General features: G+C 68.1%; 102 protein-coding genes, 1 tRNA gene and 1 pseudogene (2 of these 104 running past the window's edge). 67 read left to right on the forward strand and 37 right to left on the reverse strand.

Annotated elements, in window-relative coordinates; genetic code table 11:
* A protein-coding gene (locus tag AC5RUK_RS00285) for a S8 family serine peptidase (protein ID WP_494151061.1) crosses the window boundary here: on the reverse strand, positions 1–1,727 show its 5' portion. The gene continues 763 nt to the left of window position 1, outside the view; the window shows 1,727 of its 2,490 coding nt (coding positions 1–1,727); its start codon is at positions 1,725–1,727; its stop codon lies beyond the left edge, outside the window.
* A 290-nt stretch (positions 1,728–2,017) separates the two neighbouring features.
* Here AC5RUK_RS00285 and AC5RUK_RS00290 point away from each other — a divergent pair, with 290 nt between their 5' ends.
* Positions 2,018–2,656 (forward strand): hypothetical protein, encoded by a 639-nt coding sequence (locus AC5RUK_RS00290; protein WP_494108654.1) that lies wholly within the window; start codon positions 2,018–2,020, stop codon positions 2,654–2,656.
* Positions 2,657–2,814: 158 nt separating this feature from the next.
* Here AC5RUK_RS00290 and AC5RUK_RS00295 read toward each other — a convergent pair whose 3' ends face one another.
* The 4 genes from AC5RUK_RS00295 to AC5RUK_RS00310 form a co-directional block, all read right to left on the reverse strand.
* Positions 2,815–3,186, reverse strand: coding sequence for a hypothetical protein (locus tag AC5RUK_RS00295; protein ID WP_494151062.1), 372 nt, complete (start codon positions 3,184–3,186; stop codon positions 2,815–2,817).
* A gap of 169 nt (positions 3,187–3,355) precedes the next feature.
* Positions 3,356–4,426, reverse strand: coding sequence for a M28 family metallopeptidase (locus AC5RUK_RS00300; RefSeq protein WP_494151063.1), 1,071 nt, complete (start codon positions 4,424–4,426; stop codon positions 3,356–3,358).
* A gap of 83 nt (positions 4,427–4,509) precedes the next feature.
* Complete coding sequence (locus AC5RUK_RS00305) at positions 4,510–8,655, reverse strand: Pls/PosA family non-ribosomal peptide synthetase (protein WP_494151064.1); 4,146 nt, start codon at positions 8,653–8,655, stop codon at positions 4,510–4,512.
* Entirely contained in the window at positions 8,652–8,912 is a 261-nt protein-coding gene (locus tag AC5RUK_RS00310; protein ID WP_494151065.1) for a hypothetical protein, read from the reverse strand. Before AC5RUK_RS00310 ends, AC5RUK_RS00305 begins: the two co-directional genes overlap by 4 nt.
* Positions 8,913–9,268: 356 nt before the next feature.
* Here AC5RUK_RS00310 and AC5RUK_RS00315 point away from each other — a divergent pair, with 356 nt between their 5' ends.
* A complete protein-coding gene (locus AC5RUK_RS00315; protein WP_494151066.1) occupies positions 9,269–9,976 on the forward strand; it encodes an AfsR/SARP family transcriptional regulator in 708 nt (235 codons plus the stop codon).
* 47 nt (positions 9,977–10,023) lie between these two features.
* Here the strand turns inward: AC5RUK_RS00315 and AC5RUK_RS00320 are convergent, their stop codons facing one another.
* The 12 genes from AC5RUK_RS00320 to AC5RUK_RS00375 all read right to left on the reverse strand — a co-directional run bounded on the left by AC5RUK_RS00320 (position 10,024) and on the right by AC5RUK_RS00375 (position 20,252).
* Positions 10,024–11,124, reverse strand: coding sequence for a carboxylate-amine ligase (locus AC5RUK_RS00320; protein ID WP_494151067.1), 1,101 nt, complete (start codon positions 11,122–11,124; stop codon positions 10,024–10,026).
* 123 nt (positions 11,125–11,247) lie between these two features.
* Positions 11,248–11,652 carry a fluoride efflux transporter FluC gene (locus AC5RUK_RS00325; RefSeq protein WP_494151068.1) on the reverse strand — a complete coding sequence of 135 codons (405 nt, stop codon included), beginning with the start codon at positions 11,650–11,652 and terminating at the stop codon, positions 11,248–11,250.
* Positions 11,649–12,107, reverse strand: a complete 459-nt coding sequence (locus AC5RUK_RS00330; RefSeq protein ID WP_494151069.1) for a fluoride efflux transporter FluC — start codon at positions 12,105–12,107, stop codon at positions 11,649–11,651. Before AC5RUK_RS00330 ends, AC5RUK_RS00325 begins: the two co-directional genes overlap by 4 nt.
* On the reverse strand, positions 12,104–12,829 hold the full coding sequence (locus tag AC5RUK_RS00335; protein ID WP_494151070.1) for a metal-dependent transcriptional regulator: 726 nt from the start codon (positions 12,827–12,829) through the stop codon (positions 12,104–12,106). The genes AC5RUK_RS00330 and AC5RUK_RS00335 overlap by 4 nt, the downstream gene beginning before the upstream one ends.
* A gap of 39 nt (positions 12,830–12,868) precedes the next feature.
* Positions 12,869–13,762: a metal ABC transporter permease gene (locus AC5RUK_RS00340; protein WP_494151071.1), complete on the reverse strand. Its 894-nt coding sequence runs from the start codon at positions 13,760–13,762 to the stop codon at positions 12,869–12,871.
* Positions 13,749–14,528: a metal ABC transporter ATP-binding protein gene (locus AC5RUK_RS00345; protein WP_494151072.1), complete on the reverse strand. Its 780-nt coding sequence runs from the start codon at positions 14,526–14,528 to the stop codon at positions 13,749–13,751. Before AC5RUK_RS00345 ends, AC5RUK_RS00340 begins: the two co-directional genes overlap by 14 nt.
* Entirely contained in the window at positions 14,525–15,436 is a 912-nt protein-coding gene (locus tag AC5RUK_RS00350) for a metal ABC transporter substrate-binding protein (RefSeq protein WP_494151073.1), read from the reverse strand. The genes AC5RUK_RS00345 and AC5RUK_RS00350 overlap by 4 nt, the downstream gene beginning before the upstream one ends.
* A 64-nt stretch (positions 15,437–15,500) precedes the next feature.
* The gene (locus AC5RUK_RS00355) at positions 15,501–16,259 is read right to left on the reverse strand and encodes a class I SAM-dependent methyltransferase (protein WP_494151074.1); all 759 of its coding nucleotides are present in this window, start codon (positions 16,257–16,259) and stop codon (positions 15,501–15,503) included.
* Between the two features lie 25 nt (positions 16,260–16,284).
* Positions 16,285–17,166: a histidinol-phosphatase gene (hisN, locus tag AC5RUK_RS00360; protein ID WP_494151075.1), complete on the reverse strand. Its 882-nt coding sequence runs from the start codon at positions 17,164–17,166 to the stop codon at positions 16,285–16,287.
* 67 nt (positions 17,167–17,233) lie between these two features.
* Positions 17,234–18,337: a ribosome small subunit-dependent GTPase A gene (rsgA, locus tag AC5RUK_RS00365; RefSeq protein ID WP_493989209.1), complete on the reverse strand. Its 1,104-nt coding sequence runs from the start codon at positions 18,335–18,337 to the stop codon at positions 17,234–17,236.
* Between the two features lie 2 nt (positions 18,338–18,339).
* A complete protein-coding gene (gene aroA / locus AC5RUK_RS00370) occupies positions 18,340–19,665 on the reverse strand; it encodes a 3-phosphoshikimate 1-carboxyvinyltransferase (RefSeq protein ID WP_494151076.1) in 1,326 nt (441 codons plus the stop codon).
* A gap of 5 nt (positions 19,666–19,670) precedes the next feature.
* Positions 19,671–20,252 (reverse strand): DoxX family protein, encoded by a 582-nt coding sequence (locus tag AC5RUK_RS00375; protein WP_493989211.1) that lies wholly within the window; start codon positions 20,250–20,252, stop codon positions 19,671–19,673.
* A gap of 327 nt (positions 20,253–20,579) precedes the next feature.
* Here AC5RUK_RS00375 and AC5RUK_RS00380 point away from each other — a divergent pair, with 327 nt between their 5' ends.
* Complete coding sequence (locus AC5RUK_RS00380; RefSeq protein WP_493989212.1) at positions 20,580–21,284, forward strand: sigma-70 family RNA polymerase sigma factor; 705 nt, start codon at positions 20,580–20,582, stop codon at positions 21,282–21,284.
* Entirely contained in the window at positions 21,281–21,544 is a 264-nt protein-coding gene (gene rsrA / locus AC5RUK_RS00385) for a mycothiol system anti-sigma-R factor (protein WP_493989213.1), read from the forward strand. Before AC5RUK_RS00380 ends, rsrA begins: the two co-directional genes overlap by 4 nt.
* 127 nt (positions 21,545–21,671) lie before the next feature.
* Here rsrA and AC5RUK_RS00390 read toward each other — a convergent pair whose 3' ends face one another.
* The 5 genes from AC5RUK_RS00390 to AC5RUK_RS00410 form a co-directional block, all read right to left on the reverse strand.
* The gene (locus tag AC5RUK_RS00390) at positions 21,672–21,746 is read right to left on the reverse strand and encodes a 50S ribosomal protein bL37 (protein ID WP_369299106.1); all 75 of its coding nucleotides are present in this window, start codon (positions 21,744–21,746) and stop codon (positions 21,672–21,674) included.
* A 90-nt stretch (positions 21,747–21,836) separates the two neighbouring features.
* Positions 21,837–22,433, reverse strand: a complete 597-nt coding sequence (locus AC5RUK_RS00395) for a PadR family transcriptional regulator (RefSeq protein ID WP_494151077.1) — start codon at positions 22,431–22,433, stop codon at positions 21,837–21,839.
* Positions 22,433–23,257: a DUF4097 family beta strand repeat-containing protein gene (locus AC5RUK_RS00400; RefSeq protein ID WP_493989215.1), complete on the reverse strand. Its 825-nt coding sequence runs from the start codon at positions 23,255–23,257 to the stop codon at positions 22,433–22,435. The genes AC5RUK_RS00395 and AC5RUK_RS00400 overlap by 1 nt, the downstream gene beginning before the upstream one ends.
* Positions 23,258–23,453: 196 nt before the next feature.
* Positions 23,454–24,053: a GDSL-type esterase/lipase family protein gene (locus AC5RUK_RS00405; protein WP_493989216.1), complete on the reverse strand. Its 600-nt coding sequence runs from the start codon at positions 24,051–24,053 to the stop codon at positions 23,454–23,456.
* An 85-nt stretch (positions 24,054–24,138) separates the two neighbouring features.
* Positions 24,139–27,948: a multifunctional oxoglutarate decarboxylase/oxoglutarate dehydrogenase thiamine pyrophosphate-binding subunit/dihydrolipoyllysine-residue succinyltransferase subunit gene (locus AC5RUK_RS00410; protein ID WP_493989217.1), complete on the reverse strand. Its 3,810-nt coding sequence runs from the start codon at positions 27,946–27,948 to the stop codon at positions 24,139–24,141.
* Positions 27,949–28,345: 397 nt separating this feature from the next.
* Between AC5RUK_RS00410 and guaB1 the strand changes: the two genes are divergently transcribed.
* The 6 genes from guaB1 (at position 28,346) to AC5RUK_RS00440 (ending at position 35,633) form a co-directional block, all read left to right on the forward strand.
* A complete protein-coding gene (gene guaB1 / locus AC5RUK_RS00415; RefSeq protein WP_494151078.1) occupies positions 28,346–29,800 on the forward strand; it encodes a GMP reductase in 1,455 nt (484 codons plus the stop codon).
* 393 nt (positions 29,801–30,193) lie between these two features.
* Positions 30,194–31,537, forward strand: a complete 1,344-nt coding sequence (locus AC5RUK_RS00420; RefSeq protein ID WP_494151079.1) for a hemolysin family protein — start codon at positions 30,194–30,196, stop codon at positions 31,535–31,537.
* Positions 31,537–32,595: a hemolysin family protein gene (locus AC5RUK_RS00425; protein WP_494151080.1), complete on the forward strand. Its 1,059-nt coding sequence runs from the start codon at positions 31,537–31,539 to the stop codon at positions 32,593–32,595. Before AC5RUK_RS00420 ends, AC5RUK_RS00425 begins: the two co-directional genes overlap by 1 nt.
* A 221-nt stretch (positions 32,596–32,816) precedes the next feature.
* Positions 32,817–33,830 carry a metal ABC transporter solute-binding protein, Zn/Mn family gene (locus tag AC5RUK_RS00430; protein ID WP_494151081.1) on the forward strand — a complete coding sequence of 338 codons (1,014 nt, stop codon included), beginning with the start codon at positions 32,817–32,819 and terminating at the stop codon, positions 33,828–33,830.
* A gap of 112 nt (positions 33,831–33,942) precedes the next feature.
* Positions 33,943–34,737, forward strand: coding sequence for a metal ABC transporter ATP-binding protein (locus tag AC5RUK_RS00435; RefSeq protein WP_494151082.1), 795 nt, complete (start codon positions 33,943–33,945; stop codon positions 34,735–34,737).
* A 2-nt stretch (positions 34,738–34,739) separates the two neighbouring features.
* On the forward strand, positions 34,740–35,633 hold the full coding sequence (locus AC5RUK_RS00440) for a metal ABC transporter permease (protein ID WP_493989223.1): 894 nt from the start codon (positions 34,740–34,742) through the stop codon (positions 35,631–35,633).
* Here AC5RUK_RS00440 and AC5RUK_RS00445 read toward each other — a convergent pair.
* Positions 35,630–36,073, reverse strand: a complete 444-nt coding sequence (locus AC5RUK_RS00445; RefSeq protein WP_494108636.1) for a Fur family transcriptional regulator — start codon at positions 36,071–36,073, stop codon at positions 35,630–35,632. The two genes, AC5RUK_RS00440 and AC5RUK_RS00445, sit on opposite strands and share 4 nt — an antisense overlap.
* Before the next feature lie 129 nt (positions 36,074–36,202).
* Here AC5RUK_RS00445 and AC5RUK_RS00450 point away from each other — a divergent pair, with 129 nt between their 5' ends.
* The 4 genes from AC5RUK_RS00450 (at position 36,203) to AC5RUK_RS00465 (ending at position 39,626) form a co-directional block, all read left to right on the forward strand.
* On the forward strand, positions 36,203–36,862 hold the full coding sequence (locus tag AC5RUK_RS00450) for an MBL fold metallo-hydrolase (protein ID WP_494151083.1): 660 nt from the start codon (positions 36,203–36,205) through the stop codon (positions 36,860–36,862).
* Between the two features lie 109 nt (positions 36,863–36,971).
* The gene (locus AC5RUK_RS00455) at positions 36,972–37,805 is read left to right on the forward strand and encodes a sulfurtransferase (RefSeq protein WP_494151084.1); all 834 of its coding nucleotides are present in this window, start codon (positions 36,972–36,974) and stop codon (positions 37,803–37,805) included.
* A gap of 109 nt (positions 37,806–37,914) precedes the next feature.
* Entirely contained in the window at positions 37,915–39,075 is a 1,161-nt protein-coding gene (locus tag AC5RUK_RS00460; protein WP_494151085.1) for an NAD(P)-dependent alcohol dehydrogenase, read from the forward strand.
* 122 nt (positions 39,076–39,197) lie between these two features.
* On the forward strand, positions 39,198–39,626 hold the full coding sequence (locus AC5RUK_RS00465; RefSeq protein WP_494151086.1) for an HIT family protein: 429 nt from the start codon (positions 39,198–39,200) through the stop codon (positions 39,624–39,626).
* Positions 39,627–39,829: 203 nt separating this feature from the next.
* Here the strand turns inward: AC5RUK_RS00465 and hrpA are convergent, their stop codons facing one another.
* Positions 39,830–43,825 carry an ATP-dependent RNA helicase HrpA gene (gene hrpA / locus AC5RUK_RS00470; RefSeq protein ID WP_494151087.1) on the reverse strand — a complete coding sequence of 1,332 codons (3,996 nt, stop codon included), beginning with the start codon at positions 43,823–43,825 and terminating at the stop codon, positions 39,830–39,832.
* A gap of 370 nt (positions 43,826–44,195) precedes the next feature.
* Between hrpA and AC5RUK_RS00475 the strand changes: the two genes are divergently transcribed.
* From AC5RUK_RS00475 to AC5RUK_RS00485, 3 genes are all read left to right on the forward strand, one after another.
* A complete protein-coding gene (locus AC5RUK_RS00475; RefSeq protein ID WP_493989304.1) occupies positions 44,196–45,185 on the forward strand; it encodes an ABC transporter substrate-binding protein in 990 nt (329 codons plus the stop codon).
* Between the two features lie 102 nt (positions 45,186–45,287).
* On the forward strand, positions 45,288–46,187 hold the full coding sequence (locus AC5RUK_RS00480) for an ABC transporter permease (protein ID WP_493989230.1): 900 nt from the start codon (positions 45,288–45,290) through the stop codon (positions 46,185–46,187).
* A 1-nt stretch (position 46,188) separates the two neighbouring features.
* Positions 46,189–46,977, forward strand: coding sequence for an ABC transporter ATP-binding protein (locus AC5RUK_RS00485; protein WP_494151088.1), 789 nt, complete (start codon positions 46,189–46,191; stop codon positions 46,975–46,977).
* Positions 46,978–47,007: 30 nt separating this feature from the next.
* Here AC5RUK_RS00485 and AC5RUK_RS00490 read toward each other — a convergent pair whose 3' ends face one another.
* Positions 47,008–48,012: a helix-turn-helix transcriptional regulator gene (locus tag AC5RUK_RS00490; RefSeq protein ID WP_494151089.1), complete on the reverse strand. Its 1,005-nt coding sequence runs from the start codon at positions 48,010–48,012 to the stop codon at positions 47,008–47,010.
* 249 nt (positions 48,013–48,261) lie between these two features.
* Between AC5RUK_RS00490 and AC5RUK_RS00495 the strand changes: the two genes are divergently transcribed.
* Positions 48,262–48,819 (forward strand): DinB family protein, encoded by a 558-nt coding sequence (locus AC5RUK_RS00495; protein ID WP_494151090.1) that lies wholly within the window; start codon positions 48,262–48,264, stop codon positions 48,817–48,819.
* A gap of 113 nt (positions 48,820–48,932) precedes the next feature.
* On the opposite strand, the gene AC5RUK_RS00500 is transcribed toward AC5RUK_RS00495, so the two are convergent.
* Positions 48,933–49,100, reverse strand: a complete 168-nt coding sequence (locus AC5RUK_RS00500) for a hypothetical protein (protein WP_494108629.1) — start codon at positions 49,098–49,100, stop codon at positions 48,933–48,935.
* Between the two features lie 81 nt (positions 49,101–49,181).
* Here AC5RUK_RS00500 and AC5RUK_RS00505 point away from each other — a divergent pair, with 81 nt between their 5' ends.
* Positions 49,182–50,180, forward strand: a complete 999-nt coding sequence (locus AC5RUK_RS00505) for a GlxA family transcriptional regulator (RefSeq protein ID WP_494108628.1) — start codon at positions 49,182–49,184, stop codon at positions 50,178–50,180.
* Between the two features lie 167 nt (positions 50,181–50,347).
* Positions 50,348–50,974 (forward strand): hypothetical protein, encoded by a 627-nt coding sequence (locus AC5RUK_RS00510; RefSeq protein WP_494108627.1) that lies wholly within the window; start codon positions 50,348–50,350, stop codon positions 50,972–50,974.
* A gap of 84 nt (positions 50,975–51,058) precedes the next feature.
* On the opposite strand, the gene AC5RUK_RS00515 is transcribed toward AC5RUK_RS00510, so the two are convergent.
* A tRNA-Arg gene (locus AC5RUK_RS00515) sits at positions 51,059–51,131 on the reverse strand.
* Positions 51,132–51,347: 216 nt separating this feature from the next.
* On the opposite strand from AC5RUK_RS00515, the gene argS reads away from it, so the two are divergent.
* The 23 genes and pseudogenes from argS (at position 51,348) to murA (ending at position 75,804) form a co-directional block, all read left to right on the forward strand.
* Positions 51,348–52,991 carry an arginine--tRNA ligase gene (gene argS / locus AC5RUK_RS00520; RefSeq protein WP_494108626.1) on the forward strand — a complete coding sequence of 548 codons (1,644 nt, stop codon included), beginning with the start codon at positions 51,348–51,350 and terminating at the stop codon, positions 52,989–52,991.
* The gene (gene lysA / locus AC5RUK_RS00525; protein WP_494108625.1) at positions 52,991–54,466 is read left to right on the forward strand and encodes a diaminopimelate decarboxylase; all 1,476 of its coding nucleotides are present in this window, start codon (positions 52,991–52,993) and stop codon (positions 54,464–54,466) included. The genes argS and lysA overlap by 1 nt, the downstream gene beginning before the upstream one ends.
* Positions 54,467–54,522: 56 nt before the next feature.
* Positions 54,523–55,848: a homoserine dehydrogenase gene (locus AC5RUK_RS00530; protein WP_494108693.1), complete on the forward strand. Its 1,326-nt coding sequence runs from the start codon at positions 54,523–54,525 to the stop codon at positions 55,846–55,848.
* Entirely contained in the window at positions 55,849–56,949 is a 1,101-nt protein-coding gene (thrC, locus tag AC5RUK_RS00535) for a threonine synthase (RefSeq protein ID WP_494108624.1), read from the forward strand. It abuts the gene before it with no gap.
* The gene (gene thrB, locus AC5RUK_RS00540; RefSeq protein WP_494108623.1) at positions 56,942–57,928 is read left to right on the forward strand and encodes a homoserine kinase; all 987 of its coding nucleotides are present in this window, start codon (positions 56,942–56,944) and stop codon (positions 57,926–57,928) included. The genes thrC and thrB overlap by 8 nt, the downstream gene beginning before the upstream one ends.
* A 317-nt stretch (positions 57,929–58,245) precedes the next feature.
* Positions 58,246–60,378, forward strand: a complete 2,133-nt coding sequence (rho, locus tag AC5RUK_RS00545; protein WP_494151091.1) for a transcription termination factor Rho — start codon at positions 58,246–58,248, stop codon at positions 60,376–60,378.
* 140 nt (positions 60,379–60,518) lie between these two features.
* Complete coding sequence (prfA, locus tag AC5RUK_RS00550) at positions 60,519–61,598, forward strand: peptide chain release factor 1 (protein WP_493989242.1); 1,080 nt, start codon at positions 60,519–60,521, stop codon at positions 61,596–61,598.
* Between the two features lie 6 nt (positions 61,599–61,604).
* Positions 61,605–62,450, forward strand: coding sequence for a peptide chain release factor N(5)-glutamine methyltransferase (gene prmC / locus AC5RUK_RS00555; protein ID WP_494108621.1), 846 nt, complete (start codon positions 61,605–61,607; stop codon positions 62,448–62,450).
* A gap of 18 nt (positions 62,451–62,468) precedes the next feature.
* Positions 62,469–63,128: pseudogene (locus AC5RUK_RS00560) on the forward strand (L-threonylcarbamoyladenylate synthase); the annotation flags it as partial.
* Between the two features lie 11 nt (positions 63,129–63,139).
* Entirely contained in the window at positions 63,140–65,026 is a 1,887-nt protein-coding gene (locus tag AC5RUK_RS00565) for a polysaccharide biosynthesis protein (RefSeq protein ID WP_494108620.1), read from the forward strand.
* Complete coding sequence (locus AC5RUK_RS00570) at positions 65,023–66,036, forward strand: MraY family glycosyltransferase (protein WP_494151092.1); 1,014 nt, start codon at positions 65,023–65,025, stop codon at positions 66,034–66,036. The genes AC5RUK_RS00565 and AC5RUK_RS00570 overlap by 4 nt, the downstream gene beginning before the upstream one ends.
* Before the next feature lie 89 nt (positions 66,037–66,125).
* Positions 66,126–66,641 (forward strand): Cg1360 family ATP-synthase-associated protein, encoded by a 516-nt coding sequence (locus AC5RUK_RS00575; RefSeq protein WP_493989247.1) that lies wholly within the window; start codon positions 66,126–66,128, stop codon positions 66,639–66,641.
* Positions 66,631–66,903 carry a hypothetical protein gene (locus AC5RUK_RS00580; protein WP_493989248.1) on the forward strand — a complete coding sequence of 91 codons (273 nt, stop codon included), beginning with the start codon at positions 66,631–66,633 and terminating at the stop codon, positions 66,901–66,903. The genes AC5RUK_RS00575 and AC5RUK_RS00580 overlap by 11 nt, the downstream gene beginning before the upstream one ends.
* An 86-nt stretch (positions 66,904–66,989) precedes the next feature.
* Positions 66,990–67,796 carry a F0F1 ATP synthase subunit A gene (gene atpB / locus AC5RUK_RS00585; protein WP_493989249.1) on the forward strand — a complete coding sequence of 269 codons (807 nt, stop codon included), beginning with the start codon at positions 66,990–66,992 and terminating at the stop codon, positions 67,794–67,796.
* Between the two features lie 65 nt (positions 67,797–67,861).
* A complete protein-coding gene (atpE, locus tag AC5RUK_RS00590; protein WP_074701684.1) occupies positions 67,862–68,065 on the forward strand; it encodes an ATP synthase F0 subunit C in 204 nt (67 codons plus the stop codon).
* 48 nt (positions 68,066–68,113) lie between these two features.
* Positions 68,114–68,662 carry a F0F1 ATP synthase subunit B gene (locus AC5RUK_RS00595; protein WP_493979718.1) on the forward strand — a complete coding sequence of 183 codons (549 nt, stop codon included), beginning with the start codon at positions 68,114–68,116 and terminating at the stop codon, positions 68,660–68,662.
* On the forward strand, positions 68,662–69,471 hold the full coding sequence (locus AC5RUK_RS00600; RefSeq protein WP_494108618.1) for a F0F1 ATP synthase subunit delta: 810 nt from the start codon (positions 68,662–68,664) through the stop codon (positions 69,469–69,471). Before AC5RUK_RS00595 ends, AC5RUK_RS00600 begins: the two co-directional genes overlap by 1 nt.
* A 103-nt stretch (positions 69,472–69,574) precedes the next feature.
* On the forward strand, positions 69,575–71,212 hold the full coding sequence (gene atpA / locus AC5RUK_RS00605) for a F0F1 ATP synthase subunit alpha (RefSeq protein WP_493989251.1): 1,638 nt from the start codon (positions 69,575–69,577) through the stop codon (positions 71,210–71,212).
* 69 nt (positions 71,213–71,281) lie between these two features.
* Positions 71,282–72,175, forward strand: coding sequence for a F0F1 ATP synthase subunit gamma (locus tag AC5RUK_RS00610; RefSeq protein WP_493989252.1), 894 nt, complete (start codon positions 71,282–71,284; stop codon positions 72,173–72,175).
* 58 nt (positions 72,176–72,233) lie between these two features.
* The gene (gene atpD / locus AC5RUK_RS00615; RefSeq protein ID WP_493979722.1) at positions 72,234–73,697 is read left to right on the forward strand and encodes a F0F1 ATP synthase subunit beta; all 1,464 of its coding nucleotides are present in this window, start codon (positions 72,234–72,236) and stop codon (positions 73,695–73,697) included.
* A 5-nt stretch (positions 73,698–73,702) separates the two neighbouring features.
* Positions 73,703–73,999 (forward strand): F0F1 ATP synthase subunit epsilon, encoded by a 297-nt coding sequence (locus AC5RUK_RS00620; protein ID WP_493989253.1) that lies wholly within the window; start codon positions 73,703–73,705, stop codon positions 73,997–73,999.
* 6 nt (positions 74,000–74,005) lie between these two features.
* The gene (locus tag AC5RUK_RS00625; RefSeq protein ID WP_493989254.1) at positions 74,006–74,437 is read left to right on the forward strand and encodes a DUF2550 domain-containing protein; all 432 of its coding nucleotides are present in this window, start codon (positions 74,006–74,008) and stop codon (positions 74,435–74,437) included.
* Positions 74,438–74,523: 86 nt separating this feature from the next.
* The gene (gene murA, locus AC5RUK_RS00630; RefSeq protein WP_494151093.1) at positions 74,524–75,804 is read left to right on the forward strand and encodes a UDP-N-acetylglucosamine 1-carboxyvinyltransferase; all 1,281 of its coding nucleotides are present in this window, start codon (positions 74,524–74,526) and stop codon (positions 75,802–75,804) included.
* A gap of 93 nt (positions 75,805–75,897) precedes the next feature.
* Here murA and AC5RUK_RS00635 read toward each other — a convergent pair whose 3' ends face one another.
* Both AC5RUK_RS00635 and nucS read right to left on the reverse strand, forming a co-directional pair.
* Positions 75,898–76,101, reverse strand: a complete 204-nt coding sequence (locus AC5RUK_RS00635; RefSeq protein ID WP_493989256.1) for a cold-shock protein — start codon at positions 76,099–76,101, stop codon at positions 75,898–75,900.
* Between the two features lie 319 nt (positions 76,102–76,420).
* Positions 76,421–77,116, reverse strand: coding sequence for an endonuclease NucS (gene nucS / locus AC5RUK_RS00640; RefSeq protein WP_494108616.1), 696 nt, complete (start codon positions 77,114–77,116; stop codon positions 76,421–76,423).
* 158 nt (positions 77,117–77,274) lie between these two features.
* Between nucS and AC5RUK_RS00645 the strand changes: the two genes are divergently transcribed.
* On the forward strand, positions 77,275–77,601 hold the full coding sequence (locus tag AC5RUK_RS00645; protein ID WP_494151094.1) for an Rv1322 family protein: 327 nt from the start codon (positions 77,275–77,277) through the stop codon (positions 77,599–77,601).
* A 9-nt stretch (positions 77,602–77,610) separates the two neighbouring features.
* On the opposite strand, the gene AC5RUK_RS00650 is transcribed toward AC5RUK_RS00645, so the two are convergent.
* Positions 77,611–78,930: an AI-2E family transporter gene (locus tag AC5RUK_RS00650; RefSeq protein WP_494108614.1), complete on the reverse strand. Its 1,320-nt coding sequence runs from the start codon at positions 78,928–78,930 to the stop codon at positions 77,611–77,613.
* A 321-nt stretch (positions 78,931–79,251) separates the two neighbouring features.
* On the opposite strand from AC5RUK_RS00650, the gene AC5RUK_RS00655 reads away from it, so the two are divergent.
* The 8 genes from AC5RUK_RS00655 (at position 79,252) to AC5RUK_RS00690 (ending at position 89,447) form a co-directional block, all read left to right on the forward strand.
* Positions 79,252–81,042: a DUF8094 domain-containing protein gene (locus AC5RUK_RS00655; protein ID WP_494151095.1), complete on the forward strand. Its 1,791-nt coding sequence runs from the start codon at positions 79,252–79,254 to the stop codon at positions 81,040–81,042.
* Between the two features lie 78 nt (positions 81,043–81,120).
* Entirely contained in the window at positions 81,121–82,086 is a 966-nt protein-coding gene (locus tag AC5RUK_RS00660; RefSeq protein ID WP_494108612.1) for a tetratricopeptide repeat protein, read from the forward strand.
* Entirely contained in the window at positions 82,087–83,199 is a 1,113-nt protein-coding gene (locus tag AC5RUK_RS00665) for an NADH:flavin oxidoreductase/NADH oxidase (RefSeq protein WP_494151096.1), read from the forward strand.
* 48 nt (positions 83,200–83,247) lie between these two features.
* Positions 83,248–84,192 carry an ABC transporter ATP-binding protein gene (locus AC5RUK_RS00670; protein WP_494151097.1) on the forward strand — a complete coding sequence of 315 codons (945 nt, stop codon included), beginning with the start codon at positions 83,248–83,250 and terminating at the stop codon, positions 84,190–84,192.
* Positions 84,174–85,745, forward strand: a complete 1,572-nt coding sequence (locus AC5RUK_RS00675; protein ID WP_493989264.1) for a transporter — start codon at positions 84,174–84,176, stop codon at positions 85,743–85,745. Before AC5RUK_RS00670 ends, AC5RUK_RS00675 begins: the two co-directional genes overlap by 19 nt.
* Positions 85,746–85,836: 91 nt before the next feature.
* Positions 85,837–86,145, forward strand: a complete 309-nt coding sequence (locus AC5RUK_RS00680; protein ID WP_493979734.1) for a DUF3039 domain-containing protein — start codon at positions 85,837–85,839, stop codon at positions 86,143–86,145.
* 87 nt (positions 86,146–86,232) lie between these two features.
* Positions 86,233–87,663, forward strand: coding sequence for an MFS transporter (locus AC5RUK_RS00685; protein WP_494151098.1), 1,431 nt, complete (start codon positions 86,233–86,235; stop codon positions 87,661–87,663).
* Positions 87,660–89,447, forward strand: coding sequence for a DEAD/DEAH box helicase (locus tag AC5RUK_RS00690; RefSeq protein ID WP_494151099.1), 1,788 nt, complete (start codon positions 87,660–87,662; stop codon positions 89,445–89,447). The genes AC5RUK_RS00685 and AC5RUK_RS00690 overlap by 4 nt, the downstream gene beginning before the upstream one ends.
* 255 nt (positions 89,448–89,702) lie before the next feature.
* Here AC5RUK_RS00690 and AC5RUK_RS00695 read toward each other — a convergent pair whose 3' ends face one another.
* Together AC5RUK_RS00695 and AC5RUK_RS00700 are read right to left on the reverse strand one after the other, a co-directional pair.
* Positions 89,703–90,320 (reverse strand): isochorismatase family protein, encoded by a 618-nt coding sequence (locus AC5RUK_RS00695; protein WP_493989267.1) that lies wholly within the window; start codon positions 90,318–90,320, stop codon positions 89,703–89,705.
* Positions 90,317–91,648, reverse strand: coding sequence for a nicotinate phosphoribosyltransferase (locus AC5RUK_RS00700; RefSeq protein WP_494151100.1), 1,332 nt, complete (start codon positions 91,646–91,648; stop codon positions 90,317–90,319). The genes AC5RUK_RS00695 and AC5RUK_RS00700 overlap by 4 nt, the downstream gene beginning before the upstream one ends.
* An 87-nt stretch (positions 91,649–91,735) precedes the next feature.
* On the opposite strand from AC5RUK_RS00700, the gene clpS reads away from it, so the two are divergent.
* The 9 genes from clpS (at position 91,736) to AC5RUK_RS00745 (ending at position 100,184) form a co-directional block, all read left to right on the forward strand.
* Positions 91,736–92,068 carry an ATP-dependent Clp protease adapter ClpS gene (clpS, locus tag AC5RUK_RS00705; RefSeq protein WP_493989269.1) on the forward strand — a complete coding sequence of 111 codons (333 nt, stop codon included), beginning with the start codon at positions 91,736–91,738 and terminating at the stop codon, positions 92,066–92,068.
* Positions 92,069–92,644, forward strand: coding sequence for a DUF2017 domain-containing protein (locus tag AC5RUK_RS00710; protein ID WP_494151101.1), 576 nt, complete (start codon positions 92,069–92,071; stop codon positions 92,642–92,644).
* Between the two features lie 289 nt (positions 92,645–92,933).
* Positions 92,934–93,890, forward strand: coding sequence for a glutamate racemase (gene murI / locus AC5RUK_RS00715; protein ID WP_494151102.1), 957 nt, complete (start codon positions 92,934–92,936; stop codon positions 93,888–93,890).
* Positions 93,887–94,681, forward strand: coding sequence for an MBL fold metallo-hydrolase (locus tag AC5RUK_RS00720; protein WP_493989272.1), 795 nt, complete (start codon positions 93,887–93,889; stop codon positions 94,679–94,681). Before murI ends, AC5RUK_RS00720 begins: the two co-directional genes overlap by 4 nt.
* 70 nt (positions 94,682–94,751) lie before the next feature.
* On the forward strand, positions 94,752–95,540 hold the full coding sequence (gene rph, locus AC5RUK_RS00725) for a ribonuclease PH (protein WP_494151103.1): 789 nt from the start codon (positions 94,752–94,754) through the stop codon (positions 95,538–95,540).
* A gap of 52 nt (positions 95,541–95,592) precedes the next feature.
* Complete coding sequence (gene rdgB, locus AC5RUK_RS00730; RefSeq protein WP_494151519.1) at positions 95,593–96,213, forward strand: RdgB/HAM1 family non-canonical purine NTP pyrophosphatase; 621 nt, start codon at positions 95,593–95,595, stop codon at positions 96,211–96,213.
* 242 nt (positions 96,214–96,455) lie between these two features.
* Positions 96,456–98,150, forward strand: a complete 1,695-nt coding sequence (locus AC5RUK_RS00735; protein WP_494151104.1) for an HNH endonuclease — start codon at positions 96,456–96,458, stop codon at positions 98,148–98,150.
* Between the two features lie 115 nt (positions 98,151–98,265).
* A complete protein-coding gene (locus AC5RUK_RS00740; protein WP_494151105.1) occupies positions 98,266–98,943 on the forward strand; it encodes a DedA family protein in 678 nt (225 codons plus the stop codon).
* A gap of 224 nt (positions 98,944–99,167) precedes the next feature.
* Complete coding sequence (locus tag AC5RUK_RS00745; protein ID WP_494151106.1) at positions 99,168–100,184, forward strand: 3'-5' exonuclease; 1,017 nt, start codon at positions 99,168–99,170, stop codon at positions 100,182–100,184.
* Between the two features lie 30 nt (positions 100,185–100,214).
* Here the strand turns inward: AC5RUK_RS00745 and AC5RUK_RS00750 are convergent, their stop codons facing one another.
* The gene (locus AC5RUK_RS00750; protein ID WP_494151107.1) at positions 100,215–101,141 is read right to left on the reverse strand and encodes an SDR family NAD(P)-dependent oxidoreductase; all 927 of its coding nucleotides are present in this window, start codon (positions 101,139–101,141) and stop codon (positions 100,215–100,217) included.
* 4 nt (positions 101,142–101,145) lie between these two features.
* Complete coding sequence (locus AC5RUK_RS00755) at positions 101,146–102,189, reverse strand: ADP-ribosylglycohydrolase family protein (protein ID WP_494151520.1); 1,044 nt, start codon at positions 102,187–102,189, stop codon at positions 101,146–101,148.
* A 296-nt stretch (positions 102,190–102,485) separates the two neighbouring features.
* Here AC5RUK_RS00755 and AC5RUK_RS00760 point away from each other — a divergent pair, with 296 nt between their 5' ends.
* The 4 genes from AC5RUK_RS00760 to AC5RUK_RS00775 all read left to right on the forward strand — a co-directional run bounded on the left by AC5RUK_RS00760 (position 102,486) and on the right by AC5RUK_RS00775 (position 109,193).
* The gene (locus AC5RUK_RS00760; protein WP_494151108.1) at positions 102,486–103,514 is read left to right on the forward strand and encodes an MIP/aquaporin family protein; all 1,029 of its coding nucleotides are present in this window, start codon (positions 102,486–102,488) and stop codon (positions 103,512–103,514) included.
* 90 nt (positions 103,515–103,604) lie between these two features.
* Positions 103,605–104,765, forward strand: a complete 1,161-nt coding sequence (locus tag AC5RUK_RS00765; protein ID WP_494151109.1) for an exonuclease SbcCD subunit D — start codon at positions 103,605–103,607, stop codon at positions 104,763–104,765.
* Positions 104,762–107,800: an AAA family ATPase gene (locus tag AC5RUK_RS00770; protein ID WP_494151110.1), complete on the forward strand. Its 3,039-nt coding sequence runs from the start codon at positions 104,762–104,764 to the stop codon at positions 107,798–107,800. Before AC5RUK_RS00765 ends, AC5RUK_RS00770 begins: the two co-directional genes overlap by 4 nt.
* An 82-nt stretch (positions 107,801–107,882) precedes the next feature.
* Entirely contained in the window at positions 107,883–109,193 is a 1,311-nt protein-coding gene (locus AC5RUK_RS00775; protein WP_494108599.1) for an MFS transporter, read from the forward strand.
* A 39-nt stretch (positions 109,194–109,232) separates the two neighbouring features.
* On the opposite strand, the gene AC5RUK_RS00780 is transcribed toward AC5RUK_RS00775, so the two are convergent.
* Complete coding sequence (locus AC5RUK_RS00780; protein WP_493989282.1) at positions 109,233–109,946, reverse strand: IclR family transcriptional regulator; 714 nt, start codon at positions 109,944–109,946, stop codon at positions 109,233–109,235.
* 438 nt (positions 109,947–110,384) lie between these two features.
* On the opposite strand from AC5RUK_RS00780, the gene AC5RUK_RS00785 reads away from it, so the two are divergent.
* A complete protein-coding gene (locus tag AC5RUK_RS00785; protein WP_493989283.1) occupies positions 110,385–111,767 on the forward strand; it encodes an MFS transporter in 1,383 nt (460 codons plus the stop codon).
* Between the two features lie 98 nt (positions 111,768–111,865).
* Here AC5RUK_RS00785 and AC5RUK_RS00790 read toward each other — a convergent pair whose 3' ends face one another.
* Positions 111,866–112,534, reverse strand: coding sequence for a phosphoribosyltransferase (locus AC5RUK_RS00790; RefSeq protein ID WP_493989284.1), 669 nt, complete (start codon positions 112,532–112,534; stop codon positions 111,866–111,868).
* 396 nt (positions 112,535–112,930) lie between these two features.
* On the opposite strand from AC5RUK_RS00790, the gene AC5RUK_RS00795 reads away from it, so the two are divergent.
* Positions 112,931–114,538: an MFS transporter gene (locus AC5RUK_RS00795; RefSeq protein ID WP_494108598.1), complete on the forward strand. Its 1,608-nt coding sequence runs from the start codon at positions 112,931–112,933 to the stop codon at positions 114,536–114,538.
* Positions 114,539–114,543: 5 nt separating this feature from the next.
* Here AC5RUK_RS00795 and AC5RUK_RS00800 read toward each other — a convergent pair whose 3' ends face one another.
* Positions 114,544–114,690: the end of a Rieske (2Fe-2S) protein gene (locus tag AC5RUK_RS00800; protein ID WP_494151111.1), read on the reverse strand. Its footprint extends 702 nt past the window's final position; the window shows 147 of its 849 coding nt (coding positions 703–849); its start codon lies off the right edge, out of view — the gene reads right to left on this strand; the stop codon is at positions 114,544–114,546.

Consider the following 114,690-nt stretch of genomic DNA (forward strand, 5'->3'; position numbering starts at 1 on the left):
CTTCCGCTGATCGCCGGCTTGGCGCTGGCCAGCGATCCCGCGGCGATCTTGGGCGTCGGCTCGGAGGTGTTGCTGCCGGCGGCGTAGCCGTCCTTGGTCACGTGGACCTTCAAGGTGATGGTGTGCCCGGCGTCGGCACCGCTCAGCGTGTACGTGCGGCCGGTGGCCCCGGTTACCAGGCTTCCGCTGCGGTACCACTGGTAGGCGACGTTGACCGGTTCCGGCCCCCAGTCTCCCTCGGTGCCGTACAGGACGTTGCCGACGCGCATGACTCCTGAGATTTTCGGGGGACCATAGGGGACGGGACTGAAGTCGAGGGACGAGGTGGCGTCGACAAGCCCGGCTCCACATCCTTCGGCACACGTACCGGGAAGCGGGCGGGACTTTCTTTTGAGCTGGTCTTCGATCTGCGCCGGCGTCCAATTCGGACGTGCGGCAAGGATCAGGGCGGCCACGCCGGCGACGTGCGGTGCGGCCATGGAGGTGCCCTGGAGGTAGGAGTAGCCCTCGGTGCCCGGGGTGGTCGTGCCTTGGTTGTATGTGGAGGCGATACCGTTGCCCGCTCCGGTGCTCCTGTCGCCGCCGGGGGCGGTCACGTCGATCATGGTCCCGAAGTTCGAATACGGGGCCCGGTTGCCTTCGCGCCCGCTCGCGGCCACCGTGATGACGTTCTTGCAGTTCGCCGGCGTGGACAGGGACGCATCCTTGTTCTCGTTGCCGGCCGCCACCACGACGGCCGAGCCGGCACCTACGGCATAGTTCACCGCTGACTGGAAGGTGGCGGAGCACAGCCCGGAGCCGCCGAGCGAGAGGTTGATGACGCGGGCACGGTTGGCATTGAGCGGGACGTCGGGGACCTTGCCACCTGCCGACCAGATCACGGCGTCGGCGATGTCGGACATGTAACCGCCGCACGCTCCAAGGGCTCGGACGGGCAGGATCTTCGCGCCGGGGGCGACGCCGGCCACGCCCTGACCGTTGCCGGCGACGGCGGCGATGGTGCCGGCGACGTGGGTGCCGTGCCAGGAGGAGTCGGAGGAGTCGTTGTACCCGCAGTCACCGGCGCCGTACCAGTCGCCTTCATCCCGGGGGTCCTCGTCCCGGCCGTCGCCGTCACGGGCGGAGGCCGGGTAGGAGATCATGTCGTAGCCGGGCAAGATGTTCGCGTTGAGGTCGCTGTGGTCGGTGATGCCCGTGTCGACGACGGCGACGGTGACGCCATCGCCGCGGCTGGCATCCCAGGCTCCCGGCACGCGCATCCCGGCCTTGTCCTCGAAGAAGCTCCACTGTAGGCCGTAGTGCTCGTCGTTTGGGGCCGCTGCCGGTTGCATGCGCTGATCCGGTTCGGCGAATTCAACGGCCGGGTCCGCCTCGAGCCCGGCGACCAGTTCCCTGGCCTCGGTGTCGCTGAGGGCCTTGCCGGTGGTGATGACCCGGGCCCCGGTGGCCGTGGCGCGCAGTTCCTTCACACTGAATCCCAGTTCCTTGGCGGTACGCCCGTAGGCCTTCCCGCGGCCGGCGGAGCTGCTCCCGGCCTTGTCCCTGAACTTCACGACGAACCGGTCGGTTGGCATGTCGCGGGCAGTCAGGTACTTGGACGTGGAACCGGGCAGTCCGGGTTCATCGGCGGCCGAGGCCGGAAGGGCGGAGAGCGTTGCGCCGAGGACCGCGGCCGCGGTGAACGAGGCCAGTCCGGCGAGGAGGCGGCGGGGCAGGGGCGAAGGCATGGGTGTCATCCTTACGGGCTGGGTCCCGGAAGTCGGTGCAGGACAGACGGGATGCGACGTTGCGCCCACGAGGTTTAGTGTAAGGATTATCTTGCGATTGGCAGCCCCCTGCCAAGGCTCGAATTGGTCGCCACCCGGTCGTGGCGGAGTCTGACGGCCTCCCGCCAGCCTGTAAAGACCCCAGCCCGGTTTGAACGCTAATCGGTGGCTATTCACCGCTTTCGCTTGCAAGCCCCTCCGCTCCCGATGTAACGATTAAGTTGCAACATCCCCGACGATTGGAGCAACACATGTCATCGTTTGCTAAGACCAAGGCCCGGCAGTTGGCCGCTGGAGTTTTCGTGGCAGGCGTGGTGACTGCCGGAGGCGCAGGAGCCGCTTCTGCTGACGAACCACAGGATTCGTTGGTTGCCATCACGGCCGAGGACGTAACCATCGTGCCGGCCCCGGTCGAGGAAGCTGAACCGGTCGTCGAGGACGGTCCCGCGGAGGAAACCCCGGCTGAGGAGCCGGCTGCCCCGGCACCGGTCGAGGACGAAGCCCCGACCCCGGACGAGGGTGAAGAGCCCGTCGAGCCTGTGCCCGGGGAAGACCCGGTAGAGGAACTTCCGGTTGAGGAACCGGCTCCGGTGGAGGAAGAGCCAGCACCGGCCCCTGTTGAGGAGCCGGTGGTGGAAGAACCGGCCCCCGCTCCGGTTGAGGAACCGACCCACGCCTGGAAGGCCGTCAAGGCCGAGACCGACGCCGCGTGGAAGTCGGCAAAGACCGAGGCTGACGCCGCGTGGAAGTCCGCAAAGGCAGAGGGAAGCGCGGACTGGAAGGCCGTCAAGGCCGAAGGAAAGGCCGACTGGAAGACAGCCAAGGCTGAAGGAAAGGCCGTGTGGAAGGCGGCCAAGGCCGCCGAGAAGGGCACCGGCGAGACCGAGTAATCCCGCCCGGCTCCGCCATCCGGGGCGGCCTCCCTGCGGGGAGGCCGCCCTTTGCGTGCAGGAAGGAAGGAAGGAAGGCCGGTCGGGTTCGGCGCCGGTTCCGGTGGCGAAGCGCTTTTTCTTAGCCTCTCGGCAGGCCGATGGCCTGCCGTCAGGGGTCAGTCGCCGGGAAGTGCCACGTCGACGATCCCGATGAACCTGGTGCCGATGCCGTCATACTCGCTGCGGACCCATCCTGCCGGCGCCCAGGGGAGCTCCCCGGGATCATGGTGCCGACAGTAAGTAAAGGTGAATTCCGGCCACCATTTCTTCGGCCGGACAGACTCGGTAAAGCCGCATATGGTGCACTGCAGCGCTGTCCAGACAGGCCTCCCGCCGGTGCGGTTGGCGCGCGACTGGGCCAGCCAAGCCGGTGGGTCAGCGTCAATCGCGGCGAGTTCCTCCTCGGTTATGCGCGACGGGATGCCGTGGCGTTTCGCCATCTCCGGTGGAATATCGAGGAACTGGGCTGCTTCACGTCTCGTAATCATCACCTACTACCATGGACCGGGAGCCCAGCTGCAGCAACTTCGTAGCGTGCGCCGGCGCCTACCGCACCGTCCGCGCCGCAGTATCACCGGGTCGCCGTAGTTGCCGGAAGCAGAACATGTTGCAGCCCGTTGACGGCTACCGGACTGCGCGCTCCTTCAGGGCCAAAGCTCATTCCGTTCCCAGAAAGGCCGTACTTGGTTGCGGCTGGAAGGCCTGGGCGGACCCCGCCTGCGCCAGCGTCTGCGTGGCGTGCACAATGGCGTCTGACATCCCAGCGAGGACGTCCTCGTCCACGTTCTCGACCGTGTCGCAACTGGCGTGGTAGCACGGGTCATACGCTTCGCCTGGCGTACCGCCATACAAGGCAGCTTCCTCCGCTGACTTAATGCCGACGTCGCCTGTGAACAGCCCGCCGACCGGGATGCCCTGTTCCATGAACGCCGCATAGTCGGACCCGCCATCGAACCGCGTGGGCGCGGCAAGCAGCCCCTCGGTCGCAAAGTAATCCAAAAAGACGTCCTCGATTTGTGCTGAACCTTCTGGGCCCGCCTCCCCGAACTCCGAGCCGTCGCCGTCGTACACGAAGTTCGCGGCATTGGGTGAGGCGACCATGTCAAAGGTCAGGTTGGCGGCATGGTCGGCGATCTCGGCCGATGAAAGCTGTTCCACGTAGTAGTCCGAGCCCAGCAGACCTTCTTCCTCACCGCCCCAGAACGCAAAGCGCACCCGGTTCACCGGGGTGGTTCCCGATTGCGCCAGCCGGACGGCGGCTTCGAGGATGGCCGCAACGCCGCTGCCGTTGTCATTGATGCCTGGGCCCTCTATCACCGAGTCAAGGTGGGCCCCGACGACGACGGTGTGGTCAGTCCGCCCTCCGGTATCGGCCAGGATGTTGAAAGTTTCCCCGCTGCTGTCGTCGAGGGAATCCTCAAGGGAGAATCTTTGCCGGACAGGATGGTACCCGGCAGCCTTGAGTTGCTCCTCAACGTATGCGGCGGACGCCTCATAGCCGGACGTGCCGGCCGCACGGTTGCCGTCGTTGGCGTCAGCGATCGTCTGCAGGGCCTGCAAATGCGTGATGACGTTCCGGACGGTGACGGACTCGCGAAGGGCCTTGGTATCGGGGCCGCTGCCCAGATCCAGGGGCGCGGAGCTGGAGCAGGCCGCCAGCAGCACGATGGCGGCAAGTTTCGTCGCGGCCGCGCCTACTGCCCGGCGGCTATTGGCCCGGCGCGTCATGCTGGATTCCGGTGAGGGGCTTTTCACGCCCACGCGGCACTTGCCGCCAGTGAAACCCTGTGGCAAACCACGTGCACGCTTCATCACCCTTGCGCCGCGCCCGTTAACCGCCTGTGCCTGGCGGTGTCTGTCGTGTCGCGGGCCGGGTTGCCGGCATAGATGGCGTGCTCCGGCACGTCTTCTCCCTTCATGAGCAACGAGTCGGCCTCGAGTGAGACGCCATCGCCCACCACCGCGCCGTAATTGACGAAGGACTCGACGCCAAAGGAACACCGGTTTCCCACCGTGATGTAGTCCGACTTGAACGTACCGTCTTCCATCGAGTGGCCTTGGAGGGCTGTGCCTTCGTTTAAGGCACAGTCGTCGCCGATTGAGACAAGCGTTTTCTCCGGGATGTTGCAGCCGGCATCGTAGAGACGCTTGCCCACCTTGACGCCGAGCATCCTCCAGACAATTGATTTGAAGGGCGTGCCGTTAAAGGGCGGGGTGGCGAGCATCTTCCACAGACGTTCGTGGTGCCAGAAGTAGGGGTCGTAGATCGAGCAGTACTGCGGTTTCAGCCTCCGGAAGCCCATAACCATGCGCTCGACGAGGACGGTCAGCAGGACAAGGTATATAACGAAGCCCAACGTTCCCAGGGCGACCGCCAACGCACCGAACTCATCGTAGATTGTTGCGGATGCTGCGGCGATGAGCGTTCCGGAGAAGAACAGGAACCAGCGCACACCGAGGAAGATCCCCATGGACGCGATGTTGTGGCGGTTCTTGGCTGGCAGGCGCTGGTTCTTCGCCTCTTCGATCTTCAGTTCATCGAACCGGCCGTCCCGCTGAACGGAGCGCGGAATCTCGAACGGCGGGGATCCCAGCAAGCCGGTATTTTCCCGGACCGGGCCGTCGATCGGGATCATTACCTTGGTTGCCAACAAAACGTTCTCGCCAACCCGGGCCTCGATGGGGAAGGTGAGGTCGTTTCCCAGAAAGTTGCGGCCCGCGATCCTGACACGAGACAGCCGGAACGAGGTGCTCGAGTAATCGGCGTTCATCATATTCAAGCCGTCGGAGACCATGGTCCCGTATCCGATGGTATTCAGGTAGGGCGAATCGTGAGACACCTCGGGGCCGAAGTTCGACCCTGTCTGCTCCACCTTCTTGCCGAGGTCGTAGCCCAGTGCCTTCAGGTAATGCACGATGTACGAGCTGTCGCCGAAAACATCCTTGTACAGCTTGGCGTTCGTCATCCCGGCGATCATCCGCTGGAGGGTGAAATGCACGCCGTACAGCGGGTAGACCTTGTCCGGCTTGATGGCGAGGTTCAGGAGCCGGGGGATGGTCAGGACCGCGATGAGACCGCCGACGAAGGAGGCCAGGAACAAGGCCAGGGTGATGAGCAGGGTCTCGACGTAGAAGAACGGATTGTCCATTTTCAGGTGTTCGCTGTCCAGATAGGGCGGCAGCAGCGCTGACAAGGCGATGAGTCCGACCGGCGCGACCAGGACCAACCGGTTGAAAAGCTGCAACAGGGTGAAAATGACCCTGCGGCGCGTGCTGCAGCGTACGGGTGGAACCCTGAGGTAGTTCGTTTCCGTAGGTACCGCAGGGGAGCCGTGCCAGCGCTGACCGTCCGGTATGGCCTGGCCCGTCTGCAGCGAGGACGCATGGCCCAGTTGAGCGCCGTCGCCCATGGACGTGTCGATGTCCAGCGTCGTCTTTTGCGACACAAGGACATCGCGGCCCAGCGTTACCGTGCCCGTTTCGATGACGCCGCTGCGTGCGCGGTAGGCAAGGAAGAATGAATTCTTATGAATAACCGTGCCGTCGCCGATGGTGACGAGGTCGGTGCACACCGGCACCATGCGGGAGAAAATGGCAACGCCCTTGCCAATTCTGGCCCCCAGCGCCCGAAGGTAAAGCACGTAAAGAGGTGAGCCGGCGAACAAGACGAGCGGATTGCTTCGGTTGAGTGTCTTGACGACCCAGAACCGGACGTAGGTCCAGCTCCACAGGGGAATGACCTGACGCTTCCAGCGGCCAATGAGAATCCACTTCAGGACGATCGGGGTGATGGACAGTACGAAGAACATGGCGGCACCGAATCCGACGGATCGCAGCCACATATCGATCAAGGTGGTTCCTTCGGAAACCCACACGAAGGATATGACGAGCAAAGAGGCAGCGTAGGTCGTGTAGCCCAGGAAGAACATCAGCTGCGCTACGCCGCACAAGACGTGCCGGCGCGTGCTCGGTGCCGGCGGCGCGGGCAGCAGGACCGGCTCCGTTTCGTCCGCCCCGGATCCTGACAGTACGGCGGCAGCCTGTGCATCGGCGAGGACGACGGCAAGCTGGCGGACAGTCGGATGCTGGTAGATATCCTGCATGGCCACCGGCGGCAGCGCGGCCCTGCGCCGGACGGCGGCCGAAAAGCTGGCCATGAGCAGCGAGTTCGCTCCCAGATCGTTGAAGAAGTGGGCCGTGGCGGAGACTTTCTCCACGCCCAGGACCCCCGCGAGGCAGCCGGCCAATATTTCCTCTGCCTCCGTATCTGGTGCGCTGTACTCGTGAGTACCGCCGGTGAGCCGTGGTTTGCTGGGCAGCGGCAGCTTCTTCCGGTCGGCCTTGCCGCTGGGCATGACGGGTATTTCAGTGCAGCGTTCGAGGTAGGCCGGGACCATGTACCCGGGCAGCGTCTCGCTCAGTTTTTCGGCGATGCTGGCCTCGTCGACTTCCGCGGTGTCCCGGCGCAGCGTGTAGTAGGCAACCAGTTCCACCAGTCCGGGGGTTGGCTCGTAGGTGCTCACTACCGCCTGGGCGATTCCCGGCATCTGCAGCAGGACGGACTCGATTTCAGCGAGCTCGATGCGGTAACCGCGGATTTTGACCTGGGTATCGATCCGGCCGTGGTACTCGATGGTTCTGCTCTCGCTGAACCGCCCCAGGTCGCCCGAGCGGTAGATCCGGCCCGAGGGATTGTTGTCGATGCCGAGGAAGTCCTCGATGAAGGCCCGCTCGGTCAGGTCGTCACGGTTGACATACCCGCGGGCCAGCCCGATCCCGGCGATCCCGATTTCGCCCAGTTCCCCCGGTGGCAAGGCGCGCGGCTCATCCGGATCAAGGATCACCGCCGAGTACGTCGGCAACGGACTACCCAGGGTCACCGGTTTGTCCGGATGGGCCACATCCCAAGTCGCGGTGACGGTTGCCTCCGTTGGACCATAAACGTTCAGGAACCTGCGGCCCGGACGATGCCATCGGGTGATGAGGTCGCGCGGACAGGCCTCGCCGGAAACCAGTAGGAACCGCAGGTTGGGCAGGTCCTCGTCGAGGGTGGCCAGCAGCGTTGGAACGCAGCACATGGCGCTCACCCGCTGGTCCCGCAGGAACTGGCCCAGTTCCATGCCAAGCAGGCTGGCGCCGGCGGGTTTGGGCACCAGCGTTGCACCCACCATCCACGGGACCCAGGTCTCCTCCACCGAGAAGTCGAAGGCGATGGTCATGCCTTGGTAGACGCGGTCCGTCGGCTGGTAGCCGTACACTTCGGCTGCCACGAGCACGAAGTTGCAGATGCTGGGATGGTCGATGGCCACACCCTTGGGGCGGCCGGTCGAGCCGGAGGTGTAGATGATGTAGGCCAGATCGCCTGCGGGCCCCGCCTGTTCTCCCCGGGACAAGCGCGAGGAATCCTGCGTGGCCACCAGCGGTTCCTCCTCGTCGAGGCAGAGGATGGCCGCAGCCGTTTCGGGCATCCGGTCCCGCAGGTGGGACAGCGACAGGACAAAATTCACGCCCGCATCCTCGACAATGTACGCGAGACGCTCGGAGGGGTATCCGGCGTCGAGGGGAACAAATGCGGCACCGGCCTTCAGAACTGCCAGGATGGCCGTGTAGGACCGGATTGGCTGGTCAAAGAGCAGCGCAATCCGGTCGCCCGGCCGCGCGCCGCGCGAGATCAGGTACCGCGCAAGCTGGTTCGCCCGGGCGTCGAGCTGATCGTAGGTCAGCGACTGCCCGGCGCTGTCGACGGCGAGCCGTCCCCCCTCGCCGTCGCGCCGCAGCTCGTCGCAGCGGCCCTCAAAGAGCCGTTCGAGCCTGTCCCCATCGTGCCAACGTGCCGCGCCGTTGCCGGGGGCGCCGGTGAGGATGGTGCTGGCGGCCGCGGCGGGGCCGGAGCGTTTCGGTGTGTGGTCTGTCTCCCGCTGCCGGTGCCGGGCACTGCGGTCTGCAGGAGCGCTCATGCCGCTTCCTGCTGCCGCTTGCCCAGTTGCCGGACAGCCTCGACCGCGATCCCGCAGGCGGTGGCGACGACGTCGGCGGTGCTACTGATCGCCGCATCCGCGGCATTGGCGCCGGTAGGGCCGCAGGAGTGGATCTTCACCCGTTCCCGCGTGCCGGCGGGCGGCATTGGCAGCTGCGCGTCGACCAGCGCCTCCTTGGCAGGCGGCCCCAGCAGTTGTGGGGTCATGAACTCAAGTAAGTCCGAATATGCCGCCATGGCAGTCCTCCTCGCCTCAGGAACCGGCAGGGGCCTGGCAGTAGTGTCGATCAATTCGCCGATGACGGGCCTCTAGACGACATTGGACGATGTCCTGTGTTACGCGGGCGTTATTGGACTGGCTGCCATCGACCCAGGCCCCGGCGTCGGCCAGAATCTTGAAGAACCGGTGAGACACCAGCTTTCATCCGCAGGCCGAAGCCCGTCAGCGACCGGGCCGCTGTCACCGGGGTCAGGTCCCTTTTCAGATGCATCCTTTAGCCGCGTTGACAAGGCGGTACACGGTGGGAACCTAGAATCGGGGAGTCGTTCGGCAGTGGCTTGGGGGCCATTCAATGCCCTTGGGGGGCACGAAAATGAATGCAACAGAACGCATGTGGGAAGTCCAGTTACTGGGAGGGTGGCAGATTCGCCATGGAAAACTTCCCGTCAGGGTAACCATCCGACAGCAGCGCCTGATTGCCGTCCTGGCCCTTTTCGGCAGCGAGCCACGCGCTTTCCTGGCGGGGCTGCTCTGGCCGGACAGTTCGGAGAGGCAGGCAACGGGTAGCCTGCGGGAGACGATCTGGATGATTTCCCACCAGCTGCCTGGACTGCTGGCGGAGCGCAGGGATCCGCTGGCACTCGCTCCGGAGGTGGCAGTGGACGTTCACGAAGTCCGCCGGCGACTCGCCGCCCTCGACGGGGACCGCGGGGTCCGCCTTCGGCCGGCCATGCTCGACCTGCTGCGCACGGCCGAACTGCTGCCCGGGTGGTACGAGGACTGGGTCACGGCCGAGCAGGAACGGTGGAGGCAGTTAAGGCTGACGGCCCTGGAACGTCTCGCCAGCCAGTATCTCGAACGCGGCGAGATCGGCCAGGCGACGGATGCTGCGAGATTGGCCATCGCCATTGAGCCGCTGCGCGAAAGTTCGCAGCGGCTGTTGCTGGAGACGCACATCGCCGATGGCAATTATGCGCAGGCGCTGCAGGCTTTCGAGGTCTTCAAGTCCCGGCTCTGGAAGGAATTCGGGGTGGAGCCTTCGGCCAAGATCATGAAGCTCATGGCACCCCTGCTCACGTAGACGCTGCCGCGGGCAGCAGGCCAAGCCGGGCAGCTGGCCGCCGCCGACTACGGCTCGGCGGTCAGGGACGAGGCATACAGGTCCATCAGCGCCGGCAGCCCGCCGGATTCCATGGCCCTGCGCTGCCGGTCGGCGCCGGTTCCCGTGGCGAAGAGCCGTTCGATGCTGGCATCTACCCACGCCGAGTCGCCTTCCTCCTCGAGTGCCGGCCGAATGTAGCGCAGCAGCATGCCCACCACATCCCGTGCGGGCAGCAGGACGCCGGACTCCGGATCCACCAACCGGTCGGACAGGCCCTGGCGTCCCGCCTGCCAGACGGCAGCATCCAGAAGCTCCGGCTCGGGCTGCAAAAGGGACCGCGAGGAAGCTTCATCGGTCAGCACCGTGGATATCAGTCCCCGGACCACCGCAGCGATCAGCACGGAGTCCTGGGCCTCGAGCTGCACGTCGGCGGCACGGACTTCCAGGGTGGGGTAGCGGTCGGACAGCCGTGCCAGCCACGTGATGACGCCCCGGTCGATGACCACGCCGGAATCGACCAGGCGCTGGATCCGGCGCTCGTAGTCAGCCGCGTCGCGGAAGACCGGCGCGCAGCCCTGGATCGGCCAGCGGCGGTAGTGGACGATCCGCCAGCTGCCGAACCCGCTGTCGCGGTCCAGCCAGTAGGGCGAGTTGGCACCCAGCGCCACCACGGCCGGCAGCCACGGCCTGATCCGGTTCAAGGCCTGCACTCCGGCTTCCTTGTCGGGGACGGACACGTGCACGTGTTGGCCGTTGACGAACTGGTCGGCCACAATGCCCTTCGCACTGGCCTTGAGCTCGTGGTAGCGCTGCTTGTCCGTGACCTCCGGATAGTCGTCCTGAATCCGTGGTGCCGTGCCGGTGGCCGCGGCCCGCACCCCGGCCTTCCGGGCGGCGGCATCCAGCTCGCGGCGGAAGTTGAGCAGCGACTCCTCGGCCTCGGTGAGCGTGGCGCAGACTGCGGTGGCAGTTTCGATCTGGCAAGTGAGCAGCTCCCGCTGGATCTCATCCCTGGCTACTTGCAGTGAGCCTTCCAGGTTTTCGGCGACCGTGTCCGCCACCGGGGCGGGTAAGCCGGTGGCCGGATCCAGCAGCAGGTATTCTTCCTCAATTCCCAGAGTTGCCATGGGGCACCTTTCTTCTGCCGACGCTCAGACAAGCCGAGCCTAACCGATCGGCAGGCGGTTATGCTCACGGCCGGGACCGCCCGCGCCCTGCCGGATCGCCCTCTGGCGGGGCGTCCGGAGGCCTCAGGACAGCGGCACGGTCAGGCCGGCTGCCGCGAGTCCGAGCGCGGCGGCGGCGGTGCCCAGCAGCAGGTTCGCCGCAAGATTGACGACGGCGGCGCCCGCGCGGCGCTCTGCCCACAGCTTAACCGTGGCGACGGTGAAGGAACTGAAGGTCGTCAGTCCGCCGGCCAGGCCGCTGGCCACGGCCAGGCGCCAGGGCTCCGGCATGCCCGGCTCCTGGCCGACCACCCCGCCGGCGACGAACCCGAGGATGAGCGAGCCGGTGACATTGACCAGCAGGGTAGCCCAGGGCCAGTGCTGCTCCGGCCGCCGGCGGGCAGCCTGCAGGCGGGCCAGCCAGGTGTCGGCGGCGAAGCGCAGCAGGGCGCCGCCGGCGCCGAACAGCCCGACGAGCAGCGCCGTCACGCGGCAGCCCTCCGGGTAATCCGGCGTCCCAGCCTGCGGCCGGCGTACAGCCCGGCGACGGCGGCGGCCAGGCCCGCGGCCAAGCACAGGCCCAGATACAGCAGCCAGTCGGCGTGGCGGCCCTGCGCCGCCAACCGGTCGATGGCCAGCGCCACGGCCGAGAACGTGGTGAAGGACGCCAGCAGCCCCGGCCCCAGCGCTGCCCGGAGCCAGAACGCGGTGCCGGGGCGCTCGGTCCAGAGGGCCGTGAGCATGCCCAGCAGCAGGCTGCCGGAAACGTTGATGGCCAGCGTGGTCCATGGAATGGAGCCGTCTTCAGGGAAGGCGATGCCCAGCAGGTAGCGCGCCTCGGCGCCCGCGAAGCCGCCGACCGCGACGGCGGCCCAGGCGCCCCAGCCGGGCAGCGCGGACGGCGCCGCCGCGATCCGAAGCCGCGCCCGCGGCGTCGTGCTCACGAAGCGAGCCGGCAGCCGGGATGCGGATCGCTGTGCACCCACAGGGCGGCGGCGGCCTGGTCGCCCAGGTCCAGCTCCCGGGCCGCCCCGTCCGGGCCGAACCGGACCACCAACGCACCGCCGAAGGGGCGCCGGCCGACGACTTCCACGCGGTCGTCGAGTCCGATCCGTTCGGCGCTGAAGAAGCGCAGGAGGTCGGCATTGGCGTCGCTGATCCGGGTGATCCGGCCGGTGTGTCCGCCGTCGAGCTCTTCCAGCTGCACGGCGCTGGGCACGTGGACGGTACCGTCCGCCGTCGGGATGGGGTCGCCGTGCGGATCGCGCTGCGGGTTGCCGAGCTTGGCCGCCATCCGGTCGATGAACATGTCGGAGACGGTGTGTTCGAGCAGTTCGGCTTCGTCGTGGACTTCGTCCCAGGCATAGCCGAGTTCCTGGACCAAAAAGGTTTCCAGGATCCGATGCCGGCGGACCATGGTCAGGGCAAGCCGGCGACCGGCGTCGGTCAGTTCGATGGCGCTGTACGGGCGGTGGTCCACCAGCTGCAGCTCCACCAGCTTGCGCACCATCTCGGAGACCGACGAGTTGGCCACGCCGAGCCGGCCGGCCAGCTGCGAGGACGTGATGGGCTTGTCCTGCCACTCGGTGAAGGCATAGATGACCTTCACGTAGTCCTGCACGCTGGACGAGCCGCTGCTCAGCGCGGTCTTCCTGGCCGGGGGCATGCGTCTCACTCTCTCGTCGAACCTCTGCCAACAGGCAGGCTACCTGGTGGCGGCGCCGGTGCCGGGCTGCACGGCGGAGCCCTGTCCTGCGCGGCGCCGGGCCAGCTGCCAGATTACCCCGGTCCGCGGCGCGCCCAGGTAGACCACGAGGAAAACCAGGGCCTGGGCCAAAACCACCGCAGCGCCGGTGGCGACGTCCAGGTAGTAGCTGGCGTAGATGCCGGCGACCGAGGCGGCGGCCGTGAGGGAGGCGGCAATCGCCAGCATGGCATCGAACCGCCGGGTCAACAGGAACGCGGTGGCTCCCGGGGTGATCAGCATGGCCACCACCAGCACGATGCCGACCGCCTGCAGTCCGACGACGACGGTGAGCGCCAGCAGCCCGAGCAACAGCACCGACAGCCAGCGGGTGTTGAGCCCGATGGCGTGGGCGTGGATGCGGTCGAAGGCGAACAGCGTGAGGTCGCGGCGCTTGAACAGCAGCACGCTCAGCGCCACGGCGCCGAGGATGAGCACCTGCAGCAGTTCGCCGTCGCTGACGCCCAACACGTTGCCGAACAGGATGTGCTGCAGGTCGGTCTGGCTCGGCGTCTTGGAGATGATGGCCAACCCTGCCGCGAAGAACGCGGTGAACACCACGCCGATCACGGTGTCGCCCTTCAGGCGGGTGGAGGACCGCACGCCGCCGATCAGCGCCACCGCCGCCGCGCCGAAGATGAAGGCGCCGAGCGAGAACGGCACCCCGACGATGTATGCCAGCGCGACACCGGGGAGCACGGCGTGGGAGACCGCATCGCCCATCAGCGACCAGCCCATCAGGATCAGCCAGCAGGACAGTACTGCCGACACGACGGAGGCGGCCAGCGTGACCACCAGGGCGCGGGTGAGGAACCCGTACTGCAGCGGTTCCAGCAGCCAGCTAAACAACTCCACTGCGTGTTCCTTCCCCTGGGCCGGCCAGCGCGGAGCCAAAGGCCAGGGCCAGGTTTTCGTTGGTGAGCACGTCTGCCGGCCGGCCGTGCGCCAGTATTTTCTGGTGGAGCAGGATGGCCTCGTCGCACAACTGCGGGATGCCGGCCAGATCATGGGTGGAGATCAGGATTGTCCGGCCCTCGTCGCGCAGTTCCTTCAGCAGGGCGATCAGGACCGCTTCGGAGGCCTTGTCCACTCCGGCGAATGGCTCGTCGAGCAGCAGCAGGCCGGCGTGCTGGGCTATGCCGCGGGCAACGAAGGCGCGCTTGCGCTGGCCGCCGGAGAGTTCGCCGATCTGCCGGTGCTGCAGGTGGCGCAGGCCGGTGCGTTCCAAGGCTGCGTCGACTGCCTCGCGGTCGGTGCGGCGGGGGCGACGCATGGGTCCGAGCCGGCCGTAACGGCCCATCATCACCACGTCGCGCACGGAGACCGGAAAGGTCCAGTCCACGTCTTCGGACTGCGGCACGTAGCTGGCCAGGTTCAGCTTTCTCGCCTGCCGGGGCGAGAGCCCAAACAGTTCCACCTTGCCCGACGCCGGGTGGACCAGTCCCATCAGCGACTTGAACAGCGTCGACTTGCCGGAGCCGTTGACCCCGATCAACCCGCAGATGGTTCCCCGTGCCACCGTGGCGGAAACGCGGTCCAGGGCGACGACGTCGTTGTAGGCCACGGTGAGGCCGAGCACCGAGATGGCGGCGGCGCCGGCCGGGATATCGGGTGTGCTCACGGCGCCAGTCCTTCCTTGATCAGGGAGATGTCGTGCCGGATCAGCTCCAGATGGGTGGGGACCGGGCCGTCCGGTCCCGAGAGGGAGTCCACATACAGCGGCGTGATGAGCCGGGCGCCGGTGGCGGCGGCGACCTGCTGCATCGATTCCGGGTTGACGGTCGATTCGCAGAACACCGACGGGATCCGGTGCTCGGCGACCTGTCCGATCACGTCCTTGATCTGCCGGGGCGTGCCCTCGGCGTCGGAGTTCACCGGCCAGAGGTAAGCCTCACGCAGCCCTGCGTCGCGGGCCAGATAGGAGAAGGCGCCTTCACAGCTGACCAGGGTAGGAACGGCCGACGGATTGGCGAAGGTCGACTCCAGGTCGGCCATCAGCACATCCAGTTCCCGTCGGTAATCCGCGCCGTTGCGGCGAAAATCGGCGGCGTGTGCCGGCAGCAATCGGCTGAAGGCGTCCACGATGTTGTCCACGTAGACCTTCGCTGCCTTCGGAGACATCCACGCGTGCGGGTTCGGCTTGCCGGCATAATTCCCGGCGGTGATGCCCACCGGCTCCACGCCGTCGCTGAGGACCACATGCGGGGCCGGCACGGCATTCAGGAACCGTGCGAACCAGCGTTCGAGGCCCAGCCCGTTGTCCAGGATGAGGTCGGCGTCCTGCGCCCTCACCAAGTCCGACGGCGTGGGCTGGTAGCCGTGGATTTCCGCGCCGACTTTGGTGATGGAGGCGACCTCCACGTGGCCGCCGCCGATTGTGTCGGCCATGTCGGCCAGCACGGTGAACGTGGTCAGCACCAGGGGCCGCTCGGCCGTCGCGGCGGCGGAACCCCGCGGCGGGGCGCAGCCGGTCACCGCCAGCACGAAGGCAGCGGCCAGCACGAACCCTCTCGCGCGAAGTTTCGGCATGCCTAAATATTGCAGGACGGCCAGCCTCAAAACAAGCGCCCGAGGGGAATTGTCCGGGACCGGATCAGATTTTTCTCGCCCGCCAGCTGTGGGTCAGGTAGGGCAGGTCGATCGGGTCCCCGGGGGAGTGGCCCAGATGGTCGTGGAGGTACCAGTCGAGGTTGCCCAGGACTTTCGCCCGGGTGGCCTCGTTTGCGCGCAGGTAGTAGCTGCGGGTCTTGACCAGCTCCATCACGTCGCCGGTGCTGAGGGGGTCCCGCCACCGGGTTTCATGCCCTTCCAGCGCGCCGAACTCCGGGCCGACGCGGGGGCGGAAATCGGGCTTGAGCACGTCGCCGGCATGCATGATGCGCGAGAGGCGGTGCACCCACGGCACGCCGGTATCCAACTGGTTCCACACCAATCCCAAGGTCCCGCCGGGCTTGAGGATGCGGGCGGCTTCCGTGCTCGCCCGCAGCGGATCGGTCCAGTGCCAGGCCTGGGCCACGGTCACCACGTCCAGGCCTGCGTCGGGGAGGCCGGTTTCCTCGGCGGTCCCCACCACGGTGGTCACGCCCGGAAGGTTGCGCTCCAGCTGCGCGAGCATGTCCGCCGAGGGATCCACCGCAACCACCCGCAACCCGCGGGCGGCCAGGGCGGCGGTGTACTTTCCGGTGCCGGCTCCAACGTCGGCGGCGTCCCGGGCGCCGGCCGGCAGCAGCCAGTCGACGGCGTCGTCGGGGTAGCCGGGGCGGATGCGGTCGTAGTGTTCGCCGCCCTGCTGAAAGGTGTCGGCGTAGGTGCGCCGCTGCTCATCGTCCATGCGGGGGCCGCTGTGTGCCACGTGGTGCTCCTCGTGCGGCGGCGCGCTACCGGCCCTCGCCGGCAGCTTCGACGCTGCCGGCCGCTTCGTCGCCGTACGCCGCGGCCGACCCGGCGGGACGCTGTCCGCGCAGTTCGGGGTTCAGGCGGTGCAGGGCCTCCGCGTGGAGCAGGCCGTTGGTGGCCAGCGCGTTGCCGCCGAACGGGCCGTCTTCGCCCTCCAGCGAGCTGAACCGCCCGCCGGCTTCGGTCACGATCGGCACGAGGGCCGCCATGTCGTAGAGGTTCAGTTCCGGTTCGCAGGCGATGTCCACGGCGCCTTCGGCCACCAGGCAGTAGGACCAGAAGTCGCCGAAAGCGCGGGTGCGCCAGACGGATTCGGTCAGGCCAAGGAAGTCGTCCAGGTTCCCGCGTTCCTTCCAGCCGCCCAGGCTGGAGTAGGACAGCGACGCGTCCTCCAGCCGGTCCACGGCGGAAACCTGGAGCCGGGTCGCGGTGGCCAGCGAGCGTCCCGTGTAGGCGCCGGTTCCCTTGGCGGCCCACCAGCGCTTGCCCAGTGCCGGCGCGCTGACCAGGCCGACGACCGGCTGCCCCTCGTCCACCAACGCGATCAGCGTGGCCCAGACCGGCACGCCCCGGACAAAGTTCTTGGTGCCGTCAATCGGGTCGATGATCCAGCGGCGGGCGCCGTGGCCGCTGCTGCCGAATTCTTCGCCGAGCACGGCGTCGCGCGGCCGGGAGCGGGAGAGCTGCCCGCGGATTGCTTCTTCGGCCGCACGGTCGGCGTCCGTGACCGGAGTCAGGTCCGGCTTGGTCTCCACCTTCAGGTCAAGGGCCTTGAAGCGGGCCATGGTCTGCGCATCCACGGAGTCGGCCATCACGTGGGCCAGGCGCAGATCGTCGTTGTAGCTTTGCGAAGCGTGGGTCATAGGTTTCAACCTATCGGTAAGTGAAGTGCGGACGCGGGAGGCGGAGCCTCCAGCCGGGCAGGAGGCCTCAGACGGTGCCGAGTTCCTTGGCCTCGGGGCGCTCTTCGGCCCCCAGCAGGCGGCGCAGCGACGCGAGCCTCGCCGCCCCCGCGTCGCCGGCCCCGCCGTCCGCGACGTAGGGGCCCAGCCCGCAGCCGATGGCGGCCGCGTCGTGTTTGCAGCCGCGCGGACAGTCGGCGGTGCCCGGCTCCAGGTCCGGGAAGGCGGACAGGATCCGGTCGGGGTCCACGTAGGCAAGCCCAAAGGAACGGATGCCCGGGGTGTCGATGATCCAGGTGCCGGCCGGCGAGTCCTGGACCTTCAGTGCCAGGGCCGACGACGACGTGTGCCTGCCGCGCCCGGTGACGGCGTTGACTCCGCCGGTGGCGCGCTGGGCCCCGGTGAGCGCGTTGACCATGGTGGACTTGCCGACGCCCGAGTGGCCGAGGGTGACGGTGACCTTGCCATCGAGATAACCGCGCAGCTGGGCCACGGCCTCGGTATCGAGCCGCGCCGACAGGCCCTCGTCGGAGGCGGTGTCCACGCCGTGAGCGTCGGCGGCCGCGGTGCGGCTGACGATGACCGGCAGCTCCAGGTGCTCGTAATTGGACAGCAGCTCGGCGGGATCCTTCAGGTCAGCCTTGGTGACGCACAACAGCGGGCGGATCCCGGCGTCGTACGCGGCCACCAGCGCCCGGTCGATGAACCCGGTGCGGGGTTCGGGGTTCGCCGCGGCCACCACGATGACCAACTGGTCGGCATTGGCCACCACCGCGCGTTCAACCGGGTCGGTGTCGTCAGCGCTGCGGCGCAGCAGGGTGCGCCGTTCCTCCACCCGGACCAGCCGGGCGAGGCTGTCGGGTTCGCCGGAAACATCGCCGACCAGGGCCACGAAGTCTCCGGTGACCACCGGGGTGCGGCGCAGCTCGCGGGCTCGGGCGGCGACGACGATGCGCTCGCGGGGAGTGTCTTCATCGACGACGGCGGTGTAGCGGCCGCGGTCAACGGTAACAATCCGCCCGAGCTCTGCATCCTCGTGGGCCGGGCGGTCCTTGGTGCGCGGACGGGAGCCGCGCTTGTTCGGGCGGATGCGCACATCCGATTCGTCCCAGCTGCCGGTGCTGCGCGACACCGTCAGCCCTCGGTGGCCGAGGCGGCCGGAGCAACGGTGAACATGTCCTGCCACAGCTGCGGGAATTCGGGCATGGTCTTCGCCGTGGTTTCGATGTCCTCGACCTCCACGCCGCGCACGGCCAGGCCGAGGATCGCGCCCGCGGTAGCCATGCGGTGGTCCTCGTAGGAGTGGAACAGGCCGCCGTGCAGCGGCCTTGGCCGGATCAGCAAACCGTCGTCCGTCTCCTCGGCGTCACCGCCCAGCCGGTTGATTTCCGCCACCAAGGCGGCCAAACGGTCCGTCTCATGGCCACGCAGGTGGGCAATGCCGCTCAGGCGGGACTCGCCGTCGGCCAACGCACACAGCGCTGCCGCGGTCGGCGCCAGCTCGCTGGTGTCGGCGAGGTCGGCGCCGGTGATCGACGCGCCGCCGGTGACGGTCAAGGTGCCGCCCTGCAGCGTGACGGTGGCGCCGAGCCGCGGCAGGATGTCCCGCCAGGCGTCGCCCACTTGGGTGGTCGCGGTGGGCCAGTTGGGGATCCTGACCCGGCCGCGCGTGGCCAGGGCCGCGGCCAGGAACGGGCCGGCGTTGGAAAGATCCTGCTCGATCCGGGTGTCGAAGGCACGGATCGGGCCCGGGGAGACCACCCAGTGGTTGGGGGTGGAGTCGTCAACGCTCACGCCCAGGTCCCGCAGCAGCTGGACCGTCATCGAGATGTGGTCCAGGCTGGGCACGCGATCGCCGGTGTGCTCGAGGTGCAGTCCGTCGCGGAAACGGGGACCAACCAGCAGGAGGGCGGAGACGAATTGCGAGGAGGCGCTGGCATCGATCGCCAGGTGGCCTCCGGCCACTTCGCCGGTGCCGGTGATGCGGAACGGCAGGCTGCCGTGTCCGCCATCATCCACCGCCACGCCCAGCTGGCGCAGTGCATCGATGGTGGGGGACATGGGCCGGCGCCGCGCCGCCGGGTCTCCGTCGAACTCCACTGCTCCGCTGCACAGCGCCGCCAGCGGCGGCACGAACCGCATGACCGTGCCGGCCAGTCCGCAGTCGATGGCGGCAGCGCCCAGCGGACGCGACGGGTCGATCGGGTCCACCAACAGATCCGGGCCGAACCTGCCATCGCCCTCGGTCTCGGTGATGCCGGCTCCCAAGGACCGCAGCGCCTCCACCATCAGAACGGTGTCCCGCGAGTGCAGCGGGGAGCGCAGCCGGGAGGGGCCGTCGGCCAGCGCGGCGAGAACCAGGTAACGGTTGGTGAGGGACTTGGAGGCCGGAACCTCTACTGTTGCATCGATCGGCCGCTCCGCGAAGGGGGCGGGCCAGTGGTTGGCAGCGTGGGGCATTACGTTCAGGATGCCACCACGTCCGTCGTGGCTTCGCGCACCGCGCGCTCGGCCTTCTTCAGCTGCTTCCGTGCGTCATGGCCGATCGAACCGGCATTGCGGCGGGCGTCTTTGCCGATGGAGCGGACGTTGCGCCGGGCGTCAGCGGCAAGATGCTCGGCCCGCCACACCAGGCCGGGCCGGCCATTGGTATCCACGGCGGCGAGCAGGACCGCCCCGATCAAGGACAGATTCTTCAACAGGTGGTTGCGGCGGGTGCGCCTGGCTTCCGGCGTTGCGGAATCGGCGGCGCGGTAATCCACCACGGTATTGAGGGCTGTGGTGCCGGCCAGTACGGCAGCCGCGAGCCGCGAGAACTTGCCCATGCCCAAGAGCACACCTGCTCCCACCTGGGCCGCGCCGATAGCGCGGGCCATCAGCTTCTCCTGCCCGGCCAGGGCGCCAGCCGCGGGAAGGACGGATTCCGTCTGCTGGACCAGCGGCCGCAGGGACACCGCCGTTTCGTCGGTGTGGCGCAGACGGTCTATGCCGGTGGCTACAAAGCTTGTGGCCAGCAGCGGGCGGGCGGCAAGGCGGACGATTGACATGGAAGCCTCCTGGCTGTCAGCGTGCGTCGAAGGATCTGCGCCTTTCCCGGAGCCAGGCCCCGGGAAGGTGGCACTGGACACTAGTCTGGCACTTTTGTTGCCACTGCACACCTTGCAGGGGCGTTTGTCGGGGTCGGCGGGGAATAGTTGCGGGGCATCGGCGGTTACCCATGGGAGGAAGGCCGGTGCATTGTCTCCGGCCGACGAGGTGTCGGAACGGAGGGAGATCCTGTGGCTACAGCGCTTGCCGAACGGGGCCCTGCAGGTCCGGTTGGGGGCGCAGCGTCCGCCCCGGCGTCTGTGCGGCTCAGCGTAGACTGGGAGCCAATGACGACTGAGAATTCGGACGCCACCCAGGACCGCGTTATCCCCGCCACAACGGGGGAGCCGGACGAGGTCGACGTCCAGACGGAAACCGCCGACCAGCGCCGTGCCCGGTTCGAACGCGACGCCATGCAGTATGTGGACCAGCTCTATTCGGCAGCGATGCGGATGGCACGCAATCCCAGCGACGCCGAGGACTTGGTGCAGGAGGCCTATACCAAGGCGTTTTCGGCCTTCCACCAGTACAAGCCGGGCACCAATTTGAAGGCCTGGCTGTACCGGATCCTGACCAATACGTACATCAACCTCTACCGGAAGCGGCAGCGCGAGCCGCAACAGTCCAACACGGACCAGGTAGAGGACTGGCAGATGTTCCAGGCTGCCGCGCACACGTCCTCCGGGCTCCGGTCGGCGGAAGCGGAGGCACTGGACCACCTGCCGGATTCGGACGTGAAGAACGCCCTCCAAGCTATCCCGGAGGAATTCCGGCTGGCCGTCTACTTTTCGGACGTGGAGGGCTTCGCGTACAAGGAAATATCGGAAATCATGAACACGCCCATCGGCACCGTGATGTCCCGCCTGCACCGGGGACGCAAGTTGCTGCGTGAACTGCTCGCAGATTATGCGCACGAACGTGGCATGTCAGGCACCAAGGACAAGAAAAACGCCGCGGCGGCGGTGGGGACACAACAGGAGAACGGTAAATGAGCGACTGCCACGGACTGGGCGACTGCGAAGACGACCGGATGCAGCGGATCTACGAGTACGTCGACGGCGCACTCTCCCGCGATGACCTAGCGGAAATCAAGGCGCATCTCGACAGTTGTCCCGAATGCGCCGAAGAACACAACCTGGAGTGCCTGATCCGCTCGGTGGTGAAGCGCTCCTGCCAGGAGCACGCGCCCCAGACGCTGAAGGAACGGATCCTGGACAGGATCAGCCACATCAGGGAAGCCGACACCGTGTAACGGGCCTGCCGGCGGCGCTCATCCTGCAGGGAACGTGCCGGGCACAACGAAAAAACCCCCGCGGCCTGATTGGGCGCGGGGGTTCTTCTTGCAGCAGCTTCAGCCGCGCGGGCTGTTGTCCGACTGCTTAGGTGTTGGGGCGCTTGCCGTGGTTTGCGCCGCCGCGCTTACGGTCACGGCGCTTGCGTGCTCGCTTGCTCATGGCTGCCTCCTTTGCTGGGTGAAAAAGAACTGCGCACCAGTCTGTCATATGCCCGCCCCACCTCCTAACCGGAGGAGGGCCCCGGCGAGGTCAGCGCAGGGCCGCGGTGATGGAGGCCCTGGCCTGCTCCAGCACGGTCCTGATGGTCTGCACGGCGACTTCGTCCACGGTGCCGGCCGCCGTGCGCCGGCGCAGGTGCACCCTCACGTCGTCGCGGAAGTCGTTGAGCAGGTGTTCCAGTTCCTTGACCGTGCGCTGTCCGGCGGCCTCGGCTGCCCGCGGGGACTTCCTGGCGTTGGTGCGGGCGGCCTCGGCCGAGGCGGCGAGGTCGGCCCGCAGTCCTTTCATCGAACTGCGCAGTTCCTCCCGCAGTTCGTCCGCCAGGCGCCGCACCGATGCGGAGATGTCGGCTTCGACGCCGGCCAATTCTTCCCGGCGGGCAGCCAGTTCCGCCCGCCCGGCAGCGGTGATGCTGTATACCGTGCGCCGCCCATCGGACGAGGTGGCGACCAGCCCTTCGTCCTCGAGTTTGGCCAGCCTGGGATAGACGGTGCCCGCGCTGGGGGAGTAGGTGCCGCCGAACCGGTCGCTGAGGGCGCGGATGATGTCGTAACCATGCTTGTCGCCTTCCGCCACCAGCGCGAGCAGATAGAGCCGCAAGGCGCCGTGGGCGAAGACCGGGGCCATCAGCCGACCTGGCTTCCGGCATTGTCCCGGTGAAAGACCGCCAAGGTGCCCGAAACCGTGGTGGACCGGATGGTGAGCCCGCGGCCTTCGGGTCCTATCCGGGTTTTCACCTTCTCGGAGAGGCCGAAAAACTTCTGGTCGTTCACCGTGATGCTGCCGGTGGCCGACGAAGCAGCCACTTCCACGCCGCATTCGTCCGGGACGCGCACCGTGACGTCGCCGGAGACGGAATTGACGGCCAGGTCCTCCGGGGCGCCGTGCAAATCAAAACCAAGGTCCCCGCTGACCGTGCTGGCCCGGACGTGGTCCAGGAAGCCGGAGGCGGTGATTTCGCCGGAGACGCTCTTGGCCACCAGGTTCCCGCTGTGCCGGCGGACGATGATGTCGCCGCTGACCGTATTGACGGTGAGCATTCCGGCGGTGTCGTCCGCCATCATGGATCCGGAGACCGTGCTGACATCCGCCCCGGCCGCCGTACCGCACACCAGGCCGTCGCCACTGACAGTGGCGGCCTTGACCGGCAGGTCCCGGGGAACGCCAATACTGATGACTGCTTCGTCCCGGGCTCCGGGAAGCACCAGGTTGACGTGCCGGGCGAGGAAACCCAGCGGACCGTCGCCGGCCCTGCCGTGGCTGATGTCCAGCGTGCCGTTGCGCAGGGTCATTTCCAGGGGCGTCCCGCTGACCTCGGAGACCTCCACGCGGACCGTCGGCTCGTCATGGACGATGATATCCAGGCGCCCCTTGACGATGGATGCCCTCAGGGAGCGGACATTGTCGACGTCGATCGTCCGGGGACCGTCGATGCTCCAGGTCTCGTTCATGGCCCTGTCCTGCCTGTGGCGATACACCGCCCCAAACGCGATATATCTCGTGTTGCAGGACACGATATATCGCGTATCTCGTGCCCGCAAGGGGGAGACGCACGTCCTTAACTGCCACGGCGGAACCGGAGCATCCTCCGGTCCCGCCGTCGCGGTGTATCAGCCCTGTGCGGCACTCGCGTGCCCTTGCGCGCCGCTAGAAGGGTTCGGGCAGGTCCAGCCAGGGGTACCAACCGCGGTGCAGCACCAGCCAGGCCAGCAGCCCGTAGCCCGCTTGGCCGGGGCCTCCGCCGTTGCTGGCCAGGTCGGTGCGCCACTGCTCGTGGTTCAGCAACGGCGTGAAGGTGTCGACGAAGACGTGCTTGCGCCGCGTGGTGACATCGCCGAAGGCGGTCGACAGCTCGGCCAGCTGGATGTTGCGGTCGGGGTCCAGTCCCGGCGGCGGACCCACGACGAAAACCTTGACGCTCAGCTGCGCCGCGCCGTCGAGGATGTTCGCCAGGTTGAGCCGGCTGCGGGCTGTGGACAGTCCGAGCTCGAGGTCGCGGCCGGACAGCCCGATGACGAGCCGGTTTTCGAAGCCGTCATCGAAACGCCGGCCTGCTTCCTGCAGCCAGCGGCCGGCCAGTTCCTCGGTTCCTTCGTTGGGCGAGGCCAGCACGAAGGACTCCAGGGTGGCTGGATCCGGGTTGGTCCGGGCCAAGGTGCGGCCGAGCCAGCCGAGGGCGCGCGGGTCGCCCACACCGGCCAGCAGTTGATCACCCACGGCGGCGATCCTGATTCTGCGTTGCTCCACGGGTAGCTTTCTGGTTCGACGGATTGGAAGCGGGCTTAAACGAAAGTGGGCGGGGCGCCCTGCGGCACCCCGCCCACCATCTTACTTAGCGGCGTTCAAAGGCCTTCGTGACCAGAACATCCTGCTCCGCGGCGTGGCGCTTGGCCGAGCCGGTGGAGGTGGCAGCGGATGCCGGGCGGGACACCAGGCGCAGCGGACGGTCCAGGGCCTCGGGCAGGTACAGGCCCATGAAGGGCCACGGGCCCTGGTTGGCAGGTTCGTCCTGCGCCCAGACGATGTCCGCGTTCGGGTACTTGGCCAGTTCCGCCTTGATCTCTTCGACCGGCAGCGGGTAGAGCTGCTCCACGCGGATCAGCGCGGTCTTGGTGTCGGAGTTCTTCTGGCGCGCAGCCAGCAGGTCGTAGTAGAGCCGGCCGGAGACCAGCACCACCCGGTCGACGTCCTGGCCGTTCAGGTCCTGAACGTCCCCGATGACCGGCTGGAACGTGCCGCTGGTGAAGTCCTCCACCTTGGCCGCGGCGGCCTTCAGCCGCAGCAGTTGCTTCGGCGTGAAGATGATCAGCGGCTTGCGCGGCCGGCTGTACGCCTGGCGGCGCAGCAGGTGGAAGTGCGAGGCCGGGGTGGTCGGATTGGCCACGATCATGTTGTCCTCGGCGCACATCTGCAGGAAGCGCTCGATCCGGGCCGACGAGTGGTCCGGGCCCTGGCCTTCGTAGCCGTGCGGCAGCAGCAGCACCAGCGACGACCGCTGGCCCCACTTCTGCTCGGCCGAGGAGAGGAACTCGTCGATCACGGTCTGGGCGCCGTTGACGAAGTCGCCGAACTGGGCCTCCCACAGCACCAGTGCGTCCGGGCGCTCGACCGAGTAGCCGTATTCGAAGCCCATGGCGGCGTACTCGGACAGCAGCGAATCGTAGATCCACAGCTTGGCCTGGTCGTCGGACAGGTGGCTCAGCGGGGCCCACTCTTGGCCCGTAACGCGGTCGTGGAAGACCGCATGGCGCTGCACAAAGGTGCCGCGGCGGGAGTCCTGGCCGGCCAGGCGTACCGGCACCCCTTCCATCAGCAGCGAGCCGAAGGCCGCGAGTTCGCCGAAGCCCCAGTCGATGTTGCCCTCGCGGGACATCTGCTCGCGGCGCTCCAACAGCGCCTTAAGCTTCGGATGGACGGAGAAGCCTTCCGGTACTTCCACGTGCGCCTTGCCGATCCTCGCCATCACTTCGGCGGAGACGGCGGTGCCGGCCGGCACGTTGGCCCTGTCCTCGGTCTGCTGCGAGAGCGGGCGCTCCAGGTCGGACACGGCCTCGGAGTCCTTGGTGATCACCGGGATCGGCGACGTCTGCGCCGCATGGGTCTCGGCGAAGACGCGCTCCAGCCGTTCCTGGTAGTCGCGCAGGGCCTGGTCGGCTTCGTCCTGGGTGATGTCGCCACGGCCCACCAGGGCCTCCGTGTACAGCTTGCGGGTGGAACGCTTGGCCTCGATGAGGTTGTACATCATCGGCTGCGTCATCGAGGGATCGTCACCCTCGTTGTGGCCGCGACGGCGGTAGCAGACCATGTCGATGATGACGTCCTTGTGGAAGCGCTGGCGGTACTCGTAGGCCAACTGTCCCACGCGGACCACGGCCTCGGGGTCGTCGCCGTTCACATGGAAGACCGGGGCCTGGATCATCTTCGCCACGTCGGTGGAGTACACCGAGGACCGCGAGGCATGCGGCGAGGTGGTGAAACCGACCTGGTTGTTGACCACGATGTGCACGGTGCCGCCCGTGCGGTAGCCGCGCAGCTGCGACAGGTTCAGGGTTTCGGCCACCACGCCCTGGCCGGCGAAGGCGGCGTCGCCGTGGATCATGACCGGCAGCACCGGGAACTCGTCGCCCCTGTTCAGGCGGTCCTGCTTGGCGCGGGCGATGCCCTCGAGCACCGGGTCGACGGCCTCCAGATGGGAGGGGTTGGCGGCAAGGTAGACCTTGGTCTCGTTGCCGTTGTCGGAGGTGAACTTCCCTTCCGTCCCCAGGTGGTACTTCACGTCGCCGGAGCCTTGGACGCTGCGCGGGTCCTGGGTGCCCTCGAACTCGCGGAAGACCTGTGCGTAGGTCTTGCCGGCGATGTTGGTGAGCACGTTCAGCCGGCCGCGGTGTGCCATGCCGATGGCCACTTCGTCCAGGCCGTCGTCGGCGGCGTCGGAAATCACTGCATCCAGAAGCGGGATCAGGGATTCGCCGCCCTCCAGCGAGAAGCGCTTCTGGCCCACGAACTTGGTCTGCAGGAAGGTCTCGAACGCCTCGGCGGCGTTGAGCTTGCCCAGGATGCGCAGCTGCTCTTCGCGGCTGGGCTTGGCATAGGGGCGCTCCAGCTCGTTCTGGAACCATTCGCGCTCGGCCGGATCCTGGATGTGCATGTACTCGATGCCGGTGGTGCGGCAGTAGGCATCGCGCAGCACGCCCAGGATGTCGCGCAGCTTCAGGCGGTCCGCGCCGCCGAATCCGCCGGTAACCCACTCGCGGTCCAGGTCCCACAGCGTCAGCCCGTAGGTGTTGATGTCCAGGTCCGGGTGCTTGCGCTGGACGTACTCCAGCGGGTTGGTGTCCGCCATCAGGTGCCCGCGGACGCGGTAGGCGTGCACCAGTTGCTGGATGCGAGCCACCTTGTTGATCTGCAGGTCGACGTCCACCTGGTTGTCCGGCCGCCAGCGGACCGGCTCGTACGGGATGCGCAGTGCTTCGAAGATCTCATCGTAGAAGCCCTGTTCGCCCAGCAACAGCGATTCGATCAGGCGCAGGAACTCGCCCGAGCCGGCGCCCTGGATGACGCGGTGGTCGTAGGTGGAGGTAAGCGTGATGATCTTGCCGACGCCTTGCGCGGCGATCGTCCGTTCGCTGGCGCCGCGGAACTCGGCGGGGTACTCGAGGGCACCGACGCCCACAATGGTGGCCTGGCCCTTGGACAGGCGGGGGACGGAGTGGACCGTGCCGATGCCGCCCGGGTTGGTCAGCGAAGCCGTGGTGCCGGCGTAGTCGTCGGCGGTGAGCTTCCCGGCGCGGGCCCGCTTGATCAGGTCCTCGTAGGTGTGCCAGAACTCGGAGAAGTTCATGGTTTCGGCGCGCTTGATGTTCGGCACCACCAGCAGGCGGGTTCCATCCGGCTTGGGCATGTCGATCGCGATGCCGAAGTTCACGTGGGCCGGCTGGACAGCGGCGGGCTTGCCGTCGATCTCGTCGTAGTGGACGTTCTGGCTGGGGAACTGGCCCAGCGCCTTGACCACGGCGTAGCCGATGAGGTGGGTGAAGGAGACCTTGCCGCCGCGGGCGCGGGCCAGGTTCGAGTTGATCACCAAACGGTTGTCGATCAGCAGCTTGGCGGGAACCGCGCGCACCGTCGTCGCGGTTGGCACGCTCAGGCTGGCGTCCATGTTGGTGGCGATGGCCTTGGCCGGGCCACGCAGCACGGAAACGGTGTCTTCTTCGGCCAGTGCGCTAGGCGCGGATTTGGGCAACTGGGCGGGGATCGGGGCAGGCTTCGCCTCCGCCTTTTCGGCCGGCTCAGCCTTTGCCGCCGGCTTGGCCGGGGCGGCGGTGCTGCTCGTGGAGGTGTTGGGAGCAGGCTCATTGTCGGCGGGAATCGGTGTGGGTCCTGCCTGCTCCGTGGCCGTGCTCTCGCCCGAGGCCTTGGGTGCGGCATTTGCCGTGGTGGGGCGGGACGGCGCGGCGGTGCCGGCCGAGGAAGCTGCAGTGTCGTTCGAGTTGCCGTCGCCGCCGTTGGCCGCCTCGAAGATGCTCCACCATTTCTTGTCCACGGAATTCTTGTCTTGGAGGTACTGCTCGTAGATTTCGTCAACGAGCCATTCGTTACCGCCGAATTCTTCGGGTAGACGAAGGTTGGGATGCTCTGGCACTTGTGATACGCCTCTTCCGTGAATTGCCGCTTGCCCTGCAGATCACACGCTTCCTTGGCTGCCTTCCGAACCTCCCGGCCAGCAGCGGAAATGCGAGTACGCATCTGCCGCGCACTAGATCTGGACCAGTAGCCAGTCTAATGACACTTTCGCAACGCAGGCTAATCTTTAGCGTTTAAGCGGGCGAACTTCGTGCCGATTCGTTCCGCGGCGCGGTGGCCCTAGACTCTCAGGGGAGCAGGAGATTTTCAGGCGGCCGGGCCGCCCTCCGCTGTGCAGCGCCGCCAGCGCACGGACAGAACGGATCCGGCCACCGACCCGCAGCCCCACCCACCTGACCGACCGCCGCGCCACCTGGCCGCCCCGGCCTGCACGGCGACGAGGAAAGAGAGCAGCCATGCGCCTGATCAACGAGCCGATGACCGACTTGACCTACTCGGACGTTTTCCTGGTGCCGTCGCGCTCGGATATCACGTCGAGGCTGGATGTTGACCTCTCGGCCGGCGACGGCACCGGGAGCACGATTCCCCTGGTCGTGGCGAACATGACCGCCGTGAGCGGCCGTCGCATGGCTGAGACGATGGCGCGGCGCGGCGGGTTGGCCGTGCTTCCGCAGGACGTCCCGCTGAACGTCCTGGCCGAGGTCACCGGTTGGATCAAGGACCGCCACGTCGTCTTCGAAACGCCGTTGGAGCTGGCCGCGGGCAACACCGTGATCGATGCCGTGCACCTGATGGACAAACGCGCGCACGGCGCGGTTGCGGTGGTGGACGACGCCGGCAAGTGCGTGGGCGTGGTGCGCGCCGAGGACTGTGAGGGCGTGGACCGCTACGCCTCGCTGGAGTCGGTGATGGCTGCCCACCCGCTGCTGCTGGATGCCTCCATGTTCAACGCCGGGGCGGACACCGCGCTGCGGCAGGCCTTCGACCTGTTCGACTCGGCCTCGGCATCCTTCGCGCCGGTCGTGGACGACGACGGCGTGCTGGTCGGCGCGCTCACCCGCGCCGGCGCGTTGCGCTCGACCATCTACACCCCCGCGCTGGATCCGCAGGGCCGGCTGAAGGTAGCCGCCGCCGTCGGGATTAATGGCGACGTCCGCGCCAAGACCGAGGCGCTGCTGCAGGCCGGCGTGGACGTCCTGGTGGTGGATACAGCCCATGGGCACCAGCGGAAGATGTTCGACGCCCTCGAAGCAGTACGCAGCCTGGATCCGCAGGTTCCGGTGGTCGCCGGCAACGTGGTCAGCGCCGACGGCGTGCGCGACCTGGTGGAAGCCGGCGCGGACATCGTCAAGGTCGGCGTGGGGCCCGGCGCCATGTGCACCACGCGCATGATGACGGCCGTGGGCCGGCCGCAGTTCTCCGCCGTGCAGGAATGCGCGGAGGCGGCCCGGGAGCTCGGTGCCCACGTGTGGGCCGACGGCGGGGTGCGCTACCCGCGGGATGTCGCCCTGGCGCTGGCGGCCGGCGCCAGCCAGGTGATGATCGGCTCCTGGTTCGCCGGGACGCATGAGAGCCCCGGAGACCTGCTCACGGACAGCAACGGCCGCAAATACAAGGAAAGCTTCGGCATGGCGTCCGCCCGCGCCGTGCAGAACCGGACCCGGCGGGAGGACGCCTTTGAGCGGGCGCGCAAGGCGCTCTTCGAAGAAGGCATTTCGTCCTCGAAGATGTACCTCGACCCGCTGCGCCCCGGCGTCGAGGACCTCCTGGACGAGATCACTGCCGGCCTGCGCAGCTCGCTGACCTACGCCGGCGCACAGAACCTGGTGCAGTTCCGCGAACGTGCCATTGTGGGAGTGCAGTCGGCCGCCGGCTATGAGGAAGGCCGCCCGCTGCCGGAGAGCTGGTAGGGGTGCTTGCAGCCGGTGCCGCCTGCGCCCGGCCCGCACCGGCGGGAGAGGGTGGCCGTCGCGCGGCGCGCCGGTACGCCGGCGGCAGAACGGCCACCGGGGACTGCCCGCTGCGTAAGCCCGCCTGCTACGCTATAGCCCATAATGGACAGCTATTCTAGGAGCCGGTCCGTGACGCGCCCCGCAGGGCAGGCAGCATGCCAGACCGCGGGAGCACAGGCAGCCCAAGCGGGCGCCGCATGCGAGGCGTCACCCAGCACCGGCAAATCCCGTGCACGTGCCCATCACACACTTGCCGCCCGCGCGGCCGGTCAGGAGCCTCCTAGTCCGGGCTCGGACGAACCCCCGCCAGGTCCATCGGACCGCCTGAAGTCCAGGGCGGTGGCGAGCTAGATGGAATGGATCCAAATCGCCGCCGGCATGCTGCTGATCCTCGGCACCGGCTTCTTTGTCGCCGTGGAATTCGCTTTGGTGGCCCTTGACCAGCCCACTGTGCAGCGCGCCATCGACAAAGGCGACCGCGGCGCAGTGCCGCTGATGAAATGCCTGAAGTCCCTCTCCACGCAGCTCTCCAGTTGCCAACTCGGCATCACCCTCACCACGCTGCTGACCGGTTTCCTGATGGAACCGGCCATCAGTTCGCTGCTGCGTCCGTCGCTGACCGCGCTGGGACTGGCCGACGCCGTCATCCAGCCGGTCGGTGCGGTGATCGCCATGGTGATCGCCACCCTCCTCTCCATGCTGCTGGGCGAACTGGTGCCCAAGAATGCGTCCATTGCCCTGCCGATGGCAGTCGGCAAGCTGGTGGCCCGGCCGCAGCTGATCTTCACCGCGGTGTTCAAGCCTTTCGTGCTGATGCTCAACGGTTTCGCCAACAAGGTGCTGCACCTGTTCGGGCTGGAGGCCAAGGAAGAGCTTTCCGGTGCCCGCACCCCGTCCGAGCTGGCATCGCTGGTACGCCGCTCCGCGGAAATGGGCACCTTGGATGCCGGGACCGCGAATTTCCTCGCCAAGACCTTGTCGTTCTCCGGCAGGACCGCAGCCGACGTGATGACGCCGCGCATCCGGGTGGAGTTTATCGACGCGGACCAGACCGTGGCCGACCTCATCGCCGCTGCCCGCCGCACCGGCTACTCCCGGTTCCCGGTGCTCGGCGATTCGCCCGACGACGTCCGCGGCGTCGCGCACATCAAAAAGGCGATCGGCGTGCCGCGCAGGAAGCGTCCGCTCCTGGCCGCGGCCACCATCATGACCGACGTGCTGCGCGTGCCCGAGACGGTGCATCTGGATTCGCTGCTTTCGGAGCTGCGGGCCGCAAACCTTCAGTTCGCCGTGGTGCTCGACGAGTACGGCGGCACCGCCGGGGTGGTGACGCTGGAAGACCTGGTGGAAGAGATTGTTGGCGAAGTCGCTGACGAGCACGACCGGGTGAAGCCGGGCGTGCTGCAGAGCGCGACCGGAAACTGGTACTTCCCGGGTTTGATGCGTCCGGACGAGGTCAGCGAGCAAATCCCGGAGCTGACCGTGCCCGACGGGGCCAGCTACGAAACGGTCGGCGGCTTCATCATGGCGCAGCTGGGCAGGATTGCGGTGGTTGGCGACACGGTGCCCGTGGACGGCGGCACGCTGGAAGTCGAGCGGTTGGACGGACGGCGGGTGGACCGCGTCCGTTTCATCCCCAGTCCGGCAACCGGTGCCGTGCTTCCTGAGACCGGCATCGCGGGAGGTGCGCTCTGATGGCCGCCATGGGTATTTTCTGGCTGGTAGTGCTGCTGCTCGCGAATGCGTTCTTCGTGGGCGCCGAATTCGCCGTCATGTCCGCCCGCCGCAGCCAGATCGAGCCGCTGGCCGACAGCGGATCCAAGCGCGCCAAGACCACGCTCTGGGCCATGGAGCACGTCTCCCTGATGCTGGCCTGCGCGCAGCTGGGCATTACCGTGTGTTCGCTGCTGATCCTGAACGTGGCCGAGCCGGCGATCAAGGAGCTGCTGCTGCTGCCGCTGGAGGGGTGGCTGGGCATTCCGCACGAGATTTCCTACGGCATCTCGTTTGCCGTGGCGCTGCTGCTGGTGACGTTCCTGCACGTGACCTTCGGCGAGATGGTCCCGAAGAACATGTCCGTGTCCATGGCCGACAAGGCCGCGCTGCTGCTGGCTCCGCCGCTGGTGGCGGTCTCCAAGGTGGTGCGGCCGGTGATCTACACCCTGAACTGGACCGCGAACCACTTGCTGCGGGCCGTGCGGATCGAGCCGAAAGACGAGGTCTCTTCCACGTTCACGCTGGAGGAGGTCCAGTCCATTGTGCAGGAGTCCACCAGGCACGGACTGGTCGACGACGACGCCGGGCTGATCTCCAGTTCGCTGGAGTTTTCGGCAGTGACCGCTGCCGCCGTGATGGTGCCGCTTGACCAATTGGTCACCATCGGGGTCGACACCACGCCGGAGCAGTTCGAACGCGCGGTGGGACGGACCGGATTCTCCCGCTTTGCCGTGGCCGATGCCAACGACAACCTCACCGGGTACCTGCACCTCAAGGATGTGATGACCATCCCGGAGGACAGGCTCAACAAGACGATTCCGGTCACCAAGGTCCGCACCCTGGCCAATCTGGCGCTCGATGACGAAATCGAGGACGCGCTCGCCGTCATGCAGCGCACCGGATCGCACTTGGCCCGCGTGCTGGGATCCGACGGCAGTACGCACGGCGTGCTGTTCCTCGAGGACGTCCTGGAAGTGCTGGTGGGCGAGATCCGCGATGAAACGCAGGCCCAGGGACTGCGCCGGACCGGCGAATAGCCCGCGCGGGCGCGGGGCGGGAAGATTGCCCCGCGCCCGTGCCCGCGCCCGCGCCCTGCCGCGTGGAGCGGAAGGGTGGTGCTCGTGCCCGAGCCCGCGCCCTGCCGCGCGGGGCGAAAGGGTGTTCCGCGCCCTAGCCGAATGCGAACCGTTCGCAACTGCGCTAAGCTGAAAACCCTTATTGTTACTGATTCTCATTATGAGTAGAACCGAGGTTGCCCGTGAGGCACTCACGTACCGCTCCTGTATTGGCAGGACTGGCCGCCGCGGCGGTGCTGCTGTCCGGCTGCGCGGCTGCAGGGGGCGAGACCGAAGGTGACGGCAAGCTGAGCGTGGTCGCTTCCACCAATGTCTACGGCGACGTGGCCCAAACGATCGGCGGCGAGCACGTGGACGTCACATCGATCATCGACCGGATGGCCCAGGACCCGCACTCCTATGAAGCAACGGCTCGGGACAAGCTGGCGATCTCCCAGGCCGACCTGCTGCTGGAAAACGGCGGGGGCTACGACACCTTCATGCACACGCTGGCGGACGAGACCGGCGTCGACCACAACTACGTCATCACTGCGGTGGAGCTGTCGCCGCTGTCCGGAGCAGAGGGCGCCGAAGCAGGGCATGCCCACGGAGACGACGCGGACGCGGAGCGCACGGACGGCGGCGACGCAGGGCAGGCGGAGGACGGCAGCCACGCGGACCACAGCCACGGCGGCTTTAACGAACACGTTTGGTACGACCTGCCCACCATGGCCGCCATTGCGGAGGCCATCGCGGAGAAGCTCTCGGCATTGGACCCGGAGCAGGCCGAAACCTTCCAAGCCAATGCCAAGCAGTTCCGCACCGGGCTCGAGGGCCTCCAAAGCGACATGGACGAACTGGCTGCCACGGCGGGCGGGGAAGCCGTAGCGGCCACAGATCCTGTGCCGCTGCACTTTTTCGATGCGCTGGGATTGGAGAACAAGACCCCGGCCGGCTTCATGGAGGCGGCCGAGGAAGGCAGCGATGCCGCCCCGGCAGCACTGAGGGAAGCCGAGGAGCTGATCACCGGAGGGTCGGTCCGGTTCGTCGCCTACAACGAACAGACCGAAGGCCCACAGACACAGCGCCTGCGCCAACTGGCGGAAAAGGCGGGCATCGACGTCCTCAACTTCACCGAGACCCTGCCCGCAGATCAGGACTACTTGGCCTGGATGGCGGAGAACCTGGAATCGGTGGACCAGGCGCTGCGCGCGTGACCGGCCAGGCCGCCGGGATGTGGTTAACTGAGGCAGTCCAAGCCGGATGCCTCAAGTGCCCCCGCGTCCCCCATGCGCGCTGCGCAGCACAGAAGCTTCAAGGAACACTGCCATGACCCCCGCCGTCCGCTTGCAGGGTGCCTCGCTGTCCTTCGGCCAGCGCGTGCTGTGGCATGACCTCGACCTGACCATCAACGCGGGGGAGTTCTTCGCGGTGCTGGGCCCCAACGGCTCGGGCAAGACCAGCTTCCTGCGCGTATTGCTGGGCCTGCAGCCGCTGAGCCATGGCATGGCCGAGGTCAACGGACGGCCGCTGGAACGCGGCAGCCGGGACATCGGCTACATCCCCCAACAAAAGACCTTCGCGCCGGAGACTCCGCTGCGGGCCCGCGACCTGGTCGGCCTGGGCCTGGACGGACACCGGTGGGGCATGCGGCTGAACGGCCGCAAGCATCGCCGGCGGGTGGACGAACTGCTTCAGATGGTGGGCGCCTCCGGTTACGCGGAAGCCCCGGTAGGGCAGCTGTCCGGCGGCGAGCAACAGCGGCTGCGCGCGGCCCAGGCGCTGGCCTCCGATCCCCGGGTACTGCTCTGCGACGAGCCCTTGCTCTCGCTGGACCTGCACCACCAGCAGGCCGTGAGCTCCCTGATCAACAGGCAGTGCCATGAAAGGAACAGCGCGGTCGTCTTCGTCACGCACGAAATCAACCCGATCATCGACTATGTGGACCGGGTCCTCTACCTGGCCGGCGGCCAGTTCCGCGTTGGCACGCCGGAAGAAGTGATGACCACCGAGGTGCTGTCGAACATGTACAACAGCCACGTCGAAGTAATCCACAACCAGGGCCGGATCATCGTGGTGGGCCTTCCCGACGCCACCACCCACCGCCACGGCGAGGTGGTGTAGGCATGGATCCATCGGAGCTGCTGAATGCGGTCTTCAACTTCAACGACTACGGCGACCTGCTGCCGCTGGTGCGCAACTCGCTGATTGCCGGCGCCGTCTTGGGCCTGGTCGGCGGCCTGATCGGCGTGTTCGTGATGATGCGGGACCTCGCCTTTGCCGTGCACGGCATCGCCGAGCTGTCCTTCGCCGGGGCGGCATTCGCACTGCTGATCGGCGCCAATGTGGTGTTCGGCTCGCTGGTGGGCTCGGTGATCGCGGCAGTGGTCCTGGGCATGCTGGGCATGCGGGCGCGGGATCGGAATTCGATCACAGGCGTGATCATGTCCTTCGGGCTGGGCTTGGGGATCCTGTTCCTCTCGCTCTATGAGGGCCGCTCGGCGAACAAGTTCGGCCTGCTGACCGGGCAGATCGTGTCCGTGGACACGGTGCAGCTGAACCTTCTCACCGCAGGTTCAGCCGTGGTCGTGCTGGGGCTTTTGGCCATCTGGCGTCCTCTGACCTTCGCCAGTGCCGACCCGGACCTCGCCGAGGCCCGCGGGGTGCCGGTGGGTGCCCTGGCGATCGTGTTCATGTTCCTGCTGGGACTGGCCGTGGCGCTGTCCATCCAGGTAGTCGGTGCCCTGCTGGTGCTGTCCCTGGTCATCACGCCGGCGGCCGCGGCGCTCCGGGTGAGCAGTTCGCCGCGCGTGGTCGTGCTGTTGAGCGTGGCGTTCGCGGTGACCGCTGTGGTTGGCGGGATCCTGCTGGCCCTGGGCGGCAGCCTGCCCATCAGCCCCTACGTCACGACGATCTCGTTCCTGATCTACGTGGTCTGCCGGATGGCCGGGGCGCGGCGGCAACGGCGCGGCAAGGTGGGGCGGCGCGACGTCGCCGCGGTAAGGGTTACCGCCGGTTAAGCGCTGCCGGGGGCGGCGCTGCATTCCGGGCACAGCCCGTACATTTCCACGGTGTGGGCAACCTGGGTGAAGCCGTGCTCCGCCGCCATCCGGGCCGCCCATTGCTCCACCGCCGGAGCTTCAATTTCCACGGTCTTGCCGCAGGTCCGGCAGAGCAAGTGGTGATGGTGGTGCTCGACGGCGCAGCGCCGGTAAACGGCTTCGCCCTCGCCGCTGCGCATCACGTCCACTTGCCCGTCGTCGGCCATGGCCTGCAAAATCCGGTACGTGGTGGCCAGCGAGACCGAATCGCCGCGGTCCTGCAGCAACCGGTGCAGTTCCTGCGTGCTGACGAAGTCCTCCAGGCTGTCCAAGGCGGCGGCCACGGCCACGCGCTGGCGGGTTACCCGCTGTTCCGTACCGCGGCGCTGCGCCTGCGGTTTCGCTGAAGGAACGGACATGTCCGCTTCGGCTCCTCGCTGTTGATACTGGCACCCGTAGGCTGCATCCCAGCCTACCAGCAGGCCTGATTGCCGGGGCAGGCCGGACCGCCGGGACGCCGGCCGCCGCGCGCGGCTAGGGTGTGTTCCATGAAGCTGACAAAATTCACCCACGCGTGCGTCCGGCTTGAGCAGGACGGCCACGTCCTGGTGATCGATCCCGGCAACTTTTCGGAAGTGGAGCAGGCCCTCGAAGGGGCTACCGCCGTCCTGGTGACCCACGGGCATGCGGACCACATCGACCAGGACCGGGTTCCGGGCCTGCTGGCAGCGGCGGACGGTATGCAGTTGTATGCCCCGGACTCCGTGGCCGCCGACCTCCGGGCGCTCGCCCCGGGAGCGTCCGGGCGGATCCATTCCGCCGAACCGGAGACGGAGTTCGAGGTGCCCGGGTTCCGCATCCGCACCTTCGGCGGCCAGCACGCCCTGATTCATCCGCACATCCCGGTGGTCGCCAATATCGGCTACGTCATCAATGACAGCCTGTACCATCCGGGCGATTCCTTCATCGTCCCGCACGGGCTTGACGTCAGGACAGTCCTGGTGCCCGTGCACGCGCCCTGGTCGAAGACCGGCGAGGTGATCGACTTCGTGACCGCGATGCGGGCCGAGTATGCCTACCCAATCCATGACGCAGGGCTGAGCGACCGCGGCCTGCCGTTGGTGGAGAAGCACGTGGAGCGGATCGGCGGCCACTACGGCACCAGTTACCGGCACCTGTCGCCGGGGGACAGCGTGGAGCTGGACTGACCGCCGGGTAAAGGTTGGGCGGGGCCGCTTGGCCCAATACCTGCTGCTGTGATGGACTGTCGGGACACCGGCGGGCAACGACGCCCGCCAGCAGTCAGGAGGAGATCTCATGAGGACTCTGATGGACGTGCAGACACTGCGTGAACGGATGATCTCCGGACAGCGCACCGTACTGCTCGATGTGCGCTGGAAGCTCGGCGACGACGCCGGCCACAGCCACTACCGCCAGGCCCACATTCCCGGTGCCGTCTACGTGGACCTGCCCTCGCAGCTGGCGTCGGCGCCGACGCCGGCCGGCGGGCGCCATCCGCTGCCGGAGCCGGAGGCCTTCCGCGAGGCGGCACGCGATTGGGGCATCAACAACGACGACGTCGTCGTGGCGTACGACGACAACGGCGGCATGTCCGCGGCCCGCGTGTGGTGGCTGCTGCGCGACGGCGGCTTCGACTCCGTCTACCTGCTCGACGGCGGGCTCGCCGCCTGGCGCGGCAAAGGGTATGAACTGGACAGCGGCGACGAGCTGGCCTGCCTGGGCAACGTCGAACTGGGCAGCGGCAGGATGCCCAGGCTTGAGCTGGACGACGTGCTGGCTTTCGCGGGTACCTCGCTGCTGCTTGATGCCCGCGCAGCCGAGCGCTACCGCGGCGAGCTGGAGCCGGTGGACCCCCGCGCCGGCCACATCCCCGGCGCCGTCAGCGCACCGACCACGGCCAACCTGGCCCCGGACGGGCGCTTCCTGCCGCCCACGGAACTCGCGGCACGGTTCAGGGAACTGGGGGCGGAAGGACGGAAGGTGGCCGTCTACTGCGGCTCGGGCATCACCGCCGCCCATCAGGTTGCGGCTTTGGCCGAGGCTGGCATCGACGCGGCCCTTTTCCCGGGCTCCTGGTCCCAGTGGTGCGGACATCCGGAACTGCCGGTAGCTACCGGGAGCGTGCCGTAATCGGCCGCCGGATCAGCCGCGGCCCGGCACCGTGCACCTCCGCATCCGAAGCGTCACACTCGGTGTGCCGTGGTGGCATGGCGAAGCAGCAAACGGTAGCGTCAGGCCCATGACACTTGGCCGTCCGGCACCGCCGCCGCTGGGGAAACCGCTTTCACCTGAGCAGGAGCAGCAGGCCCTCGCGGCAGCAGACCTGCAGACACCGAGGAGCAGCATGAGGACGGCGGCGGCCTATGGAGTGACGGGGCCCGGTTCCGGAATGGTCGCGCTGCAGATTGAACGCCGCGCCGCCGGACCGCACGACGTGGAGATCGCCGTCGCCTTCTGCGGCCTCTGCCACTCGGATGTCCATACGGTCCGCGGCGAGTGGCGCGAGATCGAATACCCGCTGGTGCCCGGCCACGAGATCGTTGGGCGGGTCACGGCCATCGGCCAGGACGTCACCCTGCATGCCGTCGGCGACCTGGTGGGCGTGGGCTGCATGGTGGATTCCTGCCGCGACTGCTCCGCCTGCGGCGAAGGACTTGAACAGTACTGCGACAAGGGCGCGGTGGGCACCTACGGCGCCCGCGACCGGCGCCACGGCGGCGAGGTGACGCAGGGCGGGTACGCGACGTCCGTCGTCGTCGATGAAAACTTCGTGCTGCGCGTGCCCCCGGAACTCGACCCCGCCGCCGCAGCCCCCTTGCTCTGCGCCGGCATCACCACGTACTCACCCATGCGCTACTTCGGCGTCGAAGCCGGCGACTCCGTCGGCGTGGTAGGCCTGGGCGGGCTGGGCCACATGGCGGTCAAACTGGCGAAGGCCATGGGGGCGTCGGTGACCGTCTTCACCAGTTCGGCTAACAAGGCCGACTCGGCCCGCGCGCTCGGTGCCGACCACGTGGTGGTGACCGGCGACGCCGAGGCGCTCGCGGCAGCCCGGCGCAGCGTTGACTTGGTCATCGACACGGTGGCCGCGGCCCACGACCTGGCCCCGTACCTGCGGGCCATCCGCCGCGACGGCGCGCTGATCCAACTGGGCGTGCCGCCCGAGCCGATGCCGCCGGTGCCGGTCAACCTGCTGATGCGCGAGCGTGTTGCCTATGGCGCCTCGAAGATCGGCGGCATAGCCGAGACCCAGGAGATGCTGGACTTTTGCGCCGAACACGGGATCACTGCCGACATCGAACTGGTGGGCGCGCCGGACCTCGACCAAGCCTATGACCGCATGGTGGCCGGCGACGTTGCCTACCGGTTTGTCCTGGACATCGCCTCGCTGAACCGCTGAACGCTGCCCTGACCGCGATGGACCGACGGGCCGGGCCGTGACCGCACCGAGGCGCCGGGCCGACTGGAACCTGACCGACTCCTACTGTCCCCGAGTAACCCCAACCGACAAGGATTGCGTACATGAGCACCCTCTTCACCAAAATCATCGACGGCGAGATTCCCGGCCGCTTCGTCTGGAAGGACGACGACGTGGTGGCGTTCCTGAGCATCGGTCCGCTCGCGGACGGGCACACGTTGGTGGTGCCGCGGCAGGAAGTGGACCGCTGGACCGACGCCCCGGCCGACCTGCTGCAGAAACTTACCGTGGTCGCCCAGGCCATCGGCAAGGCCCAAGTGGATGCCTTCGGAGCCGCCCGTGCCGGCCTGATCATCGCCGGGTTCGAGGTAAACCACCTGCACCTGCACGTCTGGCCCTCCAACTCGGAGGCCGAGTTCGACTTCAAGCGGGCCCAGCGGGACCCGGACCCGGACATGATGGACGAATCAGCCAAACGCATCCGGGCGGCGCTGCGCGAGGCCGGCCACGGGGACGTCGTCCCCGCCGACTGACGCGGAACGCCGCTTCCTGCCGCGTGGCCGGGCCTGCGCCGCAGCCCTGCGCGCGGTACGGGTGGAAACCCTGTGCCAGACCGTGCCTCAGTTCACGAGGCCTGTCGTCGAAGTCCACCCCTGGCTTCGAGGGCAGGGTCAATAACCCCTGTCTTGGCAGCCAGACCCTGTCCTCGCCGCGGTGACACGGACGGTGCCGCTCATCAGCCGGCGAGGGCCTCGTTCAGGGCAGTTCGGACGCGCTTCTCGGACACCGAATAGGCGGTGCCGAGTTCCTGCGCGAAGAAGCTGATCCGTAGTTCTTCCAGCATCCAGCGAACTCTCTTCAGTCCGGAGCCGTCCAAGTTCCCGGGCTTCAGCGCCGCCCGCGCGTCGTCGTACTCGTCTTCGAGCCGCTGCACCACTGCCATGTGCTGCACGTCCCGGCCCACGGCAGTCGGCAGTTTTTGCAGCCGGCGCTCGATCCCCTCCAGATAGCGCGGCAGTTGGCTGAGCTGCGCATAGCCCGTGGCCGCCACGAACCCGGGGAAGACCAGCTGCTCCAGTTGGCTCTTGACGTCGGAGAGCGGGCTGATCAGGGCCAGGCTGGCGTTGGACTTCAGCTCCTTCTGGATCCGCCGGGTGCTGGAGAGGATCTTCTCCACGGTGGCGGTCACGGTGAAGACGGTGTCGATCAGTTCCGCGCGGACCTGCTCGTACAGTGCGTCGAATCCGGCCCGGGTGAACGGCAGTTCGGCCGGCACCAGCTTGTCCACCGCGGCCTGCGTGCAGTCGTCGATCAGCGACGCCACCGAACCGTGCGGGTTCTGCGTGAACGTCAGCTTCTCCGTATTGTTCAGGTGGTCCAGCACGTACCGCTGCGGCGAGGGCACCCGCAGCACCAGCAGCCGGATGATGCCCGAGCGCATGGCCGCCTGCTGGCCGGCCGGTGTCTGGTAGACGCGCACACCTACGGTGCTGCCTTCGTCCACCAAAGCCGGATACCCGGTCACGGTGTGCCCGGCCACCTCGCGCCTGACCTCGCGGGGGAGGTCGCCGTCCGGCCAAGCGGTCAGGCCGCTGCGTTCCTGCAGGCCCGTGACGGCCTGCCCGGAAGTGCCCGACGCCGGTGTCCCGGCAGCGGGGGCCGCACCGGTGCCGGCCGCGCCGGCGCCGGCGCCCTGGCCGCCGCCGCGCTTCTTGCCGGGGGCGCCGCGGCGCTCACCCGGCGACGGCTGGGCGGTCTTGGGCGTCGCGCCCAGCGACTCGGCGATGGCCCGCCGGTTGGCCGGCGCAAGTTCCTGCTGCAGCCGGGCCAGGTCCTTGGCCTCGTCCAGCACCTTGCCGTTGCCGTCGAGCACGCGGAACGTCATGCGCAGGTGCGGCGGCACGGTGTCCCAATTCCAGGAGCCGGGCGGGATGATGTGCCCCTTCAGCCGGCGCAGCACCAGCTCCAGCGAGGGCTCCAGTTCATCTTCGGCGGGATCAAAGTCCGCCGCCAGGGCCGCCGCCGCGCTCCGGGCAACGTCGGGGGCCGGAACGAAGTTCTTGCGGATCTGTTTGGGCAGCGACTTGATCAGCGCGGTCACCAGTTCCACCCGCAGGCCCGGGATCTGCCAGCGGAACGGGGCTGCGTCCAGCTGGTTGAGGAACAGCACCGGCACGTGTACCGTCACGCCGTCGGACGGGTCCGGGGTTGCCCCGGGTGCCACCGGCGAGAATTCGTAGCTCAACGGGAGTTCGAAGGTCCCCTGCTGCCAGGTCTTCGGGAACGCCGAGGTGTCCAGTTCCTCGGCGTCGGCGGCCAGCACGGCGTCCGGATCGAAATCCAGCAGCGCCGGATTTTCCGTCCCGGCGTCCTTCCACCACTTGTCGAAGTGGCGTTCGGAGACCACCTCGGGGCCGATCCGCTCGTCGTAGAACTCGAACAGCGTTTCGTCGTCCACGCGCAGGTCGCGGCGGCGCATCCGGGTCTCCAGTTCCTCGACCTCGGCCAGCAGCTTGCGGTTGCGGTGGAAGAACTTGTGGTGCGTGTGCCAGTCGCCCTCCACCAGGGCATGGCGGATGAACAGCTCGCGGCTGAGTTCCCGGTCGATCCTGCCGTACTGGATCCGGCGCTGCGGGACGATCGGCACCCCGTACAGGGTGACCTTCTCGTAGGCCATCACGGAGCCCATCTTCTTGGACCAGAGCGGCTCCGAATACGTGCGCTTGCACAACTGCGGGGCAATCTCTTCGGCCCAGGCGGGATCGAATTTAGCCGCCACTCTGGCCCACAGCCGGGAGGTTTCCACCAGCTCGGCGGCCATCACCCAGTCTGGCGACTTCTTGAACAGCGCCGAGCCGGGGAAGATGGCGAACCGGGTGCCGCGCGCGCCGGCGTATTCGCGCTTGCGCTCCTCGTAGACGCCAATGTGGCTGAGCAGGCCGGCGAGCAGGGACTTGTGGATGTCGTCGTGCCTGCCCACGGGGTCGACATCCCCCGATTCGAGGGAGATGCCCAGCGGCTTGGCCAACTGGCGCAGCTGCGCGAACAGGTCCTGCCACTCCCGGACCCGCAGGTAGTTGATGAACTCGGTGCGGCACAGTTTGCGGAACTGGGTGGAGGAGAGCTCCTGCTGCCGCTCCTGCAGGTACCGCCACAGGTTCAGGATGCCGGTGAAGTCGGACTTCTCGTCCACGAAGCGCTTGTGCTTCTCGTTGGCCTGCTGCTTGGCCGCATTGTCCCCATGGGAACGTTCCCGCGGGTCCTGGATGGTCAGCGCCGCCGCCAGGACCATCACGTCGCGCACGCAGCCGCGCTGGCCCGCTTCCACGATCATGCGGCCCAGCCGCGGGTCCACCGGCAGTTGCGCCAGTTTGCGTCCGACGGCGGTGAGCCCCGCCTTCGCCGCGGACCCTCCCTTGGCGCCGGGCTCGGGCAAGGCGCCGAGTTCGCGCAGGAGGGTGACGCCGTCGTTAATCGCGCGGGACTCGGGGGGCTCCACGAACGGGAACGCTTCGATGTCCTTGGGGCCGCGGGCAACGCCCATGGCGGTCATCTGCAGGATGACCGCGGCCAGGTTGGTGCGCAGGATTTCGGGGTCGGTGAATTCGGGCCGGGACCCGTAGTCCTCTTCGGAGTAGAGCCGGATGGCGATGCCGTCGCTCACGCGGCCGCAGCGGCCCGAGCGCTGGTTGGCCGAGGCCTGGGAGATGCGCTCAATCGGCAGCCGCTGGACCTTGGTCCGGTGCGAGTAGCGGGAGATGCGCGCCGTACCGGTGTCGATGACGTACTTAATGCCCGGAACGGTCAGCGACGTCTCGGCCACGTTGGTGGCCAGCACGATCCTGCGCTGGCCGCCGGGGGAGAAGACACGATGCTGTTCCGCCAGCGACAGCCGGGCATACAGGGGCAGGATCTGGGTGCCGGCCAGCCTGCGGTTGGTCTTGATCCTGGCCGCGAGGGCGTCGGCGGCATCGCGGATTTCGCGCTCGCCGGAGAAGAAGGCCAGGATGTCGCCCGGGGCCTCCAGGGACAGCTCGTCCACCGCATCACAGACTGCGTCGAGCGGGTCGCGGTCTTCTTCGAGCTCGTCCACGTCCGGGTTGTCGGGGTCGGTGGCCGCCGGCTGGTTCAAGGGGCGGTAGCGGATTTCCACCGGGTAGGTCCGGCCGGAAACCTCGATCACCGGCGCCGGTTCGTCGCCGCTGCCGAAGTGCCGGGCAAAGCGGTCCGGATCGATCGTCGCCGAGGTGATGATGACCTTCAGGTCCGGACGCTTGGGCAGGATTTGCTTGAGATAACCCAGGATGAAGTCGATGTTGAGGCTGCGTTCGTGGGCCTCGTCGATGATGATCGTGCTGTATTTCTTCAGGAGTTTGTCGTGCTGGATCTCGGCCAGCAGGATGCCGTCCGTCATCAGTTTGATCCGGGTATCCCGGCTGACTTCGCCGGTGAAGCGGACCTGGAAGCCGACCTCCTGGCCGATCTTCACGTCCAGTTCCTCGGCGATGCGTTCGGCCACCGTCCGGGCCGCCAGCCGCCGGGGCTGGGTGTGGCCGATCAGCCCCTTCTCGCCCAGGCCCAGCTCCAGGCACATCTTCGGGATCTGCGTTGTCTTGCCGGAGCCGGTTTCGCCGGCGATGACGGTCACCTGGTTCGCGGCGATGGCCGCCATGATGTCCTCGCGCCGCTCTGAAACCGGCAGGGCCGCGGGGTACGTGATGTTCACAGCCATGATTGACCCCAGTCTAGTCGCTGGACCCGGCGCCCCGGACCGGCCGCAGGGGAGGCCCGGGGAGGCGGGTGCCCGTGGACGAAAATAACTATCCGGCGACAACCGGAGGCAATTTGTCCTGTGGACGAGACGTATCTCATATGGTTGTCCTGACCCCGCGGTTCTGATTAGACAATGTGACTCGGTTCACAGGTAAGATCTTCAGGACGCTTCCGCAGGGTTGCCTGCCATAACCGCCGGCGCCGATGACGACGCCGCGTGTGGCGGACCGCTTCAGCCGCGCCGGGGAGGGGCGGCAAGGCGGAAAAGTGCCGGAGTATCCGGCACGTGATGGACATTCGAAAGGAACATTGTGAAGAAACGTTCGACCATGTTCGGCCTGGGGTCTGGCCTGCTGGCCACCGCCCTGCTTGTTTCCGCGTGCGGCAATGCGGGATCGACCGAGGGCAATGCCGCCGAAGGCAGCACCGAATCGGTGGAGATCGGCATCAGCCAGATTGTCTCGCACCCGTCCCTGGACGCGGCCCGCGAGGGGTTCAAGAAGGCGCTGGCCGACAACGGCTACGTCGAGGGCGAGACCGTGACCTACGACGAGCAGAACGCGCAGGGCGACCAGGGCACCGCTACCTCCATCGCCGGCAAGTTCGCCAGCGACCAGAAGGACCTCATCCTGGCCATCGCGACACCGACCGCCCAGGCGGCCGTGCAGGCCATCGTCGACACCCCGATCCTGTTCACTGCAGTCACCGATCCGGAGTCCGCTTCGCTGGTGGAGAGCATGGACGCTCCGGGATCGAACGTCAGCGGGACCTCGGACCGCAACCCGGTCGAGGAGCAGCTGGCCCTGGTCAAGGAGCTGAACCCGGACGCGAAGTCCGTGGGCATCGTCTACTCCTCGGGCGAGGTCAACTCCACCGTGCAGGTGGAATGGGCCAAGGAAGCGGCCAAGGAACTGGGCCTGGAGATCAAGGAAGCGGCAATCTCCAACTCCGGTGAAGTCCAGCAGGCCGCCGAGTCGCTCGACGTCGACGCGTTCTACGTACCGACCGACAACAACGTGGTGTCCGCCCTGGAGTCCCTGATCCAGGTGGCCGAGTCCAAGAAGATCCTGACGATTGCCGCCGAGGGCGACTCGGTGAAGCGCGGCACGGTGGCCACCTACGGCATCAACTACGAAAAGCTGGGCTACCAGACCGGCGAGATGGCAGTGAAGATCCTCAAGGGCGAGGCGGAACCGGCTTCCATGCCGGTGGAGACCCAGTCCGAGCTGGAACTCTACGTCAACCCGGCTGCCGCCAAGCGCATGGGTGTGACCCTGCCGGACGGCTACGCCGACACGGCTGACCACGTCTTCGAGTAAGCCCGAACTTCCAGCTCGAGCCGAAGAAGTCCGCAGTCCATCCGGCGGCCGGCCAGCCCGGCCGCCGGATCGACGCCACGAGAGAACCAAGGTCCTTTACCTATGATTACCGCGGTTGAGCTTGGGCTGATCTACGCGATCATGGCCCTGGGGGTCTACCTGACCTTCCGCATCCTCGATTTTCCCGACCTGACGGTCGACGGCAGTTTCACCACCGGCGCCGGAGTCGCCGCCATCAGCATCATCAACGGGATGCCGCCGGTCACGGCCACCGTCCTGGCCTTCATCGCCGGCATGGCGGCCGGCACCGTCACCGGCCTGCTGCACACCAAGGGCAAGATTAACGGCCTGCTGGCCGGCATCCTGACGATGATCGCCCTCTACTCCATCAACCTGCGCATCATGGGCCGGGCCAACCTGCCGCTGTTGCGCGAAGACACCCTGATCACCCCGCTGCGCGAGTCGGGCATGCTCGGCGGCATCGGCGCCATCGCCATCTTCCTGCTGGTCGCGCTGGTCGTGAAGGTGATCATGGACTGGTTCCTGCACACCGACATCGGACTGGCCATGCAGGCGACCGGCGACAACGAACAAATGATCCGCAGCTTCGGCGTCAGCACGGACAACCAGAAGATTTTGGGCCTGGCCTTGTCCAACGGGCTCGTGGCGGTCTGCGGCGCGTTCATCGCCCAGTACCAGGGCTTCGCCGACATCGGCATGGGCATCGGCCTGATCCTGGCCGGCCTGGCCTCGGTGATCATCGGCCAGGCGATCTTCGGAACCCGCCTGATCTGGATCGCCACCTTGGCCGTGGTGCTCGGTTCCGTGCTGTACCGCGTGGTCATCCAGCTGGCCCTCCAGGCCGGCCTGCAGCCGAACGACATGAAGCTGGTCTCGGCCGTGCTGGTGGTCATCGCGCTGGTGCTGCCCCAGTGGAAGGTCTTTCGCCGTGTCGGCGGGCTCGGAAAAATGAAGAAGTCCCTGACGGGAGCGAAGGGCTGACATGCTGGATATCAAGAACGTTCACAAGACCTTCTTCGCGGGCACCGTCAACGAGCGCGTTGCCCTGCAGGAGATCGACCTGTCCCTGGCCGCGGGCGAATTCGTCACGGTGATCGGCAGCAACGGCGCCGGCAAATCGACCATCCTGAACATCACCTCCGGCAAGCTGCGCCCGGACGTCGGCACGGTGAGCATCGACGGCAACGACGTCACCAGGCTGGCCGACCACCAGCGGGCCCGCTTCGTCGGACGCGTCTTCCAGGACCCGATGGCGGGAACGTCACCGGAGATGACCATCGAACAGAACCTGGCCATCGCCTACGAACGCGGCAAGCGCCGCGGACTGCGCCCCGGCGTGACCCGCAAGAAGCGCGAATTCTTCAAAGAAGAGCTGCGTTCGCTGGAGCTCGGGCTGGAGAACCGGCTCAAGGCCAAGGTGGGGCTGCTCTCGGGCGGCCAGCGGCAGGCACTGTCGCTGCTGATGGCCACGTTCAGCAGCCCGAAGATCCTGCTGCTGGATGAGCACACCGCGGCCCTCGATCCGCAGCGCGCGGAGCTGGTCAGCCGCCTGACCGCGGAAGTGGTCGACCGGCACCGCCTGACCACGCTGATGGTGACCCACAACATGGAGCAGGCGCTGCGGCTGGGCACCCGGCTGATCATGATGCATGAGGGCCGGATCATCCTGGATCTGGACCAGGAACAGAAGCAGAAGGCCACCGTGCCGGACCTGCTGCATGAGTTCGAGAAGATCAAGGGCGTGGTCGACGACCGCACCATGCTCCAGTAGCGTCCGCGCTCCCGGAGCCATCGGCCCGCGTCAACGTACGACGGCGGCTGTCCCACCTATGCGGTAGGGGGCGGCCGCCGTTCCCGTGCCGGCGGCAGCAGCCAGCCGGCCCGCGAGCTCCGCGGCGCGCTGCCGGAATTCCGCCGGCTCCAGGATTTCGAACGCAAGGCCGGTGGCGGCCAGCTCCACCAGTGGGTAGTCCAGCGAATCGTAACCCGCCCGCAGCAAGGTGGCGCCGCCGTCGTCGGACAGGACGGCGATGTTCGGCGGGATCCTCTCCGCGACTGCCTGCAGCGGAGCGTGGATCCGTACCACCACGTCGAACCTGTACGGGGACCTGGTGATCGATTGTTGGACGTAGGCGGCCAGGTCCGGCTGCGGCAGCTGCCGCGGGGCAAAGCGTTCACGGGCCGAGGGAACCGATTCGAACCGGTCCACCCGGAAGGTGCGCCAGTCCTGCCGGTCCGTATCGTAGGCCACGAGATACCAACGGCGGCCGGTGTCCACCAGCCGGTACGGTTCGGCCAAACGGCGGCCGGACTCGCCGTCTGCCTTGGCGTAGCGGAAGCCGATCACGCGCCGTTCGGCAATGGCGGTGGAGATCCCGGTCAGCACCTCGGGATCCACGGCGGCGGTGGGGCCGGCCAGGGTGACCACGGCGTTCTTCAGGGTGGAAAACTTGGGGCGGAGCCGCGCGGGCAGCACCTGCTCCAGTTTGGTCAGCGCCCGAAGCGAGGCCTCGCCGACGCCGGCCACCGGGCTCGCGGTCACCGCCCCGAGGCCCAGCGCGACGGCGAGCGCTTCGTCGTCGTCCAGCAGCAGCGGTGGAAGCTGCGCGCCCGCGCCCAGCTGGTAGCCGCCGGCGACGCCGGGGGACGCATTGATGGGATAACCGAGGTTGCGCAGCTTGCCGATGTCGCGGCGCACCGTGCGTTCGGTGACGCTCATGCGCTCGGCCAGGGCGGAGCCGGTCCACTCCCGGCGCATCTGGAGCAGGGAGAGCAGCTGCAACAGCCGCGCGGACGTTTCGAGCATGGCCCACCTGTCATCTGCAGCCGGAGCGTGCGGAATCATGCAGCACGCGCGGGTGCCGGTAGCTCCGGCAACAGGGCCACTCTAGTCCTGATTGAGGACAGGAGCTGTCCGGTAATGCAAACCGGGGTGGCGCCGGGAAACTCTGCGCCGTGCCAGGGCCGTGGCCGGCTCTGGGCAAACGGCCGGCTGCCCGGCATGATGGACTCCCAGGCTCCGGAGCCGAGGAGCCGCCGTTGGGGAGGAGCCGGCATGCCTTTCAAAGCAGCCGAGGAGTTGCTCGAGCAGCTGACCTGGCATTGGGACGCCCAGGCCCGGCCGCGGCTGGAGGGCCTCACCGACGAAGAATACTTCTGGGAGCCGGCCGAGGGCTGCTGGAACGTGCGCCACCGCGGCACGAGTACGGCACCGATGGCGGTGGGCGCCGGTGATTTCACGATCGACTTCGCACTTTCGGAGCCGGTGCCGCCGCCGGTAACCACAGTCGCCTGGCGGCTGGGCCACATTCTGGTGGGCGTGCTGGGCAGCCGGAACGCCTCGCACTTCGGCGGTCCGCCGGTCTTGTACGAATCGTTCGACTATCCGGGCACGGCGTCAGCGGCGTTGGAGTTGCTGGACGAATACTATGCGCGCTGGATTGCGGGAGTCCGTGCACTCGGCGACGAGGGGCTGGCGCTGCCCTGCGGGCCCGCCGAGGGCCCCTATGCCGATCGCTCCATGGGGACGCTGGTGCTGCACATCAACCGGGAAATGATTCATCATTTGGCCGAGGTCGCACTGTTGCGCGACCTCTTCGCCCACCGCCAGTAGTCCCGGAACCGGGCGGACCCGAGGGGCCAAGCCCGGCCGGACGTGCCGGCCGGGGGGGCAGGCCCCGCAGGTCCCTCCCGGAGGGAGGCCGTCGGTGCGGACAGGGGGTGGGGTCAGGCCAGTCGGGCGAGGTCGGTGTAGGGGCGGCTCGGGGTGGAGCCGGCCGTCCAGTCGGCCTGCGAGCGTTCCGGCGGGGTGATTCCCCGTCCGTCACGGAGGATCAGCCGGAGGGTACCGGTGATAACGAGGAGTGCCAGGGCGGTGATCAGGAGGAGTTCCATGCCTCCATGGTGGTCCTGCCGCCGCCCAAAAAAGAGTGGCAGAAACGACCATAAAGCATAAAAAACTGCCATACTGGGGACATGCTGAAAAAAGTGGCCTTGGTAGTGCTTCCGGGAGCTGCCCCGTTCGAATTCGGGGTGGTCTGCGAAGTCTTCGGCATCGACCGGTCCGACCGCGGGACCGGCGTTCCGGCGTTCGACTTCCGGATCTGCACTCCTGAGCCGGGGACCGTCGGCACCAAGCTGGGGTTCTCCCTGAATGTCCCGCTCGGACTGGAGGCCGCCGCCGACGCCGACCTGGTGGTGGTGGCACCGTACCAGCGCATGGACCAAGCCCCCGAAGCACTTCTGCAGGCCCTGCGTGCCGCCCATGCCCGCGGCGCCTGGGTGTTGTCCGTGTGCTCGGCGGCCTTCGTGCTGGCCGAAGCGGGCCTGCTGGACGGCCGCCGCGCCACCACGCACTGGCAGTACTCGCACCAACTGGCTGCCGAATATCCCCGGGTCGACGTCGACGAAAACGTGCTTTACGTGGAAGACGACCGCATCATCACCAGCGCCGGCACGGCCGCGGGAATCGACGCCTGCCTGCACCTGGTCCGGACCGAACTCGGGGCATCCGTGGCGACGGCCATCGCGAGGGACATGGTGGTGCCGCCGCACCGGGCCGGAGGCCAGGCGCAATATATTGACCGGCCCATGTCGCTGGCCGGCTGCCATACCCTCAAAGACCTGCTGGCGTGGCTCACCGAAAACCTGGCCCAAGAGGTAAGCGTTGCCCAGCTGGCCGCCCGGGTGCACATGTCCGAGCGCACCTTCGCCCGGCGGTTCCGGGCCGAGACCGGCGCGACGCCGGCGGCATGGATCAACGCTCAGCGGGTGCTGCGCGCGCAGGAACTGCTGGAGGAATCGGACCTGAACGTCGAAGAGATTGCCCGGATCACCGGGTTTGGCCAGGCGGTGCTGCTGCGCCACCATTTTGCCAAGGCCGTCGGCGTGAGCCCTGCCTCCTACCGCCGCACCTTCCGTGGCAGCGGCGCCACCGCCGGCGCGCGGCAGCCGGCAGGCAGTGCGGCTGGCTAGGGGCTGGTTCTCACCCCGGCAACCGGGGGAGTGGCCTTGTCCCGCGGCCGGTGTGCATGCACAATCATAAGTGTGCTTAGTAGTCCGTCGGGCGACGCGCGGCGGATGGTCACGGCGCATCGAGGCTTCGGGTGCGCGCACTCGAAGCGAATAAGGGAGAACCGGTAATGAGTTCAGCAGAAGGGGCCAGGAGCCCGAAGCAGCGGCGCAATGAAGTGGTAGCGGCGGAGAGGCGCCAATTCGGCGGCATCAAGTGGGGTTCGGCGTTCTTCGGCTGGCTCGCGGCTACCGGGATCGGGGTCATCCTGACGGCGCTCGTAGCCGCCATCGGCACGGCAGTGGGGATCGCCGAGAGCGCCGATCCTGCGCAGGTTGCCGATCAAGCGTCCCAAAACCTGGGGACGGTCGGAATAGTGGGCGGCATCATCTTGGCCGTCATCCTGTTCATCTCGTACTTCTGCGGCGGATACGTCGCGGGCCGGATGGCCCGCTTCGACGGGGTCAAGCAGGGGTTGGCCGTGTGGCTGTGGGCAATTGTGGTTGCGATTGTGCTGGCCATCCTGGGTCTGATCGCCGGCAGCCAGTTCAACGTCCTGAGCGCCTTGAACAGTTTCCCCCGCGTGCCCCTCGGCGAAGGGGAGTTGACGACCGGCGGCATCGTTTTTCTAGTCGTCGCGGCACTGGTCTCGCTCGCCGGTGCCATTCTCGGCGGCAGGTCCGGAATGCATTTCCACCGCAAAGTGGACCAGGTCGGCGTCGACCGCCAATTCGACGGGCCGCGGGACGGCGAGTGACGCGGGTCCGGCGCTGGCCGACTGTTGTTAACGAGAGAATCCCCGGCGGTTTCGCCGGGGATTCTCCCTTGTCCTGCACATCAGTGCCCTCGATAGGATTCGAACCTACGGCCTTCTGCTCCGGAGGCAGACGCTCTATCCCCTGAGCTACGAGGGCGCGGCACCGGCTGATAACCCGGTGCCCTGCGGGACCTATTGAGCTTATCAGTATCTGAGCCGCCAGAAGAAATGCGCCCGGACCGGGCCCGGCGGCGACGGGGCGGGGGAGCGGCCGGTCCGGTGCGCAGGTCCGTCCGGCCGGGCGGCTGCGAGCCCGGTCACAGCCAGGCCGCCGAAAGCCGGGCGGATCAAGGGATTGCCCTATGCTTGTGGGGTGACTCCTGAAGAACTTTCCGCTGCCATTGCCGCCTGTCTGCAGGCCGCCGTCGACGCCGGCGACTTCGCCGTCGAAATGCCCAGCGAGGTCCGCGTGGAGCGCCCGAAGAACCGCGAGCACGGGGACTGGGCCACCAACATCGCCATGCAGCTGGGCAAGAAGGCCGGCATGAGCCCGCGCCAGTTCGCCGAAATCCTCAGCGCGCGGTTGGAGAAAATCGACGGCGTAAGCCGGGTGGACATCGCGGGACCCGGATTCCTGAACATCACCGTGGACGCCGCCGCCGCGGGAACGCTGGCCCGCAGCATCGTGGAGGCCGGCAGCGCCTTCGGCACCGCCAGCGACCTGGCCGGCCAGCGGATCAACCTCGAATTCGTCTCCGCCAACCCGACCGGTCCCATCCACCTGGGCGGGACCCGCTGGGCGGCACTGGGCGATGCCCTGGCCCGCATTCTGGCCGCCCAGGGCGCCGACGTCACGCGCGAGTACTACTTCAACGACCACGGGTCGCAGATCGACCGCTTCGCCCGCTCGCTGCTGGCGAAGGCAAAGGGCGAACCCGCCCCCGAGGACGGCTACGGCGGGGACTACATCGGCGACATCGCCCAGGCGGTGCTGCGGCAGAACCCGGATGCACTGTCGGCGGCCGACCCGCAGGAAGAGTTCCGCAGCCGCGGCGTCGAACTGATGTTTGCCGGCATCAAGGAATCGCTGCACGAGTTCGGTGTGGACTTCGACGTCTACTTCCACGAAAACTCCCTGTTCGAGGACGGCGCGGTCGAAAAGCTGCTCCAGCAGCTCAAAACCTCCGGCAGCCTCTATTTCCAGGACGGCGCCTGGTGGTTGAGGTCCACCGACTTCGGTGACGACAAGGACCGCGTCGTCATCAAGTCCGACGGCAACGCCGCATATATTGCCGGCGACATCGCGTACTTCAAGAACAAGCGGGACCGCGGCTTTGACCTGTGCATCTACATGCTCGGCGCCGACCACCACGGCTACGTTGCCCGGCTGAAAGCCGCCGCGGCTGCCATCGGCGACGATGCCGACCGGGTGGAAGTGCTGATCGGTCAGATGGTCAACCTGGTCAAGGACGGCAAGCCCATGCGGATGTCGAAGCGGGCCGGCACGGTGGTGACCATGGAGGACCTCGTCGATGCCGTGGGCGTGGATGCCGCCCGCTATGCCCTCACCCGTTCGCACGCCGATTCCAACATCGATATCGATCTGGACCTGCTGGTCAAGCACAGCAACGACAACCCGGTCTTCTACGTGCAGTACGCCCATGCGCGCACCTGTGCCGTCGCGCGCAACGCGGCCTCTTCCGGCGTGGACCGCAGCGCGTTCAATGCATCGCTGCTGGACCACGCCACGGAGAACGAACTGCTGGCGGTGCTCGGCGCCTACCCGTCGGTGGTCGCCACGGCCGCGAAGCTGCGGGAACCGCACCGCATCGCCCGGCACCTGGAAGTCATCGCCGGCGCGTACCACCGCTGGTACGACGCCTGCCGGGTGACGCCGATCGGCGACGGCGAAGTCACCGACACGCACCGTACCCGTTTGTGGTTGAACGCCGCCGTGACCCAGGTCCTGGCCAACGGCCTTGGCCTGCTGGGCGTCAGCGCGCCGGAGAGGATGTAATGCCCGCAGCACACGAAACCGCCGCCGCCTCTCCGCTGGCTCCGGACTGGCTCACCTGCCCGCAGGACGTCAACCGGCTGGACGCCAAGCTCTGGGCCCGGGACGTGTCCCGCGGTGCGGAGGGCGAACTGGAAATCTCCGGCCTCGGCGTCACCCGGCTCAAGGAACAGTTCGGCACGCCGCTGTTCGTGGTGTCCGAGGACGACTTCCGGGCCCGGGCGCGCGAGTTCAAGCAAGCCTTCGACGAGGCTTTCAGCACGCTCTGCGGCGGCGTGGATGTGTACTACGCCGGCAAGGCGTTCCTCAGCGTGGAAATCGCCCGCTGGGTGGCGCAGGAGGGGCTGCGGCTGGACACCTGCAGCGGCGGGGAGCTGGCCGTCGCCGCCCGCGCGGGCATCCCGGGGGAGGACCTGGGCCTGCACGGCAACAACAAGTCGGACGCCGAGCTCCACCGCGCGCTGGACATGGGGCTGGGCCGCATCGTGGTGGACAGCCTGGACGAACTGGCACGCCTCGGAGCCATCGCCGCGGCCCGCGGCGAGATGGCCAACGTGATGCTGCGGCTGACCCCCGGCGTGCACGCGCACACCCACGAGTTCATTGCCACGGCGCACGAAGACCAGAAATTCGGTCTCTCGATGGCCAGCGCCGACGACGGCGCGGGGCACGACGCCGGTGGGCAGCCCCAGTCGGCCGGCTCCCCGGCCGCACAGGCCGTGGCGGCGGCGCTGGAGCACGAGTCCATTAACCTGCTGGGCCTGCACTGCCATATCGGATCGCAGATCTTCGAACCGGAAGGCTTCGCGCTGGCGGCCGAACGGCTGCTCACGTTCGTGGCCGAGGTCAAGCAGGTCCACGGCGTGGAGCTGCACGAACTGGACCTGGGCGGCGGTTACGGCATCGCCTACACCGAGGCCGACGCCCCCCGCCCGCCGGCAGAACTCGCCCAGGCGATGGCCGCCGTCGTGCGGTCCGTCACCGGGCGGCTGGGCATCCGGGTGCCGCGGATCTCGATCGAACCGGGCCGGGCAATCGCCGGGCCCAGCACGTTCACGCTGTACTCGGCCGGCACCCGCAAGACCGTCCAGGTGGACGTGGACGGCGGCGGCAGCAGCCCGCGGCGCTACGTGTCCGTGGACGGAGGCATGAGCGACAACGCCCGCCCCGTGCTCTATGACGCCGACTATTCGGCGGCGCTGGCCTCCCGTGTGACGGACGCGACCCCGATTATTTCCCGCGTGGTTGGTAAACATTGCGAGAGCGGTGACATTGTAGTCAGGAACGTTTACCTGCCCGAGGACATCGAGGCAGGGGACCTGCTGGCGGTGCCGGCGACCGGGGCCTATTGCTGGGCGCTCTCCAGCAACTACAACTACGTTGCCCGGCCACCTGTGGTTGCCGTGCGCGGCGGCGAGGCGCGGTTGATCATCCGAGGTGAAACCGAAGCCGACCTGCTGGCCCGCGACCTGGGCTGACCGCCGGTCGGGCAGCAGCCAATGCGAGTGAATAAAAGACTGAGAGTTTGGGCAGCATGAAAACGCTGAAGGTAGCACTGTTGGGATGCGGGAACGTCGGCGCCCAGGTGGCCCGCATCCTGATTGACGACGCCGATGTGCTCGCCGCACGGACCGGCGCGCGGCTGGAACTGACCGGCATCGCGGTGCGCAACGCCGCGGCCAAACGGGCCGTTGAACTGCCCGCCGAGCTGTTCACCACCGACGCCGCGACGCTGGTCAAGGACGCCGACATTGTGATCGAACTGCTGGGCGGCCTGGAACCGGCCCGGACGCTCATCCGCACCGCGATCGCCAACGGGGCCGCCGTCGTCACCGGCAACAAGGCCCTGCTGGCCGCCGACGGCCAGGAGCTGTACGCGCAGGCCGACGACGCCGGCGTCGAGCTCTCCTTTGAGGCGGCCGTGGCCGGGGCGATCCCGATCCTGCGGCCCATCCGCGAGTCGCTGGCGGGGGACCGCGTCACCAAGGTGATGGGCATCGTCAACGGAACCACCAACTACATCCTGGACCAGATGGATTCCACCGGCGCCCAGTTTGGCGAGGCGCTGGCCGCCGCGCAGGAGCTCGGCTACGCCGAAGCCGACCCCACCGCCGACATCGAAGGCCATGACGCCGCCGCCAAGGGCGCCATCCTGGCCGGGCTGGCCTTCCACACCGCGGTCGACCTGGCCGACGTCCAGTGCCAGGGCATCAGCTCCGTCTCCGCCGACGACATCGCCGCGGCCCGGGACGCCGGCTACGTGATCAAGCTGCTGGCGATCGCCGAGCGGCTGCGCGGCGCCGACGGCCGCGAGGGCGTGTCCGTGCGCGTCCACCCGACCCTGCTGCCGCGCCAACACCCGCTGGCCGCCGTGCACGGAGCGTTCAACGCCGTCTTCGTGGAGGCGGAAAACGCCGGCGAACTGATGTTCTACGGCCAGGGTGCCGGCGGTGCGCCGACCGCCTCGGCCGTGGTCGGCGACGTGGTCAGCGCCGCCCGGCGCATGGTCGGCGGCGGCCCGGGCCGGACCGAGACGGCGACGGTGGACCTGCCCGCCGTCGGGCTCGACTCGGTCAGGACCAGCTACTACATCGGCCTGGACGTGGCCGACCGGCCCGGTGTGCTGGCCCAGATTGCCGGCGTCTTCGCCGAGCACGGGGTCTCCATCGAAACCATGCGCCAGACCATCCACACCGAAGGCCCCCTGGATGCCGCCCACGACGGCGGCAAGGTGACCGCCGAGCTGCGCTTCGTCACCCACCGGGCCTCCGAGGCGTCGCTGGCCGCAACGGTCGAAGCCGTGCGCGGACTCGACATCGTCAACGCTGTTACCTCTGTCCTGCGAGTAGAAGGAATCTAAGTGGCCCACCAATGGCGCGGCGTCATCCGCGAATACGCGGACCGGCTGCCGGTATCGGAGCAGACCGAGATCATCACCCTCGGCGAAGGCGGCACCCCGCTGGTGCAGGCCAAGGCCCTCTCCGAACTGACCGGCTCCGAGGTCTACCTCAAGGTGGAGGGGATGAACCCCACCGGCTCCTTCAAGGACCGCGGCATGACCATGGCCATCACGGCGGCCGTGGAGGCCGGCGCCAAGGCGGTGGTCTGCGCGTCCACCGGCAACACCTCCGCCTCGGCTGCCGCCTATGCCACCCAGGCCGGGCTGAAGTGCGCGGTGCTGGTGCCGGCGGGCAAGATCGCCATGGGCAAGATGAGCCAGGCGATCGCGCACGGCGCCGAGATCATCCAGATCAACGGCAACTTCGACAACTGCCTGGAGGTGGCCCGCAAGCTCTCCGAGGCCTACCCGGTGTTCCTGGTCAACTCGGTGAACCCGGCACGCATCCAGGGCCAGAAGACGGCGGCCTTCGAGACCGTCGACTATCTGGGCGACGCCCCGGACATCCACGTGATGCCGGTGGGCAACGCGGGCAACATCACCGCGTACTGGAAGGGGTACCAGGAGTACGCGGCGCCGTACGAATCGGCCGTTGCCGGCATGCTCCCGCCGGTCGCCACCAAGACCCCCACGCTGTGGGGCTTCCAGGCCGCCGGCGCGGCGCCGCTGGTGCTGGGACACCCGGTGACCGAACCGGAAACCATCGCCACCGCCATCCGGATCGGCAATCCGGCCTCTTGGGACACCGCCGTCGCCGCACGCGACGAGTCCGGCGGGCTGATCGACTCGGTGACCGACGACGAGATCCTGGCCGCGCACCGCTGGCTCTCCTCCCGGGAAGGCGTCTTCGTGGAGCCGGGCTCTGCGGCGGGCGTTGCCGGCGTGCTCAAGAAGCACGCGGCCGGCGAGGTGCCCGCGGGCAAGACCATCGTGATCACGGTCACCGGCCACGGGCTGAAGGACCCGCAGTGGGCGCTGCAGACCCAGGACGGCAGCGAGGTGGCGCCGGTCAAGGTGGACTTCGACGTGGTCAGCGTGGCCAGCGCCCTTGGTCTTGAGTAGCAGCACCTTGCCGGGGGAGGGCACCGCGGTGGCCGGCCGCATCGCGCCCGGACAGCGCGTCACGGTGCGGGTGCCGGCCACCAGCGCCAACCTGGGTCCGGGCTTCGACAGCCTGGGCCTTGCCTTGGCGTACTTTGACACCGTCACGGTGGAATCGACCGACGACGGCGTCTTCCACGCGTCCGTGACCGGCGAAGGCGCGGCGGACCTGCCCTCCGATGAAAACCACCTGATTATCCGCACCTTGCGCAGCACGCTGCGTGAAGCGGGGTACGACGCCGGCGGGCTGCGACTTCAGGCCCGGAACCTCATTCCGCACGGCCGCGGCATGGGTTCCTCGGCCGCCGCCGTCGTGTCCGCCGTGCTGCTGGCCGACGCCCTGCTCCCGGAGCGGGAACGGCTGGGGGCGGCAAAAATCCTGCAGGTATGCTCGGCGCTGGAGGGCCACCCCGACAACGTGGCTCCGGCCCTGAGCGGACAGCTGGCCATCTCCTGGGAAGAAGACGGGGTGTTCTCCAGCACGTGCGTGCCGATCTGCCCGGACATCGTTCCGGTGCTGGCCATCCCGGCCCATGAGCTGTCCACGGAAACGGCGCGCAACCTGCTGCCCGAGTCCGTGCCGCATCACGTTGCCGCCGCCAATTCCGGCCGCGCCGCGCTGCTGGTCCACGCGCTGACCCGCGATCCGTCCCTGCTCAGGGCCGGCACCGAAGACTGGCTGCACCAGCGGCACCGGGCGCCGGCCATGGAACCGAGCGCCGCGCTCATCGCGGCGTTGCGCAGCCAGGGCCACGCCGCCGTCGTCTCCGGTGCGGGACCCACCGTGATGACCCTCGCCGCGGACGAGGCGGAAGCGGCGCAGGTCCAGCGGGCCATCGCCGCGCACCTCGAACACAGCGACATGCCGGGAGACTGGCGTGTGCTGAAACTGGCAGTGGACACAGATGGTGCTAAAGTGGAAGTGCACCCCCGGGATTAACCGGCGAGGACCTGCCGGATGCTCCGGATCAAGCAAGCCGAGTAGCCGTTTGGGCAGGATCCCCGTTCCAGGTGCAGCCTTTCAGGAGCCTTCCGCGGCACTCAACGGCGTTGCTGCCGGCCATCGGCCGGACAGGACCTCACTCGTTCCATCCGGACGGCTTGTTTCAAGGTTTTCATCTCTGATCACCCGGACTTGTTTCGGCATGACGCCGCAGGCAATACCGGACCCAGCCGGGCTTCTCATGCATCGGCCGGGTGGCAAACAACGCGGTGCGCTTCATATGCACACCGCCCGACGAGGGGGAAGGATCCTTCGTGACCGAAACCACTGACCTGACCGCAGGTGTGGAAACAATAGACTCTCCTGCACCGAAGAGTGCAGGCCTTGCCGGCCTGAAGCTGGCCCAACTGCAGGTGCTGGCGGGGCAGCTCGGCATCACCGGCGGCTCGCGGATGCGCAAGGGCGACCTGGTCGCCGCGATTTCCGACCACCAGCGTGGCTCTTCCGTAGCCGACCGCACGGCCAAGAAGGCCGACCAGCCGGTGCGCACCGAAGCGCCGGCGGCGGCCAAGGAAGAGACCGCCGGCCCGGCCGGCGACGGCGCAACCGGCGGCACGTCCGGTGGCGACCTGACCAAGGCGGCGGAGCGGGTCAGCCGCACCCGCAACCGCAACCGCCGCGCCAGCAGCGACGGCGCCGTGGCTTCCGCCGACGGGGAAGCAACGGCCGCCGCCACCGAAGCGCCTGCCGAGTCCCCGGCCCAGGCCCCCGCAGCGGACAACGCTCCGGCCGACGGTGAAGGACGCCAGGAGCGCCGCAGCCGCGGCCGCAACCGCCGTTCCGAATCCGGCCAGCAGGACACGCCCGAGACCAAGGCCGACGCCCCGCAGGAAGCCGCCGAGGGCAAGCCGGCCGAGGGCAGGCAGGACGAGAAGAAGGACAGCCAGGACGGCTCCGGCCAGCAGCAGCAGTCCGGCCGCGGCGACGGCCAGTCGGATCGCCGCAACCGCAGCCGCAACCGGAACGAAGCCGACCGCGACACCCGGGACAACCGCGACACCCGGGAGCGCGACACCCGGGACAACCGCGACAACCGCGACACCCGGGAGCGCGACACCCGCGACACCCGCCAGGATGACGGCGACGACGGCGGCCGCGGCCGCAACCGCAACCGCCGCAACCGCCGCGACAACGACAGCAACAACACCCGCTACCGCGACCGCAACGAGCGGCGCCGCGGCCGCGACCGCGGCCCGGAGGTCGACGACACCGAGATTTCCGACGACGACGTGCTGCTGCCCGTCGCCGGCATCCTGGACGTGCTGGAGAACTACGCCTTCGTGCGCACCTCCGGCTACCTGCCCGGACCGAACGACGTGTACGTCTCGCTTGCCCAGGTCAAGAAGCACAACCTGCGCAAGGGCGACGCCGTCGTCGGTGCCATCCGCGCTCCGCGTGACGGCGATTCCGGCGGCCAGAGCAGCCGGCAGAAGTTCAACGCGCTGGTCAAGCTCACCTCGGTCAACGGCAAGCCGGTGGAGGACAACAAGGACCGCGTGGACTTCACCAAGCTGGTTCCGCTGTACCCGTCCGAGCGACTGCGCCTGGAGACCGAGCCGAAGAAGATCGGCCCCCGCGTCATCGACCTGGTGGCTCCGATCGGCAAGGGCCAGCGCGGCCTGATCGTCTCCCCGCCGAAGGCCGGCAAGACGTTGATCCTGCAGTCCATCGCCAACGCGATCACCACCAACAACCCCGAGGTCCACCTCATGATGGTGCTGGTCGATGAGCGGCCCGAAGAAGTCACCGACATGCAGCGCACGGTCAAGGGCGAGGTCATCGCCTCGACCTTCGACCGTCCCGCCGATGACCACACCACCGTGGCCGAACTGGCCATCGAGCGCGCCAAGCGACTGGTGGAGATGGGCATGGACGTGGTCGTCCTGCTGGACTCGATGACCCGCCTGGGCCGCGCCTACAACCTGGCCGCCCCGGCCTCGGGCCGCATCCTCTCCGGCGGCGTGGACTCGTCGGCGCTGTACCCGCCGAAGCGCTTCTTCGGCGCCGCCCGGAACATTGAAAACGGCGGCTCCCTGACCATCCTCGCCACCGCACTGGTGGAGACCGGGTCCAAGATGGACGAGGTCATCTTCGAGGAGTTCAAGGGCACCGGCAACATGGAACTGCGCCTGTCCCGCTCGCTGGCAGACAAGCGCATCTTCCCGGCCGTCGATGTCAACGCCTCGGGCACCCGGCGCGAGGAGAACCTGCTCTCGCCCGAAGAGGTCAAGATCATGTGGCGCCTGCGCCGCGTCCTCTCCGGACTGGACACCCAGCAGGCGCTGGAACTGCTCACCGGCAAGATCCGGGAGACGCAGTCCAACGTCGAGTTCCTGATGCAGGTCCAGAAGACGACGCTCGGCTCGAAGTCCGAAAACGACAAGTAGCTGCCTTAGCCGCCCACACGGGCCGGTCCCGCCTCTGCGCTCGGGCCGGCGTGTGCTGGGCGGCTTGTCGTTTAAGGGCGCATCGCCCGCACCACCGCCATTGCTATCTAGACTTGTTGTGAGTCGAAAGAGGTTTGAAGATGTTTGAGTCCGTTCAGGGGCTTCTTGACGAGCACGCCGAGCTCCAGAAGGAATTGAGCGACCCCGCCGTCTATGCCGACCAGGCGCGCGCGCGGAAGCTGGGGCGGCGGTCAGCGGAGCTGAACGGCATCGTCGAAGCGCACAAGCGCTGGTCACACCTGTCGGACGACCTCGAAGCGGCACGCGAGCTCGCCGACGAGGATCCCGAACTGGCGGCCGAGGTGCCCGGGCTCGAAGCCGAACTCGAAATCGCCCAGGAACGGCTCCGCCGCCTGCTGATCCCGCGCGATCCGGACGACGCCCGCAACGTGATCATCGAGGTCAAGGGCGGCGAAGGGGGCGACGAGGCCGCCCTGTTCGCCGGCGACCTGCTCCGGATGTACATGCGCTACGCCGAGTCCCGCGGCTGGAAGACCGAGATCATCTCCGCGACCGAGTCCGATCTGGGCGGCTACAAGGACGTGCAGATGGCCATCAAGGGCAGCTCCAACGATCCGGCCGAAGGCGTGTGGGCCCGGCTCAAGTTCGAGGGCGGCGTGCACCGCGTCCAGCGCGTCCCGGTGACCGAATCGCAGGGCCGCATCCACACCTCCGCCGCCGGCGTCCTGGTGCTTCCCGAAGTGGACGAGCCGGAAGAGATCGACCTCAGCCCCAACGACCTCAAGGTCGATGTCTACCGCTCCTCCGGGCCCGGCGGCCAGTCCGTGAACACCACCGACTCGGCGGTGCGCATCACCCACCTGCCCACCGGCATCGTGGTCGCCATGCAGAACGAGAAGTCCCAGCTGCAGAACCGCGAGGCCGCCCTGCGCGTGCTCCGGGCGCGGCTGCTGGCCCACCAGCAGGAGCAGATCGACGCCGCGAACTCCGAGACCCGCAAGTCGCAGATCCGCACCATGGACCGCTCCGAGCGCATCCGCACCTACAACTTCCCGGAAAACCGGATCGCGGACCACCGCACCGGCTACAAGGCCTACAACCTGGACGCGGTGATGAGCGGCGAGTTGGAACCGGTGATCCAGTCCGCCATCCAGATGGACGAGGAACACCGGCTGGCCGCCCTCGGCGAGGATAACTAGCCAGCAGTGCACCCCACGAACCTGGCCGAGGCCTTGTCCGCCGCCACCGCGCGGTTGGCCGAGGCCGGCGTCCCCTCGCCGCGGGTCGACGCCGAACTGCTTGCCGCCCACCTGCTGGGGGTTTCGCCGGGGCGTGTCCGCGCGCTGGCGCTGATGGGAGCGGATGCTCCACCCGGGCTCGAGGACCTGGTGGCCGAGCGCGCCACCCGCATCCCGCTGCAGCACATCACCGGCCGGGCCCATTTCCGGCATCTCGAACTGCAGGTGGGACCGGGCGTGTTCGTCCCGCGGCCGGAAACCGAAACCGTCGCCCAGCACGCGATCGACCGCGCCCGGGCTTTGCCCGCGGCCAAAGTGGTGGACCTGGGCACCGGCTCCGGCGCGATCGCCGCCGCCGTGGCCAGCGAAGTTCCCACGGCCACCGTCTACGCGGTGGAACTGAGCGCCCTGGCCCACGCCTGGGCCGAACGGAACCTGGCGCCGCTGGGCGTTACCCTCCTGCGGGAGGACCTGCGCACGGCGCTGTCCGCGCACGACGGAACCTTCGACGTCGTCGTCTCCAATCCGCCGTACATCCCCGCCGAAGCGGTCCCGCGCGAGCCCGAAGTGGCCGACCACGACCCGCAGATGGCGCTCTACGGCGGGGGAGCGGACGGCATGGAACTGCCGGCGGCCACGGCCGCCGCTGCCGCGCGGCTGCTGAAGCCGGGCGGCCATTTCATCATGGAGCATGCCGAAGTCCAGGCCGCCGCCGTGCTGTCCCTCCTGCGCTCGGCGGGATGCTGGCAGCAGGTGGCCACCCAGTACGATCTGACCGGGCGCGAGCGTGCCACGTCGGCTCAACGGTTATGAGAATGGAACAATGAGACTGTGAGCACTACGTATAACTGCGACGACGCCGCAGACCGCAGCGAGGGACTGGCGGCGGCACAGGCCGCCATCGCCGACCGGCAGTGTGTTGTCATGCCTACCGATACCGTCTACGGGATCGCCGCCGACGCGTTCTCGCCGCAGGCCGTGGCCACCCTGCTGGCCGCCAAGGGACGCGGGCGCAAAATGCCCCCGCCGGTGCTGGTGCCGCGGCCGCAGACCATGGACGGACTGGCCACCGACGTGAGTGATGAAGCCCGGGCCCTCGCCGACACCTTCTGGCCCGGCGGGCTGACCCTGATTTTCCGCGCGCAGCCGTCGCTGACCTGGGACCTGGGCGAAACCAAGGGTACGGTCGCCCTGCGCATGCCCAACGACGAACTGGCGCTGGAACTGCTGGCAGCCACCGGGCCGCTGGCCGTGTCCTCCGCGAACCGCACCGGCCAGCCGTCGGCGCAGACGGCCGCGCAGGCCCTGGAGCAGTTGGCCGAGTCCGTGGACGTCTACCTGGAAGACGGCTTTCGGCCGGTCGGGGGGACGACGGCGGTGCCCTCCACCATCGTCGACTGCACCTCCGCCACGCTGCGGGTGGTGCGCGAAGGCACCATCAGCCTGGAGACATTGCGGACCGTCGTACCGGGCATCCTGGGCCTGGGGGAGACGGCAGAGGCATGAGCCACGATTCCGCTCTGCCCCGCGGCAAGACCGCCAGCAGCGACCGTGCCCTCTGGCTCTGGTCGCAGATCCTGCTGGACTCCCTGGCCTGGGTCCTGGCCATCGTCCTGGCCGTCTTCCTGCGCTACGAGATGACGCTGAGCCTGACCAAGGTCCCGGGCATCATCCTGCTCTGTGCGGTGGCCATCGCGGCCCAAATAGCCGTCGGGTCCGCCTTCGCGCTCTATAAGGGGCGCTACAGTTTCGGCAGCTTCCACGAGGCCAAGCTGCTGGTGATGGTGACCATCTCGGTCTCGTTGATCCTGAGCGTCGGACTGCTGCTGTTCGGCATCTCGCTCGGGATCGCGCGCGGCACCGGCCTGATTGCCTTCCCCTTCGCCTGCCTGTTCATGGCCGCCGTCCGCTACCTGAAGCGCATGTATGTGGAAAGCAAGGCCAAGCCGGGCGACGAGGCCGAGCGGACGCTGATCTACGGCGCCGGTTTCGTCGGCAACAACATCGTGACCCGGATGAGCAACGACCCGGCCTCGCCGTGGCTGCCGGTGGGGCTGATCGACGACGATCCGGCCAAGAAGCACCTGCGCATCGCCTCCGTCCCGGTCCTGGGCCGGATGGAGGACCTGCCGGAGATCGCGCACCGCACCGGGGCGACCGTGCTGCTGGTGGCGATCGCGGACATCGACTCCGCGCGGATGCGACAGATCTCCGACAGCATCGCGGGCCGGAACATGCGGGTGCTGGTGGTACCGCCGCTGAAGGAGATGCTCACCGGACGGCAGGACTTCTCCTTCCGCGAGGTGGACATCGAGGACCTCATCGGGCGGCAGCCGGTGGACATCCACGTCGAAGAGATTGCCCACTACGTCACCGGCAAGCGCGTGCTCGTCACGGGCGCCGGCGGGTCGATCGGTTCCGAGCTGTGCCGCCAGATCCACGCGTTCCAGCCGGCCGAGCTGATCATGCTGGACCGCGACGAGACCGGGCTGCAGGGCACGCAGATCTCGATCACCGGCAAGGGCCTGCTCACGGGCAGGGACACCGTGCTGGCCGACATCCGCGACCCCGCCGCCCTCGAGGCCATCTTCCTGGACCGCAAGCCGGAAGTGGTGTTCCACGCTGCGGCGCTCAAGCACGTGTCGTTGCTGGAGCAGTATCCGGAGGAGGCCTGGAAGACCAACGTGCTCGGTTCGCTGAACGTGCTGCGCGCCGCCCGCGCCGCGCAGGTGGCGACCTTCGTCAACATTTCCACCGACAAGGCCGCCAACCCCACCACCGTGCTGGGCCATTCCAAGCGCGTGGCGGAAAAGCTGACGGCCTGGGTGGCGCAGGAAACCGGGCAGAAGTATGTCTCCGTCCGGTTCGGCAACGTGCTGGGCAGCCGCGGTTCGGTGCTGCCGCTGTTCAGCGAGCAGATCCGCAAGGGCGGTCCGGTCACGGTCACCGACGCCGCGGCCACCAGATTCTTCATGACGATTCCGGAAGCCTGCCAGCTGGTGATCCAGGCCGGCGCCATTGGCAGCGGCGGCGAAGTGCTGATCCTCGACATGGGCGAACCGGTGAAGATCCTGGACGTCGCCGAGCGGATGATCGCGATGTCGGGCAAGGACGTGGAAATTGTCTTCACCGGCCTGCGCCCCGGCGAGAAGCTGCACGAGGACTTGATCGGCGAGGGCGAAAGCGATTCCCGGCCGCTGCACCCCAAAATTTCGCACGCCTCCATCGAGGGGCTGGACCCGGACCGGATGAGCCTGGCCGAGTGGAAGAGCCGGCAGGACCTGGTCGCGGCCTCGACGGGCGCGATGGACGTGGTCCCGGCGGCAGCGGCCGCCGATGACGAACTCGAGGCCGGACTCAAGGCCGACGGGCGGGAGCGGGCGTCGTGACCGCAGCCGTGGTGGCCGTTGCCGCGGCCCTCCTGCTCAGCCTGTTGCTGCCGTTCGCGCTGATCCCGATGCTCAAGCGGCTCGGCGTACTCGACGTGCCGAACGAGCGGTCCTCGCACACCCGCGTCGTCGTCCGCGGCGTGGGCATCACCGTGGCGGCCGGGCTGCTGGCCGGGCTGCTGATCGCGGCGCTGGGGGGTGCCGCCGACGCGCCGCGGCTGCTGCTCGCGGTCGCCGGGGTGTCCGCCGCCGCCGCGCTGTTGGGCTGGATCGAAGACTTACGGGGACTGTCCATCCGCGGACGGGCCGCGCTGCAACTGGGCATCGGAGCCGGCGGCACCGCGCTGGCCATCGGACTCACCGGCCAGACCTGGTGGTGGCTGCCGCTGGGCGCACTGGCCCTGGCGGCCTACATCAACATCGCCAACTTCATGGACGGCATCAACGGGATATCCGGGTTGCACGGCCTGGCCGTCGGACTGATGTTCGCCGCTACCGGTGCCGTCACCGGCCACGGCTGGCTCGTGGTCGGCGGGACCGTGGTGGCGGCCGCGTTTGTGGCGTTCCTGCCGTGGAACCTGGGCCGTGGAAACGTCTTTCTGGGCGACGTCGGCAGCTACCTGCTCGGGGCGAGCCTGACCATGCTGGGCATCACCGCCTTTTTGGACGGCGTGCAGGCGGAGTACCTGCTGGGACCGGTGGCCATCTACCTGGCCGACACCCTCGCCACGCTGCTGCGCCGGATCAGCGCGGGGGAGCGGTGGTATGCGTCCCACCGCCAGCACGCCTACCAGCGGCTGACGGACGTGGGCTTCAGCCACCTGCAGTCGGCGCTGCTGGTCACCGGCTGTTCGTTGCTGACCGGCTTCTGCGGTTACCTGGCGGCCGAATCGGGCCTCGCGGGCAAGGCGGCAGCCATCGCCGCGTGCGCCGCCGTCGTCGTTTTTTATCTGCGCGCGCCGGTGCTCTTTAGCCGCCGCTCTTCAAACGCCGCAAGACCGCCGGCGTAACAGCCGGGCCCGACTCGTCGGCAAGTTCTATCTCATGTAGAATAAACCCGGCCGTTCCGGCCCCCACAGCGATCGAAAACGGACTTCCAATGCGCGCTTCCCGCCACGACGGCTACCCCGCCGCTGGCGCAGCTGTCGCTGCATCCGGTCCCACGCGGTCGCCGTGGCTGAAGATCCTGCGGTCCGCCCTGGTCGCCGGCGGCGCCACCGCCGTGCTGATCATCGTGATGTCGACGGTGGCCGCGGGTGCGGCCGGCGCGCTGAGTGCCCTGCTCGGCGCGGCGCTGGTGGTGCTGTTCTTCGCCATCAGCCTGCTGGTGGGCCATTTCGTGGGACGGTCGAATCCTTCCGGCGCCATCGGCGCCTTCATTGCCACCTACATCATCAAGGTGGTGGGTTTTGGGGCCGCGCTCTTCCTCATCGGGACCCCGATGTGGCTCGAGCGGACCTGGTTCTTCGTGGCGGCGGTGGCCACCGTGGTGGTCTGGCAGGCGGCTGAAGTTTTTGCCTTCTCGCGGACGCGCCACCAGCTGTACGCGGATCCCGAACCGGAGCCGGCAGACAGCCGGCAGCCCACGAAAGGGGAGACCGGACATGGCAGCTAAAGGCACTTCCGGCCCCGCGCGGAGCGGTTCCGGGGACGACTCCACCTACCAGGGCGGCAACACCGTCCTCACCTATATCCTTGGCGGGATCATCGCCTGGGGTTTGATAGGCTGGGGTTTGGACTATCTGTTGGATACCCGCTGGCTGATTTTCGCCGGTGCCGTTCTGGGCGCTGGAGGCGGATATTATCTGGCCCGCAAACACAACCTCACGCGCGGCGCCCGGCGCCGCCATGAGGACGGCGCGGGGGACCACACCTAAATGTCAGAAAACTTCATATGGTGGCCTGCCTCGATGGCGACCCACCCTGAAACGCCCAAAGATGGACACTGCAGAGAGGAAACGCGTTGATCGCGCTTGCGCTTCCGGCGGCCGCTGATGAAGGTGGCTTCGTCCCACCGACCCTCGAAGATATGCATCTACCGGAGGTTCTCCCGTGGATGGCCCCGTACGGTGAGGGCTTCGGCAAGCAGATGCTGCTGGTCCTGCTGTCCGTCGCACTGATTTCCTGGTTCTTCGTGGCGGCCTCCCGCCGCCGCCAGCTTGTCCCCGGCAAGCTGCAGCACCTAGGCGAAATGAGCTACAACTTCGTCCGCAACTCGGTGGGCAAGGACATCATCGGTGAGCGCGATTTCAAGCCGTTCGTCCCGCTGCTGCTGGCACTGTTCTTCTTCATCCTGGTGAACAACCTCTTCGGCTCCATCCCGCTGCTGCAGCTGCCGACCCCGTCGCACGTGGGCACGGCCTACGCACTGGCCGGCATCGTCTACATCACCTGGATTGCGCTGGGCATCAAGAAGCACGGCATCGGCTACTTCAAGCTCGCCGTCGTTCCGTCCGGTGTGCCGAAGGCGATCCTCCCGCTGGTCGTCCTCATCGAGATCATCTCCACGTTTTTGGTCCGCCCGGTCACGCACAGCCTCCGTCTGTTCGCCACCATGCTGGCCGGCCACCTGATCATCATGCTGGCCGCCGCCGGATCCGAATTCCTGATCATGGATGCCGACTTCTGGTTCAAGCCGCTGGGTATCCTGACCCTCGCCGGCGGCGTGGGCATGTACTTCTTCGAAATCCTGATCCAGGTCCTGCAGGCGTACGTGTTCGTCCTGCTGACCGCGATCTACATCCAAGGCTCCCTGGCCGAGGAACACTAAATTTCCCCGCTGGGGAAGAACCTGAACCAACAACCTGCCCGCGTGGGCATCTTGAAAGGAAAATAATGGAAGGCAATATCAACCTCGTCGGTTACGGTCTCTCCGCTATCGGCGGTGCCATCGGTGTGGGCCTCGTGTTCGCTGCTTACATCAACGGCGTTGCCCGTCAGCCGGAGGCACAGCGCGTGCTGCAGCCGATCGCATTCCTGGGTCTCGCGCTGACTGAAGCTTTGGCCATTCTTGGTCTGGTGTTCGCGTTCGTCCTCTAACCAGGGCAACGCGGACCATCCACACCGAGTAGATAGGACGGGTGAGATATGAATCAGGCAATGATCCTCGCCGCCGCGGAGGGTGCCAACCCTCTGATCCCTAACATCTGGGAAATCGTCGTCACGCTGATCGGCTTCGCGATTCTCATGTACATCGTCGCCAAGTTCGTCGTTCCGGCGTTCGAGAAGACGTATGCGGAGCGCACCGAAGCCATCGAGGGCGGGATCGCCAAGGCGGAGGCCGCCCAGGCTGAAGCCAGCGCTGCGTTGGACGAGTACAAGCAGCAGCTGATGGACGCCCGCGCGGAGGCCAACCGCATCCGCGAGGACGCCCGCGCCGAAGGCGCCCAGATCCTGGCGGAGCTGAAGGAAAAGGCCCAGGCAGAGGCTGCACGCATCAGCGAGCAGGCCCAGGTCCAGATTGACGCAGAGCGTCAGGCGGCCGTGACATCGCTTCGCAGCGAAGTCGGCACCCTGGCCACCGAACTGGCCGGCAGGATTGTCGGCGAGTCGCTGAACGACGACGCACGCGCTGCCCGCGTCGTGGACCGCTTCCTCGCCGACCTTGAGTCTCAGAGTGCAGGTGCTGCTAAATAATGGCCGGTGTATCGAGCGAGTCACTGAAAGCGGCACAGCAGGAACTGGAGGCTAAGCTTCCCACCGCTTCGCTGTCCCTGGCAGAGGAACTCTTTGGGATCCTGGGCCTGCTGGACAGCAATGCCGGTCTGCGCCGTGCCCTGACCGATCCGGCGCGCGACAGCACGGAGAAGGCCGACATGTTCGGCCGTCTCCTCGAGGGGAAGGTCTCGGCTGATGCCCGGGCCATCGCGACCTCGTTGGCTGCCGCGCGTTGGGCCTCTGCGCGCGACATCGGGGACGCCTTGGAGACCTTGGCGGCAACCACGGCTGTCGCCGTTGCAGAGGGCCAGGGTGTTGACGGACTCGAAGGTCTGGAGAGGGACCTGTTCGCGTTCAACCGCATTGTCGGGTCGGACCACGACCTGCAGCGTGCCCTGCTTGAACCCCAGGCTTCGGACGAAGCCAAATCGGCGCTGGCACTGAAGCTGGTGCCGGCCGCGGGTCCCGTAGCACAGCTGCTGATCCGGCAGGCGGTGACCGCCCCGCGCGGCATCAAGCCTACGGCCCTGGTAGAGCGGTTCATCCAGTTGGTGGCCAAGCGCCAGCAGCGTTGGATCGCGGAGGTCAGCGTTACCCGTCCGCTGACCAGCGAACAGATGAACCGCCTGCAGGCCGGGCTCAACCGGTTGTACGGCCGGGAGCTGCGGATCCACTTCAACGTTGATCCACGGCTGGTTGGCGGCGTGCGGGTCATGGTCGGGGATGAGGTCGTGGATGCGTCCGTGATCTCCCGCCTGGCCGAACTCCGCCGGAGTCTCGCGGTCTAGTCTCCTCACGGAGACTGGGCCGGAAGCCTCACACAGACTGAAAAACACACCGGTCGTCGCGCACCACGCGATGATCATAAACACAGGAGAGCAGGGACTGCAGATGGCCGAATTGACCATCAACGCCGACGACGTCCGCAATGCGCTGAACGAGTTCGCGGCGTCCTATGAACCCGGAAGCGCCGAGCGGGTCGAAGTCGGCCACGTGACCACCGCCAGCGATGGCATCGCCCGTGTCGAGGGTCTTCCCTCGGCCATGGCGAACGAACTGCTGCGTTTCGAGAACGGCGTCCTGGGCCTGGCCCAGAACCTCGACACCCGCGAAATCGGCGTGGTGATCCTCGGTGAATTCACCGGCATCGAAGAAGGCATGGAAGTTCACCGCACCGGTGAGATCCTGTCCGTACCGGTCGGCGACGCCTTCCTGGGCCGTGTCGTGGACCCGCTGGGCCTCCCGATCGACGACAAGGGCCCGATCGAATCGCACGAGCGCCGCGCACTGGAGCTGCAGGCCCCGGGCGTTACCCAGCGCAAGTCCGTGCACGAGCCGCTGCAGACCGGCATGAAGGCCATCGACGCGATGATCCCGATCGGCCGCGGACAGCGCCAGCTGATCATTGGCGACCGCCAGACCGGCAAGACCGCCATCGCCGTCGACGCCATCTTGAACCAGAAGGCCAACTGGGAGTCCGGCGACGTCAACCGGCAGGTCCGCTGCATCTACGTGGCGATCGGCCAGAAGGCATCGACCATCGCTGCCGTCCGCCAGACCCTGGAGGACAGGGGTGCGCTGGAGTACACCACCATCGTGGCGTCCCCGGCCTCCGATCCCGCCGGCTTCAAGTACCTGGCGCCCTACGCCGGTTCGGCCATCGGCCAGCACTGGATGTACTCCGGCAAGCACGTGCTGATCATCTTTGATGATCTCTCCAAGCAGGCCGAAGCCTACCGCGCCGTGTCGCTGCTGCTGCGCCGCCCGCCGGGACGCGAAGCCTACCCGGGCGATGTGTTCTACCTGCACTCCCGCCTGCTGGAGCGTTGTGCCAAGCTCTCCGACGAGCTGGGCGCGGGTTCGATGACCGGCCTGCCGATCATCGAGACCAAGGCGAACGACGTCTCGGCCTACATCCCGACCAACGTCATCTCCATCACGGACGGCCAGATCTTCCTGCAGTCCGACCTGTTCAACGCCAACCAGCGTCCCGCCGTGGACGTCGGCGTGTCCGTCTCCCGCGTAGGAGGTGCGGCCCAGGTCAAGGCCATGAAGAAGGTCTCCGGCACCCTGAAGCTGGACCTGGCCCAGTACCGGGACATGCAGGCGTTCGCGATGTTCGCCTCGGACCTCGATGCGGCGTCGCGCCAGCAGCTGACCCGCGGTGCCCGCCTCATGGAGCTGCTGAAGCAGGGCCAGTACACGCCTTACCCCGTGGAAAACCAGGTTGTGTCCATCTGGGCCGGCACCAACGGCTACCTGGACGATGTTCCGGTCGAGGACGTCACCCGTTTCGAGACCGAGTTCCTCTCGCACCTGCGGCACCGCAGCTCGGTGCTGACGACGATCGCCCAGACGAATCTGCTCGAGGATTCCACCGTGGACGAGTTGAAGTCGCAGATCGTGGACTTCAAGCAGGGCTTCTTCGGGGAGGGCGACAGCCGCTTGGTTGGCGCCGGCCACGAAGAGTACGACCCCCTGGCCGAAGACGAAGTCGCCCAGGAACAGATCGTCAAGCAGAAGCGCTAATTCATCTTCGTTGGCCGGGCGGAACCATAACGGTTCCGTCCGGCCGCCGAGGACGAGGAAAGGAAGAGTATGGGAGCCCAGATTCGGGTCTACCGCCAGAAGATCGCATCGACTTCGTCGCTGCGGAAGATCTTCAAGGCGATGGAGCTGATCGCCGCCTCACGCATTGGCAAGGCCCGCAGCCGCGTCGCGGCCTCGTTGCCGTACGCCAATGCGATCACCCGTGCCGTTTCTGCCGTGGCCTCGCAGTCCGAGATCGACCATCCGCTGACCACCGAGCCGGAGCAGATCCGCAGGGCCGCCGTGCTCGTGCTGACCTCCGACCGCGGTCTGGCGGGATCGTACTCCGCGTCGGTGCTGAAGCAGGCCCAGTCCCTGACCGAGCTGCTTCATGGAGAGGGCAAGGAAGTCCGCCACTACCTGGTCGGCCGCAAGGCACAGGCCTACTTCGATTTCCGGAACATTCAGTACCAAGAGGTCTGGACCGGCGGAACGGACGCTCCGGAGTTCGCGACCGCCCGCGAGATCGGCGAGGCACTGCTCTCCGACTTCAACACGGCGTACGAGGACGGTGGCGTAGACGAGCTCCATATTGTCTACACCCGCTTCAAGTCCATGGTTGTCCAGGAGCCTGCGGTCATCCGACTGCTGCCGCTGGAAGTCGTGGAAGAAGAGGCCACCGCAGAGACCGATCTGCTGCCGCTGTACGAGTACGAGCCGGAGCCCGAGCAGGTCCTGGACGCACTGCTGCCGCGCTACATCGAATCGCGCATCTTTGCCGCCCTGCTCCAGGCCGCTGCCAGCGAGCTGGCGGCACGCCAGCGCGCGATGAAGTCGGCCAGCGACAATGCCACGGACCTGATCGAGAAGTACACCCGTCTGCGCAACAACGCGCGCCAGGCAGAGATTACGCAGGAACTCACCGAGATTGTCGGTGGCGCGGACGCCCTGGCGGCGTCCTGATAAGTCCCTGCAGCAACAGCACACATAACCACGCCATCGAAACTGAGAAGTGAGAAAGATGACTGCCCAAACCATCGAGCACGGAACCGGTTCCGTCGCTACGGGCGCTACCGGCCGTATCGCCCGTGTCATCGGCCCGGTTGTCGACGTCGAATTTCCGGCGGACGCAATCCCCGCAATGTACAACGCCCTCACCGCTGAGGTGACCCTCAACGGCGAGACCCGCACCATTACCTTCGAGACCTCGCAGCACCTGGGCGACAACCTGGTCCGCGCGATCTCGCTGCAGGCCACCGACGGCCTGGTCCGCGGCACCACGGTCCAGGACCTTGGCTCCCCGATCACCGTGCCCGTGGGCGACGGCGTCAAGGGCCACATCTTCAACGTCCTGGGCGAGCCGCTGGACGTCGAAGCATCCCAGCTGGAAATCACCGAGCGCTGGCCGATCCACCGCAAGGCACCGAACTTCGCCGAGCTGGAAGGCTCCACCGAGATGCTGGAGACCGGCATCAAGGTGATCGACCTGCTGACCCCGTACATCAAGGGCGGCAAGATCGGCCTCTTCGGCGGCGCCGGCGTGGGCAAGACCGTGCTGATCCAGGAAATGATCACCCGTGTGGCCCGCAACTTCGGCGGTACTTCGGTGTTCGCCGGCGTTGGCGAGCGTACCCGCGAGGGCAACGACCTCTGGGTGGAAATGGAAGAAGCCGGCGTGCTCAAGGACACCGCCCTGGTGTTCGGCCAGATGGACGAGCCGCCGGGAACGCGACTGCGCGTGGCCCTGTCCGCCCTGACCATGGCGGAGTACTTCCGCGATGTGCAGAAGCAGGACGTGCTGCTGTTCATCGACAACATCTTCCGCTTCACGCAGGCCGGTTCCGAGGTTTCCACGCTGCTGGGCCGCATGCCCTCGGCCGTGGGCTACCAGCCGAACCTGGCCGACGAGATGGGCGTGCTGCAGGAACGCATCACCTCCACCAAGGGCCACTCGATCACCTCGATGCAGGCGATCTACGTCCCCGCGGATGACTACACCGACCCGGCTCCGGCGACGACCTTCGCCCACCTGGACGCGACTACGGAACTTTCCCGTGAAATCGCCTCCCGTGGCCTGTACCCGGCTGTGGATCCGCTGACCTCGACCTCGCGCATCCTGGATCCGCAGTACATCGGGCAGGACCACTACAACACCGCGGTCCGCGTGAAGCAGATCCTGCAGAAGAACAAGGAACTGCAGGACATCATTGCCATCCTCGGCATTGACGAACTGGGTGAAGAAGACAAGATCGTCGTCGCCCGCGCCCGCCGCATCCAGCAGTTCCTGTCGCAGAACACCTACACCGCCAAGCAGTTCACCGGCGTCGAGGGTTCCACGGTCTCCATCAAGGACACCGTGGAAGGCTTCAGGGCCATCTGCGACGGCGAGCTCGACCACATCGCCGAGCAGGCCTTCTTCAACGTGGGCGGCCTGGACGACGTGGAGCGCCAGTGGGCCAAGATCCAGGAACAGACCGGGAAGTAAGGCCTGTGGCTAACATTTCTGCTGAACTGGAAGTTGAAATTGTTGCCGCGGACCACTTCGTGTGGTCCGGTCCGGCAACAATGGTCAGGGCGCGGACCAGCGACGGCGAGATCGGGATCCTGCCCGGGCACAGCCCGGTGCTGGCAGTCCTGGCCGCCGGCGAGCTGGCCATCGAGCCGGTCTCCGGTGAGCGCATCAACGTGAATGTCGACGGCGGGTTCTTCTCCGTCGACAGCAACCGGGTTGTCATCGTCGCAGACAATGCGACGATTGGCGACGGGGCTACGGCGGGAATCCGCTAGCCGCCGGTGAACGGTCTCGACGTCACGTTCGCCATACTGGCCGCAGTCTTCCTGCTGCTGGTGTTGGCACTGGTCGCCTTCGGGGTGCGCCGCTACCAGCTGCGGCGCGCCCTGGGCACCTTCGACGCCTCCATCGCCATGCTGCCCGGCAGCTGGCAGATGGGGGTTTGTCGTTATACGGACACGCATCTGGAATGGCTGCGCCTGCTGTCGTTGAGTCCCAAGCCGCGCTACCGGTTCCGGCGCAGTTCGCTGGAACTGCAGGGCTGGCGGCAACCGACCGAAACCGAGCGGGCCAAGATCCAGCCCGGCGCGATCGTCGTAATGCTCACGCACGAAAAACAGGATCTGTCGATGGCAATGACCTTCGACGTCTACGCAGGTCTCTCGTCCTGGCTGGAAGCCGGACCGGTGATCGGCATCGGCACCTGGCGTTGAGACCAATGTGCGGCGCGGCTCTCTGGGGGGCCGCGCCGTCCGCCTTTTAACCAGCACAGTCGTGCCGCAACCCTAGGATGGTTTTCATGGAGAACGTGATTGTGGTGCACGGGTCCAGCTCGCTCAACGGGCGGGTGGAGGTTCCCGGCGCCAAGAACAGCGTCTTGAAGCTGATGGCCGCGGTGCTGCTGGCTGAGGGCCGTTCCACGATCACGAATGTGCCCGACATCCAGGACGTCTGGATCATGTCGGAACTGCTGCGCCGGCTCGGCTGCGCGGTGGATTACGACGTCGACGCCGCCAGTGTCCATATCGACGTCCCTGCCGCACCGGCCCACCAGGCCGACTACGACCTGGTCCGCGCCATGCGGGCATCCATTTCCGTGCTCGGCCCGCTCGTGGCACGCTGCCGGCAGGCGGAAGTGGCGCTGCCCGGGGGAGATGCCATCGGCAGCCGCGGCCTGGATATGCACCGGGCAGGGCTGGAACAGATGGGCGCCCGCATTAGCATCGACCACGGCTACTTGGTGGCCAAGGCGCCGCAAGGGCTGCACGGCACCCACCACCGCCTGCCGTATCCGTCGGTCGGCGCCACCGAAAACCTGATGATGGCCGCGACCCTGGCCCGGGGAGTGACGGTGATCGACAACGCGGCGCGGGAACCGGAGATCACCGATATTGCCGACCTGCTGGTCTCGATGGGCGCCCGGATCGAAGGAATCGGCTCGCCCACGCTGGTCATCACCGGTGTGGAGAGCCTGCACCCCGTGCGCCACAGCACCGTGCCGGACCGGATCGTCGCCGGGACCTGGGCCTTCGCCGCTGCCATCACCGGTGGAACAGTGGACGTGGCCAGGTCCAATCCCGGCCATCTGGCCGTGGTTCTGGACAAGCTGGCACAGGCTGGGTGCCGGATCACCAGCAGGGATGACGGCTTCACGGTGGAAGGACCGCAGCGGCCGCGGCCGATCAACGTCTCCACGCTGCCGTACCCCGGGTTTCCCACGGACCTGCAGCCGTTCGTCGTCGCGCTGAATGCGGTCGCGGACGGACACGGGATGGTGACGGAAAACGTGTTTGAGGCGCGCTGGGGTTTCACCTCCGAATTGGCCCGGCTGGGAGCGGTGGTGCGGCTGGACGGGCACCACGCGCTGATCAAGGGGGTACCGCAGCTCTCCGGCGCCCCCGTGGAGGCCAACGACATCCGCGCCGGTGCCGCGCTGGTCATCGCCGGGCTGGTGGCCGACGGCACCACCGAGGTCCACGGCGTGGAGCACATCGACCGGGGATATGAGCGGTTCGACGAGCGCCTGCGCGCCCTGGGCGGAGACGTGGTCCGGCTGGGACCGCCGAAGCTGCCCGCCTGACGCCGGAATGAGCAGAACCCCTCCGAAAGCATCGGAGGGGTCCTGCGTGCGGTGCGGTGGCGTGGACGGCCCCGCACCGCTAAGCGCAAGCGGCTAGATGATGGTGACGCCGGTGGCCTGCGGGCCCTTGGCTCCCTGGCCAATCTCGAAGCTCACGCGCTGGTTTTCGTCGAGGGTCTTGAATCCGCCCGACTGGATTTCAGAGTAGTGAACGAAGACGTCGCCGTCGGCCTCATCCGGTGTGATGAAGCCGAAGCCCTTTTCCGCGTTAAACCACTTAACGGTCCCCTGTGCCATTTAAATCTCCTCATCGTGGAACAAAAACAAGCCGGCACACCTCGTACCAACCCGGTTACTCCGTGGAAGATCCAAACGACACGGCCTGCGGGCCGGACGCCGTGGAGCTTCACACTCGCAACACGTCTTGCGAGCATGAAAACCACACCTACACAAAGACTGAGTTAAGCATCACATAAGCCCCATGGGCGGTCAACGGTACAAAGGATAATTCAATCTTTTATTAAGGAAGAGTTCGATCCGCGGTTAAGTGCCGGTTCCTAGGCTCCGAGCCGGCGCCGGCCGCAGGAAGCGCACGTTGTTTTACGAGTCCCGGGAATCAGAACAGGCGGGATTCGGCGTCGTCCACGCCGCGCATCTCGTCGTAGTCCAGGGTCAGGCAGTCGATGCCCCGGTCGGTGGCGAGCACCCGCGCCTGCGGCTTGATCTGCTGGGCCGCGAAAATCCCCTTGACCGGCGCCAGCAGGGGATCGCGGTTGAGCAGCTCCAGATAGCGGGTCAGCTGTTCCACGCCGTCGATGTCCCCGCGCCGCTTGAGCTCGACGGCCACGGTGCCCCCCTCGGCGTTGCGGGCCAGGATGTCCACGGGGCCGATCGCCGTCATGTATTCCCGCCGCACCAGCGTGTGGCCGGGGCCGAGGCGGTGGATCTGTTCGGCCAGCAGGCGCTGCAGGTCGGCCTCCACGCCGTCCTTGACCAGCCCCGGGTCGACGCCCAGATCGTGGCTGTATTCGTGCAGGTGCTCGTGGATGCTGATCACCAGGCGGTCGTCGCTCTTGGCGTGCTGGACGTGCCAGACTTCCTGGACGCCCGAGTCGGCGTCGTCGGCCTCCGGCTCCGCCACCCGGAGATTGGCCGGCGGGCTCATCCAGTTGAGCGGCTTGTAGGAACCGCCGTCGGAATGGATCAGGACGGAGCCGTCCGCCTTCACCATCAGCAGGCGGGTGGCCAGCGGCAGGTGGGCGCGGAGGCGGCCGATGTAATCAACGGAGCAACGGGCAATGACAAGACGCACAGTAGGCCACTTTACCGGTGCCCGGCGCGTGGTCGGTCCGGGCACAGGTTTGGGCCGGCCGCTACCTGTGGACCGGCTCGGCACAAGTGGATCGTCCCGGCACAAGCGTGGTCCGGCGTGGTTCGGTCCGGGCCGCGCCGGTGGGGCAGAATGGTGGCATGCCCCGTTCCAACCGCCCGCGCCGCCGCTCAGGCACGGGCAGCAGCAAGTGGACGCGGGCCAACGAGCTGGACCTGGACCGCGCCCGCGCCGGCATACCGGAGCGTCAGAATGCGCCCGACGGCGAATGGAACGTGCGGCGGATCACCCCGCCGAACGCCGCCAAGGAGTACACCTGCCCGGGCTGCAACCGGACGATCGGCCCGGGCATCGAGCACTTGGTCGCCTGGCAGGCCGACTCGTTGTTCGGTGGCGAGACGGCGCTGGGCGAGCGGCGGCACTGGCATCCGCGCTGCTGGCAGACCCGCAGTTTCCGCTACCGCTGACCGGAACCGTCAGTTCCGGTCCTGCCGGACGATGAAGACGTCCTTCAGCAGCAGCATCACCGATGCCGCGGCCGGAATCGCCATCAGCGCGCCCAGCACACCCATCAGCGAACCGCCGGCAATCACGGCAATCACCGCCACGGCCCCGGGTACGGCCACCGCGCGCTGCATGATGCGCGGCGACACGAAGTACGCCTCGATCTGCAGGTAGGCAAAGTAGATGATGGCGAACAGCACCGCCGGCTGCCAGCCCGCGGTCAGGGCAACCAGCGAGACGAACACGCCGGCAATCACGGCGCCGATCAGCGGGATGAAGGCAAGCAGGCCGACGACGAAGGTCAGCAGGGCGGTGAACGGCACCTGCGCAATGGTCATGGCGATGAATGCCACCGCCGCGTTGATCAGTGCCACGCAGGCCTGGCCGATCACGTAGCTGCCCACGCTGCCGGTGATCTCTTCGGACAGGCGCTGCACCTGCCGCCGCTTGGAGCGCGGGGCCAGCCGGTAGGCCCATACCTTCAGCGCCGGAAGCGACGCCAGGAAGTACAGCGTGAGCACCAGCACGATCAGCGCCCCGAACGCGCCCTGGAGGACGGCGCTGCCGACGCCGAGGACGCCGCCGAAGATGCCGGTGACGTTCTCGGAACTGGCAAAGAACCTCTCCAGCTCGACGTCGATGCGCTCCCGGACCTGGAACTGCTCATCAATGGTCTGGAAAATGGCCGAGTTCAGGACGTCCTCGACATAGCGGGGAGCGTTGGCCACGATCTGCGTGGTCTGGTTGACGATGGTCGGGATCAGCGTGGAGATGAACGCCGCGATCAACCCGGCCAGGATCAGCACCACAATGATGACGCCGGCCGGACGCGGCAGCCCCTTGCTTTCCAGCCAGCGGACGATCGGGTCGAGCCCCAGGGCAATGAAGAGCGCCGCCGCGATCCACGCCAGCAGCTCACCGACGTTGGTCAGCACGAAGTAGAGCAGCAGCGCGAAACCGACGCCGACCGTTGCCATGAATCCGAAGTGGATCGGGTGCCGGGCGGGGGAGAAGTCGGTGCTGACGCGCCCGTCGCGGGCGGCGGCGGGCGAGTCGTCCTCGGGCGGCATCTGGAAGCGGACGCGCGGCCGGGCCCGGGGCATTGACGACCCGATGCGCCCGAGGGCACCCAGGACCGCGTGCCGGCGCGCCGCCATGACCGGCGCCGAAGCCGGTAACGCCGCTGTCGACGCGGCAGGATCCGGCACCGGCGCATGGACGTCGGCCGGCAGGCCCTCGGCTGGCGATCCGTTGCCGCCAGCGGGCGTGGGAGCATCCCGGTGTTCGCTCACGCAGCATCCTCTCTTCCGCCTGCAGCCGCTGAAGCAACGGGCGGGCGCACTCGTCGCGCGCTAAGCAACAACGGCGCAGGATAGGGGGCAATTCTGAGCGAAAGACTACCAGTCCGGTAGGGTGTGGCAGCGGGTGCCGACGGCAAAAGGGCAAAAGGTTGCCCGCGGCGGACTAAGTGTCCGGCCGCGCACGGGCGGCGGAGAGGGTTCGTTACCATAGGGTTATAAAGCATGACCGATGGCGGGCACCCTGCCGGCACCTCAAGGCTTGGGCGTCCCTGCGGCCCTTCCTTCCTGCAGCGATCGACGATTGGTATTTTTGTGCGTTTTAAGATTTCAGTGGCCCTGATGGTGATCGGCCTGCTGGCCATCGCGCTGGGCATCGCCCAGCGGACCGTCTGGGCACCGCCCGAACGCGCCTCGGCCACCTACACGGCAGCCGATGCAACCGCCCCCGTGACCGTCATTGAGCCCGAAGTCTTCGGGGTCCACGAAGAAGAAGTGGACGTTTCAGTGGAGGCCGACGGCGAGTTCCTGCTGGCCATCGGCCGCGCGGGCGACGTCGAGGCCTGGGTCGGAGAGGCAGCGCACACCTCCCTGACCGGCATCGAGGACGGGCAGCTGCAGGGGACCGTGACCGAGGGCGAGGCCAAAGTGCCGAACCCGGCGGGATCCGACCTCTGGGTGAGCCAGCAGCAGGCCGAGGGCAGCCTTGAGCACCGGTGGGTGGCCCCGGCCGACGGCGAGTGGTCCATCCTGCTGGCAGCGGACGGCACCGAGCCGGCGCCGACCACCGTGACCGTCACCTGGCCGAACGACACCTCCGTGCCGTGGTCGCTGGCCCTGATGATCATCGGCGCCCTGCTGCTGGTGCTCGGGGTGGCGATGGCCGTGGTGTCCCGCCGTCCGAACCGGCCCGTCCCCGGCGACGACTCCGACCCCCGGGGCGGAAGCGGCCGCCCGAACGCAGGCGGCCCGGAAACGGCGGCGCTGGCACAGCCGGGCCGCGGTGCCCCGGCCGATCGTTCCAGCCAGGCCGTGCCGCCAGGCGCCGGCCTGCAAAAGCCCGAAGAGGGCGACCGGTCGGCGGGCCGCCGTTCCCTGATGGTCCGCCCGAAGCTTAGCCTGCGCGCCGCAGCCGCGGCGGGTGCAGCCGTGGTCCTGGCGTCCGGCGCCGTGCTTCCCGCCCAGGCCGCGTCTCCGGCGGCCCCCTCCCAGGACGCCGGAGACGCCGCCGGCCACCCGGTGCTGCTGGAAGGCCAATTGACCCGGATCATGGATTCGGTGGCAGCGGCAGTCTCGGATGCCGACTCGGCGCAGGATTCCGGCAAGCTGAAGCCGCGGGTCGCCGGGGCCGCCCTGACCGTCCGCGAGGCCAACTACAAGGTGCGGGCTGAAAACGGCGAGGCGGCGGCTCCCGTTCCGGTGGCCGCCGGGCCGATCCTGACCTCGATGGTCAGCACGAGTGCCGACTGGCCGCGGACGGTCGTGACGGTCACGGAGGGCGAGGACAATCCGGTGCCGCAGGTGATCGTGCTGGTGCAGCAGGATCCGCGCTCGAACTATCGGATGGTGGGCGCGCTCCAGATGCTGCCGGGCACCACCTTCCCCCAGGTCTCCACCGAGAGCGGCGGGACACCGGCCGTGGCGCCGGACGCCGAGGAAGGCCTGCTGCACTCGCCGCAGGCGGCCGTGAAGATGGTCGCGGAGAATCTCGACGACGGCAAGCACAAGGACGCGATCGGAAAGAACACCTTCTCCGAGCAGATCCAGGCGTTCCAAAAAGACCAGGTCAAGTCCAACGAAAACGCCGACATCTCCTTCAGCCGCAGCGTCGACGACGGCTCGTTGCGGGCGCTGCGCACCGCCGACGGCGGCGCCGTGGTGTTCGGCCACATGGAGTCGGTGATGAGCAGCCTGCCGGCCGAAGCCGGTGCCACCGTGGAACTCTCGCCCGAGTTCGCGGCGCTGGCCGGGGAGGACTCCACCACGGAAGGCGTGGACGTGACCTACGGCGAGTCCGTCTTCCTGTACGTGCCGCCGGCAGGCTCCGACGACCGGCTCACGTTGGTGGGCGTTGCCCAGGGCCTGGTGGACGCCGAGCTGAAGTAGGTCCGGGTCCGACCGGGCCGCGCTCCCGGCCCGGTCGGGAAATTCCGGACGCCGACCAAGACGTATTAGTGTGATGTCATGACCACTCCAACTCCAGGACAGGGCCCCGCGCCGTCTTCCGTCAGCCTCCGCGGCGCCGTCGACCTGTCCGCGCTGAAAAAGCCGCAGCCGCCGGCAGGAGGCATGCCGGCCCCGGCCGCCGGGGCGCCAGCAGCGGGCGAAGGCGAAGCACCGGGCTACATCGTCGAGGTCAACGAGCAGAGCTTCCAGGCGCTCGTCCAGTTGTCCGCCCAGGTCCCCGTGATCGTGGAACTGACCGCGTCGTGGAGCGATATGGCGCAGCAGCTGGCCTCCGCCATGGCGGAGGTGGCGAACGAGTTCGCCGGCCGCTTTGTGCTGGCCCGGGTTGACGTCGACGCCAGTCCCGGCATCGCACAGGCCTTCCAGCTGCAGAGCGTGCCCGCCGCCGTCGCGCTCCTGAAGGGGCAGCCGATCCCGCTGTTCCAGGGTGCGGCCACGGCCGACGAGCTGCGGCAGTTCGTCAATGAGCTGCTCAAGGTGGCCCAGGCCAACGGCGTGACCGGCACGGCCCCCGGTGCCGGGGAAGCTCCGGCCGAGGAGGAGAAGCCGCTGCCGCCGCTGCACCAGGAAGCCTTCGATGCCATCGAGGCCGGCGACTTTGATCGCGCCGCCGCGGCGTACCAGAAGGCCCTGGCCGAACAGCCGGCAGACGACGAGGCCCGCACCGGCCTGTACCAGGTCCAGTTGCTGCAGCGGCTGCAGGGGGCCGATGCGGCCGCGCTGCGCGCCGCTGCCGCCGACCGGCCCGACGACCTGCAGGCCCAGCTGGCCGTCGCCGACCTGGACGTTTCGGGCGGCCATGTGGAGGACGCCTTCGCCCGCCTGGTGGGGTTCATCAGCCGCCATGCCGGGGATGAACGGGAGGCCGCCCGGGCACGCCTCGTGGAGCTCTTCGACGTGGTGGGAGCCACCGACCCGCGGGTTTCCAAGGCACGCCAGGCCTTGGCCAGGGCGCTCTTCTAAATGGCGGAGGCTGTGGCCGGCGGCCTCTTCGAGCCGCTGAGGCTGCGCGGGTTGCAGCTCAGGCACCGTGGGTGGGTGGCGCCGATGTGCCAGTACTCGGTGCGGCGCGAGGATGCACCCGGAACGCCGAACGACTGGCACCCGATGCATCTGGGCCAGTTCGCTGCCGGCGGGGCCGCGCTGATCCTCACCGAGGCGACCGCGGTAAACGCCGCCGGCCGGATCAGTCCCGAGGACACCGGCATCTGGACCGACGAGCAGGCCCAGGCGTGGGGCAGGATCACGGAGTTCGTGCACCGCTACGGCTCGGCGGACACCAAGATCGGGATCCAGCTGGCCCATGCCGGGCGCAAGGCGTCGACCTACGCGCCCTTCGCCCCGGAATCCGGATCCGTGCCGCCTGCCGCAGGCGGGTGGCGGACCGTGGGCCCCACGGCTGAGGCCTTTGGACGCTATGCGGCGCCGGACGCCCTGGACGAGGCCGGCATCCGGCAGGTCATCGCGGACTTCCGCGACGCGGCGGTCCGTGCCGTCTGGGCCGGCTTCGACACCATCGAGATCCACGCCGCCCACGGCTACCTGCTGCACCAGTTCCTCTCGCCGCTGGTGAATACCCGGACCGACGGCTGGGGCGGTACGGCGGCCAAGCGTGCCCGGCTGCTGCTGGAGGTGGTGGAGGCTGTCCGCGGCGTCATCCCGGACGCCATGCCCCTGCTGCTCCGCGTCTCCGCCTCCGACTGGTCGGACGGAGGGCTGGAGCCGGAGGCAGTGGCCGACGTGGTGGAACAGGCGGCAGCCCGCGGAGTGGACCTGGTCGATGTCTCCAGCGGCGGCGCGGTGCACGGGGCGAAAATCCCGCTGCAGCCGGGGTACCAGGTGCCCTTCGCGGCCGCCATCCGGCGCCAGGCCGGCATCCCGACCGGCGCCGTCGGACTCATCACCACGGCCGCACAGGCCGACTCCATCATCACGGAGGGCTCGGCGGACGCGGTACTGCTCGCCCGGGCGGCGCTGCGGGACCCGCACTGGTGGCAGCGCGCCGCCGCCGAACTGGGCCACGACCTGGACTGGGCGCCGCAGTACGAGCGTGCCGCCGTGACGGAGAAATATTAGTCCTTGCGGATGACGTCCCGGTGAACTCCCGGTTGTTAGCGTGGACACATGACTTCGCACCCATCACAACCTCCGGTCCAGCAGCCGGACGAGCAGAACAACGGCGCGGTACCGGTACCGGCCGGCGGCGCCCCGCACGGGGCGCCGCCCCATGGCGCCCCGGACCCGGCTGCCGCACCCGCCCAGGCGCCGGCTGCCGCACCTGTCCAGGCGCCGGCTGCCGCACCCGCCCAGGCTCCCGTTCCCGCCCTGGCGGTGCGCGGCCTGGCCAAGCGGTTCGGCGACAAGATCGCCGTCAACGGCGTCAACCTGGACGTGCCCGCCGGGTCCTTTTACGGTTTGGTGGGGCCGAACGGGGCCGGCAAGACCACCTCGCTCTCGATGGCCACCGGGCTGCTGCGGCCGGACTATGGCCAGGTGTGGGTGCACGGCGTGGACGTCTGGGCCGAGCCGCTGAAGGCCAAGCGGCTGATGGGCGTGCTGCCCGACGGCGTCCGGCTGTTCGACCGGCTGACCGGCGAGCAGCTGGTCACCTATGCCGGGCTGTTGCGGGGCATGGACCGGGAGACCGTGGCCGCGCGCGTACCGGACCTGCTGCGGGCCATGGACCTGGCCGACGACGCTGGCACCCTGGTGGTGGACTATTCCGCCGGCATGACCAAGAAGGTCGCCCTGGCCACCGCCCTGATCCACGCGCCGAAGCTGCTGGTGCTGGACGAACCGTTCGAGGCAGTAGACCCGGTCTCCGCGGCGAACATCCGCGACATCCTGCACGACTACGTGGGCTCCGGGGGCACGGTGATCGTCTCCAGCCACGTCATGGACCTGGTCCAGCGCATGTGCGACCACGTGGCAGTGATCGCCGGCGGCAACGTGCTGGCCGCCGGCACCGTGGACGAAGTCCGCGCCGGTGCGAGCCTCGAAGAGCGCTTCGTGCAGCTGGTCGGCGGCCGGACCCAGGCGGAGGGGCTCGAGTGGTTGCGCACCTCGTAAGGCTGAAGCTGGCGCTGCTGCGCAACGGCTTCAAACGCAGCCCGTGGCAACTGGTCGGCGTGATCCTTGGCGGGCTGTATGCGGTGGGCATGCTGAGCCTGCTGATTTCCGGGCTGTTCTTCCTCAGCCACAGGGAGCCGGACATGGCGCGCATGGTGGTGGTGCTGGGCGGCTCCGCGGCCTTCCTGGGCTGGGCGCTGATCCCGATGATGGCCACCGGCGTGGACATGACGCTGGACCCGGCCCGGTTCGTGACCTATGCCGTGCCGATGCGCCAGCTGCTGCTGGGGCTCGCCATCGGCGGCCTGGTCGGCATCCCGGGCGTGGTGACGCTGGTCGCCGCGCTCGGGCACGCGGCCGCGTGGTGGCAGCACCCGGCCGCGCTCGTCGCCGCCGTCCTGTGCGCCCTGGTCGCAACGCTGACCTGCGTGGTGCTCTCCCGCGTGACGACGTCGGCGTCCACGACGCTGGCCAGCTCGCGCCGGTTCAAGGACCTCAGCGGTGTCATCGGCATCATCCCGCTGGTGCTGCTGGGACCGATCATGGTCGGCATCGTCGAGGGGTTCCGCAGCTCGCAGGACTTCCTGCCGGCGCTGACGGAGGGCCTGGCCTGGTCGCCGCTGGGCGCGGTCTGGGCCGTGCCCGGCGACCTGGCCCTGGGCAACTGGGGCGCGGCCGGGGCCCGGCTGCTCATCGCGGTAGCCTTCCTGGCCGTGCTGGCCTGGCTCTGGAAGCTCAGCCTGGCCCGTGCGCTGGTCACGCCGCCGTACAACGCCGTGTCCCGGAAAGCGGGCGGCCGGCTGGGCTGGTTCTCCCGGATGCCCGGCACCCCGGCAGGAGCCGTGGCGGCGCGCGCGCTCATCTACTGGTTCAAGGATCCCCGGTACGGGGCGTCGTTGGTGTCCATTCCGCTGATTCCGGTGGCGGTCTTCTTCGGCCTCGCGCAAACCGGCGACTTCACCTTCATGCTGTGGCTGGGCCCGATGATTGCCTTCCTGCTGTCCTTCGGCATCGCCGCGGACATCGCCTACGACAACACGGCGTTCGCGCTGCACGTCACCACCGGCGTGAGCGGGCGGGCGGACCGGATCGGCCGCGCCGCGGCCTGCGCGGTGATCGCGCTGCCGGCCACCGCGGTGCTGACCGTGCTGCCGTTCGTTTTCATCGGCGGGTGGCACCTGTTGCCGCCCGTATCCGGCGTCGCCCTCGGCGTGCTGCTGACCGGCCTGGGCCTGTCCAGCCTGGTCTCGGCCCGCTACACCTACAACGTGCCGCTGCCGGGCGAGAGCCCGTTCAAGACCCCGCCCGGGTCCACCGCCCGGATGATGGTGGTCCAGCTCGGCGGCCTCGGCGTGCTGGTGTTGCTCTCGCTGCCGGAGCTGGTGCTGGCGTTGATCGGTGTCTTCACCGGCGACGCGCTGTGGGGCTGGCTGGCGCTGGCTGTCGGCCTCGTGCTCGGCGCGGTCCTGCTGGTGGTCGGTATCGAGCTGGGCGGCCGCTGGTATGACCGCCGGACGCCGGAACTCCTCCAGGCGGTGGCCAAGAACAAATAGCACACAAACGCGGCCGCGGCGGCGGGCGACGACGACGGGGGAGCCGGGCTCCGCCGTCGTCGTTCCTGTTTCAGGGGTTAAGATGGGTGGCATGAGTCTTCCTCCGGATCCTTTCGAAAACGACCCCCGCGCGCCGCAGACCCCGGGCGGGTCCACCGCGACGATCGAGCGTGAAGAACTCCGCGAAGAGCTTGAGCCCGGTGACCGCGAACGCTTTGCGCACTACGTCCGCAAGGAGAAGATCATGGAGTCGGCGCTGTCCGGCGAACCGGTGATCGCCCTGTGCGGCAAGGTGTGGGTGCCCGGCCGCGACCCGAACAAGTTCCCGGTATGCCCGGACTGCAAGGCCATCTACGAGGGCCTGCGCCCCGGCGGCGACGATTCCGGTAAGAAGAAGTAGCAACCGTTCCCCCTCCACACGCGCGGGCGCGTCCGGTGCCCGCCGCGCTGACCCCTGCCTGCAAAGAAAGCTAGCCCTGGTTCCTTGATGCCCGAATCCACTGCCGTCCGCGCGCCCGGCGCCATGTCGGCTGCCTACCGGCCGCTGACCATCGGCCTGCTGACGGTGATCACGCTGGCGGCGTTCGAGGCGGTGGCGGTGGCGACGGCGATGCCGGTGGTGGCGGCCGACCTGGAGGGCAAGTCCGCCTACGGGCTGGCGTTCTCCATGTTCCTGACCGCTTCCCTGCTGGCCAGCGTGGTGGCCGGGGTCTGGTGCGACGCCAAGGGCCCGCGACCGGCGCTCGCCGCAGGGCTGGTGCTGATGGTCGCCGGCCTGGTCCTGTCCGGGGTGGCCGGGGAATTCTGGATCTTTACCGCGGGCCGGGCCGTGGCCGGGCTGGGCGGCGGCTTCGCGATCGTGGCCGTCTACGTGATCATCGGGCAGGTCTATCCGCAGCGGCTGCAGCCGGTGGTCTTCGGCTGGCTGGCCGCGGCCTGGGTGGTGCCGTCGCTGGTGGGGCCGCTGGCCGCCGGCGTCGTCGCCCAGTACCTTTCCTGGCGCCTGGTGTTCTACGGCGTGGCGCCGATCTTCCTGCTGGCCGTGCTGGTCATCTGGCCGCAGACCGGGAGCGTGGGAGCCCCGGAGAACCCGACCACGGACAAACGCGGCGGGCGGCTGCAGGCCGTGCGCGGCCTGCTGCTGGCCGGCGGCGTGTTCCTGGCCCAGTGGGCCTTGTTCGAAGCGGTTGCCGGCGGGCCCGCCGGGAAGCTGGTGCTGTTGTACGTGCTGGCGGCCGGCGGTGTGGTGCTGGCGCTGGTGGCCCTGCCCAGGCTGATGCCGCCGGGCACCCTGCGGCTGCGCCGCGGGCTGCCCAGCGTGATCGCCACCCGCGGACTGATCAACCTGGCATTTTTCGGCGCCGAGGCGTTCATCCCGCTGATGCTGGTGGCGGCGCACGGCGTCTCGCCGGCAACCGCGGGCCTGGCCCTGACGGCCGGCGCGGTCGGCTGGAGCATCGGCTCTTGGCTGCAGGCACGCGTTCAGACGGCGCGGCACCGGCTGCTGGTGATCGGATCCGGCATCCTGACCGCCTGCATGGGGCTGATGGCGCTGGTGTCCGCACCGTCGGTGCCGCTCGGGGCGCTCATCGTGGTCTGGGCGCTGGCCGGGTTCTCAATGGGAATGGCGTTGTCCACCACATCGGTGATGGTGCTGAAGCTGTCCGCACCGCAGGAGCGCGGACGGAACTCCGCGTCGCTGCAGCTGGCCGACCAGCTGGGCGGCGTGGTGGGTACCGCCGGGGCGGGCGCATTGTTCGCGTTGCTGCGGGACCCGGACAACCCGGGCTCGGTCGGCGTCTACGTGGTGATCTGGCTGGTGCTGGCCGCGGTGGCGGCGGGCGGGATCGCCACCGGCTGGCGCAGCGCGGAACGGATCGAAAACGGGCAGGAACAACGGGAGGAGGCCAGCAAATGAGCAACGACACACTATTCGGCGCCGGACCGGTGCTGCCGCCGGCTTACCCGGAACGGGCCGCCTGGGGCACAGCCCCCAAACTGCGCCAATGGCAGGCCGAGGCCCTGCAGAAGTACTTCGAGATGGCCCCGCGGGACTTCCTGGCCGTGGCTACCCCCGGCGCGGGCAAGACCACCTTCGCGCTGCGCGTGGCCACCGAACTGGTGGACCGGGGGATCGTCAACCGGATCACCGTCGTCGCCCCGACCGACCACCTCAAGCGCCAGTGGGCGGACGCCGCGGCGCGCGTGGGGCTGGCCATCGATCCGAACTTCAAGAATTCGGACGGTTCGCACGGCCGCGATTTCATCGGCGTCGCCGTCACCTACGCGCAGGTGGCCATGAAGCCGCTGTTGCACCGGGCCAAGACCGAGGCCGCCAAGACGCTGGTGATCCTCGACGAGATCCACCACGGCGGCGACGCCCTCAGCTGGGGCGACGGCATCCGCGAGGCCTTCGAACCCGCGGCCCGGCGCCTGGCGCTGACCGGCACCCCGTTCCGCTCGGACACGGCGGCGATCCCGTTCGTGGAGTACGCCGAAGACAGGGACGGCATCCGCCGCTCGCGGGCCGACTACACCTACGGCTATGGCAGCGCCCTGCGCGACCACGTGGTGCGCCCGGTCATGTTCATGGCGTACTCCGGGCAGATGCGCTGGCGCACCAGCTCGGGGGACGAGTACGCGGCGTCGCTCGGCGAGGCCGCCGTCACCAAGGACATCACGGCGCAGGCCTGGCGCACGGCGCTGAACCCGCAGGGGCAATGGATCCCTTCGGTGCTGGCCGCGGCCGACAAGCGGCTGACCGAGGTCCGCCGGGCGGTGCCCGACGCGGGCGGGCTGGTGATCGCCACCGACCACGAGGACGCGCGGGCCTACGCCGGCCAGCTGAAGAGGATCACCGGGGAATCGGCCACCGTCATCCTTTCGGACGACGCCGGCGCCTCCGAAAAGATCGAGGCCTTTTCCGCCGGCGACAGCCGCTGGATGGTCGCCGTCCGCATGGTCTCCGAAGGCGTGGACGTGCCCCGGCTGTCGGTCGGCGTGTATGCCACCTCGACGGCCACCCCGCTGTTCTTCGCGCAGGCGGTGGGCCGTTTCGTGCGCGCCCGGAAGCGCGGCGAGACGGCGTCGGTGTTCCTCCCGTCGGTGCCGAACCTGATGGAACTGGCGAACCAGATGGAGCTGGAACGCGACCACGCCCTGGACCGGCCGGACAAGGACAACGACGAGGGCTTCATTCCCGAAGAGGCCCTGATGGAGCAGGCCAACCGGGAAGAGAAGGCCTCGGACGAGCTGACCAAGCAGAAGTTCGAAGCGCTGGACTCCCAGGCGTCCTTCGACCGGGTGCTGTTCGACGGCGCCGAGTTCGGTACCGGGGGAGAGCTCGGCAGCGAAGAGGAACTGGACTTCCTGGGCATCCCGGGGCTGCTGGACGCGGAGCAGGTGGGCATGCTGCTGCGCCAGCGCCAGCAGGAACAGCAGTCGCGCAAGCGCAAGCGTTCCGGCGGAGCCGCGGATCCCGAGCCGGCCCCGGCCGTGGTGGACCACCGGCAGCTGACCGAACTGCGCAACCAGCTGGCCAAGAACGTTTCCGCCTGGTCGGCGCGCTCCGGCATGCCGCACGGCGTCGTCCACTCCGAACTGCGCCGGGTCTGCGGCGGCCCGCCGGTGGCCCAGGCCAACGAGGAGCAGCTGAACAAGCGCCTGAAGAAGCTCCAGGACTGGTTCATCGGCCGAAAGTAGCCGTCTGCGGGCAGGCCTGGCTGCCGGTCGTGGTCGACGCGGGTTTCGGTCGGGGGCCCGCATGGCCGTGGGGCAGCCCGACGCCAGTGACGGCGCAGCGTCCCGCCCGGCCTGGAGCCGAGGTCGGGGGATGGCTGCGAAGTCAGGGCGTATAAACGGTGATCTCGCAGCCCGACCCTGACCTCGCGATGAGGTCAGGGGGGTGCGGACGGTGACCTCGCAGGGGGACTCCCGGCAGAATCCCGCGCGATCCGGCTACTCGATGACGTCGATGCCGTAGTCGCTGAACTCGGCCAGGGTCTTCTCGACGCGTCCGGCGTTGATTCCCGCCGACAGCGCCAGGTTCACGGCGGTGGCGTACCCGGCCTGGACGGCATCGAGGGCGGTCTGGCGGACGCAATAGTCGGTTGCCAGCCCGGCCACCACCACCTCGTCCACCCCGTGCTCCTGCAGCCAGTCGTCCAGGCTGGGCATCTCGGTGACTTCTTCCTCCTCGTCGCCCTCGCGTTCACCGGTGGCCACCTCGTCCGCCGGTGCCAGCAGGCCGTCGAAGCCGGAGTAGCCGGCATCGTACTGGCCCTTGCGGAAGTAGGCGTCGATCCGGTCTGTGTCCAGGTCGGGATGCAGGTCCGCCCCGCGCGTCCCGGCGACACAGTGCCGCGGCCAGCTGTCCACGAAGTCCGGCGCGTCGGAGAAATGGCCGCCCGGATCCACGTGCCAGTCCTGCGTCGCGACCACGACGTCGTATTCATCCGGCCGGGTCTCCAAGTGCTCGCTGATGTCGGCGGCGGTTTTCGCTCCGCCGTCGACGGCCAGGGCACCTCCCTCGCAGAAGTCGTTCTGGACGTCGACGATGATCAGTGCGCGTGTCATGACTGCTCCTCGAATTCGGTGGGAATAGCGGCCTCGCCGCGCTGCAGCCGGTTCACGGCGCCGGGCAGCTCGGCCATGGAAGCGGTGTGGCGTTCAGCGGCGCGGCGGACGCCTTCGGCGCCGGTCCAGCCGTCCGCCAGCTTGCCGTTGGTGACGAACTGCTGGAGCAGCGGCCGGTCGTTGCCGTCGTCGAGGGGCCGGTGGCCAATGCCGACCACCTCGGCCGTCGCGGCCCCGTGCTCGTCCAGCCGGCGCAGCGCGTATTTGCGTCCGCCCACGGAAATCTTGTTCTTCGACGCCTTCGCCACCGACACCTGCTCGCCGTTGCTGCCCTCGCGGCTGACCAGTTTGTAGACCATGCTGGCGGTGGGCGCGCCGGAACCGGTGACCAGCGCGGTGCCGACGCCGTAGGAGTCCACCGGAGCCGAGGCGAGGGCGGCGATCGCGTATTCGTCCAGGTCCGAGGTGACGGTGATGCGGGTGTGGTGGTTGCCCAGGTCGTCCAGCAACTGGCGCACCCACTGGGCCTGGGCGATCAGGTCGCCGGAATCCAGCCGCACGCCACCCAGCTCCGGCCCCGCCAGGTCCACGGCAGTACGGACGGCGGTTTCGACGTCGTACGTGTCAGCCAGCAGGGTGGTACCGACACCCAGCGACGCCAGCTGCGCCTCGAAGGCCTGCTGCTCGGTGTCATGCAGCAAGGTGAAGGAATGGGCGGCGGTTCCCACCGTCTTGACGCCGTACCGGTAGCCGGCTTCAAGGTTGGAGGTGCTGGAGAAGCCGCCGATCACCGCGGCCCGGGCCGCCGCCACGGCCGACTCCTCGTGCGTGCGCCGGGACCCCATCTCGATGCAGGGCCGGCTGCCGGCCGCGCCGGTCATCCGCGAAGCCGCCGAGGCGATGGCGCTGTCGTGGTTCAGCACGGACAAGACGAAGGTCTCCAGGACGCACGCTTCGGCAAAGCTCGACTCCACCACCAGGATCGGCGAATACGGGAAGTAGGCCTCGCCCTCGGCATAGCCGTAGATGTCGCCGGAGAAACGGAAATCGGCCAGCCAGTCGATGGTGCGCGCGTCCACCACGTTCGTGCGGGCCAGGAAATCCAGCTGGTCCTCGGAGAACGTGAAGTGTTCCAGGCCCTCCAAAATCCGGCCGGTTCCGGCCACCACGCCGTACCGGCGTCCTTCCGGCAGCCGCCGGGCGAACGCCTCGAAGACCGAACGCCGGTGGGCCGCGCCGGAATGCAGGGCGGCCTGGAGCATGGTCAGCTCGTAATGGTCGGTGTACAGGGAGGTGCTGGGATGCGTCCAGCCTGCTGCATTGTTCACATCCACGACTCTAATCCTGTTTCGCCGTCTGGGTAGATCCGCGCCGCCGTCGGGCTCTCTTGGCACGCCCTGCCTACAATGGAAGCCATGACCGTGAGCATCCTTCCCTCCTGCACAACCGTGCTGGACGCGGATATCGAGACGTCCCGCCGGACGGAATCCGCCGAACTTACGGCCAAGGACACCCCGTGGGTCGTCATCGTGTGGAACGATCCGGTCAACCTGATGAGCTACGTCAGCTATGTCTTCCAGAGCTACTTCGGCTATTCGGAAACCAAAGCCCGCAAGCTGATGCTTGAGGTGCACCAGCAGGGCAAGTCGGTGGTGGCGACGGGCAGCCGCGAGCAGGCCGAGCGGGACACCGTGGCGATGCATTCGTTTGGCCTGTGGGCCACGTACCAGAAGGCGGACCAGGCGTAGATGGCCAAGGCATTCAAGCACACGCGCAAGGGAATCACCGGGTACCTGGAGCCCGCCGAGCGGGACCTGATCCGGAAGCTGTTCGGGGACGTCATCGCCATGCTGGAGGTTGACCGGCAGGACGAGGATCCTTTGGCCGCGATGGTGGGCTTGGACATGGATGCCGCCAAACCCCGGGACCCTGCGCTGCTGCGGCTGCTGCCGGACGCGGTGGAGCACGACGACGGCGAGGCGCTGGAGTTCCGCAAACTCACCGAACGCACGCTGCGGGAGGACAAGCTCGGGGCGCTGCGCGCCAGCGCGCTGCTGCTCGAACATACGCCGCTGCACCTCACCGACGAGCAGGCCCGGCTGTTCGCCCGTGCCGTCAACGACGTCCGCCTGGTGCTGGCCGAGCGGCTGGAGATCCGCACCGACGAGGACGCCCAGGCCCTGCATGAGATCGACGACTGGTCCCAGGCCGAGGACCTGGAAACCTATCTGGCGTTGGTCTACAACTTCATGACCTGGCTTCAAGAGACCCTGATGCAGGCCCTGCTGGACGGGCTGGGGCACCCGTCAGGCGGGCACCGCTGAGCTGCGCCTCGGCGCGTCTGTAGCTGCCTCGAACCCGAGGCGGGGCCCGCCGGGGGCCCCCGTGGCGGGCCGCAGGGTTTCCCTCGAACCCCGAGGGGCCCCGGCGGCGGCAGCCTCGGAGGGAGCCGCAGGCTCCGCGGGCCTAGGCCCTGCCGCGCCTTGGCGGAGGCCGTCGTCGTCGGGGACGCACTGTGAGATGGCTAACAGAAGCGGGGCTGAAGTTCGCCCAAGCACACGCCGACGCCTTATCCTCTAGAGAAATATGAGCCTGGAAGGCAGTGACATCCCGATGTTGATCCAACCCGCAGCTCCGATCGGCATCTTTGATTCCGGGGTGGGCGGGCTGACCGTGGCCCGCGCAGTGATAGACCAACTGCCCAACGAGTCCATCTTGTACGTTGGCGACACCGCCAACGGCCCCTACGGTCCGCTGCCGATTGCCGAGGTGCGGGCGAATGCACTGGGCGTGATGGATGAACTGGTGGACGCCGGCGTGAAGCTCCTCGTGATCGCCTGCAACTCCGCTTCCGCCGCCGTCCTGCGCGACGCCCGGGAGCGCTACACCGCCCGCTACGGCATCCCGGTGATCGAGGTGATCCAGCCGGCCGTCCGCCGCGCCGTTGCCTCCACGCGGAGCGGCAGGATCGGCGTGATCGGCACGTCGGCCACCGTCGGTTCCCGCGCCTACGAGGACACCTTCGCCGCCGCACCGCACCTCGACGTGACCTCCGTGGCCTGTCCACGCTTCGTGGAATACGTGGAAGCCGGTGTCACCGCGGGCCAGGAGTTGTTGGCCACCGCCGAGGAGTACCTGGACCCGCTCAGGCGCGCCGACGTGGACACGCTGGTGCTCGGCTGCACGCACTATCCGCTGCTGACCGGCGTGATCTCCTACGTCATGGGCGACGGCGTGACGCTGGTTTCGAGCGCGGAAGAGACGGCCAAGGACGTGTACCGGTCGCTGGTTTCCCACGATCTGCTGCGGCCGGAAGGGACGCCGGGCCAGCACCACTTTATTGCCACCGGTGACGCCGCGTCCTTCGAGGTACTGGCGCGACGGTTCCTGGGGCCGGAGGTGATTGCCGTGGAGCATGTGGACCACGTGGCCGCGCACTATCCCACCGGCAGCATGGCCAGGATCACCCCCGAGATGGTCGCCGCCGCACGCGCCGAGGGGCAGGCGGGCCCGAAAATTTCGCCGTTTGCCGGTGCGTCGGGGCAGTACAACCTGGGGGAGCGGGCATGAACCTGACCATCGTCGGCTGCAGCGGCTCGTTTCCCGGGCCGCTGTCTCCGGCGTCGTGCTATCTGGTCAGCGCCGACGACGGCGAGCGGACCTGGCGCATCCTGCTGGACCTGGGCAACGGCGCCCTGGGCACCGCCCAGCGCTACATGGCGTTGGAGGATATTGACGCCGTCTTCCTGAGCCACCTGCACCCGGACCATTGCATGGACCTGTGCGGCCTGCACGTGGCGGTGCGCTGGAATCCCGACGGCTGGACCAAGGGGCGCATCCCCGTGTGGGGCCCGGCGGCCACGGCGGACCGCATGGCCACTGCCTACGGGCTGGAGTTGGATCCCGGCATGAAAGAGGAGTTCGATTTCCACCTCTGGGCGGAACGGGAGCCGGTGAAGCTGGGCCCGTTCACCATCACCCCCTATCCGGTGCGCCACCCGGTCGAGGAGGCCTACGCCATCCGGGTCGAGGCTACGGAGCCCACCCCCGAGGGGCCGGTCACGCGGGTGCTCGCCTACTCGGGTGATACCGACAGCTGCCCCGAACTGGTCGAGGCGGCCTTCGGCGCGGACATGTTCCTGTGCGAGGCCGCCTTCCACGAAGGCCGCGACGACGGCGTCGACGGCGTGCACCTCACCGGAAAGCGGGCCGGCGCCGCCGCCACCGAGGCCCAGGTCCGGCGGCTCCTGCTGACCCACCTGCCCGTCTGGAACGACTCGGTGCGTACTGTCAACGAGGCCCGCGAAACCTACGTCGGCGACCTGGCCGTGGCGGTAGCCGGTGTGAGCTACGTCGTCTGAGCGGCTGAGGGCCGCCGTGGGCGACGACGCGTGAGCGGCTGCGGCCGCTGCGAGCCGATAGGGTGGACCCATGATTGACGTTGATCCCGGTTCCGCCATGCCCGCTGCCGCCGCCCGAGCCGACGGCCGGACACCCGAACAGCTGCGTCCGATCAGCATCACGCGCGGCTGGTCCAACCAGGCCGAAGGATCGGCACTGATCGAGTTCGGCAACACCCGCGTACTCTGCACCGCATCGGTGACGGCGGGCGTACCGCGTTGGCTGAAGGGCGAAGGACGCGGCTGGGTCACGGCCGAATACGCGATGCTTCCCCGCGCCACCAACACCCGTTCCGACCGCGAATCCGTCAAAGGCAAGATCGGCGGCCGCACCCACGAAATCTCCCGGCTGATCGGCCGCTCGCTGCGCTCGGTGATCGACACCAAGGCGCTGGGGGAGAACACCATCGTCTTGGACTGCGACGTGCTCCAGGCCGACGGCGGCACGCGCACCGCGGCCATCACGGGGGCCTTCGTGGCCCTTGCCGACGCATTGCACTGGGCGAAAGAGCAGAAGCTGATCGCCCGTTCCGCCCGGCCGTTGACCGATACCGTCGCCGCCGTGAGCGTCGGCATCATCGACGGCGTGCCGATGCTGGACCTGCCCTACGTCGAGGACGTTCGCGCGGAAACGGACATGAACGTGGTGGTCACCGGATCCGGCCAGTTCGTGGAAGTCCAGGGCACCGCCGAGGGCGCGCCGTTCGACCGTGCGGAACTCGACGCGCTGCTGGATCTGGCGCTTGCCGGCACGGCCCAGTTGGCCCAGATCCAGCGGGACACACTGCCGGAGACGCTGGGAGAAGTCATCCGTGGCTGACACCGGGGCAGCAGGCACCGGGCTCGGCGGGGCGCCGGCCGCCGGGCCGGAGATCAAGCCCCGGCTGGTCCTGGCCACCCGCAACCAGGGAAAGCTGCGTGAATTGCGCGAACTGCTGCGCGGGCAGATACCGGGGCTGGACGTGGATACGCAGGTGATTGACGCGGCCACGGCCGGGGTCCCTGACGTACCCGAAACCGGATTGACCTTCGCCGAAAACTCCCTGTTGAAGGCACGCGCCGTCGCCGAGGCCACCGGACTGGTCGCGGTGGCCGACGACTCGGGCCTGGCGGTTGACGTACTCGGCGGGGCACCCGGCATCTTCTCGGCCCGCTGGGCCGGAAAACATGGCGACGACGAAGCGAACCTGCGCCTGCTCTTGAACCAGTTGTCCGATATCGCGCCTGAGCATCGCGGCGCCGCGTTCGTCTGCGCAGCAAGCGTTGCGTCGCCGCGTCTCGAAGCCGTCGAGGAGGGCCGGCTGGAGGGCACCCTGCTGGCCGAACCGCGCGGCTCGGGCGGATTTGGCTACGATCCCATCCTGCAGCCAGCGGGGATGGACCGCAGCTGTGCCGAACTTCGGCCCGAGGAAAAGAACGCCGTCAGCCACCGCGGCCAGGCGTTCCGCGCCCTGCTGCCTCACATAGTGGCGGCGCTCGGCCAGAAGCCCTGACCGCGCCGCTGGACCGGCGGCTTGTCGCCGACTCAATACCTGCGGCCTGATGCTTTCGGCGGCGCTGCTGCGTCCTCCGAAACTGTCAGTGGCGGCGCATAGTCTGTTTTCAGTAGCAGTTCAGCACCAACGTTGGCCGCCGGGTCGTGGGTTTGCCGGTGGCGTCCGCGGATCCGTTCAGGGTTCGTGACCGCTCGTAGTCGAGGCCATGCAGTACGCATGCTGAAGATTGAGACGCTGAGATGTTTGATCCGGCCGTACCCGAACCACTCGCCGCACGACCGCCTGTGGCTGCCGCGGGTCCGGTTGGTTCTGCCGCCGTTCACGCCGCGGCCGAAGCCCTGCAGGGCATCGATCTGGATGCGCCGGACCGGGAGTTGGTGGAAGAGCTCACCGCATTGGAGGGGCTGAAGGCTGCCGCCGCGGCCGCGCAGGCCGGGGTTCAGGTCGCGCTGGAGAATTCCGTGCGTGCCCGCCGTGCCGCCGCCGGGATCCCCAAAGACCGGCAGGGCGCCGGGGTGGCGGCCCAGATCGGGTTGGCCCGGCGCGAGTCCCCGCACCGGGCCGCGGTCCTGCTGAACCTGTCCCGGACCCTGGTCGGGCAGATGCCGCACACCCTGGCCGCCTTGGCCGCGGGGCACCTGAACGAATACCGGGCCGAGATCCTGGTCCAGGAAACCGTCTGCCTGTCCCCGGAGCACCGCGCCCGGGTGGACCGGGAACTGGCCGGGAACCGGGAGCGGCTGCACGGACTTGGGAACCGGGCGCTGCGGGCCGAAGCCAAACGCCTCGCCTACCGGCTCGATCCCCGCTCGGTGGTGGACCGGGCGGCGAAGGCCGAAGCGGACCGGCACGTTTCCTCCCGGCCGGAGCCGGACACCATGGTCTCGGTCCGGACCCTGCTGCCGGTAATCCAGGGCGTGGCGGTGATGGCCGCCCTGCACCGGGAAGCGGACCGGCTGCGCACCATGGGGGACCCCCGGTCCCGCGGGCAGATGATGGCCGACACCGTGTTCGAACGCGTCACCGGCCGCAGCACCGCCGACCCGGCCCGGCTGGAAATCCAGCTGGTGATGACCGACCGCGCCCTGCTCCAGGGCGAGGCCGAACCGGCCTGGCTGACCGGGTACGGCATCGTCCCGGCCCACTACGCCCGCAACCTCACCGGCCTGCCGCACCAACCGCCGGAAACGGCACACACACCCGAAGCCAACACCGAAGCCAGCCCGCCCGGCCGCACCGCTGCCGGCGCCGGCGGCAGCGGCGAGGACAGCGGGTTGCCGGCGGCAGGACCACACGGTGGCAGCCCTCCGCCCCATCCCGCCTGGAACGCGCCGGGCGGGATGGGGCAGAAGGCGCCGCCGGCCGGGACCGAGCCGGGGTGGAAGACCGCCCGCGAGCAGGCCCAACGCACCAAAGTGCTGACACAGGGCAGTGTGGAGGACATCTGGGTCCGCCGCCTCTACAACGCCCCCGGGGCCGGGCAGCTGCTGGGGATGGACTCGGCCGCGCGGAAGTTCCCCGACGGGATGCGCCGGATGATCCTCGCCCGCGACGCCGTCTGCGGCAGGCCCTGGTGCGACGCCCCGATCCGGCACATCGACCACATCGTGCCTTGGTCAAGAGGCGGTAAAACGACCATGGCCAACGGCCAGGGACTGTGCGAGCAATGCAACCAGTCCAAGGAAGCCGAAGGCTGGTCCACCCGCACCCTCCAAGGACCACACCACACGATCGAAACCACCACCCCCACCGGACACACCTACACCTCCACCCCGCCACCACTACCAGGCACACTTGCTGTCAGTGGCGCCTCCAGGTCCGCGCCCCTCGTCAAAGCGGCTGCAGGTGAGTGGGCACGAGCGGGCACGGCGTTGTCGACGCCCCGGACTTATGTGTCGGCGCAGTTCGCCGCATCCAGCGCTGATGGCAATTGACTTATCGCTGCGGATCTTGGAAGCGATCTGCCCCTTGACGGGTGCTTGACCGTCCAGACCCGACGCCCGGTTCGGTCTTGATGGGCGCGGTAAGGCAGACTTGTACACGATGAGCATGCTGATCCCTTTCTTGATGTCCGGTCCCCGCCCTGCCCAGTCCGCAGACGATTCCTCTGCCCTCACCGGGGTGGCCGAGTGGGCCGTGGCGCTGATGGAAGGGATCGGGGCACCCGGCGCCGGCCTGGCCATTGCGCTGGAGAACCTTTTCCCGCCGCTGCCCAGTGAGGTGGTGCTCCCGCTGGCAGGCTTCACGGCCAGCCGCGGCAGTTTCAGCCTTATCGAGGCGCTCGTTTGGACCACTCTGGGCTCGATTATCGGCGCGTGGGTGCTTTACGGGCTGGGCGCCTGGCTGGGCCGAAGGCGCATGCGCGCCATCGCCGACAAGCTTCCGTTGGTCGACCTGGAAGACGTGGACAAGGTGGAAGCCTGGTTCAACCGCCACGGTTACAAGGCCGTCTTCTTTGGTCGCATGATTCCGATCTTCCGCAGCCTGATCTCCATCCCGGCCGGCATCGAACGCATGCCCATGGGCAAGTTCCTCGCACTGACCGCAGCCGGGAGCCTGATCTGGAACAGCATCTTTGTGCTCGCCGGCTTCTATTTGGGGGAGAACTGGCACATCGTGGAGGAATACGCCGGCGTCTTCCAGAAGATCGTGATTGTCGTCGTCGTTGTTTCGGGCCTGTACTGGCTCACCACCAGGATCCGCAAGATCAGGAACCGGCGGGCGTAGCCGGTTTCCGGGTCGCCACCATCTGTAAGCGCTGGCGGGCGGCCGGGATGTTGGTCACATGGGCCGCGATCGCCGTGGTGCGTGATCTGACCCTCCGCCGGGCCACGCCCTGATCAAACTCAACCAACCAGCAGGACGGGGGCTCCCGGCGCTCGTGTCGGGGGCCGCCGCCGGCGCGTGTTGCAGGCGCAGAACCGTCCGTGCCGTCACTTAGGGTTGAACGCGTGGCAGTTGACTTCACGGCGATCGATTTCGAGACGGCAAACGGTTTTAGGGGCTCACCATGCTCAGTGGGCTTGAGCAAGGTCCGCGACGGCCGGATCGTCGAGGAAGCGTCCTGGCTGATGCGCCCGCCGGAGGGCTTCGACCACTTCGACCGGCGCAACGTCCAGATCCACGGCATCACCGCGGGCATGGTGGCGGGAAAGCCCCGGTTCGGCGAAATCTTCGCCGACCTGGCGGCCTTCATCGGCTCCGACGTGCTGGTGGCCCACAACGCCGCCTTCGACATGGGCGTGATCCGATCCGCACTGGAGGTCTCGGAACTCTCCGGGCCGGCGTACGACTACGCCTGCACCGTCATCCTGTCGCGGCGCAGCTATTCGCTGGTGTCCTATTCCCTGCCGTTCGTCGCCGAGGCCGCAGGCGTGCCGCTGCACAACCACCACGACGCCGTGGCGGACGCGCGCGCCTGCGCCGGCATCATGATCGACATCGCCGGCCGGAATTCGGCCCCCAGCATTCCCGACCTGCTGACCGCGATGCAGTTGCGCGCCTCGCGGCTGGAGGCCTACCTCCACGGCAGCGCAGCGGTATCCAAACCCACCAGGACCGCGCTGGAGCGGCAGGCGCTGGGTGCGGCCGGGGGAGCGGCGCCGTCGTCGGCCTGGACGTACTGGCCGGACGAGGGGGACAACCCCGAGCCCAACCACGACGCCGACGATTCCCACCCGCTGTACGGCCAGACCGTGGTCTTCACCGGCAATCTGGGCCTGTCCCGCCAGGAGGCGAAGAACCGCGCGGCGGAGCTGGGAGCACAGCCTGCCAGCAACGTCACCCGGAAGACCACTGTGCTCGTCGTCGGAGACGGTTTCGTCGCCTCCGACCTCAAGAGCGGCCGGGTCACCGCCAAGGCGCACAAGGTGCTGCAGCTGCACAGCAAGGGCCAGCAGATCGAGGTGCTGTCCGAAGGCGAGTTCCTGCAGATGATCGGCGGCCGCTGGCCTGCGCACAGCGCCTGACCATCTGGCCCCTGGCCCGGCGAACCGGAGTCAAAGCCGGAGACCTACCCCGGTGAGCTCCTCGGACAGGTCGATCAGCCGGGAGGCGGCGTTGCGCTCGCGGGCGTGCCGCTGCGGCGGGACGGCGGCGGGGCGTCCGGTCAGCTGTAGCAGTCCGTCCGGCCCCCAGTAGTCGCCGTTGCGGACGTCCTCGCCGGCTGCGGCGTGCACCAGCGGCCGGGCTCCGGCGTCCTTGCCTTGCGCCACCAGCCCGAAAAGCACCCGTTGCCACCCGGCCGCCGGGCGGGAGAGCTTCAAACCCGGCCGGTCGGGCGTGAAGTACTTCCGCGCGTAACCGGGATGCGCCACCACGGAGGAGACCGGCGAGCCCACCGCGTCCAGCCGGTGCGCCAGCTCGAATCCGAAACTCATCACCGCCAGTTTGGACAACGCATAGGAGCGGTGGCTGGAGTACCGGGCCGGCACAGCCGCGCGGCGGAAGTCCGGCCTCACCCAGCGGTGGCTGATGCTGCCGACGTGCACCACGCGGCCCCGGCTGCGGCGGAGGGCGGGCATCAGCCTGGCCACGAGTGCGAAGTGGCCCAGGTGGTTGGTTCCGAACTGCAGCTCGACGCCGTCGGCAGTGAACTGCAGCTCCCGGGAACCGATCACCCCGGCGTTGGCCAGCAGGGCATCGATCCGCCCCAGCCCGGCCAGCTCCTCTGCCGCCTGCCGGACCGAGGCCAGGTTGGCAAGATCCAGCTCCTGGAAGTGCACGTCCGCGCCGGGCACCGTGCGGCGGACGGCTTCCATGGCTGCCCGGGCGCGTGCGGCATCACGGGCCGCCATGACCACCGTGGCTCCCGCCGCCGCCAGCTGTTCGCTGGCGAAGTAGCCGAGGCCGGCGCTGGCACCGGTCACGATGATCGTCTTTCCGTCCTGGCGTGGCAGCGCCGGGGCCGTACGGTCGTGGGTCACGGGCTCAACCCTGGGTTTGCGCCAGGAAGCGCTCCGCCATGCCGAGGATGACGTCGGCGGCCTCCAGCACGGCCAGCCATTCGGCGGGCAGCGCCGCTTCGCCGTAATGGGCGCCCAGCAGGTTCCCGGCGAGGCTGCCGGTCGAGTCGCTGTCGCCGTCGTGATTGATGGCCGCGGCGACGGCCCTGCGGAAGTGGTGCTCCGGCGTCGTGCTGTCCGCCGTGGCCAGGACTGCGTACAGGGCGATGGCCAGGGCCTCCTCGGCCACCCAGCCTTCGCCCAGCGTGGCGGTCAGCTCCCCCGGCGCCACGGGACCGCGGGCCGACAACTCGATGGCGGCCCGCAGCCGCCCGGCCAACTCCGCGGCACCCGGGTCCTGCTCGGTACGGGCCAGCATGGCCACGGCGACGCCCGGCAGGGTCGCCTGTTCATGCACCAGCAGTCGGATCAACGTGGCGAAGGCCGCCGCACTCTGGTGTGCCGTCGGATGGCCGTGGGTGAGGGCCGAGCCGTCCGTGGCCAGCCGCTGGACCGTCTGGTCGTCGACGAACGGCAGCAGCCCGAACGGAGCCGACCGCATCACCGTGCCGCAGCCCTTCGAGTCCGGGTTGACCGGGCGCGCACGGGTTCCCATCTCGCCGGTGGCCAGACCGGAGAGGCAGGCGGTGCCGGGGGCGCGGCGCGCGTGCAGCACTTCCTGTCCGTCGATCCAGCGCGGCTGGGGTTCCGGAGCGTTGTCGGGAAAGCGGCCTTCCTGGGTGGCGTACCAGCGCAGATAAGCCAGCCAGAGGCAGGCGGCTTCGTCCGCGGAGGTACCGGCATTGGCCCATTCCAGCGCTTCGGTCAGCCCGTCGAGGGTATAGAGCGTCATTTGCGTGTCGTCGGTGAAGTGGCCGGGCTCCGGCAACTGGGAGAAGTCCAGCAGCCCTTCGGCCCCGAAGCGCCCGGCGATCGAGTCAAAGGAGTCGAATTCCACGGCGGCCCCGAGCTGGTCCCCGAGGGCGCCTCCGAGCAGGCAGCCGCGCACCCGCGACGCGAAATCGGGCACCGCCTGGGCCGCCGTCTCCGGCTGGGTCTCGGGCGGCGGCTGGACGGTGCCGGGCGCGGGCTGGACGGTGCCGGGAGGGGGCGGCGCGCTGCCGGCGAAGTCCGGCGCGTCGGCGGAGGGGGAACCGGGGAGCTGGGCATCGTTAGTCACGACTACCAGCTTAGGCGCGGCACCGGACGTTTCGCCGGGCATCCTTCCCGGGAAGCACTCAGCGTTTTCACAGGCCCCGGTGCCAGAGTGGAGTAGTTTTGAGTGAATCGCCGGCGGCTAGCCGGCCCGGCAGAAGGACAGTATCAATGGCAGCAGTCCACCCGGCGTCACCGGCCCCGGCCGTCCCCGCCGCCCCGCCCCGGCTCGGCGAGGGGCGCAGCTACTCGGCGCGCATCGGCGCCGAAGTGGCCGGCTCGTTCCTGCTCTTTTTCGGTGCCCTGGGGATCGGCATGTTCAATCCGCAGGGCGGTTTCGGCGTTCCCTTCGGCTTCGGCCTGGCGGTAATTGCCGGCATGCTTGCCTTCGGCCATGTCTCCGGGGGCCACTTCAACCCGGCCATCACGCTGGGCAGCGCGCTCGCGGGCCGCACCTCCTGGAAGTCGGTCCTGCCCTACGTCCTGGCGCAACTGGCCGGCACCTCGCTGGCCGCCGTCGTGCTCTGGGTGATCATGGGCAGCCACCCGGTCAGCGCCCAGTCGGCCGGCGTGTTCACGTCCATCTCCAACGGCTACGCCGGCGGCGGCGAACTGGGCTTCTCGATGGCGGGTGTGTTCCTGGCCGAAACCGTCGCCACCGGACTGCTCGTGGCCGTCTACCTGGGCGCCACCTCGTCCCTGGACCGGCTCCGCAGCGCCCCGTACGCGGTAGGGCTTGCCTTCGGCGTGCTGACCGCTGTAATGCTCCCGATCTCCAACGCAGGGCTGAACCCGGCCCGCTCCACGGCCGCGGTGTATTTCGCGGACGGCAGCCCGCTGGGCGAACTGTGGCTGTTCTGGGCGGCCCCGCTGCTCGGTGCCGTGATCGCCGGACTGCTCTACCGCAGTGCCGAACTGGTGCCGGGGCCGCGCAAGGCTACCAACGACGGCGGTGCTCCGGCTGCGTCTTCCACGCAGCCTGTGGAGGGGAAGACTGCCGTCGGCGGCGGCGCCGTTTCCGCCGGCACGGGGGCCGCCGGCCCGGTGCCGGCCGGGTCCGCGAACGCCGGACGTGAGGTTCCCGACGTCGCGGTGGAGGACCAGCCGGACGAGCCTGCGCCAGCGGACGACCAGGGCGCCGCCGAAGCGCGCGACTTCTTTGACCGCAAGCCGAACCGGACACGCCCGGACGGCGAATAGCCACAAGCCCTGAGCAACGGCACGTCCCGATTTTGGGACGTGCCGTTGCGCTTGTCCGAAACTGTCCCAGCCGCCGGATAGTTTGGAAATATGAGGTTATTGCACACGTCGGACTGGCACCTGGGCCGCTCCTTCCACGGCGTCGGGATGCTGCAGGCGCAGCACGCCTTCGTCGAGCAACTCCTGCAGACAGTCCGCGAGGAGAGCATCGAAGTGGTGCTCATTGCGGGCGACGTGTACGACCGCGCGCTGCCCGGAGTGGATGTCGTGAACCTCTTTTCCGATGCCTTGTCGCGCATCCGCGCTGCCGGGGCAACGGTGATCATGACCAGCGGCAACCACGATTCGGCCACCCGGTTGGGCTTCGGCTCCGGCATCCTGGCCCACGGCGGGGTCCATATCCGCGCCCGGCTCGACCAGCTTGCCGACCCGGTGGAACTGGACCTGGACGGTGCCTCGCTTGCCGTGTACGGCATTCCCTACCTCGAGCCGCGGATGTGCGCGGAGGAACTGGGCGCGGAGGCTCCCAGCCACACCGCCGTCACGCGGGCGGCGCTGGACCGCATCCGTGCCGACCTTGAGCGGCGGAGGGCCGGCGGCACCGTGCATTCCCTGATCATGGCGCACACCTTCGCCAGCGGCGGCATCACCTCGGACAGCGAACGGGACCTGAGCATCGGGGGAGTGGGAGCGGTGCCGCTGGATTTGTTCGACGGCCTTGACTATGTGGCGCTGGGACACCTGCACGGGCGCCAGAGGTTGAGCGAAACCGTGCGCTATTCCGGGTCGCCCCTGCCCTATTCGTTCTCCGAGGCCGGACATGAGAAGGGCGGCATCATCCTCGAATTCACCGCGGCCGGACTCACATCGGTGGAAAACATCAGTTGGCCCTCACCGCGCAAGCTCGCCGTGCTCAAGGGGACCATGCAGGACCTGCTGGAATCGGCCGACCACGCCTGGGCCCAGGAAGCCTACTGCCAGATCACGGTCACGGACGACGAGCGCCCGACGAAGGCGATGGAACGGCTGCGGGCACGCTTCCCCGACACCCTGGTGCTCAACTTCGAACCCGCCTCCGGACCGCGCCGGGACACCATGAGCTACAGCCAGCGCATCGCGAAGGCCCAGGACGACCTGGAGGTCTGCTGCGGATTCCTGGACCATGTCCGCTCCCGGCCGGCCGGCGAGGCCGAACGCGCACTGCTGGCGCGTGCGCTGGAGGCCGTGCAGGCAGCGGAGGCATCGGCATGAGGATCCACCGGCTTCAAATGCAGGCCTTCGGGCCTTTCGCTGCCCGGGAAACCATCGACTTCGACGAGCTGGGCGCGCAAGGGCTCTTCCTGCTCAACGGGCCGACCGGGGCCGGCAAGACCAGCATCCTGGACGCCATCTGTTTTGCGCTGTACGGGTCGGTTCCCGGCGCACGCCAACAGGGCAAACGGCTGCGCAGCGACCACGCCGAACCCGGGACCGAGCCGGAAGTCGTGTGCGAATTCTCCGCGCGCGGCAGGCGGTTCGAAGTGACCCGCAACCCGCAGTGGGAACGCCCCTCGTCCCGGGCCCGGTCCGGGTCGGTGACGGAGCAGGCACGCACGCTGTTGCGCGAAAAGATCAACGGCGCCTGGGTCCAGAAAAGCGGCCGCAACGACGAGGCCGCGGCTGAACTGCTGGCCGTCCTGGGCATGAGCCTGGAGCAGTTCACCAAGGTAGTCCTGCTGCCCCAAGGCGACTTTGCGGCGTTCCTGCGCGCCGATGCCAAGGACCGCCGGCCGTTGCTGCAACGCCTGTTCGCGACCGACCGCTACGAGGCAGTCGAGCAGGTCCTGGCCGACGAAGCGGCCAAGGCCCGCTCGGACTACCAGACCGCAGTGGCAGGATCCGAGCAACTCCTCGCGCGGGCAACAGAGGAAGCAGCCCGGCATCTGGCGGCCGAGGACATGCCGGACCAGTCAATGCCTGCCGCGGACCTGCTCGCAACGCTGGAGTCCTCGATGGCGTCCGCGGCCGCCTCCGTCCGGGACTTGGCCGAGCGCGGACAAGCTAAGCTGGGCCGGCTGCGGGACACCATCGCCAGTCGTGAGCGGGCGTTGGCCGACCACGCGGAATTGGCGGCGCTGGAAAAACTCGCCGCGGAGCACCGCAACGGCGCCGACGGCCACGCCGCCCTGACCGAAACACTGGCATCGCACCGATCCGCGGAACTGCTGGCGTCGCCCATCCGGCACCGGGATCAGGCTGCACTCGCTACGGAACGCGCCGGGAAAGAATTCCTGGACCGGATCGACGCGGCCGAAGCCCACCCGCTCTACCCATCGTTCGTTTCCCGCCGCCCCGACCCCGATGCCGCGGGACAGGCGTTGCTCGAGGAGGCGGTGGAACAGCTCTCCGCCGAGCTCGGACGAATCCGCGCCCTGCTGCCGGAGGAGCAGCGCCTGCAGGCGGCCGGTGCCGAGGCGCGGCGTTTGGAACAGCACGCGGGCCAGCTGGCGAGGGACATCGGTGCCGCGGAAAGCACCCGGGAACGGCTGGCCGGAATCGGCCGCGGGCTGCAGGAGGAACTGGCCGAGCTGGCGGCAGCCTCCGACGACGTCGGCCTGCTCACCGAGCGGTTGGAACAAGCCCGGCAGCTCCGCGACACCGTGGCCGAGTACGCCGCCTGCCTGGCCAAGACCGGCGAGGCCCGCCGGAACCGCGATGCGGCGCACGCCAGGCAGCTTCAGCTGAAGGAAGCCTGGTTGTCGCTGCTGGAACAGCGCCTCGATCAGGCCGCGGCGGAGCTCGCCGCCAACCTCGCTGAGGGAGACCCCTGTCCGGTGTGCGGCGGAACAGAACATCCGCAACCGGCCTCGGCCGGCGGCGGAGACCTGGTCACCCGCGAGCAGGAAACAGCAGCCCGGGAGGACCACGCGGCGGCGGAAGCCAAGTACTCCAAGGCCCGCGAGGCCTGCGCGGAACTGGAACAGCAACTTTCCGCCCTGGCCTCCCGCGGCGGGGCGACCGATGCCGCCGAAGCAGCCGACGCCGTCGCAACCGCACGTGCCCGCTTGGACGAGGCCGTCGCGGTGAGGGAGCGGCGGACGAGGCTGCAGGAACGGGCGGCCGCCACCACGCAGCAGCTCGACGAGAACGGCCGGCAGCTGTCGGCCCTGGCGGTAGCCAAGGCCTCTGCCGACTCCGAGCTCAAGGCCGGCGGGGAGCTCGTGCGTGAACTCGAGCAGAAGCTGCGCGAGGCACGGCCCGACGGAGGCAGCCTGCACGAACACGCGGCCTCACTGTCCCGCCTCGACCAGCTCCTGTCCGATGCCCTGGACGTCCTGGGACAGCACCGCCACTGCGGCAACGCGTTGGAGCAGTCGGAAGCCGATCTTGCCGCGGCGATCGGGCAATCCAGCTTCGGCTCGGAAGACGAGATCCGGGTGTCCCTGCTGGCGCCGGCACAACTGCAGGAACTCCAGCGGCGCCACACCGCCTACACCGAAGCAGGCCAGCGGCTGCAGGTGCTGGAGTCCTCCGAAGCCGTCGTCCGTGCCCGCACGGCGCTCGAAAAGGGCGAAACGCTGCCGGGGACCGCGGAACTGGACGCCGCACGCGAGGAAGCCGCGGTCTTGGACGGCGTGGTGCAGGAGCACCACGTGCGGCACGGAGTGCTGACAGCGTCGCTGCAACAACTCGCCAGCTACCGCCGGCGTTTCGACGAGGAACAAGTGCGCTTGGCACCGATCGCCGCACGGCACGAACTGTTGCAGTCTGTGGCGGACACGGTCAGGGGACTGGGCGAGAACGAACGCAAGATGACGCTCACCACCTACGTCTTGGCCGCGCGGTTGGAGCAGATTGCGGCGGCAGCTTCGGAGCGCCTGATTGCGATGACGGACGGGCGCTACACACTGGTCCACGACGACTCAAAGTCCGGCAACAAGAAGTCGGGCCTCGGATTGCACGTCAGCGACGAATGGACGGGGCAGCGGCGCGACACCTCCACCCTGTCCGGCGGCGAATCCTTCATGGCCTCGCTCGCGCTGGCGCTCGGTTTGGCCGACGTGGTCCAGGCAGAGGCAGGCGGCGTGGACATTGAGACGTTGTTCGTCGATGAGGGATTCGGCAGCCTGGATGAGCAGGCGTTGGAACAGGTCATGGATGCGTTGGAGGGACTCCGCGACGGGGGCCGGGTCATTGGCCTGGTCAGCCACGTGGCGGACATGAAGCAGCGCATCGGCGCCCAGCTCCAGGTCACGAAGGGGCGCCACGGCTCCTCCGTCCGGACCGTGCTCACCGGGGCCGCCTGACCGCCGGTATGATGGTTCTGTTATACGGGTTGTGCGCATCGGGAGGCGGGACGGTGCGCGGTTCGAACCAACGGAAAAACCGATGACTTCTTCTGATCCCGGCGCGCCCGCACAGCAACACATCCCCAGCGACGACACTCCCGGCCGGCGCAAGACCCGAAACCCCTTTGGCCGCTACGCGCGGCTGGCACGGATGGCCGGAATGTCCTTTCTGGCCATCGGATTCGTCGCCCGGCTGCCGCTGGCGATGCTGACGGTCGGAGCCCTGACCCTGGTCACCGTCAGCACCGGGTCCTACGCCTCGGGCGGTTTCGCCGCCGGCGCCGTCGGTATCGGCTCGGCCGCCGGTGCGCCGTTGTTCGGCTATCTTGCCGACCGGGTCGGTCAACGGCCCGTGCTGCTGGTTGCTGCTGCCGCACACACCTGTGCCATCGTCGTCCTGCTGACCTCCGTCTACATCGGAGGCAGTGGAGCCGGCCCCGTGGCCGTGCTTGCGGCCTCCTTCGCCGTGGGGGCCACCTGTCCGCAGGTCGGCCCGCTGGCGCGGGTGCGGTGGATGGCGATGACGCGCAACGACAAGCCGGTACTGGATACCGCGCTGTCCTATGAGAGCACCGCCGATGAACTGACGTTCGTGCTCGGACCGGCGCTGGTCGGGCTGCTCGCGGCGCTGATTGCACCGTGGCTGCCCTTCGTGTTGGCCGCTGCCCTGACCGTAACGATGGTTACTGCCTTCGCGGTCCACCCCACCTACCGCTCCGTCGTTCCGGTGACGCCGGGACTGGTCAAGGCGCATCCGGGAGCTGCTGCGGCGGCCTCGCCGGTGCGGATCAATTGGCCGCTGGTCGCCATCCCCGTGCTGGGCATGGTGGCCATGGGCGTGTTCTTTGGCGCAACCCAGAACGCCCTGAGTGCTTTCGGCGGCAGCTTTGGTGCGGCCGACACCGCCGGGCTGCTGTATGCACTGCTGGGCCTGACATCGGCCTTCGGTGCCCTGTCCGTCGCCTACTGGCCCGCTCGGTGGAAACATTCGAGCCGCTGGGTCGTGTGCGCGGCGGCGATGACGGCGTTCTCCTTCCTGCTGGTGCTGCCCGCCGAAGTGCTGCCGATGATTCTCGTGCTGCTGTTGGTCGGCGTGCCCGTTGGGCCCACGATGGTCACTATTTACGGCATCGGAAGCCTGGTCGCTCCGGACGAGCGGCTCGGTACGGTGATGACGCTGCTCGCCAGCGGGGTCGTCCTCGGCTCTGCCATCGGTTCGGCCGTAGCCGGTGCGCTGGCCGAGAACCTGGGCCACTCCGGTGCGTTCCTGGTTTCGATTGCCGCCTCAGCCATGCTGCTGGTGCTCGGCCTGATCGCTGCCGCCGTCGTCCGGCGTCGACAGGGCGCCTGACTGCCGCCGTCGTCCGGCGCCGGCAGAGCTAGGCCCGGTTCAGTGCAGCTCCGCCTCGATGACGGCGGCGGAACGCTTTAATGCCTCCGCAATTTCCTCATCGGGCGTATCGGTCCGGATGTAGACCACGGCGACGGCCGCCGGGAGCTGGCCCGGGACGGTGACCGGCACAGCGACCGACGAGACGCCGGGGATCACCTCGTCATGGCTGATGGCATAACCGGCGTCCTTGGCGAGCCGGGCTTCCGGACGGATCGGCTGCCCCGGAGCATGCTGCTCCCACTGGTCCCGGGTCAGGGCCGATTGGATGGCGATGCCCGGGGCTCCTGCGGCGAAGGAATGCCGGGTGCCCGGACGCTGCACCAGCGCCGTCGTATGCCGCGGCTCCACGGTCAGCAGCGTGACGCAGTCGTGCTGGTCCCAGACCGCGATGAAGGCGGTCATCATCAGGTCGTTGGCCAGGGCTGTCAGCTCCGGCAGCGCCGCCGACTGCAGGTCCCGCGAGACACCCCGGGCCAGCGCGGCCAGGCCGGGCCCCGCCTGCACCCGGCCCGCCGAATCGCGCATCAGCAGCGAATGGTCCTCGAGCGTGCGCAGGATCCGGTAGGCGACCGAACGGTGCACCCCCAATGCCTCGGACAACTCGGCGATCGTCATCGGCGACTGCGCTTCCGCCAGGATTTCCAATGCCTTGATGCCGCGCGAAAGGGTCTGCGAGTGCGCCGGGGCGGGTTTGGTGGGGGTCTGGCTCATCGGTACATCCTCTGAAAAATTCCTGGCAAGGGGAGCTGCTGCGGGAACCGGACACGGCCTCCTGTGTCGGTCCTCACAGGTCCTATTGTTCTATATCGGGACAACCCGTCCAACTATAGAACGCAGCACGCCGCTTCCGGGGTTGCCTGCTCTGAAGTGGGGCGTCGCTCGGGCGCGGGCGCAGCCTCCCCGTGGCGGGGTGGCGGGGTGGAGGGTAGCGGCAAGGCCAGGCCGGCCCCCCATCCTGCCTGCTGTCCGCGAAACCAGCCGGCGACGTTCCCGCGTGAGGGGAGCGTTGTCGGCCCGCGACCCCGCAGCTCGGGGGCGTTATGGAAATGATATGGCGGCACTATGTGTGGCCTGTCACTGTCCGGTAGTATGGCTCCAGTCACATTACCGACCGTTCGGTAACCCGTTCTGTGAATACACGGAGAAAATATGTCAACGTCAGAAGAGCTGGCAGGCAATCTTAGCCCAGCAGCCCGCCGTGAAGAGCGCAAGGTGCTCGCCGGCACCTTGGTCGGGACCACCATCGAGTGGTACGACTTCTTCATCTACGCGCAAGCCGCCGGCCTGGTGCTGGCTACGTTGTACTTTGCCCCGCTGTCCCAGGAGAGCGCCGGCCTGGCGCAGATCGTCGCCTGGGCGTCGCTGGGTATTAGTTTCCTCTTCCGCCCGCTCGGCGCCATCGTCGCCGGACACCTCGGGGACCGGCTGGGGCGGAAGCTGATGCTGGTCTTTACGCTGATGCTGATGGGCGTGGCGACTGCGCTGATCGGTATGCTGCCGACCTACGACCAGATCGGCATCGCGGCTCCGATCCTGCTCGTGGTGCTCCGCATCCTGCAGGGCTTCTCGGCCGGCGGTGAATGGGGCGGCGCTGCCCTGATGTCCGTCGAGCACGCCCCGATCAACAAGCGCGGCTTCTTCGGCGCGTACCCGCAGATCGGTGTTCCCTGCGGCATGATCCTGGCCACCGGCGTGATGTGGTTGCTCACGACCGTGATGAGCGAGGACCAGTTCCTGGCCTGGGGCTGGCGTATTCCCTTCCTGTTCTCGATCGTGCTGATCGTGGTCGGCTACATCATCCGGCGCGCCGTGGACGAGTCCCCGGTGTTCAAGGAGATGCAGGAACGCAAGAAGGAATCCGCCGCTCCGCTGCGCCTGCTGTTCCGGCACAACTGGAAGCAGGTCATCCTCACCGCGCTGATCTTCATTGCCAATAACGCCGCCGGCTATCTGCTGATCGCCTTCTTCGCCTCGTATGCCACCAAGGGTGTCGAGGCCGGCGGCCTGGGCATGCACCGCCCGTCCGTGCTCCTGGCGACGACGCTGGCGGCCTTCGGCTGGCTGGCCTTCACCATGTACGGCGGCATCCTTTCGGACAAGATCGGGCGGATCCGCACGTTCCAGATCGGCTACGTCTGGGTACTGCTCTGGCAGATTCCGATGTTCATGCTGATCGACACGGCGAGCATCGTGCTGATGGGCATCGCCATGTTTGTCCTGACCATCGGCCTGGGCCTGTCATACGGTCCCCAGTCAGCCCTGTACGCGGAGATGTTCCCAGCGAACGTGCGGTACTCCGGCGTCTCGATCGGCTACGCCATCGGCGCCATCCTCGGCGGCGCGTTCGCCCCGATGATCGCAGAGCTGCTGCTGGGCCAGACCGGAAGCACGATTCCGATCGGCATCTACATCATGGTGTTGTGCGTGATCTCGCTGGTCGCCGTTTCCATGGTCAAGGAAACCAAGGGCGCGAACCTTCGGGCGATCGACCCCGAGATCGAGCACCTTAAGCGGCACCCCGAGGCGCACTAGGTTCTGAACACACAGCAGAACCAGCTCAGGGCAGCGGACCACCGCCGGGTAATTGCACCCGGCTGCGGTCCGCTGTTTTAAGGCTGCAGATGCAGCCGCTACCGGGGAAGCGCTGCCAGTACCTCGTCGTCGCTGACCTGGCCAAAGTACTGGTAGGCCTCGCCGACGGCCCTGAAGTTGCGCGGCCTGCGCAGGCAGAACACTGCGTCGGCCAGTTTCTCGAGCTCGGCGCAGGCCTGCGGCGGGCCCACCGGCACCGCGACGACGATCTCGCGGGGATCGCCTTGCCTGACGGCGATGATCGCGGCCTTCATGGTGGCACCGGTCGCCAATCCGTCATCGCAGAGAATGGTGGTTCGGCCGCGTACCTCTGCCGTCCTGCCATGGAGATACGCCTCCTGCCGGCGCTTCAATTCGGCACGTTCCCTGTCTTGGACCTCCTGCAGACGCTCGTCGCTGTAATTGCGGCGGCGCAGTTCCGCCAGTATCGGTTCCACCATGACGACGGCGGTGTGCCCGCCGTGGGCGGCCAAGGCGCCGAAGGCAACCTCCGGCTGGCCCGGAATGCCTAACTTGCGAACGATGAGGGCATCAAAGTCGGCGGCCAGTTCTTTCGCCAGCACCGCGGCCACCGGCACACCCCCGCGCGCCAGCCCCAGCACGGTGACGTCGTTGCGGCCGCGATATGCTCCCAGTTCGGCCGCCAGCTGTCGTGCCGCATCGGGCCGATCGGCGAAAGGGGCAGGTGCCCCGCTCAACAGTCCCACGGCTTTAGTATCCTCTTGCGTTCCCGAGGTCGCGAGGGGGAGCGAACGTCCCTGCGGTGGTGGCTGCACGCCAGGTGACGGAGAGCGTCCGCTACGGGGGCAGAACGTCAGGCGACGGAGAGCGCCAGCTACCTTGGAAGCCCGGCTGAACCGCTTAACCCGCATGGGTAGTTCTCCCCATCGCGGGTTGACGGCACGCCGGATATGCTCGAAACAACGGTGGGGCTCGGAACGGGGGCCCGCATCGCGTCGGCCGGACTTGGGTCCGGGCGTGGAAGAGCCGGACCCGCAGGTTTCCCCCAACGCCTGCCGCTCCGGCTCTTTCGTTTAACCCACGTGTCGGCGGACAGGCACTCACGGTTTGGCAGCAGACCCGTCCCGGCGTATGAATGGTAGGTGACTCAAGCCTCCGATTCCGTTCCAGAGAACCGCCCCGCGCCAGCACCGGCCGGCCCCGACGGCGTCGAGGCTGGCTTCGTCCCGGATCCGGGCCGCTGGCGGATCCTGGCCGTGCTGCTGGTGGCCATCTTCATGTCGCTGGTGAGCGTCAGCATCGTCAATGTGGTGCTGCCGTCCATCCAAATCGGGCTTGGCGCGACGGACTCGGACCTGCAGTGGGTGCTTTCCGGCTACGCGCTCACTTTTGGTGTGGTGCTGGTGGCCGCCGGCCGGGCGGGGGATATTCTGGGCCGCGGCCCGCTGTTCATTGCCGGCGTCGCGATTTTCACGCTCTCCTCGGTGGCCGCCGGACTCGCTCCCGACCCGCTCAGCCTGAACATCACGCGCTTTGTGCAGGGGCTGGGCTCGGGCCTGCTGAATCCGCAGGCCGTGGGCATGATCCAGCAGTATTTCCGCGGCGCGGAACGCGGCCGTGCCTACGGGGCGCTCGGCAGCGTGATCGGCGTTTCGGTGGCCATCGGACCCTTGCTGGGCGGGATGATCATTGAGTTCGCCGGGGTCCAGGACGGGTGGCGCTGGACCTTCCTAGTGAACGTACCGGTCGGGATCCTGGCCATCGTGCTGGCGCTGATGTGGTTCAAGCCCCGGCGCAGTGCTGACCGCCCCGGGGTTGAAGACCGCGAAGGCGCCGCCGGCGATCGTCGCACCGCCGCGCCCGAAAGCGCTGCAGCCAAAACCCCCGCGGCCGCAACCGCCGGGACCCGGGCAGCCAAAGCCGAGCGTGACCTCGATCCCGTCGGGGCTGTGCTGCTGGGCCTGGCCGTGCTGGCGCTGCTGCTGCCGTTCGTCGAACGCGGGACCGGTGCATGGATCTGGCTGCTGCTTCCCGGCGGCGCGGGACTGCTGGCGCTGTGGGCGTGGTGGGAACATTCCTACCGCCACCGCGGACGCAGCCCGATGGTCGACCTGCGGATCTTCCGCACCCGCAGCTTCTCCGCCGGCTCGCTGATCGCCGGGCTGTACTTCATGGGCGTGACGAGCGTCTGGGTGCTGGTGGCGCTCTATATCCAGCAGGGGCTGGGCGGCACCGCACTCGAGGCAGGGTTGATCGGGCTGCCTGCTGCGCTGTTCGGGGCCTATTCGTCACACTGGTCCGGCAAGCGGGTGCTGGAGCGGGGACGGCAGATGATCGTCGTCGGAATCCTCTGTGCGTTGCTGGGGCTGGCGCTGACCATCGCCGTCATCCAATTGGAGGCAGCAGGCGTGCTCAGCATCTGGTGGATGCTGCTGACGTTGTCGTTCATCGGCATGGCGCAGGGCCTGATTATCACCCCCAACCAGACGCTGACCTTGGCCGACGTGTCGTTGGAGTACGCGGGCAGCGCCGGTGGAGTGCTGCAGACGTCCCAGCGCATCGGCACCGCCGTGGGCATCGCGGTGATCACCGCCGTCGCCTTTTCCGTCGAGGCCCGGTCGGGCTGGACGGAGGCGATCACCGCCGGCCTGGCTGTCACCGCCGCGTCGGTCGTTGCCACGCTCGTCATTGCCGGCTCCGACGCCCGCCGGGCCTCCCGTGGGCCCAGGGCGCGGTCTCCGCGGGGCTGATCCGGTCAGCTCAGCCGGACCTCGACCTGCCCTTCGCGGACGCGTGTTTCGTAGGCCGGCTGCTCGGAGCTGGCGGGGCCCCTGAGGATGCTGCCGTCCGCCAGGCGGAACTGGCTGCCGTGCCAGGGGCAGGTGATGCACCCGTCGTCGAC

This window comes from Arthrobacter sp. Y3223065, assembly GCF_059090885.1.

Coding starts and splice junctions, on each gene's coding strand:
- AC5RUK_RS00505 (WP_494108628.1), top strand. CDS start 49,182: ATGCTGAAAAAAGTGGCCTTGGTAGTGCTTCCGGGAGCTGCCCCGTTC.
- AC5RUK_RS00480 (WP_493989230.1), top strand. CDS start 45,288: ATGATTACCGCGGTTGAGCTTGGGCTGATCTACGCGATCATGGCCCTG.
- AC5RUK_RS00375 (WP_493989211.1), bottom strand. CDS start 20,252: ATGTCAATCGTCCGCCTTGCCGCCCGCCCGCTGCTGGCCACAAGCTTT.
- AC5RUK_RS00610 (WP_493989252.1), top strand. CDS start 71,282: ATGGGAGCCCAGATTCGGGTCTACCGCCAGAAGATCGCATCGACTTCG.
- hrpA (WP_494151087.1), bottom strand. CDS start 43,825: ATGGCTGTGAACATCACGTACCCCGCGGCCCTGCCGGTTTCAGAGCGG.
- AC5RUK_RS00455 (WP_494151084.1), top strand. CDS start 36,972: ATGAGGACTCTGATGGACGTGCAGACACTGCGTGAACGGATGATCTCC.
- AC5RUK_RS00680 (WP_493979734.1), top strand. CDS start 85,837: ATGAGTCTTCCTCCGGATCCTTTCGAAAACGACCCCCGCGCGCCGCAG.
- AC5RUK_RS00785 (WP_493989283.1), top strand. CDS start 110,385: ATGTCAACGTCAGAAGAGCTGGCAGGCAATCTTAGCCCAGCAGCCCGC.
- AC5RUK_RS00300 (WP_494151063.1), bottom strand. CDS start 4,426: ATGACGCGCCGGGCCAATAGCCGCCGGGCAGTAGGCGCGGCCGCGACG.
- AC5RUK_RS00475 (WP_493989304.1), top strand. CDS start 44,196: ATGTTCGGCCTGGGGTCTGGCCTGCTGGCCACCGCCCTGCTTGTTTCC.
- AC5RUK_RS00510 (WP_494108627.1), top strand. CDS start 50,348: ATGAGTTCAGCAGAAGGGGCCAGGAGCCCGAAGCAGCGGCGCAATGAA.
- AC5RUK_RS00530 (WP_494108693.1), top strand. CDS start 54,523: ATGAAAACGCTGAAGGTAGCACTGTTGGGATGCGGGAACGTCGGCGCC.
- AC5RUK_RS00310 (WP_494151065.1), bottom strand. CDS start 8,912: ATGGCGGCATATTCGGACTTACTTGAGTTCATGACCCCACAACTGCTG.
- AC5RUK_RS00315 (WP_494151066.1), top strand. CDS start 9,269: ATGAATGCAACAGAACGCATGTGGGAAGTCCAGTTACTGGGAGGGTGG.
- AC5RUK_RS00780 (WP_493989282.1), bottom strand. CDS start 109,946: ATGAGCCAGACCCCCACCAAACCCGCCCCGGCGCACTCGCAGACCCTT.
- AC5RUK_RS00420 (WP_494151079.1), top strand. CDS start 30,194: ATGGAATGGATCCAAATCGCCGCCGGCATGCTGCTGATCCTCGGCACC.
- AC5RUK_RS00465 (WP_494151086.1), top strand. CDS start 39,198: ATGAGCACCCTCTTCACCAAAATCATCGACGGCGAGATTCCCGGCCGC.
- AC5RUK_RS00735 (WP_494151104.1), top strand. CDS start 96,456: ATGTTTGATCCGGCCGTACCCGAACCACTCGCCGCACGACCGCCTGTG.
- AC5RUK_RS00740 (WP_494151105.1), top strand. CDS start 98,266: ATGCTGATCCCTTTCTTGATGTCCGGTCCCCGCCCTGCCCAGTCCGCA.
- AC5RUK_RS00635 (WP_493989256.1), bottom strand. CDS start 76,101: ATGGCACAGGGGACCGTTAAGTGGTTTAACGCGGAAAAGGGCTTCGGC.
- AC5RUK_RS00395 (WP_494151077.1), bottom strand. CDS start 22,433: ATGGCCCCGGTCTTCGCCCACGGCGCCTTGCGGCTCTATCTGCTCGCG.
- AC5RUK_RS00320 (WP_494151067.1), bottom strand. CDS start 11,124: ATGGCAACTCTGGGAATTGAGGAAGAATACCTGCTGCTGGATCCGGCC.
- AC5RUK_RS00690 (WP_494151099.1), top strand. CDS start 87,660: ATGAGCAACGACACACTATTCGGCGCCGGACCGGTGCTGCCGCCGGCT.
- AC5RUK_RS00290 (WP_494108654.1), top strand. CDS start 2,018: ATGTCATCGTTTGCTAAGACCAAGGCCCGGCAGTTGGCCGCTGGAGTT.
- AC5RUK_RS00335 (WP_494151070.1), bottom strand. CDS start 12,829: ATGCCCCCGGCCAGGAAGACCGCGCTGAGCAGCGGCTCGTCCAGCGTG.
- AC5RUK_RS00380 (WP_493989212.1), top strand. CDS start 20,580: ATGACGACTGAGAATTCGGACGCCACCCAGGACCGCGTTATCCCCGCC.
- AC5RUK_RS00450 (WP_494151083.1), top strand. CDS start 36,203: ATGAAGCTGACAAAATTCACCCACGCGTGCGTCCGGCTTGAGCAGGAC.
- rph (WP_494151103.1), top strand. CDS start 94,752: ATGATTGACGTTGATCCCGGTTCCGCCATGCCCGCTGCCGCCGCCCGA.
- atpE (WP_074701684.1), top strand. CDS start 67,862: ATGGAAGGCAATATCAACCTCGTCGGTTACGGTCTCTCCGCTATCGGC.
- AC5RUK_RS00485 (WP_494151088.1), top strand. CDS start 46,189: ATGCTGGATATCAAGAACGTTCACAAGACCTTCTTCGCGGGCACCGTC.
- atpA (WP_493989251.1), top strand. CDS start 69,575: ATGGCCGAATTGACCATCAACGCCGACGACGTCCGCAATGCGCTGAAC.
- AC5RUK_RS00660 (WP_494108612.1), top strand. CDS start 81,121: ATGACCACTCCAACTCCAGGACAGGGCCCCGCGCCGTCTTCCGTCAGC.
- AC5RUK_RS00565 (WP_494108620.1), top strand. CDS start 63,140: ATGAGCCACGATTCCGCTCTGCCCCGCGGCAAGACCGCCAGCAGCGAC.
- AC5RUK_RS00580 (WP_493989248.1), top strand. CDS start 66,631: ATGGCAGCTAAAGGCACTTCCGGCCCCGCGCGGAGCGGTTCCGGGGAC.
- AC5RUK_RS00600 (WP_494108618.1), top strand. CDS start 68,662: ATGGCCGGTGTATCGAGCGAGTCACTGAAAGCGGCACAGCAGGAACTG.
- AC5RUK_RS00770 (WP_494151110.1), top strand. CDS start 104,762: ATGAGGATCCACCGGCTTCAAATGCAGGCCTTCGGGCCTTTCGCTGCC.
- prfA (WP_493989242.1), top strand. CDS start 60,519: ATGTTTGAGTCCGTTCAGGGGCTTCTTGACGAGCACGCCGAGCTCCAG.
- AC5RUK_RS00350 (WP_494151073.1), bottom strand. CDS start 15,436: ATGCCGAAACTTCGCGCGAGAGGGTTCGTGCTGGCCGCTGCCTTCGTG.
- guaB1 (WP_494151078.1), top strand. CDS start 28,346: ATGCGCCTGATCAACGAGCCGATGACCGACTTGACCTACTCGGACGTT.
- AC5RUK_RS00760 (WP_494151108.1), top strand. CDS start 102,486: ATGGCAGCAGTCCACCCGGCGTCACCGGCCCCGGCCGTCCCCGCCGCC.
- AC5RUK_RS00400 (WP_493989215.1), bottom strand. CDS start 23,257: ATGAACGAGACCTGGAGCATCGACGGTCCCCGGACGATCGACGTCGAC.
- AC5RUK_RS00490 (WP_494151089.1), bottom strand. CDS start 48,012: ATGCTCGAAACGTCCGCGCGGCTGTTGCAGCTGCTCTCCCTGCTCCAG.
- rsrA (WP_493989213.1), top strand. CDS start 21,281: ATGAGCGACTGCCACGGACTGGGCGACTGCGAAGACGACCGGATGCAG.
- murI (WP_494151102.1), top strand. CDS start 92,934: ATGTTGATCCAACCCGCAGCTCCGATCGGCATCTTTGATTCCGGGGTG.
- AC5RUK_RS00695 (WP_493989267.1), bottom strand. CDS start 90,320: ATGACACGCGCACTGATCATCGTCGACGTCCAGAACGACTTCTGCGAG.
- AC5RUK_RS00645 (WP_494151094.1), top strand. CDS start 77,275: ATGCCCCGTTCCAACCGCCCGCGCCGCCGCTCAGGCACGGGCAGCAGC.
- AC5RUK_RS00670 (WP_494151097.1), top strand. CDS start 83,248: ATGACTTCGCACCCATCACAACCTCCGGTCCAGCAGCCGGACGAGCAG.
- AC5RUK_RS00500 (WP_494108629.1), bottom strand. CDS start 49,100: ATGGAACTCCTCCTGATCACCGCCCTGGCACTCCTCGTTATCACCGGT.
- AC5RUK_RS00710 (WP_494151101.1), top strand. CDS start 92,069: ATGGCCAAGGCATTCAAGCACACGCGCAAGGGAATCACCGGGTACCTG.
- AC5RUK_RS00595 (WP_493979718.1), top strand. CDS start 68,114: ATGAATCAGGCAATGATCCTCGCCGCCGCGGAGGGTGCCAACCCTCTG.
- hisN (WP_494151075.1), bottom strand. CDS start 17,166: ATGACCCACGCTTCGCAAAGCTACAACGACGATCTGCGCCTGGCCCAC.
- AC5RUK_RS00425 (WP_494151080.1), top strand. CDS start 31,537: ATGGCCGCCATGGGTATTTTCTGGCTGGTAGTGCTGCTGCTCGCGAAT.
- AC5RUK_RS00765 (WP_494151109.1), top strand. CDS start 103,605: ATGAGGTTATTGCACACGTCGGACTGGCACCTGGGCCGCTCCTTCCAC.
- atpD (WP_493979722.1), top strand. CDS start 72,234: ATGACTGCCCAAACCATCGAGCACGGAACCGGTTCCGTCGCTACGGGC.
- AC5RUK_RS00440 (WP_493989223.1), top strand. CDS start 34,740: ATGGATCCATCGGAGCTGCTGAATGCGGTCTTCAACTTCAACGACTAC.
- AC5RUK_RS00305 (WP_494151064.1), bottom strand. CDS start 8,655: ATGAGCGCTCCTGCAGACCGCAGTGCCCGGCACCGGCAGCGGGAGACA.
- lysA (WP_494108625.1), top strand. CDS start 52,991: ATGCCCGCAGCACACGAAACCGCCGCCGCCTCTCCGCTGGCTCCGGAC.
- AC5RUK_RS00445 (WP_494108636.1), bottom strand. CDS start 36,073: ATGTCCGTTCCTTCAGCGAAACCGCAGGCGCAGCGCCGCGGTACGGAA.
- AC5RUK_RS00665 (WP_494151096.1), top strand. CDS start 82,087: ATGGCGGAGGCTGTGGCCGGCGGCCTCTTCGAGCCGCTGAGGCTGCGC.
- AC5RUK_RS00435 (WP_494151082.1), top strand. CDS start 33,943: ATGACCCCCGCCGTCCGCTTGCAGGGTGCCTCGCTGTCCTTCGGCCAG.
- AC5RUK_RS00460 (WP_494151085.1), top strand. CDS start 37,915: ATGACACTTGGCCGTCCGGCACCGCCGCCGCTGGGGAAACCGCTTTCA.
- aroA (WP_494151076.1), bottom strand. CDS start 19,665: ATGCCCCACGCTGCCAACCACTGGCCCGCCCCCTTCGCGGAGCGGCCG.
- AC5RUK_RS00685 (WP_494151098.1), top strand. CDS start 86,233: ATGCCCGAATCCACTGCCGTCCGCGCGCCCGGCGCCATGTCGGCTGCC.
- murA (WP_494151093.1), top strand. CDS start 74,524: ATGGAGAACGTGATTGTGGTGCACGGGTCCAGCTCGCTCAACGGGCGG.
- AC5RUK_RS00775 (WP_494108599.1), top strand. CDS start 107,883: ATGACTTCTTCTGATCCCGGCGCGCCCGCACAGCAACACATCCCCAGC.
- AC5RUK_RS00575 (WP_493989247.1), top strand. CDS start 66,126: ATGCGCGCTTCCCGCCACGACGGCTACCCCGCCGCTGGCGCAGCTGTC.
- clpS (WP_493989269.1), top strand. CDS start 91,736: ATGACCGTGAGCATCCTTCCCTCCTGCACAACCGTGCTGGACGCGGAT.
- AC5RUK_RS00720 (WP_493989272.1), top strand. CDS start 93,887: ATGAACCTGACCATCGTCGGCTGCAGCGGCTCGTTTCCCGGGCCGCTG.
- AC5RUK_RS00495 (WP_494151090.1), top strand. CDS start 48,262: ATGCCTTTCAAAGCAGCCGAGGAGTTGCTCGAGCAGCTGACCTGGCAT.
- AC5RUK_RS00295 (WP_494151062.1), bottom strand. CDS start 3,186: ATGATTACGAGACGTGAAGCAGCCCAGTTCCTCGATATTCCACCGGAG.